At 71.2% G+C, this 110,221-nt stretch carries 106 protein-coding genes and 4 pseudogenes (1 of these 110 only partly in view); 55 read left to right on the top strand and 55 right to left on the bottom strand.

Going from position 1 to position 110,221, the window contains the following annotated elements:
• Together ACGFYN_RS34235 and ACGFYN_RS34230 are read left to right on the top strand one after the other, a co-directional pair.
• Positions 1-135, top strand: a pseudogene (locus ACGFYN_RS34235) (sugar ABC transporter ATP-binding protein); the annotation flags it as partial.
• A 480-nt stretch (positions 136-615) separates the two neighbouring features.
• A complete protein-coding gene (locus tag ACGFYN_RS34230) occupies positions 616-1,788 on the top strand; it encodes an MFS transporter (protein ID WP_393869822.1) in 1,173 nt (390 codons plus the stop codon).
• A 31-nt stretch (positions 1,789-1,819) separates the two neighbouring features.
• Here the strand turns inward: ACGFYN_RS34230 and ACGFYN_RS34225 are convergent, their stop codons facing one another.
• The 5 genes from ACGFYN_RS34225 to ACGFYN_RS34205 are packed head-to-tail and all read right to left on the bottom strand — an operon-like array spanning position 1,820 to position 7,200.
• Positions 1,820-3,046, bottom strand: coding sequence for an MFS transporter (locus ACGFYN_RS34225; protein WP_393869821.1), 1,227 nt, complete (start codon positions 3,044-3,046; stop codon positions 1,820-1,822).
• Positions 3,031-3,618: a GNAT family N-acetyltransferase gene (locus tag ACGFYN_RS34220; RefSeq protein WP_393869820.1), complete on the bottom strand. Its 588-nt coding sequence runs from the start codon at positions 3,616-3,618 to the stop codon at positions 3,031-3,033. Before ACGFYN_RS34220 ends, ACGFYN_RS34225 begins: the two co-directional genes overlap by 16 nt.
• Positions 3,615-4,808, bottom strand: a complete 1,194-nt coding sequence (locus tag ACGFYN_RS34215; RefSeq protein WP_393869819.1) for a type III PLP-dependent enzyme — start codon at positions 4,806-4,808, stop codon at positions 3,615-3,617. Before ACGFYN_RS34215 ends, ACGFYN_RS34220 begins: the two co-directional genes overlap by 4 nt.
• A complete protein-coding gene (locus ACGFYN_RS34210; protein ID WP_393869818.1) occupies positions 4,805-6,172 on the bottom strand; it encodes a DUF6271 family protein in 1,368 nt (455 codons plus the stop codon). The genes ACGFYN_RS34215 and ACGFYN_RS34210 overlap by 4 nt, the downstream gene beginning before the upstream one ends.
• Positions 6,169-7,200 (bottom strand): phytanoyl-CoA dioxygenase family protein, encoded by a 1,032-nt coding sequence (locus ACGFYN_RS34205; protein WP_393869817.1) that lies wholly within the window; start codon positions 7,198-7,200, stop codon positions 6,169-6,171. The genes ACGFYN_RS34210 and ACGFYN_RS34205 overlap by 4 nt, the downstream gene beginning before the upstream one ends.
• A gap of 274 nt (positions 7,201-7,474) precedes the next feature.
• On the opposite strand from ACGFYN_RS34205, the gene ACGFYN_RS34200 reads away from it, so the two are divergent.
• The 3 genes from ACGFYN_RS34200 (at position 7,475) to ACGFYN_RS34190 (ending at position 11,468) form a co-directional block, all read left to right on the top strand.
• A complete protein-coding gene (locus ACGFYN_RS34200; protein ID WP_393869816.1) occupies positions 7,475-8,239 on the top strand; it encodes a GntR family transcriptional regulator in 765 nt (254 codons plus the stop codon).
• 418 nt (positions 8,240-8,657) lie between these two features.
• Positions 8,658-10,022 (top strand): helix-turn-helix domain-containing protein, encoded by a 1,365-nt coding sequence (locus ACGFYN_RS34195; RefSeq protein ID WP_393869815.1) that lies wholly within the window; start codon positions 8,658-8,660, stop codon positions 10,020-10,022.
• Between the two features lie 225 nt (positions 10,023-10,247).
• Positions 10,248-11,468, top strand: coding sequence for an Ig-like domain-containing protein (locus ACGFYN_RS34190; RefSeq protein ID WP_393869814.1), 1,221 nt, complete (start codon positions 10,248-10,250; stop codon positions 11,466-11,468).
• Here the strand turns inward: ACGFYN_RS34190 and ACGFYN_RS34185 are convergent.
• On the bottom strand, positions 11,399-11,956 hold the full coding sequence (locus ACGFYN_RS34185; protein WP_393869813.1) for a hypothetical protein: 558 nt from the start codon (positions 11,954-11,956) through the stop codon (positions 11,399-11,401). The two genes, ACGFYN_RS34190 and ACGFYN_RS34185, sit on opposite strands and share 70 nt — an antisense overlap.
• Between ACGFYN_RS34185 and ACGFYN_RS34180 the strand changes: the two are divergent.
• Positions 11,909-12,040, top strand: a pseudogene (locus ACGFYN_RS34180) (two-component system response regulator); the annotation flags it as partial. The gene ACGFYN_RS34185 and the pseudogene ACGFYN_RS34180 overlap by 48 nt on opposite strands.
• Positions 12,041-12,047: 7 nt before the next feature.
• Here ACGFYN_RS34180 and ACGFYN_RS34175 read toward each other — a convergent pair.
• Genes ACGFYN_RS34175 through ACGFYN_RS34165 form a run of 3 tightly spaced genes read right to left on the bottom strand, consistent with a single transcriptional unit; the run spans position 12,048 to position 13,663 of the window.
• Positions 12,048-12,338 carry a DUF6510 family protein gene (locus tag ACGFYN_RS34175; protein ID WP_393869812.1) on the bottom strand — a complete coding sequence of 97 codons (291 nt, stop codon included), beginning with the start codon at positions 12,336-12,338 and terminating at the stop codon, positions 12,048-12,050.
• A 12-nt stretch (positions 12,339-12,350) separates the two neighbouring features.
• A complete protein-coding gene (locus ACGFYN_RS34170) occupies positions 12,351-13,061 on the bottom strand; it encodes an FAD-binding oxidoreductase (protein ID WP_393869811.1) in 711 nt (236 codons plus the stop codon).
• Between the two features lie 2 nt (positions 13,062-13,063).
• On the bottom strand, positions 13,064-13,663 hold the full coding sequence (locus ACGFYN_RS34165) for a sulfite oxidase-like oxidoreductase (protein WP_393869810.1): 600 nt from the start codon (positions 13,661-13,663) through the stop codon (positions 13,064-13,066).
• A 155-nt stretch (positions 13,664-13,818) separates the two neighbouring features.
• Between ACGFYN_RS34165 and ACGFYN_RS34160 the strand changes: the two genes are divergently transcribed.
• Complete coding sequence (locus ACGFYN_RS34160) at positions 13,819-14,559, top strand: maleylpyruvate isomerase family mycothiol-dependent enzyme (protein ID WP_393869809.1); 741 nt, start codon at positions 13,819-13,821, stop codon at positions 14,557-14,559.
• Positions 14,560-14,605: 46 nt separating this feature from the next.
• Here ACGFYN_RS34160 and ACGFYN_RS34155 read toward each other — a convergent pair whose 3' ends face one another.
• Positions 14,606-14,998, bottom strand: a complete 393-nt coding sequence (locus ACGFYN_RS34155; protein ID WP_393869808.1) for a MarR family winged helix-turn-helix transcriptional regulator — start codon at positions 14,996-14,998, stop codon at positions 14,606-14,608.
• Positions 14,999-15,083: 85 nt separating this feature from the next.
• On the opposite strand from ACGFYN_RS34155, the gene ACGFYN_RS34150 reads away from it, so the two are divergent.
• A complete protein-coding gene (locus ACGFYN_RS34150; protein ID WP_393869807.1) occupies positions 15,084-16,568 on the top strand; it encodes an MFS transporter in 1,485 nt (494 codons plus the stop codon).
• Between the two features lie 92 nt (positions 16,569-16,660).
• Positions 16,661-16,945: a DUF6332 family protein gene (locus ACGFYN_RS34145; RefSeq protein WP_393869806.1), complete on the top strand. Its 285-nt coding sequence runs from the start codon at positions 16,661-16,663 to the stop codon at positions 16,943-16,945.
• Here the strand turns inward: ACGFYN_RS34145 and ACGFYN_RS34140 are convergent.
• The 3 genes from ACGFYN_RS34140 to ACGFYN_RS34130 form a co-directional block, all read right to left on the bottom strand.
• Positions 16,906-17,571 carry a response regulator gene (locus ACGFYN_RS34140; protein ID WP_393869805.1) on the bottom strand — a complete coding sequence of 222 codons (666 nt, stop codon included), beginning with the start codon at positions 17,569-17,571 and terminating at the stop codon, positions 16,906-16,908. The two genes, ACGFYN_RS34145 and ACGFYN_RS34140, sit on opposite strands and share 40 nt — an antisense overlap.
• Positions 17,568-18,803, bottom strand: coding sequence for a sensor histidine kinase (locus tag ACGFYN_RS34135; protein WP_393869804.1), 1,236 nt, complete (start codon positions 18,801-18,803; stop codon positions 17,568-17,570). The genes ACGFYN_RS34140 and ACGFYN_RS34135 overlap by 4 nt, the downstream gene beginning before the upstream one ends.
• A 183-nt stretch (positions 18,804-18,986) precedes the next feature.
• A complete protein-coding gene (locus ACGFYN_RS34130) occupies positions 18,987-19,673 on the bottom strand; it encodes a TetR/AcrR family transcriptional regulator (protein WP_393869803.1) in 687 nt (228 codons plus the stop codon).
• Between the two features lie 167 nt (positions 19,674-19,840).
• On the opposite strand from ACGFYN_RS34130, the gene ACGFYN_RS34125 reads away from it, so the two are divergent.
• Positions 19,841-20,290: a nitroreductase family deazaflavin-dependent oxidoreductase gene (locus ACGFYN_RS34125; RefSeq protein WP_393869802.1), complete on the top strand. Its 450-nt coding sequence runs from the start codon at positions 19,841-19,843 to the stop codon at positions 20,288-20,290.
• Here ACGFYN_RS34125 and ACGFYN_RS34120 read toward each other — a convergent pair.
• Positions 20,280-21,584, bottom strand: coding sequence for a geranylgeranyl reductase family protein (locus ACGFYN_RS34120; RefSeq protein WP_393869801.1), 1,305 nt, complete (start codon positions 21,582-21,584; stop codon positions 20,280-20,282). The genes ACGFYN_RS34125 and ACGFYN_RS34120 overlap by 11 nt on opposite strands.
• A gap of 132 nt (positions 21,585-21,716) precedes the next feature.
• Here ACGFYN_RS34120 and ACGFYN_RS34115 point away from each other — a divergent pair, with 132 nt between their 5' ends.
• Entirely contained in the window at positions 21,717-23,072 is a 1,356-nt protein-coding gene (locus ACGFYN_RS34115; protein ID WP_393869800.1) for a dipeptidase, read from the top strand.
• A gap of 200 nt (positions 23,073-23,272) precedes the next feature.
• Positions 23,273-23,647 carry a hypothetical protein gene (locus tag ACGFYN_RS34110; protein WP_393869799.1) on the top strand — a complete coding sequence of 125 codons (375 nt, stop codon included), beginning with the start codon at positions 23,273-23,275 and terminating at the stop codon, positions 23,645-23,647.
• A 49-nt stretch (positions 23,648-23,696) separates the two neighbouring features.
• On the opposite strand, the gene ACGFYN_RS34105 is transcribed toward ACGFYN_RS34110, so the two are convergent.
• Positions 23,697-24,800 (bottom strand): hypothetical protein, encoded by a 1,104-nt coding sequence (locus ACGFYN_RS34105; RefSeq protein ID WP_393869798.1) that lies wholly within the window; start codon positions 24,798-24,800, stop codon positions 23,697-23,699.
• A gap of 132 nt (positions 24,801-24,932) precedes the next feature.
• Positions 24,933-25,499 (bottom strand): DUF6817 domain-containing protein, encoded by a 567-nt coding sequence (locus tag ACGFYN_RS34100; protein ID WP_393869797.1) that lies wholly within the window; start codon positions 25,497-25,499, stop codon positions 24,933-24,935.
• Between the two features lie 170 nt (positions 25,500-25,669).
• On the opposite strand from ACGFYN_RS34100, the gene ACGFYN_RS34095 reads away from it, so the two are divergent.
• Together ACGFYN_RS34095 and ACGFYN_RS34090 are read left to right on the top strand one after the other, a co-directional pair.
• Positions 25,670-26,575, top strand: a complete 906-nt coding sequence (locus ACGFYN_RS34095; protein WP_393869796.1) for a LysR family transcriptional regulator — start codon at positions 25,670-25,672, stop codon at positions 26,573-26,575.
• A gap of 119 nt (positions 26,576-26,694) precedes the next feature.
• Positions 26,695-27,852 carry a hypothetical protein gene (locus ACGFYN_RS34090; protein ID WP_393869795.1) on the top strand — a complete coding sequence of 386 codons (1,158 nt, stop codon included), beginning with the start codon at positions 26,695-26,697 and terminating at the stop codon, positions 27,850-27,852.
• 15 nt (positions 27,853-27,867) lie between these two features.
• On the opposite strand, the gene ACGFYN_RS34085 is transcribed toward ACGFYN_RS34090, so the two are convergent.
• On the bottom strand, positions 27,868-28,293 hold the full coding sequence (locus ACGFYN_RS34085) for a MarR family winged helix-turn-helix transcriptional regulator (RefSeq protein WP_393869794.1): 426 nt from the start codon (positions 28,291-28,293) through the stop codon (positions 27,868-27,870).
• 130 nt (positions 28,294-28,423) lie between these two features.
• Between ACGFYN_RS34085 and ACGFYN_RS34080 the strand changes: the two genes are divergently transcribed.
• Positions 28,424-29,068: an MBL fold metallo-hydrolase gene (locus ACGFYN_RS34080; protein ID WP_393869793.1), complete on the top strand. Its 645-nt coding sequence runs from the start codon at positions 28,424-28,426 to the stop codon at positions 29,066-29,068.
• Between the two features lie 36 nt (positions 29,069-29,104).
• On the opposite strand, the gene ACGFYN_RS34075 is transcribed toward ACGFYN_RS34080, so the two are convergent.
• Entirely contained in the window at positions 29,105-29,602 is a 498-nt protein-coding gene (locus ACGFYN_RS34075; RefSeq protein WP_393869792.1) for a pyridoxamine 5'-phosphate oxidase family protein, read from the bottom strand.
• Between the two features lie 209 nt (positions 29,603-29,811).
• Here ACGFYN_RS34075 and ACGFYN_RS34070 point away from each other — a divergent pair, with 209 nt between their 5' ends.
• The 9 genes from ACGFYN_RS34070 to ACGFYN_RS34030 all read left to right on the top strand — a co-directional run bounded on the left by ACGFYN_RS34070 (position 29,812) and on the right by ACGFYN_RS34030 (position 37,392).
• The gene (locus ACGFYN_RS34070) at positions 29,812-31,542 is read left to right on the top strand and encodes an MFS transporter (RefSeq protein WP_393869791.1); all 1,731 of its coding nucleotides are present in this window, start codon (positions 29,812-29,814) and stop codon (positions 31,540-31,542) included.
• 165 nt (positions 31,543-31,707) lie between these two features.
• A complete protein-coding gene (locus tag ACGFYN_RS34065) occupies positions 31,708-32,193 on the top strand; it encodes a MarR family winged helix-turn-helix transcriptional regulator (RefSeq protein ID WP_393869790.1) in 486 nt (161 codons plus the stop codon).
• 306 nt (positions 32,194-32,499) lie between these two features.
• Positions 32,500-33,525, top strand: coding sequence for an AvrD family protein (locus ACGFYN_RS34060; protein WP_393869789.1), 1,026 nt, complete (start codon positions 32,500-32,502; stop codon positions 33,523-33,525).
• A gap of 217 nt (positions 33,526-33,742) precedes the next feature.
• The gene (locus ACGFYN_RS34055) at positions 33,743-34,279 is read left to right on the top strand and encodes a hypothetical protein (protein WP_393869788.1); all 537 of its coding nucleotides are present in this window, start codon (positions 33,743-33,745) and stop codon (positions 34,277-34,279) included.
• Complete coding sequence (locus ACGFYN_RS34050) at positions 34,276-34,497, top strand: hypothetical protein (protein WP_393869787.1); 222 nt, start codon at positions 34,276-34,278, stop codon at positions 34,495-34,497. Before ACGFYN_RS34055 ends, ACGFYN_RS34050 begins: the two co-directional genes overlap by 4 nt.
• Positions 34,497-35,201 (top strand): 3-oxoacyl-ACP reductase FabG, encoded by a 705-nt coding sequence (fabG, locus tag ACGFYN_RS34045; protein ID WP_393869786.1) that lies wholly within the window; start codon positions 34,497-34,499, stop codon positions 35,199-35,201. Before ACGFYN_RS34050 ends, fabG begins: the two co-directional genes overlap by 1 nt.
• A gap of 65 nt (positions 35,202-35,266) precedes the next feature.
• Positions 35,267-36,091 carry an ATP-binding protein gene (locus tag ACGFYN_RS34040; protein WP_393869785.1) on the top strand — a complete coding sequence of 275 codons (825 nt, stop codon included), beginning with the start codon at positions 35,267-35,269 and terminating at the stop codon, positions 36,089-36,091.
• A gap of 118 nt (positions 36,092-36,209) precedes the next feature.
• Positions 36,210-37,307: an alpha/beta fold hydrolase gene (locus ACGFYN_RS34035; RefSeq protein ID WP_393869784.1), complete on the top strand. Its 1,098-nt coding sequence runs from the start codon at positions 36,210-36,212 to the stop codon at positions 37,305-37,307.
• Positions 37,264-37,392, top strand: a complete 129-nt coding sequence (locus tag ACGFYN_RS34030) for a hypothetical protein (protein ID WP_393869783.1) — start codon at positions 37,264-37,266, stop codon at positions 37,390-37,392. The genes ACGFYN_RS34035 and ACGFYN_RS34030 overlap by 44 nt, the downstream gene beginning before the upstream one ends.
• Here the strand turns inward: ACGFYN_RS34030 and ACGFYN_RS34025 are convergent.
• Complete coding sequence (locus ACGFYN_RS34025; protein ID WP_393869782.1) at positions 37,362-37,970, bottom strand: HutD family protein; 609 nt, start codon at positions 37,968-37,970, stop codon at positions 37,362-37,364. The two genes, ACGFYN_RS34030 and ACGFYN_RS34025, sit on opposite strands and share 31 nt — an antisense overlap.
• A gap of 183 nt (positions 37,971-38,153) precedes the next feature.
• Positions 38,154-38,480 carry a hypothetical protein gene (locus ACGFYN_RS34020; RefSeq protein ID WP_393869781.1) on the bottom strand — a complete coding sequence of 109 codons (327 nt, stop codon included), beginning with the start codon at positions 38,478-38,480 and terminating at the stop codon, positions 38,154-38,156.
• Positions 38,481-38,745: 265 nt separating this feature from the next.
• Here ACGFYN_RS34020 and ACGFYN_RS34015 point away from each other — a divergent pair.
• The 4 genes and pseudogenes from ACGFYN_RS34015 to ACGFYN_RS34000 all read left to right on the top strand — a co-directional run.
• A pseudogene (locus tag ACGFYN_RS34015) lies at positions 38,746-38,910 on the top strand (SIP domain-containing protein); the annotation flags it as partial.
• A 97-nt stretch (positions 38,911-39,007) separates the two neighbouring features.
• The gene (locus tag ACGFYN_RS34010; protein WP_393869780.1) at positions 39,008-39,541 is read left to right on the top strand and encodes a GNAT family N-acetyltransferase; all 534 of its coding nucleotides are present in this window, start codon (positions 39,008-39,010) and stop codon (positions 39,539-39,541) included.
• Positions 39,542-39,653: 112 nt separating this feature from the next.
• Complete coding sequence (locus ACGFYN_RS34005) at positions 39,654-40,202, top strand: GNAT family N-acetyltransferase (protein ID WP_393869779.1); 549 nt, start codon at positions 39,654-39,656, stop codon at positions 40,200-40,202.
• A gap of 248 nt (positions 40,203-40,450) precedes the next feature.
• The gene (locus ACGFYN_RS34000) at positions 40,451-41,995 is read left to right on the top strand and encodes an FMN-binding glutamate synthase family protein (protein ID WP_393869778.1); all 1,545 of its coding nucleotides are present in this window, start codon (positions 40,451-40,453) and stop codon (positions 41,993-41,995) included.
• Positions 41,996-42,716: 721 nt separating this feature from the next.
• On the opposite strand, the gene ACGFYN_RS33995 is transcribed toward ACGFYN_RS34000, so the two are convergent.
• From ACGFYN_RS33995 to ACGFYN_RS33960, 8 genes are all read right to left on the bottom strand, one after another.
• Complete coding sequence (locus ACGFYN_RS33995) at positions 42,717-42,869, bottom strand: hypothetical protein (protein WP_393869777.1); 153 nt, start codon at positions 42,867-42,869, stop codon at positions 42,717-42,719.
• A gap of 246 nt (positions 42,870-43,115) precedes the next feature.
• On the bottom strand, positions 43,116-44,189 hold the full coding sequence (locus ACGFYN_RS33990; protein WP_393869776.1) for an ABC transporter ATP-binding protein: 1,074 nt from the start codon (positions 44,187-44,189) through the stop codon (positions 43,116-43,118).
• Positions 44,186-45,292 (bottom strand): ABC transporter ATP-binding protein, encoded by a 1,107-nt coding sequence (locus ACGFYN_RS33985; RefSeq protein ID WP_393869775.1) that lies wholly within the window; start codon positions 45,290-45,292, stop codon positions 44,186-44,188. Before ACGFYN_RS33985 ends, ACGFYN_RS33990 begins: the two co-directional genes overlap by 4 nt.
• Positions 45,289-46,206 carry an ABC transporter permease gene (locus ACGFYN_RS33980; RefSeq protein ID WP_393869774.1) on the bottom strand — a complete coding sequence of 306 codons (918 nt, stop codon included), beginning with the start codon at positions 46,204-46,206 and terminating at the stop codon, positions 45,289-45,291. The genes ACGFYN_RS33985 and ACGFYN_RS33980 overlap by 4 nt, the downstream gene beginning before the upstream one ends.
• Positions 46,199-47,185: an ABC transporter permease gene (locus ACGFYN_RS33975; protein ID WP_393869773.1), complete on the bottom strand. Its 987-nt coding sequence runs from the start codon at positions 47,183-47,185 to the stop codon at positions 46,199-46,201. The genes ACGFYN_RS33980 and ACGFYN_RS33975 overlap by 8 nt, the downstream gene beginning before the upstream one ends.
• An 85-nt stretch (positions 47,186-47,270) precedes the next feature.
• Positions 47,271-49,091, bottom strand: coding sequence for an ABC transporter family substrate-binding protein (locus ACGFYN_RS33970; RefSeq protein WP_393869772.1), 1,821 nt, complete (start codon positions 49,089-49,091; stop codon positions 47,271-47,273).
• A gap of 198 nt (positions 49,092-49,289) precedes the next feature.
• Positions 49,290-50,357, bottom strand: coding sequence for an NUDIX domain-containing protein (locus tag ACGFYN_RS33965; RefSeq protein ID WP_393869771.1), 1,068 nt, complete (start codon positions 50,355-50,357; stop codon positions 49,290-49,292).
• A gap of 124 nt (positions 50,358-50,481) precedes the next feature.
• Positions 50,482-50,685, bottom strand: a complete 204-nt coding sequence (locus ACGFYN_RS33960) for a hypothetical protein (protein ID WP_393869770.1) — start codon at positions 50,683-50,685, stop codon at positions 50,482-50,484.
• 206 nt (positions 50,686-50,891) lie between these two features.
• On the opposite strand from ACGFYN_RS33960, the gene ACGFYN_RS33955 reads away from it, so the two are divergent.
• Entirely contained in the window at positions 50,892-52,913 is a 2,022-nt protein-coding gene (locus ACGFYN_RS33955) for an NPCBM/NEW2 domain-containing protein (RefSeq protein WP_393869769.1), read from the top strand.
• Positions 52,914-52,978: 65 nt separating this feature from the next.
• Here ACGFYN_RS33955 and ACGFYN_RS33950 read toward each other — a convergent pair whose 3' ends face one another.
• Positions 52,979-53,926, bottom strand: coding sequence for an ROK family protein (locus ACGFYN_RS33950; protein WP_393869768.1), 948 nt, complete (start codon positions 53,924-53,926; stop codon positions 52,979-52,981).
• Positions 53,927-54,161: 235 nt separating this feature from the next.
• Here ACGFYN_RS33950 and ACGFYN_RS33945 point away from each other — a divergent pair, with 235 nt between their 5' ends.
• Positions 54,162-55,211, top strand: a complete 1,050-nt coding sequence (locus ACGFYN_RS33945; RefSeq protein WP_393869767.1) for a LacI family DNA-binding transcriptional regulator — start codon at positions 54,162-54,164, stop codon at positions 55,209-55,211.
• A 7-nt stretch (positions 55,212-55,218) separates the two neighbouring features.
• Positions 55,219-56,022: a hypothetical protein gene (locus ACGFYN_RS33940; protein WP_393869766.1), complete on the top strand. Its 804-nt coding sequence runs from the start codon at positions 55,219-55,221 to the stop codon at positions 56,020-56,022.
• Here ACGFYN_RS33940 and ACGFYN_RS33935 read toward each other — a convergent pair.
• Positions 55,968-57,887, bottom strand: coding sequence for a protein kinase (locus ACGFYN_RS33935; RefSeq protein ID WP_393869765.1), 1,920 nt, complete (start codon positions 57,885-57,887; stop codon positions 55,968-55,970). The two genes, ACGFYN_RS33940 and ACGFYN_RS33935, sit on opposite strands and share 55 nt — an antisense overlap.
• A gap of 95 nt (positions 57,888-57,982) precedes the next feature.
• Positions 57,983-59,287 carry a DUF6986 family protein gene (locus ACGFYN_RS33930; RefSeq protein WP_393869764.1) on the bottom strand — a complete coding sequence of 435 codons (1,305 nt, stop codon included), beginning with the start codon at positions 59,285-59,287 and terminating at the stop codon, positions 57,983-57,985.
• A gap of 204 nt (positions 59,288-59,491) precedes the next feature.
• Between ACGFYN_RS33930 and ACGFYN_RS33925 the strand changes: the two genes are divergently transcribed.
• Entirely contained in the window at positions 59,492-60,436 is a 945-nt protein-coding gene (locus tag ACGFYN_RS33925; RefSeq protein ID WP_393869763.1) for an endonuclease/exonuclease/phosphatase family protein, read from the top strand.
• Positions 60,437-60,508: 72 nt separating this feature from the next.
• Here ACGFYN_RS33925 and ACGFYN_RS33920 read toward each other — a convergent pair whose 3' ends face one another.
• The 4 genes from ACGFYN_RS33920 to ACGFYN_RS33905 form a co-directional block, all read right to left on the bottom strand.
• Positions 60,509-61,471: an electron transfer flavoprotein subunit alpha/FixB family protein gene (locus ACGFYN_RS33920; RefSeq protein ID WP_393869762.1), complete on the bottom strand. Its 963-nt coding sequence runs from the start codon at positions 61,469-61,471 to the stop codon at positions 60,509-60,511.
• A 64-nt stretch (positions 61,472-61,535) separates the two neighbouring features.
• Positions 61,536-62,324 carry an electron transfer flavoprotein subunit beta/FixA family protein gene (locus tag ACGFYN_RS33915; RefSeq protein ID WP_393869761.1) on the bottom strand — a complete coding sequence of 263 codons (789 nt, stop codon included), beginning with the start codon at positions 62,322-62,324 and terminating at the stop codon, positions 61,536-61,538.
• A 219-nt stretch (positions 62,325-62,543) separates the two neighbouring features.
• Entirely contained in the window at positions 62,544-63,059 is a 516-nt protein-coding gene (locus ACGFYN_RS33910) for a flavin reductase family protein (RefSeq protein WP_393869760.1), read from the bottom strand.
• Between the two features lie 208 nt (positions 63,060-63,267).
• Positions 63,268-63,681, bottom strand: coding sequence for a TlpA family protein disulfide reductase (locus ACGFYN_RS33905; protein WP_393869759.1), 414 nt, complete (start codon positions 63,679-63,681; stop codon positions 63,268-63,270).
• Between the two features lie 75 nt (positions 63,682-63,756).
• On the opposite strand from ACGFYN_RS33905, the gene ACGFYN_RS33900 reads away from it, so the two are divergent.
• Positions 63,757-64,164 carry a DUF4395 domain-containing protein gene (locus tag ACGFYN_RS33900; RefSeq protein WP_393869758.1) on the top strand — a complete coding sequence of 136 codons (408 nt, stop codon included), beginning with the start codon at positions 63,757-63,759 and terminating at the stop codon, positions 64,162-64,164.
• A 146-nt stretch (positions 64,165-64,310) separates the two neighbouring features.
• Positions 64,311-65,042, top strand: a complete 732-nt coding sequence (locus tag ACGFYN_RS33895; RefSeq protein ID WP_393869757.1) for a lysophospholipid acyltransferase family protein — start codon at positions 64,311-64,313, stop codon at positions 65,040-65,042.
• Between the two features lie 4 nt (positions 65,043-65,046).
• On the opposite strand, the gene ACGFYN_RS33890 is transcribed toward ACGFYN_RS33895, so the two are convergent.
• From ACGFYN_RS33890 to ACGFYN_RS33875, 4 genes are all read right to left on the bottom strand, one after another.
• Entirely contained in the window at positions 65,047-65,634 is a 588-nt protein-coding gene (locus tag ACGFYN_RS33890) for a transglutaminase domain-containing protein (protein ID WP_393869756.1), read from the bottom strand.
• Between the two features lie 75 nt (positions 65,635-65,709).
• Entirely contained in the window at positions 65,710-66,783 is a 1,074-nt protein-coding gene (locus tag ACGFYN_RS33885; protein WP_393869755.1) for a threonine aldolase family protein, read from the bottom strand.
• Positions 66,780-67,529 (bottom strand): SDR family NAD(P)-dependent oxidoreductase, encoded by a 750-nt coding sequence (locus ACGFYN_RS33880; protein ID WP_393869827.1) that lies wholly within the window; start codon positions 67,527-67,529, stop codon positions 66,780-66,782. The genes ACGFYN_RS33885 and ACGFYN_RS33880 overlap by 4 nt, the downstream gene beginning before the upstream one ends.
• Before the next feature lie 41 nt (positions 67,530-67,570).
• A complete protein-coding gene (locus ACGFYN_RS33875; protein WP_393869754.1) occupies positions 67,571-68,968 on the bottom strand; it encodes a DUF6421 family protein in 1,398 nt (465 codons plus the stop codon).
• Between the two features lie 384 nt (positions 68,969-69,352).
• On the opposite strand from ACGFYN_RS33875, the gene ACGFYN_RS33870 reads away from it, so the two are divergent.
• The gene (locus tag ACGFYN_RS33870; protein WP_393869753.1) at positions 69,353-70,036 is read left to right on the top strand and encodes a glycerophosphodiester phosphodiesterase; all 684 of its coding nucleotides are present in this window, start codon (positions 69,353-69,355) and stop codon (positions 70,034-70,036) included.
• Between the two features lie 15 nt (positions 70,037-70,051).
• On the opposite strand, the gene ACGFYN_RS33865 is transcribed toward ACGFYN_RS33870, so the two are convergent.
• A complete protein-coding gene (locus tag ACGFYN_RS33865; protein ID WP_393869752.1) occupies positions 70,052-70,591 on the bottom strand; it encodes a GNAT family N-acetyltransferase in 540 nt (179 codons plus the stop codon).
• A 69-nt stretch (positions 70,592-70,660) separates the two neighbouring features.
• On the opposite strand from ACGFYN_RS33865, the gene ACGFYN_RS33860 reads away from it, so the two are divergent.
• A complete protein-coding gene (locus ACGFYN_RS33860) occupies positions 70,661-71,053 on the top strand; it encodes a VOC family protein (protein WP_393869751.1) in 393 nt (130 codons plus the stop codon).
• Here ACGFYN_RS33860 and ACGFYN_RS33855 read toward each other — a convergent pair.
• The 5 genes from ACGFYN_RS33855 to ACGFYN_RS33835 all read right to left on the bottom strand — a co-directional run bounded on the left by ACGFYN_RS33855 (position 71,035) and on the right by ACGFYN_RS33835 (position 77,293).
• Positions 71,035-71,958, bottom strand: coding sequence for a GNAT family N-acetyltransferase (locus ACGFYN_RS33855; RefSeq protein WP_393869750.1), 924 nt, complete (start codon positions 71,956-71,958; stop codon positions 71,035-71,037). The genes ACGFYN_RS33860 and ACGFYN_RS33855 overlap by 19 nt on opposite strands.
• A 105-nt stretch (positions 71,959-72,063) precedes the next feature.
• Positions 72,064-72,357: a DUF1905 domain-containing protein gene (locus ACGFYN_RS33850; RefSeq protein WP_393869749.1), complete on the bottom strand. Its 294-nt coding sequence runs from the start codon at positions 72,355-72,357 to the stop codon at positions 72,064-72,066.
• 34 nt (positions 72,358-72,391) lie between these two features.
• On the bottom strand, positions 72,392-74,965 hold the full coding sequence (locus ACGFYN_RS33845; RefSeq protein ID WP_393869748.1) for a cellulosome protein: 2,574 nt from the start codon (positions 74,963-74,965) through the stop codon (positions 72,392-72,394).
• Between the two features lie 130 nt (positions 74,966-75,095).
• Positions 75,096-75,638 carry a MarR family winged helix-turn-helix transcriptional regulator gene (locus tag ACGFYN_RS33840; protein ID WP_393869747.1) on the bottom strand — a complete coding sequence of 181 codons (543 nt, stop codon included), beginning with the start codon at positions 75,636-75,638 and terminating at the stop codon, positions 75,096-75,098.
• On the bottom strand, positions 75,635-77,293 hold the full coding sequence (locus ACGFYN_RS33835; RefSeq protein WP_393869746.1) for an FUSC family protein: 1,659 nt from the start codon (positions 77,291-77,293) through the stop codon (positions 75,635-75,637). The genes ACGFYN_RS33840 and ACGFYN_RS33835 overlap by 4 nt, the downstream gene beginning before the upstream one ends.
• Before the next feature lie 176 nt (positions 77,294-77,469).
• Here ACGFYN_RS33835 and ACGFYN_RS33830 point away from each other — a divergent pair, with 176 nt between their 5' ends.
• The 4 genes from ACGFYN_RS33830 to ACGFYN_RS33815 all read left to right on the top strand — a co-directional run bounded on the left by ACGFYN_RS33830 (position 77,470) and on the right by ACGFYN_RS33815 (position 80,630).
• Positions 77,470-78,012, top strand: a complete 543-nt coding sequence (locus ACGFYN_RS33830) for a DUF5134 domain-containing protein (RefSeq protein WP_393869745.1) — start codon at positions 77,470-77,472, stop codon at positions 78,010-78,012.
• A 140-nt stretch (positions 78,013-78,152) separates the two neighbouring features.
• Positions 78,153-79,088, top strand: coding sequence for a M56 family metallopeptidase (locus tag ACGFYN_RS33825; RefSeq protein ID WP_393869744.1), 936 nt, complete (start codon positions 78,153-78,155; stop codon positions 79,086-79,088).
• A 116-nt stretch (positions 79,089-79,204) separates the two neighbouring features.
• Positions 79,205-79,876, top strand: a complete 672-nt coding sequence (locus ACGFYN_RS33820) for a phosphatase PAP2 family protein (protein ID WP_393869743.1) — start codon at positions 79,205-79,207, stop codon at positions 79,874-79,876.
• A 64-nt stretch (positions 79,877-79,940) separates the two neighbouring features.
• Complete coding sequence (locus tag ACGFYN_RS33815) at positions 79,941-80,630, top strand: HAD family hydrolase (RefSeq protein ID WP_393869826.1); 690 nt, start codon at positions 79,941-79,943, stop codon at positions 80,628-80,630.
• 196 nt (positions 80,631-80,826) lie between these two features.
• On the opposite strand, the gene ACGFYN_RS33810 is transcribed toward ACGFYN_RS33815, so the two are convergent.
• On the bottom strand, positions 80,827-81,057 hold the full coding sequence (locus tag ACGFYN_RS33810; RefSeq protein WP_393869742.1) for a DUF2630 family protein: 231 nt from the start codon (positions 81,055-81,057) through the stop codon (positions 80,827-80,829).
• Positions 81,058-81,317: 260 nt separating this feature from the next.
• Between ACGFYN_RS33810 and ACGFYN_RS33805 the strand changes: the two genes are divergently transcribed.
• Positions 81,318-82,037, top strand: a complete 720-nt coding sequence (locus tag ACGFYN_RS33805) for a TetR/AcrR family transcriptional regulator (protein ID WP_393869741.1) — start codon at positions 81,318-81,320, stop codon at positions 82,035-82,037.
• A gap of 10 nt (positions 82,038-82,047) precedes the next feature.
• Here ACGFYN_RS33805 and ACGFYN_RS33800 read toward each other — a convergent pair whose 3' ends face one another.
• Complete coding sequence (locus ACGFYN_RS33800; RefSeq protein ID WP_393869740.1) at positions 82,048-82,527, bottom strand: DUF6214 family protein; 480 nt, start codon at positions 82,525-82,527, stop codon at positions 82,048-82,050.
• Between the two features lie 190 nt (positions 82,528-82,717).
• Between ACGFYN_RS33800 and ACGFYN_RS33795 the strand changes: the two genes are divergently transcribed.
• Both ACGFYN_RS33795 and ACGFYN_RS33790 read left to right on the top strand, forming a co-directional pair.
• A complete protein-coding gene (locus ACGFYN_RS33795; protein WP_393869739.1) occupies positions 82,718-84,073 on the top strand; it encodes an FAD-dependent oxidoreductase in 1,356 nt (451 codons plus the stop codon).
• Positions 84,074-84,198: 125 nt separating this feature from the next.
• A complete protein-coding gene (locus ACGFYN_RS33790; protein ID WP_393869738.1) occupies positions 84,199-85,584 on the top strand; it encodes a nucleobase:cation symporter-2 family protein in 1,386 nt (461 codons plus the stop codon).
• Here the strand turns inward: ACGFYN_RS33790 and ACGFYN_RS33785 are convergent.
• Positions 85,507-85,860, bottom strand: a complete 354-nt coding sequence (locus tag ACGFYN_RS33785; protein ID WP_393869737.1) for an ArsR/SmtB family transcription factor — start codon at positions 85,858-85,860, stop codon at positions 85,507-85,509. The genes ACGFYN_RS33790 and ACGFYN_RS33785 overlap by 78 nt on opposite strands.
• A 100-nt stretch (positions 85,861-85,960) precedes the next feature.
• On the opposite strand from ACGFYN_RS33785, the gene ACGFYN_RS33780 reads away from it, so the two are divergent.
• The gene (locus tag ACGFYN_RS33780; RefSeq protein WP_393869736.1) at positions 85,961-87,040 is read left to right on the top strand and encodes an NADH:flavin oxidoreductase/NADH oxidase; all 1,080 of its coding nucleotides are present in this window, start codon (positions 85,961-85,963) and stop codon (positions 87,038-87,040) included.
• Between the two features lie 11 nt (positions 87,041-87,051).
• Here ACGFYN_RS33780 and ACGFYN_RS33775 read toward each other — a convergent pair whose 3' ends face one another.
• Together ACGFYN_RS33775 and ACGFYN_RS33770 are read right to left on the bottom strand one after the other, a co-directional pair.
• On the bottom strand, positions 87,052-91,332 hold the full coding sequence (locus ACGFYN_RS33775; protein ID WP_393869735.1) for a cation-translocating P-type ATPase: 4,281 nt from the start codon (positions 91,330-91,332) through the stop codon (positions 87,052-87,054).
• A 9-nt stretch (positions 91,333-91,341) separates the two neighbouring features.
• Entirely contained in the window at positions 91,342-91,836 is a 495-nt protein-coding gene (locus tag ACGFYN_RS33770) for a hypothetical protein (protein WP_393869734.1), read from the bottom strand.
• Positions 91,837-92,224: 388 nt separating this feature from the next.
• On the opposite strand from ACGFYN_RS33770, the gene ACGFYN_RS33765 reads away from it, so the two are divergent.
• The 3 genes from ACGFYN_RS33765 (at position 92,225) to ACGFYN_RS33755 (ending at position 94,856) form a co-directional block, all read left to right on the top strand.
• A complete protein-coding gene (locus tag ACGFYN_RS33765; protein ID WP_393869733.1) occupies positions 92,225-93,205 on the top strand; it encodes a polysaccharide lyase family 1 protein in 981 nt (326 codons plus the stop codon).
• Between the two features lie 31 nt (positions 93,206-93,236).
• A complete protein-coding gene (locus ACGFYN_RS33760) occupies positions 93,237-94,043 on the top strand; it encodes a pectate lyase (protein WP_393869732.1) in 807 nt (268 codons plus the stop codon).
• Positions 94,044-94,211: 168 nt separating this feature from the next.
• Positions 94,212-94,856, top strand: a complete 645-nt coding sequence (locus ACGFYN_RS33755; protein WP_393869731.1) for a hypothetical protein — start codon at positions 94,212-94,214, stop codon at positions 94,854-94,856.
• Positions 94,857-94,877: 21 nt separating this feature from the next.
• Here ACGFYN_RS33755 and ACGFYN_RS33750 read toward each other — a convergent pair whose 3' ends face one another.
• On the bottom strand, positions 94,878-95,615 hold the full coding sequence (locus ACGFYN_RS33750; RefSeq protein WP_393869730.1) for a PaaX family transcriptional regulator C-terminal domain-containing protein: 738 nt from the start codon (positions 95,613-95,615) through the stop codon (positions 94,878-94,880).
• A gap of 71 nt (positions 95,616-95,686) precedes the next feature.
• Here ACGFYN_RS33750 and ACGFYN_RS33745 point away from each other — a divergent pair, with 71 nt between their 5' ends.
• From ACGFYN_RS33745 to ACGFYN_RS33730, 4 genes are all read left to right on the top strand, one after another.
• On the top strand, positions 95,687-97,354 hold the full coding sequence (locus ACGFYN_RS33745; protein ID WP_393869729.1) for a DNA alkylation response protein: 1,668 nt from the start codon (positions 95,687-95,689) through the stop codon (positions 97,352-97,354).
• Positions 97,355-97,597: 243 nt separating this feature from the next.
• On the top strand, positions 97,598-98,854 hold the full coding sequence (locus ACGFYN_RS33740) for an EfeM/EfeO family lipoprotein (protein ID WP_393869728.1): 1,257 nt from the start codon (positions 97,598-97,600) through the stop codon (positions 98,852-98,854).
• Positions 98,851-100,074: an iron uptake transporter deferrochelatase/peroxidase subunit gene (gene efeB, locus ACGFYN_RS33735; RefSeq protein ID WP_393869727.1), complete on the top strand. Its 1,224-nt coding sequence runs from the start codon at positions 98,851-98,853 to the stop codon at positions 100,072-100,074. The genes ACGFYN_RS33740 and efeB overlap by 4 nt, the downstream gene beginning before the upstream one ends.
• Before the next feature lie 185 nt (positions 100,075-100,259).
• Positions 100,260-102,146: a phospholipase C gene (locus ACGFYN_RS33730; RefSeq protein ID WP_393869726.1), complete on the top strand. Its 1,887-nt coding sequence runs from the start codon at positions 100,260-100,262 to the stop codon at positions 102,144-102,146.
• Between the two features lie 105 nt (positions 102,147-102,251).
• On the opposite strand, the gene ACGFYN_RS33725 is transcribed toward ACGFYN_RS33730, so the two are convergent.
• Both ACGFYN_RS33725 and ACGFYN_RS33720 read right to left on the bottom strand, forming a co-directional pair.
• A complete protein-coding gene (locus ACGFYN_RS33725; protein ID WP_393869725.1) occupies positions 102,252-103,085 on the bottom strand; it encodes an MIP/aquaporin family protein in 834 nt (277 codons plus the stop codon).
• 251 nt (positions 103,086-103,336) lie between these two features.
• A complete protein-coding gene (locus tag ACGFYN_RS33720; protein ID WP_393869724.1) occupies positions 103,337-103,921 on the bottom strand; it encodes a hypothetical protein in 585 nt (194 codons plus the stop codon).
• 270 nt (positions 103,922-104,191) lie between these two features.
• On the opposite strand from ACGFYN_RS33720, the pseudogene ACGFYN_RS33715 reads away from it, so the two are divergent.
• From ACGFYN_RS33715 to ACGFYN_RS33700, 4 genes and pseudogenes are all read left to right on the top strand, one after another.
• Positions 104,192-105,320 (top strand): annotated as a pseudogene (locus ACGFYN_RS33715) (WD40/YVTN/BNR-like repeat-containing protein).
• A gap of 73 nt (positions 105,321-105,393) precedes the next feature.
• Positions 105,394-106,071, top strand: coding sequence for a uracil-DNA glycosylase (locus ACGFYN_RS33710; RefSeq protein ID WP_393869723.1), 678 nt, complete (start codon positions 105,394-105,396; stop codon positions 106,069-106,071).
• Positions 106,068-107,048, top strand: coding sequence for an N-acetylglucosamine kinase (locus ACGFYN_RS33705; RefSeq protein WP_393869722.1), 981 nt, complete (start codon positions 106,068-106,070; stop codon positions 107,046-107,048). The genes ACGFYN_RS33710 and ACGFYN_RS33705 overlap by 4 nt, the downstream gene beginning before the upstream one ends.
• 145 nt (positions 107,049-107,193) lie before the next feature.
• On the top strand, positions 107,194-108,117 hold the full coding sequence (locus ACGFYN_RS33700) for a sirohydrochlorin chelatase (protein WP_393869721.1): 924 nt from the start codon (positions 107,194-107,196) through the stop codon (positions 108,115-108,117).
• A gap of 91 nt (positions 108,118-108,208) precedes the next feature.
• Here the strand turns inward: ACGFYN_RS33700 and ACGFYN_RS33695 are convergent, their stop codons facing one another.
• Positions 108,209-109,243: a lactonase family protein gene (locus ACGFYN_RS33695; RefSeq protein ID WP_393869720.1), complete on the bottom strand. Its 1,035-nt coding sequence runs from the start codon at positions 109,241-109,243 to the stop codon at positions 108,209-108,211.
• 135 nt (positions 109,244-109,378) lie between these two features.
• A protein-coding gene (locus ACGFYN_RS33690) for an FUSC family protein (protein ID WP_393869719.1) crosses the window boundary here: on the bottom strand, positions 109,379-110,221 show its 3' portion. Its footprint extends 648 nt past the window's final position; 843 of the gene's 1,491 nt are visible here — the last part of the coding sequence; its start codon lies beyond the right edge, outside the window — the gene reads right to left on this strand; the stop codon is at positions 109,379-109,381.

Below are 110,221 nucleotides of genomic sequence, written 5' to 3'. Positions count from 1 at the left end.
ATGGCCGGCGGCGCCGAACTCGCCGCCCTCAAGCACGAGTTGTCACAAGTCAGCGGCGTCGACGTCGAGGAACTCCCGGACAAGGAAGACCTCACTGCACCCCTCGCGGCCACCACGGGCGGCACAGCGTCCTGACAGCCGCGTCACTTTCAGTCGCCGGCCCCCGAGCGGGCGTGTGTCCGCTTCCCCACGGGCCCAGGGCCGGCGAAGGTCACCAGTCCACTCGGGCCGCAAGGGCCCAGTAGCCAACTGGTCGCGCCACCGCGGAGACTCCCCTCTGCCACCACCCGACGACCTGACAACCGCGTCCCTTCAAGGCGCCGGCCCCGGGCCCCGATGCGCCGCCGCCGGCCGGCCCCGGACTCCACTCCGCCCGCTCCACGACTCGGTGACCGCCCTGCGCGATGGACGACATCCGCCGGCAGTGCGGCATCGTCTTCCCGGCGGAGAACGCTCAGCCACTCGGCACGGCCTGACCGAGACACGGGGGCGGGGACCGGCACCCGCTCTGGCACCCGCGCCCGCACCCGCACCCGCACTGGCCTTGCCCCAGCTCGCCGAGCCACCTAGCCTGCGTTTGTGCCGTCAATAAACAAATCCCGAACGCACAGCGTCGTGCCGGGCAGCAAGCGCACCGAGCTCACGCGGCTGCGCCGCGTCATCACGACCTTCTTCGCCCTCGACGGCTTCATCTTCGCCGGGTGGGTCGTCCGCATCCCCGCCATCAAGCAGCAGACCGGCGCCTCCGCCAGCGCCCTCGGACTCGCCCTGCTCGGCGTCTCCGCGGGTGCCGTCCTGACCATGACGATCACCGGCCGCCTCTGCCGCCGCTACGGCAGCCATCAGGTAACCGTCGTCTGCGCCGTACTGCTCTCGCTCAGCGTCGCGCTGCCGCCACTCACGCATTCGGCACCGGCCCTCGGCGCGGTGCTGCTGGTCTTCGGCAGCGCGTACGGCTGCATCAACGTGGCCTTCAACAGCGCGGCGGTCGACCTGGTCAGGGCGATGCGGCGGCCCATCATGCCCAGTTTCCACGCCGCGTTCAGCCTCGGCGGCATGGCAGGCGCCGGTCTGGGCGGACTCGTCGCCGGGTCGCTGACCCCGACGCAGCACCTGCTCGGCCTGACCGTGATCGGCCTGCTCGTCACCGCCGTGGCCGGCCGGGCGCTGCTGCGCCTTCAGCCTCCGGAGCCGCCAGAGAGCGCGCCCGGCGAGACCGTCGCGCCCCGCCGTCTCGACGCCCGCACACGGGGGCTGGTGATCACCTTCGGTCTGATCGCCCTGTGCACGGCGTACGGCGAGGGCGCCCTGGCGGACTGGAGCGCGCTCCACCTCACGCAGGACCTCGGCGCCACGGCGGGCGCGGCGGCGGTCGGCTACTCCTGCTTCGCGCTGGCCATGACCATCGGCCGGCTGACCGGCACCAGGCTGCTGGAGCGGCTGGGGCGGACCCGCACCATGGCCTTCGGCGGCAGCACGGCGGCCGCCGGCATGCTGCTCGGCGCGCTCGCTCCCTCCCTCTGGGCGGCGTTCATCGGCTTCGTGATCACCGGGCTCGGACTCGCCAACCTCTTCCCGGTCGCCGTCGAACGGGCCGGCGCGCTGGCCGGCCCGGACGGAGTAGCCATCGCCTCCACCCTCGGCTACGGCGGCATGCTGCTCGGGCCGCCCGCGATCGGCTTCATGGCGGACTGGTTCTCCCTGCCCGCCGCCCTGACGAGCGTGGCGGTACTGGCGGCGACGGCCGCGGCGATAGCGGTTCTGACACGCAACGCGGCAACCCGTTGAGTCATACGGCGTTGACCGACACTGCGTCGTTTCATACGGCTCCTCGCTCCGCCGTCGGCGCCACCGGCTCCGGGTCGGCTCTCCAGCGCAGGCGGGTGGTGCACAGCGAGACCACGACCGCCGAGGCCGCGACCACGCCCATGCCCCACGCCAGGCTGCTGACGCTCGCCACGAAGCCGATGAGCGCGGGGCCGGCCAGCAGGCCGGTGGTGCCCATCGAGGCGATCAGGGACAGCGCGTCCGGGCCTTCGGCCGCCGCGGCGACGTAGAGGCACGGGGCCACGGCCGAGACGCCGAGTCCCACGCATGCGAAGCCGATGAGCGCGGGCACCACGCCTCCGGCGAGCAGCGCCAGCGCCAGCCCCGTGCCCGCGAGCGCGCTGCCGGCCCGGACGACGCGTGCGTCGCCCCAGCGGCTGCGCCAGCCGTCGCCGACCAGGCGCGCGACGACCATCGTGCCCGAGATGACGGCGATGCCCAGCGGCGCGACCTGGGACGACGCGTCGGCGACGTCCTTGAGGTAGAGCGCCGACCAGTCGTTCATGGAGCCTTCGACCACCTCGGCGAACGCCATGGCGACGCCGAGCCAGAGCATGACCTGCGACGGCATGGTCAGTCCGCGGCGCTTCCTCGCGCCCTTCTGCTCGTCCGCCCGCTCGGCGAGTCGCTCCGCCGGCTGCTCGTCCTTCGCGTCGTCGGGGAGCAGCCGGGGCCGGGCGCAGGCGAGGAGCAGCAGGAGCAGCACCGAGACGGCGGCGAAGTGCGGTGCGAGGCCAGAGGTCAGGCTGGTCATGCCGGACGACACCAGTGCGGCGAGGAACGCCCCGCCGCTGAACGTGGCGTGCAGCTGGGTCATGGCGGTGCGGCCGTAGACCTTCTCGAGGGCGGCACCCTGCGCGTTCATGGCCACGTTCAGGCAGCCGACCGCCACGCCGTCGGCGCAGAGGATCAGCAGCGCCACCGGGTAGTTCGGGGCCGCGGACAGCGCGAGGAGGATCGCGATCAGGCCGAGCCCCGAGAGGAGGGCGAGGCGGCGCGCGCCCAGGCGTCTCATGAGGTACGCGACCAGGGGGAAGGAGGCGACCGCTCCCGCCCCGGTGACCATCAGCAGCAGGCCCACCTCCCCCGCGTTCAGGTCGAGGCGGGATTTGAGGGCGGGGATCCGGGAGGCCCAGGAGGCGTACTGGAACCCGAGAAAGCAGAACAGCGCCGCGATCGCCAGTTGCGTACGTCTGAACTCGTCTAGGACACGGGGCATGGGAACCGGGCCCCCTCCTTCGAAGCGCCGGTGCCGCTGCCGGGCACCGTGAGGGACATGTAGACGGCGTCGTCGCCGTAGCTCCGCGGAAGGCGGATCTCCGGGTGGGCGCGGTAGCCGCGGGCCGCCCAGAAGGGTGCCATTCCGCCGACGGCTATCAGGGAGATGTGCTCGTACGCCGGCCGTGCGGTGGCCGTCAGCCGACCGAGCAGCCTGCCGCCCCAGCCCCTGCCGCGCTGGTCCTCGGCGACGACCATGTCGTGCAGGTGGAGGTTCCGGGCCCGGCGCACCGGCTCGTCCGTCTGGGCCAGGTCCGGGTAGCGGAACCTCGGGTAGGGCAGGGCCAGCAGGTATCCCGCGATGCGCCCGTCGAGGTCCAGCACGAAGCAAGTGCCGGGCGAGGCACGGCCCTTGGACTCCAGGGCCGCCTGTCCTTCGGACAGTGAGCAGCTCGCGTAGGCGTCGGCTTCCAGCGCGGCTATGTGCGCCCAGTCGCCCTCGCGTACAGGCCGTACGCAGGCGTCGGCCACGGAGCGAACGCGGGTGTCGTGGCCCGCTGTCGACGCCGTCACGCTGCAGCCTCCCTGCGGTCGCTGCCGTCCTGGGCAGAGGTGTGCGGCAGCGGTCCGAAGCCGTTGAAGCCCTGGGTCATATAGCTGGTGGCGTAGGCCCCGGCGGACAGGACCCAGACCGGGTCGCCCGAGGCCAGCGCCCTGGGCACCAGGCGGTGCGCGGCCCCGTAGGCGTCGTCGCTGTCGCAGGTCGGGCCCGCGACGACGGCGGCCACGTGCTCGCCCTCGGAGTGGCCTGGAAAGACGAGCCGGTGGCAGAGCTCGTCCATCTCGTAGAGGCCGTTGAACTTGCCGCAGCTCAGATACAGCCAGTGCACGCGCTCGCCGTCGGGCTGCCGCCGCTCGGTCAGCCGGTAGACGTGCGCCCGGATGGCGCCGTGGTCGGCCACCAGATGCCGTCCGGGCTCCATGACGAAGTCGAGGGGCGCGGTGTTGAGGTCCCGCAGGTGTTCCATGCCCTCGCGGAGGACGGCGAACATCTTGTCGAGCGGCGGCTCGAGCCTTGTGCCGTGCCGGTCGAGATAGCCGAGTGCGGGCAGGCCGCCGCCGAGGTTGACGTGGTCGAGGACGATTCCCCGTCCGCGCAGGGCCACCATGGCGTCGGCCAGCAGGTCGACGGCCTGCTGCCACGCCTCGTACGTCATCTGCTGCGAGCCGACGTGCACGGACAGGCCCGCCGGGGTCAGGCCGGCGTCCCGGGCCGCGGTCAGTACGCGGACGGCGTCGTCCTGCGAGCAGCCGAACTTCCGGCTCAGCCCCCAGAGCGCACCGTCCCCGCTGGTGGCGAGGCGGCAGTAGACCCGGGCGCCGGGCGCGTGCGCGGCGATCGCCGCCACGTCCTGGACGCTGTCCGTGGCGAAGGTCCGCACGCCGAGACGGTGGGCCTCGGCGATGCTCGCGTCGGACTTCACGGTGTTGCCGTAGTGGATCAGGTCCGCGGGCACGCCGAGCCGCAGGGCCTGGGCGATCTCGGCGGGGCTGGCCGCGTCGAATCCGGCGCCCCGGTCGGCGAGGCAGGTCAGCACCTCGTCGACCGGGCACGCCTTCATCGCGAACCGGACGGCGACGCCCGGCAGTTCACGCAGCAGGTCGTCGTACTGGCCCGCGATCCCGGTGAGGTCGAAGACGACGCAGTCCGCCGGCGCGGCGGCCAGGGCGGAGGCCAGCCGCGTGTCCAGGTCCGTGCTCACCCGTCCGCACTCCCGAGGCCACCCGCACCCCCGAGACCGTCCGCACTCCCGAGGCGGGTTTCCCGTGCGGCACCGACCAGCGCGGGCCAGGCGTCGATCAGCAGGGCGAAGTCCTCGGTGTCCCGCCGGGCCTCGTCGAGCAGTTGCCCACGGCGCGAGTCCATCAGGTCGGCGAACTCCGCATAACGGCCGCCGAGTTTGCGGTAGGCGGTACTGACGCGGTCCAGCCGCCAGATGTTCTCGCCCAGATCGAGACCCGCGCTCTCCCGCAGCAGTGCGGACACGGTGTCGCCGCGGACCTGCTCCCGCTCGTCGAGCAGGTCGGTGTCGGCCGAACTCATCCTGTCGTAGACGAAGTTGAAGTAGAGCATCGACAGGAGGAACTTCACGAACCGCATCTGGTACGCCCGGAATCCGGCGTCGGTGCGCCGGAACGGGGTGTAGAAGTTCTCGATGTTGCGGTTGTGCAGCACGCCGGGCAGCGCGGCGTCGTGGACGAGGTGGATGAGGAAGTAGTCGCTGCCGATGGTCTCGGTCGCCGGCGGCAGCGGCACCCGCTCGTAGACCTCGTGGTGGAAGCCGATGTTGCACATGTCCACCCGCATGGGGTCGACCAGGGTCAGCGTCGAGTGGTCACCGGTGAACGGGGCCGTGCCGGCGCCCTTGAAGGATTCCTCGACGAGCTGCCGCTTCTGCTCCTCCGGCAGGTCCATCGGTCCCCACAGGCTGACGACGTCGTGGTAGACGGCGGCGTCGAGCTGCTCGATCTCCGCGATATCGACGGACGGTTCGCCGATGAAGGAGGAGCCGACCATGGACACCGGGCGGTGGGCGTGGGCCGGGGCAAGGACGGTCTCGGTCACGATGGCCGACGCCTCGGCGGCGGGCCTGCCCAGCGAGGCGAGCTCGTGCCGGATCGGGAAGACCCGTTCGCCGCCGTGGACCTGGTAGGTGGAGTCCGAGTCCCGGCGGTGCACGGACCGGCAGCCGAGTGCGCTCGCGATCAGGAAGGCACGGTTGGTGCAGGCCCCGTACGAGAGGTCGGACGGCAGCATGAGTTCGAGCATCCGGTCCGGCGCGGCGAGGCCGGACCGCTCGATCGCCTGCCGCAGGAAGACGCGCTGCCGTGCCTCGTCGAGGTGATGGACCGTCACGTCCGGGGTGGCGGGCAAGTCCTGTACGACGCCGGCGTGTTCGGCCTGTGTCGCGTCGTCCGAGGAGTCGAGGATCAGCAGATGTACGTCGGCGGCGAAGGTGCGGGCCGCGTAGGCCGCCTCCTCGGCGATCTCGGTGAGGGCGGCGGAGCAGGCCCGGTTGGTCGGCAGGGCCAGGCAGATCCGGTCGGCGCTGGTTGCCCGGTTCACGTGGCGCTCTCTTGTCCGCTCCAGGACGTGAGCCCCAGGAGCCTCTCACCGAGGTCGTCGAGCGTGGCGGCGCCGTAGCGGAGCGCCTCGGGTTGTTCGGAGTCGCCGAGCAGCGTCCCGTTCCAGTCCGGGGTACTGAGCGTGCGCCACGACTCGACGCGGGAGCCGCGCAGTGCCTGGTACTCCTCCAGCGCCGGCATCATCGACAGGTACTGCACGGCGCGGACACCGTTGTCGGAGACGTTGGGCGCGACGCCGTGGGCCAGCAGCCCGTTGAAAATCAGCAGGTCGCCGGCCTGGAGGTCGGGTCGTACGACCGGGAACTCGGCGCGGTCGACGGCGGGCCGGATGGGGTCGCGGCCGGCCGGCTGCGCGATCCGCCACTCCTCGAACTGCCGGAAGAGTTCGGGAGCGCACTGGAACCCACCGAGCTCCGGCTGGGTGTCGTTGAGGGCGAGGATGCCCTGAACCCGCTGCGGCAGCACGCCGAGCGTGGTGTCGACGTCCCAGTGCAGCTCGATGTCGAAGCCCTCGTCGGTGGGTTCGATGAGGGAACGCGAACGGCTGCCCCGGTTGGGCGGGTTGAGGTTCAACCGGTCGAGGGTGACCCACAGCTCGGCGCAGTCCCACACGTCGGCGAAGGCGTCGTAGACCCGCTGCGTCTGCCGGTTGTCCCAGAGGAGCTGGTGGTGGTACGCCTCGACGAAGCCGTAGACGTGCAGGTCGCGGTCCAGGTCGGAGCGGAACTCGCGCTCCTGGTACCAGGTTTCGGGCCGGTCGGGGTCAAGTCCCTGGAACTCCCAGGCGAACTCGTACAGGCTCTTCGCCGCGCCCGGTGAGACGGCGTTCCTCACCACGACGTAGCCGTACGTCTTCCAGAAGGCGAAGTCCTGCTCCGACAGCACGCGCAGCGGTCGTGACTTCTCGATGTCTCGCAGTTGCGTCTGCGCGAGGTAGGTCTCGCCGTCGGCACTGAAGTACGGGCGTTCGGTCGGCGCCCGGTACAGATAGGGGGGAGGGGTCGGCATGCGTCACTCCAAGGCTCGAGTGGCCGAGTGGAACCCAGGTCGCTCTTGGTCGAACTGAGGTTCCCTCAAACTGGACTGGACCAATTCGCGATGTCAACCGGAACCTGCCGAAGTTGCCGCCAACTGCCTGCCAGTTGCCGGTTGTTGAGCAGGCAACGAGAGTGCCTTCGGGCCGGTTCAGCGCGCCGCTTCCGCGGTCCGCTTCGAATGGTGTAGACCTGTACGGTGATTGGCCTAGACTTTTAGAAGCGTCAGGCGGCCCGGAAGGCAGGTCATGACCACCGACGTCAGCAGCGCCCAGTACGGCACCCGGTTTCCCGGCGGCCTCGCGCGTGTGCCGAAGTACTACCGCGTCAAGCAGCAGGTCCTCGACATCGCTCAGGCACTGAAGCCCGGATCCCGTATGCCCGCCGAGCGACTGCTCGCGGTCCGGCTCGACACCTCGCGCACCACCGTCCGGCAGGCCCTGCAGGAGCTCGTGGGCGAGGGCCGGCTGGACCGGATCCAGGGAAAGGGCACGTTCATTGCGCCGCCGAAGCTCTACCGCACGCTCCAACTCACCTCCCACACGGAGGACATGCAGGCTCAGGGCCTCGAACCCGCCTCGCGCGTCCTGGACATCGACCACGTCGAGGCCGACGGGAAGCTGTCGCGCCTGCTCGACATCGATGTCGGGGAGAGCGTGCTGCGCATCGAGCGACTGCGGCTCGCCAACGGCGAGCCCATGGCGATCGAGACGACGCACCTGTCCGCGCTCCGCTTCCCCGCACTGCGTGAGTCCCTGGCCCGGCACAGATCCCTGTACTCGGTGCTCGCCGAGGTGTACGGCGTGCATCTCGCGGAGGCCGAGGAGGGCATCGAGACCTCGCTCGCGACCCCGTACCAGGCCGCGCTGCTCGCGACGGAGGTGGGCGTACCGGTGATGCTGCTGTCCCGTCACTCGCTCGACGCCGAGGGCAGACCGGTGGAGTGGGTCCGCTCCGTGTACCGGGGCTCCCGCTACAAGTTCGTGGTGACCTTGATGCCCACGGCGGACTGAGTCCCGGGCCGATCACGACCGTTCTCTTCTCGCGCTCCCCCACGTTCACGGCGGCCGCAGCACTCGCGGCCGGACGATCGCGCGACCGAACCTCGGACACGGCCTGCCCGTGCCGCGGTCCGGGGCCGGCGATGTGAGCCCTCCCCCCAGGCTCGCCGGACGCCCCTTCCTCACCTCTCCTCCCGATGACCGCCGCGCCCTCGGGGCCCGGCCTCGCCCCGTCGACCCTGGGAAAAGCCGTGACACAACAGGGTGCTCCAGCACGCCACGCACGCCTCGCACGCCTCGCACGCCTCGCACGCCACATCACCGCAGTCAGGACAGCTCACAGAACAGCCGACCGGACAGCCGACCGGACTGCCGACCGGACTGCCGACCGGACAGCGGCCGCCGGCCCGGAGACAGAGATAGGCCTCCCGTGACCGATACGACGACTACGTCGGCGACGCTCGCGGACGCTCTCACCACCGCACGCGAGGCGGCCTGCCTCACCCAGGAGGACCTCGCGGAGCGGTCCGGCGTCAGTGTGCGGGCCATCCGCAACCTGGAGACGGGCCGCACCTCCCGCCCCCGCAAGCAGTCTCTGGTCCTGATCGCCAAGGCCCTCGGGCTGCCGCCCGGCGAGGTGGGCCGGCTGCTTCGCCGGCCGCACACCGACAGCCACCGGGAACCGCCCGGACCCGTGCCCGCCGAACTCCCCGCGGCCCCCCGCCACCGCCTCGTCGGCCGAGCCGCACACGTCGACTCGCTGCGCGCGCACCTCTCGGCGACGGAGCCTCACGACCTCGGTAGGCCCGCGGTCGTCGTCGGGCCGCCCGGCGCGGGAAAGACCTCGCTGGTCCTCGAGGCGGCCCACGGCGTGCGCGACCGGTTCCCGGACGGGCAGGTCTACGTCGACCTCCACCCGGACGCCTCCGCCGCGCCGTTCACGTCCGACGAACTGGTGCGCCGCGTGCTGCGATCCCTGGGCGCCGCACCCGTCGCGGACCACCCGGAGGAGGCGGGTGCGCAGTTGCGGGACGCGCTGAGCAGACGGCGCGTCCTCGTCGTCCTCGACAACACCGACAGCGAGGGACAGGTACGGCCGCTGCTGGTGGACGGCGCCCGCAGCGCCGTGCTGGTGGCCGCGCGCCGTGAACTGCCCGCGCTCACAGGGCAGTTACGTCAGCGGATCGACGCGCTCGGCGAGTGGGACGGCATCCAGGTGCTGGAGGATCTGCTCGGCGCCGACCGCACTCGCGCGGAACGGGCCTCCGCGCTGAGCGTCGTGCGCTCCTGCGCGGGGCTGCCGCTCGCCCTCCACATCGCCGGACTCTGGCTCTCGGCGCGACCGCACCGCTCGCTGCGCGATCTCGCGGACCGTCTGGAGCACGAGCCGGACCGGCTCCGGTTCCTGCACATCGGGGATCTGTCGCTGCAGGCCAGCGTGGCGGCCTGCTTCGGCACCCTGCCGGCTCCGGTCAGGGCCGCCTTGCAACGCCTGCGGACGGTGCGCGGCGCGTTCGGCGTAGACGACATGGTGAGCCGCGTGACGCCGTCGAGGGGACTCGCGGCGGATCTCCTCGACGAACTCCTGGACCGCCAGATGATCCACGTCGACCGGGCCGCCGGTACCGGCCAGACCCGGTACCGCATCCACGAGGCGGTACGTCAGTACGTGGCGTACCGCCCGACCGGCTCCTGCCGGACGCGCACGGCGGCGGGCCAGGTCTGGCTGCCCCGGCAGGCGGGCGTTGCGCGCGCGGCCGGCGGTCCCCGCGTCCTGAGGCGAGGGCTCGGCTGAAGCGGCGAGGCACAGCGGCCGCACCGGCCCCCGAACGGCGCGGGTTTCGCCGACCATATGCCGTAACTCGTTGGGCCGGTCGGCCGTATGCCGAGGTCGCGCCTGCGAACCGCGGCCTCGGCACGGGGTGAGTATGCCGCGTGCGGAAGTCCGTCCGGCACCTCGCGGACCCGGCAAGCGGCCGACTCCGCGAAGCAGTTCCGACCTTGGAAAGGGGAGGATCGCATGCGGCGACGCCTGACAGCACGGCCGGGCCGACGCGGCGCACCGCCGCTCGCGTTCGCGTCGGCGGCGGCCGTCCTTCTCGTCGCGTGCAGCGGCGGCGGCACGGCGGACGGCGCCCCGGGCGGCGACGACGGTGACAAGGGCGCCCCGGCTGCCCTGGTGGTGCGTCCCGGTTCCGGAGGCGCGAAGGTGCCGGTCGGGCAGAAGGTGACGGTGCGCGTCCGGCGCGGCTCACTGACCTCCGTCGAGGTCACCTCCCCCGGACCGGGCAGGGTCACCGGCACCTGGTCGAAGGACAGGACCGCGTGGACCTCGACGACACCGCTCGCCCCGGGCGCCACCTACACGGTGAAGGCCGGCGGCAGGACGTCCGGCGGATCGGCCCTCGGCAGGACCGCCTCCTTCACCACCGAGGCGCCCGAGAACTCCTTCGTCGGCGAGTACTCCCCCGACAAGGGCGCGACAGTCGGTGTGGCGATGCCGGTCTCGATCACCTTCGACAGGCCGATCCGGGACAAGGCGGCGGTCGAACGCAAGCTCACGGTCACCGCCTCCCCCGCGGTCGAGGGCGCCTGGAACTGGCTCAAGGACCGCGACGGCAAGGACCGTGTCGACTACCGTCCCGAGCAGTACTGGAGGCCCGGCACCCGGGTCACCCTGCGCATGGACCTCGCCGGGGTGAACGCGGGCGGCGGCCTCTACGGCACCCAGCAGCGCATCGTGCACTTCCGCATCGGGGACGCCGTCACCAGCACCATGGACGCCGTCGGCAAGACGATGACCGTGACGAGGAACGGCAGGACGCTGCGCACCCTGAACGTCTCCGGCGGCAAGAAGGGCTACGAGACCTGGAACGGCACCATGGTCGTGCTGAGCAAGGTGCCCACCATCCGCATGAACTCCTCGTCCGTCCGCATCTTCGGCCCCGAGGCGTACGACCTCGGCAGTGTCAGGTGGGACGTCCAGCTCACCCCGTCCGGCACCTATGTGCACTCCGCGCCCTGGAACGCGGGCAAGTTCGGTCTGGTCAACGGCAGTCACGGCTGCATCGGCATGAGTACGGACGACGCCCGGTGGTTCTACGAGCAGGTGGGCCCCGGCGACCCGGTCACGGTCGTGCACTCCGTCGACACGGTGGCGGTCAACAACGGTTACGGCGACTGGAACGTCGACTGGGCCGCCTGGAAGCGGGGCAGCGCCCTCGACCGGCCCCCCGAATAGGCGACTTCGGCGGGCCGGCGCCTGCAGTCGGACGGACGCCGGCCGCTCCCTCGGACGAACACCGACAGCAGCAGCGCCATCACCAGGCCGAGCACACTGACCAGGGTCTGTACGACGGTCTGGGTCTTCGCGGCCTGGGCGAGATCCATCCCGAACGACTCCTTCACCAGCCAGAACCCGGCGTGGTTCACGTAGTTGAGGCCGAGGGACCCCGCACCGATGGCGATCACGAGCAGCGAGGCCTCCAGGCCGCCGCCGCTGCCGATCAGCGGGGCGACGATCCCGGTGGCGGAGACGATGCCGACGGTCGCCGAACCGGTGGTCAGGGACAGCAGCAGCGCGACCAGCCAGCCCAGCAGACGAGGGTCACGCCGAGCGCGAAGAGGAAGCCGGCGAGCATCGCCACGAGCGGTTCGCCGACAAAGGTGAGGGCGGCCCCCGCCGCCACCGGCATCGCCCGCGTCAGCGCCCGCCGCTACCTGGAGCACTTCCACACCACCGGTGACGCCGGCGTCTCCCTGCGCTACGGCACCGCCGGGCGCCCGGAGCGCCACTACTACTGGCGCTCGTAGCCCCGCGTCAGGCCGTGCGGAACCGGAACGCCCCGGTGCTGCCGCCCATGCTGAGCCAGATGTACTCCCCGTCCCTGACCAGCCGGAGGGCGACGTGGGCGCAGCCGGGGCAGCGGGCGGTCAGGCCCGGCTCGGGCCCGTAGACGTGCAGCTGGGCGAGCATCCCCGTGCGCGCGCACTGCGGGCAGCGCCACCAGGCGGTGGTCGCCTCCACGGAGAGGATCTCCGAGAGCGGGCCGGCGAGAGCGTTGCCGTCGAGGTGGGTCGTGTCGTCGAGGCGGGCGATGTCGTCTGCCATCGGGACCTCCGGTCAGCCGAAGCGTTCGGTGCGGATGGTGGCGGGGTCGCGCCCCAGGTCGACGAGCAGGTCGGCGGCCGTCTCCACGAAGCCGGTGGGACCGCAGACGTAGACGGGACCGACCGGTTCCAGGCGGGCCGCCGGTTTCTCCAGGTCGGCCTTGGTGAGCCGGCCGGGGGCGCGGGCGTTGCCGGGCGGCGCCCGGCGCGTGTACAGGAATCGGACGTCGAGGTGCGCGTCGTGGGCGTCGAGCATGTCGCGGTACCAGACGTCCTCGGGCGTGCGCACGGAATACAGCAGGTGAAAGGCGGCGGCCGCCCCTGCCGCGCGGTGGGCGCGGATCATGGCGGCCAGCGGGACGACTCCGGAGCCGCCCGCGACGAGCAGTGCCGGCTCGGTCTGCTCCGGCCGCCACACGAACCAGTTGCCGAGCGGGCCGCGCATCTCCACGTCGGCGCCCACCGGCAGGTCGTCGGCCAGATAGGGCGAGACCTCGCCGTCGGCCACGGCCTGCACGCCGAGCTCGATCCGGTCGCCGTCGGCGGGCGCTGCCAGCGAGTAGCTGCGTACGGCCTGGTATCCGTCGTCGGCCGTCAGCCGTACGTCGACGTGCTGGCCGGGCAGGTGGCCGGGCCAGCCGGGCACGGTGAAGGTCAGGGAGCGCGCGGTGGCGGTCTGCGGGCGGCGTTCGGCGAGGCGGGCCCGGCGCCAGGCGGCGGCCACGGTCAGTCCCCCCAGTTGCGCTGCTCGCGCCAGGGATCGCCGTAGTTGTGGTAGCCGACCGACTCCCAGAAGCCCGGTTCGTCCTCGTGGCCGAGCCGCAGTCCGCGCACCCACTTCGCCGACTTCCACAGGTACAGGTGGGGTACGAGCAGCCGGGCCGGACCGCCGTGTTCGGGCGCGAGCGGATAGCCGTCGTAGGTGTGGACGATCCAGGCCTTGCCGTCGAGGAGGTCCTCCAGCGGGAGGTTGGTGGTGTAGCCGCCGTGGCTATGGGCCACGACGAAGTCGGCCGCCGTCTCCACGTCCTCGAAGAAGGCGTCGAGCGGGACTCCGCGCCACGGGGTGTCGAACTTGGACCAGCGGGTCACACAGTGGATGTCCGTGGTCGTCTCCTGCTGCGGCAGGGCCATCATCTCCGCCCAGGTCCAGCTGTGTGCGGCCCCGGTCTCGGTGGTGATGGTGAAGGTCCAGTTCTCGGTGGACACGCGCGGTGTGGGCCCGGCGGACAGCACCGGGAACTGCTCGGTCGGGTACTGGCCGGGCGGCAGCCGGTCCGCCAGTGAGCGGGTGCGGCCGCGAAAGCCTGGTGAGAAGGAGCTCATGACGTCATCGGTCTCCTGGGCTCGGAGGGCGTGACCGCCTGATGCAACCCATCATGGGCCGCTCACCGCGCGCCCGCATGCCGTTCGCGCGGCCGCGGCACACGGGGTGCACGCACTCTTCTCCGGGACCGCGCCCCATCCGGCAGACTCGCACCATGGAGACTGCCGAGTTCGTGGAGAACCTGGACCGCGAGGGCCGGCTGCTGGCCGCGGTCGCCGAGGCGGCGGGGACCGGCGCCAAGGTGCCGACCTGCCCCGAGTGGCAGGTGCGTGACCTGGTGCGGCACACCGGGATGGTGCACCGGTGGGCGGCCGCCTTCGTGGCCGAGGGGCACACCTCGTACCACCCCGACGGCGGACTGCCCGACCTGGACGGCGAGGAGCTGCTGGCCTGGTTCCGCGAGGGGCACCGCCATCTCGTCGCCACCCTCGCCGGCGCCGAGCCTGGCATCGAATGCTGGCACTTCCTGCCCGCACCGTCGCCGCTGGCCTTCTGGGCGCGGCGGCAGGCGCACGAGACCACCGTGCACCGGATCGACGCGGAGTCGGCGCTCGGCGGAGTCCGGTCGGACATCCCCTCCGGCTTCGCGGCGGACGGCATCGACGAGTTGCTGCGCGGCTTCCACGCCCGCGGCAGGAGCAAGGTCCGCTCGGACGTGCCCCGGGTGCTGCGGGTACGGGCGACGGACATCGGCGACGCGGTGTGGACCGTACGGCTGTCCCCGGAGCCGCCCGCCGCCACACGGGACGCGGCAGGCGACGCGGACTGCGAAGTGGCCGGGCCCGCGCAGGAGTTGTACGTGGCACTGTGGAACCGGCAGCCGTTCCCGCACGTGAGCGGGGACGCCGCGGTCGCCGATCTGTGGCGCGAGAAGTCCGCCGTCACCTGGAGCTGAAGCCGCCAACTTGAGCCAGAGATCGGCTACTTGAGCCCGAGATCGGCTACTTGGAGCTGAACTCGCCCGCCAGCATCCGTGTCAGCACCGCACGCTGCACCGGCAGCACCTCGCCGTGCAGCGTGCGTCCCTTCTTCGTCAGGGCCACACGGACTCCCCGCCGGTCCTCGGGGCACATGGTGCGCTCGACGAGGCCGTCCTTCTCCAGCCGGGCGATCAGCCGCGACAGCGCGCTCTGGCTCAGATGGACCCGCTCGGAGATCTCCTGAACGCGGTAGGCACAGGCGTCGCCGGACAGGACGTCCAGCACCTCGAAGTCGCTGCCGCACAGGCCGTGTTGATGCAGTTCCCGATCCAGTTCGCACTGGGTGCGGGCATGCACCGCCAGGATGTCCCGCCACTGGTCCACGAGTGCCTGCTCGGCCTTCTTCGCCACCATGAACGCACCGTAGCAGAGAAGCGAAATTATTGCATCAGAATTAAATGCGCTTGCATTTGATGCATACGCATGTAGCCTCGTCGGCATGACCTCTCCGCTCACCACCTCCGCGGCGTCACCCTCGGCGGTCCGCTGGACCCCCCGGCTGTGGGGCACCCTGCTGGTGCTCTGCGCCGCGATGTTCCTGGACGCGCTCGACGTCTCGATGGTCGGCGTCGCGCTGCCGTCCATCGGCTCGGACCTCGACCTGTCCACCTCGTCGCTGCAATGGATCGTCAGCGGCTACATCCTGGGCTACGGCGGCCTGTTGCTGCTCGGCGGACGCACCGCGGACCTGCTGGGCAGGCGCCAGGTCTTCCTGATCGCACTGGGCGTCTTCGCGCTCGCCTCGCTGCTCGGCGGTCTCGTCGACTCGGGCCCGCTGCTGATCGCGAGCCGCTTCATCAAGGGGCTGAGCGCGGCCTTCACCGCGCCCGCGGGCCTGTCCATCATCACCACGACCTTCGCCGAGGGCCCGCTGCGCAACCGCGCCCTGTCCATCTACACCACCTGCGCGGCCACCGGCTTCTCGATGGGCCTGGTCCTCTCCGGCCTGCTCACCGAGGCCAGTTGGCGCCTGACCATGCTGCTGCCCGCACCCATCGCGCTGATCGCCCTGCTGGCGGGCCTGAAGCTGCTGCCGCGCAGCGAGCGCGAGAAGGACCACAACGGCTACGACATCCCCGGCGCCGTCCTCGGCACCGCGTCGATGCTGCTGCTGGTCTTCACGGTCGTCGAGGCGCCGCAGGCCGGCTGGGCCTCGGCCCGCACCCTGCTGTCCTTCCTCGCCGTCGCCGTACTGCTGACCGTGTTCGTCCTGGTCGAGCGCCGCTCACCCGGCCCGCTGATCCGGCTCGGCGTGCTGCGCTCCGGCAACCAGATCCGCGCCCAGCTCGGCGCGCTGGCCTTCTTCGGTTCCTACGTCGGCTTCCAGTTCCTGACCACGCTCTACATGCAGTCCCTGCTGGGCTGGTCGGCGCTGCACACCGCGCTCGCCTTCCTGCCGGCGGGTGCGCTGGTGGCCGTCTCCTCGACCAAGGTCGGCTCGATCGTCGACCGGTTCGGCACACAGCGGCTGATCGCGGCGGGCTTCGCACTGATGGTCGTCGGCTACGCGCTCTTCCTGCGCGTGAGCCTCGACCCGGTCTACGCCGCCGCCATCCTGCCGTCGATGCTGCTGATCGGCGCGGCCTGCGCGCTGGTCTTCCCCTCGCTCAACATCCAGGCCACCAACGGCGTCGAGGACCACGAGCAGGGCATGGTCTCCGGCCTGCTCAACACCTCGGTGCAGGTGGGCGGCGCGATCTTCCTGGCCGTCGTGACGGCGGTGGTGACCGCGAACGCCCCCGAGCACACGACCGCGCAGGCCGTGCTGGACAGCTACCGTCCTGGGTTGATCGTGGTCACGGGCGTCGCCGTCGCCGGCCTGCTGATCACGCTCACCGGACTGCGGACCCGGCGTGCGCCACAGTCGGTCGTGGTCGCCAGGTCCACCACCCTGGAGGCGGAACGCGTGACGGTGCGCGACTGAGAGGCACCTTCCAACAGTGCGCCCGGCGGGGCTGGTTGCCCCGCCGGGCGTATGGCTGTGAGATGACGGTAGGGCGGAGAGTGGGGGAAGCCATGACGGACAGCGGGGGACGTCGCAACAAGGCCGAGCGGGACGCGTTGACCGTCGAGGTGGGATACGCCCTGTCGAGCGCCGCGTTCGCCGGTCTGGTCCTCTATGGGGCGATCGCCGGACCGGCGCTGCTCTTCGAACTGCCGCACCTGGCCGAGAGCTTGCTGCGGCTCGTGGCGCTCGTCCTCGCGCCCGTGCTGTTCGCCGTCCGCGTGGTGAGCGTCCTCGTGCGGTACCGGCGGACCGGTCAGCCCAACCAGCCGGGGCGGACCAGGCCCGACTCGTAGGCGAGGACGACCAGTTGGGCCCGGTCGCGGGCGCCCAGCTTGACCATCGTGCGGCTGACGTGGGTCTTCGCGGTGAGGGGGCTGACGACCAGCCGCCGTGCGATCTCCTCGTTGGACAGGCCGATGCCGACCAGGGCCATCACCTCCCTCTCCCGCTCGGTGAGTTCGCCGAGGGCACCGGCGGCCGCGGGCTCCTTGGAACGGGCCGCGAACTCGGCGATCAGGCGCCGGGTCACTCCCGGTGAGAGCAGCGCGTCCCCCTCCACCACTGCCCTTACCGCGCGCAGGAGCTCCTCGGGTTCGGTGTCCTTGACCAGGAAGCCCGAGGCGCCGGAGCGGATCGCCTCGAAGACGTACTCGTCGAGCTCGAAGGTGGTGAGCATGACCACCTTCACGCTGTGCAACGCCTCCTCGTCTGTGATCCGGCGGGTCGCCGCCAGCCCGTCGAGCGCCGGCATGCGGATGTCCATCAGGACGACGTCCGGGCGCAGTTCGCGTACCTTGCGCACCGCCTCCTCACCGTCGGCGGCCTCGCCGGCCACCTCGATGTCCGGCTGTGCGTCGAGCAGCGCCCGGAAGCCGGCCCGCACCAGTGACTGATCGTCGGCGAGCAGTACGCGGATCACCGATCGTCCTCCTTGGCCTTCACCTGCAACGGAAGTACGGCGAGCACCCGGAAACCGCCGTCGGTGCGCGGGCCCGCCTCGATCGTGCCACCCAGTGCGGCGGCCCGCTCCCGCATTCCGGCCAGACCGTTGCCGCTGCCGCCCGCGTCGGCACCCGTCGCGGGCCCGTCGTCGTCGACGCGCAGCCGGAGTGCCCGCTCGTCGTGGTCGAGGCGCACACGTGCCTGACGCGAGCCGGAGTGGCGCACGACGTTGGTCAGCGCCTCCTGGACGATGCGGAAGGCGGCGAGATCCGTGCCGGGCGCGAGCCGCGGCGGATCTCCCTCGACCTCCACCGTCAGGCCCGCGCTCGCCGCCTGCTCCACCAGCTCGGGCAGCCGGTCGAGGCCCGGGGCCGGGGCACGCGGGGCGTCTCCGGGTGTGCGGAGGGTGTCGAGGACCTGGCGGACCTCGCCGAGCGCCTCCTTGCTGGCGGCCTTGATGGTGGTGAGCGCGGTGCGGGCCTGCTCGGGATCGGAGTCGAGCAGGGCGAGGCCGACGCCCGCCTGCACATTGATCACCGAGATGCTGTGCGCGAGGACGTCGTGCAACTCGCGGGCGATGCGCAGGCGTTCCTCGTCGGCACGCCGCCGGGCCGCCTGGGCCCGCTCGGCCCGTTCCCTGCTCCACTGCTCGCGCCGCACGCGGGTCAGTTCCGCCAGCGCGACGATCGCCACCACCCAGGCGGCGATCACGAGTTCCTGCCCCCAGGAGGGGGCCGAGTCCCCGGAAGGCGGCAGCCACCGGTACAGCCAGTGCGCCACCAGCATGTGCCCGGCCCACAGCATCGCGACGGCGCCCCAGGCGGCCCGCCTGTGCCCCGCGACCACGGCGCTGAAGCAGGCCACCGCGACGGTGAGGAAGACCGGCCCGTACGGATATCCGGCACCGAGGTAGACCGTCGCGGCCGCCGCGGTGCCGAACACGACGGCGACCGGGTACCGCTGCCGCCACAGCAGCAGGCCGGAGCCCACCACCAGCAGCACGCGCGCGAAGGTGTCCAGCGCGGCCCGCTCGGCCGCCTGCTGATGGGCAGCCCAGTGGGAGCCGACGAGCACGAAGACCGTGAGCAGCACGGTGGAACGCCACGGCCACCGGGGCGCCCGCTGCTCGTCGCCCCAGCGGTTCATCCACGGCGGCCCGTACCGCCACCACCGGGGCGGCCCGCCCCCGCGCACAACCTGCTCGTCCATGACCGCCACGCTAGACGGCGACGGGCCGGCGGGGCGTCCGCCGGGCGTGGTGATCAGACGTACTCCCCGGGAAGTACGCCACCCGGCCAGGACTCCCGGCCCACCAGGGCTGCCCTTCCTCACCAGAACTGTCATCCCCCACCAGGACTGTCATCCCGACCGCGACTGTCGTCCCGACGGGGTCTACGTCAGCCCGACCCCGTGCGCGAGGCGCCCCGCCGCGTGCCGGAAGAAGGCCTCGCGTTCCTCCACGACCCGGTGGAACTGGCCGAACAGCTCGAAGCCGATCAGCCCGAACAGCTGGGCCCAGGCGGCGACCAGGGCGGGTGCGACCGCGGGCGGGAGGTCGGAGGCGAAGTCCCCGGCCATACGATCCGCCTCGGACTCCAGGTCCGCGGGGAGCGGGGGCAGCGTCAGTCCGGGACCCTGGCGGGCGTCGCGGACGATACCGATCAGGACGAGACCGACGCGGGCCGCGGCGGGGACGGTGGTGTCGGGGGCGACGTAACCGGGGACCGGCGATCCGTAGATCAGTGCGTACTCGTGGGGGTGTGCGAGCGCCCACTTGCGTACGGCCTCGCACACAGTGGTCCAGCGTTCGACGGGGGCGGCCTCGTCCTCGGGGGCGAGCGCCGCCTCCGCCGCCTCGCCCACGGAGTCGTAGGCATCGATGATGAGCGCGGTCAGCAGGTCGTCGCGGCTGGGGAAGTAGCGGTAGAGCGCGGAGGAGACCATGCCGAGTTCGCGCGCCACGGCCCGCAGCGAGAGCTTCACGGCACCCTCGGCCGCGAGCTGTCTGCGTGCCTCGTCCTTGATGGCGGCGGTGACCTCGATCCGGGCTCGGGCGCGTGCGCTGTGTGCGGTGCTCATGGAAGGCAGTGTCGCACGAAACGAGAGCAGTGCACACGAAAGAGAGCGGCGCACAAAAAAGTGAGCGCCGCTCTTGCACTGGATCACCGATCCGGTGCAGACTCCTTATCAAGCGAGAGCAGTGCTCACAAAAACGAGCGACGCTCTCTCAATCGATGGGGGTCCCCATGTCCACGCACGTCCAGAAGCCCGGCTGGTTCACCGTCAACGTCTTCAACCGCGTCGTCGCCTGGATGACGCGCCGCGGCATCAGCGTCTGGGGCTCCCGGGTCCTGGCGGTCCGCGGGCGCAAGAGCGGCGAGTGGCGCACCACCCCCGTCAACCTGCTGACGGTGGACGGGCAGCAGTACCTGATCGCCCCGCGTGGTCATGTGCAGTGGACACATAACATGCGGGCCGCGGGCGGCGGCGAACTCCACCTCGGCAAGAGCGTCGAGGCGTTCACCGCCACCGAGGTCGCCGACGACGACAAGGCGCCCCTGCTGCGTGCCTACCTCAAGCGGTGGAAGGCCGAGGTCGGCGTCTTCTTCAACGGCGTCGGTCCCGACTCCCCCGACGCCGAGCTGCGCCGTATCGCGCCCGACCACCCCGTCTTCCGCATCAGCGTCACGAAGTGACGTCGCCGCCCACCGGGGACTCGCCGTCCACCACCGGCTCCTCGCTCGCCTGGGGCCGGTCGCCCACCGGGGACGGGCCGCCCACCTGCCGCCGGTCGAGCGCGTACAGGGCGCGCTGGGCCATCGGGTGGGACCGGACGAGTTCGGCGAGGTTTGTCGAGCCCCGGGTGATGTCCCTGAACGCGTTCCACGCGGGCCGGAATCCCGTCAGCGCCGCGTGGAACAGGCCCGGACGGCGCTCGAAGACCGTCAGCAGCCGCCGGCCGATGCTCATCTCGACGCCCAGCCCCGCCTTGACCGCGAACGCGTAGTTCAGCGCCTGGCGCCGGGCGTCCACGGCGTCGTGCGCCTCGGAGACGCGCACCGCCCACTCCCCCGCGAGCCGCCCCGAGCGCAGCGCGAAGGAGATGCCCTCGCGGGTCCACGGCTCCAGCAGGCCCGCCGCGTCACCGCACACCAGCACCCGCCCGCGTGAGAGGGGCGAGTCGTCGGCACGGCAGCGGGTCAAATGGCCGGAGGAGATGCTCGGTTCGAAGCCGGCGAGGCCGAGCCGCCCGATGAACTCCTCCAAGTACCGCTTGGTGGCGGCACCTTCCCCACGCGCCGAGATCACGCCGACCGTCAGGGTGTCGCCCTTGGGGAACACCCAGCCGTAGCTGCCGGGCATCGGGCCCCAGTCGATGAGCACCCGCCCCTTCCAGTCCTCGGCGACGGTCTCCGGCACCGGGATCTCCGCCTCCAGGCCGAGGTCCACCTGGTCGAGCTTGACCCCGACGTGCGCTCCTATGCGGCTGGCACTGCCGTCGGCGCCGACGACCGCGCGGGCCAGCAGCGTCTCGCCGCCCTGCAGGACGACCGCGACCGTGCGCCGGTCCGGCACCACCGAACCGTGCTGTTCGACGCGCTGCACGGTGGCGCCCGTACGCAGCTCCGCGCCCGCCTTCTGCGCGTGCTCGACCAGCTGGTGGTCGAACTCGGGCCGGTTGATCAGCCCGAACAGCATCTGCCGGGAGCGCCGGGTGCGGGTGAAGCGGCCGTTGTTGGAGAACGTCACCGCGTGCACCCGATCGCGCAGCGGCAGTTCGAAGCCGGGTGGCAGGGCATCGCGGGAGGGGCCGATGATTCCGCCGCCGCACGTCTTGTAGCGCGGCAGCTCCGCCTTCTCCAGGAGCAGCACGCTGCGTCCCGCGACCGCCGCCGCATAGGCGGCCGAAGCCCCCGCGGGTCCCGCGCCCACCACGACGACGTCCCACACCCGCTGCACGTCGTCCGCCGAAGAGTTCTCGCTGCTCACGATGGTCTACTGCTCCCGATCAAGCCGCTGCCGCACCTGTCCTACGCATCCTACGGCGGACGTCGCCGCAGGCCACTGTGGGAGGATCCCGATATCCACTCGTACAACGTCGCACCCACAAGGAGCGTGCCCATGTCGTCGAATCCGGTCGCCGGGACCGTCGCCTCTCTGATGCCGAGAGCGCAGGCGGAGCTCGCCGAACTGGTGGCCTTCAAGTCGGTGGCGGACTTCGGCCAGTTCCCCAGGAGCGAGAGCGAGGGCGCCGCACGCTGGGTCGCCGACGCGCTCAACGCCGAGGGGTTCCAGGACGTCGCCCTGCTCGACACCCCCGACGGCACCCAGTCCGTCTACGGCTACCTGCCCGGACCGGAGGGCGCCAGGACCGTCCTGCTGTACGCCCACTACGACGTGCAGCCGCCGCTCGACGAGGCCGCCTGGACGACGCCGCCCTTCGAACTGACCGAGCGGGACGGCCGCTGGTACGGGCGCGGCGCCGCCGACTGCAAGGGCGGCGTGATCATGCACCTGCTCGCGCTGCGCGCCCTCAAGGCGAACGGTGGAGTGCCCGTGCACATCAAGGTCATCGCCGAGGGCTCGGAGGAGATGGGCACGGGCGGTCTGGAGCGGTACGCCGAGGAGCACCCGGACCTGCTCACCGCCGACACCATCGTCATCGGCGACGCGGGCAACTTCCGGGTCGGCCTGCCGACGGTGACCACCACGCTGCGCGGCATGACCCTGGTCCGCGTCCAGATCGACACCCTCGAAGGCAACCTGCACTCCGGCCAGTTCGGCGGCGCCGCCCCCGACGCGCTGGGCGCGCTGATCCGCGTCCTCGACTCGCTGCGGGCGGAGGACGGCTCGACGACCGTCGACGGGCTGACCCCCGAATCCGGCTGGGAGGGCCTGCAGTACGACGAGGAGCAGTTCCGCCAGGACGCCAAGGTTCTCGACGGCGTGGGGCTGATCGGGTCGGGCACGGTCGCCGACCGCATCTGGGCGCGTCCCGCCGTCACCGTCCTCGGCATCGACTGCCCGCCCGTCGTCGGCGCCACCCCGTCCGTGCAGGCGAGCGCCCGCGCGCTGGTCAGCCTGCGCGTCCCGCCGGGCGTCGACGCGGTCGAGGCGACCAAGCTGCTCCAGGCCCATCTGGAGGCCCGCACCCCGTGGGGCGCCCGGGTGCACACCGAGCAGATCGGCCAGGGCCAGGCGTTCAGCGCCGACACCACCAGCCCGGCGTACGCGGCGATGTCCGACGCGATGTCGGTCGCCTACCCCGGCCAGGAGATGCAGTACGCCGGCCAGGGCGGCTCCATCCCGTTGTGCAACACCCTCGCCGCCCTCTACCCGCGCGCGGAGATCCTCCTGATCGGCCTGAGCGAGCCGGAGGCCCAGATCCACGCGGTGAACGAGAGCGTCTCACCCGAGGAGCTGGAGCGGCTGTCGGTCGCTGAGGCGCTGTTCCTGCAGAACTACGCCGCGAGCTGACCAGGCGCCGCCGGCCAAGGGCCCTCGTCTTCGGACGGGGGCCCTTTCCCTTGCCCGCAGTCCACCGCCGCTGCCTCACCGCCACCGGTCACACGTGAACGGTTCGTGATCTGTCCGCCCCCCAGGCACGCCGGCACGATGGGGAGCTCAACGAGGGTTGCGGCCGACCGGGGGGCGGCCGCAGACGAAGGGACACCAGCATGCGCAGGATCACCCGGGGCGCCGCCGCGCTCGCCATCGCCGCCGCCGCTGTGACAGCGGTCGGCGCCGGCTCGGCACAGGCGAGCGACAATCCCGCCTACGGCTGTCCGGGCGGCGCGGTCTGCATCTACCCGGAGGCCACGGCCTACTGGAAGAGCCAACCGACGGACATCTTCTACAGCTACGGCGCCCACAACCTGAGCCACGAGTTCGGCAACCACTTCGTGCTGAACAACCAGTACGGCAGCGCCAACGCCACCGCCCAGCTGTGCAAGGGCTACAACGGCACCAACTGCGTGGCCACCATCGCGCTCAACGCGTACGTCTACTACGACCTCACGCCGATCAACTCGATCGTCCTGAACCGGCCGTAGCCGTCCAGAGGGGGAAGATCCATGCTCAGTGACTCCCTGCACCTGCAGCTCACGACCGCGTGGCAGTCCCGCACCCCGCATCGCCGGACTCCCGCATGCGCGTGTCCATCGACGTGCTCCTGTCGTACGGATCGACCTCGGCGCCGTCTCCCTGGCGCGAAGTGGCGCGCTCCGAGCTGAACTTGGGGGTGAGATAGCCGGTGAAGGTGTCGCAGCCGCCGTTGGTGGTGTCCACCTTGTAGGAGACGAGGGAGAACGTGCCGGGCTCGATGACGACCTTCGCCGGGTTGTCCCAGCTCATCACGACCTCGCGGCGCACGATGGTGCGGGCGACCTCGCGGCTTCCCGCCGCGGCGCGGACGACCGGATACACGTACGTGACATCGGTGCTCACCTCGACCGCCCCGCGCTCACCCTCGCGGTAGGTGATCCGCCCTCGCGTCTTGACCACGTCCCCGACGAGCCGGACGTTCGTCTTGTCGAAGCGGCTGAACAGCAGCAGGGGATCGTTCTTCCGGCTGGGCGTACCGAACGTGGTCGCCAGGTATTTCTGGACGTCCGGCTGATGAGGATTGATCAACGCGATCGCCTTCTTCGGCCGTTCACCGCGCAGCACCCCGGGATCCAGGCTGGACGCGGCGAGGAAGTCCCGGCTCTTTGCGAGCGCCTGCGCGACCTGCCCCTTGCTCATCCAGCCGGTCGCCCGGGCCTCAGGCAGACCGATCCCAGCCGTCCCGTCACCCCACCGCGCCGCGGGAGAGCCCCTGAACGGCTCCTCCACGGTGGGCTGTCGGGCTGCCGCTTCCGTCGGCGGCGGTTGAGTCGGACGTGTCGACTCCGCGGCCAGCGGTGCACTCCCTCCGCCTCCGTCTCCTCCTGAGAACCAGTCGGCCACCCGCCCCGGATCCAGCGCGACGACCGCCAAGGCGACCGCGACCAGCACACCGATCGCGTACCAAGCCCTACTTCTCTGCCGCCGGGCCGGTTGCGGGCTCCGCCACGGCTCCGGCGGGCCGCTCTCCCCCTGCAGCCGCTGCGCCACCATCCGGGCCCGCGCCGACGGCTCCTCGGGCGCGCCCTTGGTCCCCGCCTCGGCTTCACGAAGGAAGCGCTCCCACTCTTCGTCCGGTATGGACGCCTCACCCTTCCCCACCAGGGACCCCACCCTTCTCACGCACCCGGTCCCTCCCCAGGACCGGTCATCTTCCGCGCATCATCACACAGTTGGCCCACTCCGTGATCGCCGGCGGTGGGACCCCACCCGTGAGGCCAGGACTGCGGCCTGCTAGGAGGCGGGGGCGGTCAGGACCGTGCGGCACTCGAGCCAGGCGTCGGCGCTCAGCAGATCCTGAATTCGGGTGAACAGGGCGAGCAGTCCGGGGCCCTGCTCGTCGCGGAAGGCGGAATCGACGATGGCGAGATCGAGTTCGTTGGCCGCCGTCAGCTCGGCGAAGTCCCGTCGCAACTGCGGCCCTGGCACGGAGGGGCGTCCGGTGAACCGGTCGTGGACGGGCGCGTCGGCCTGGTGGAGAGCCGGGTAGGTGGCCCTGCGGTCGCAGGAGGCGTACAGGTACACGATGGCCTCGGCCTCAGCGCCGATCAGCGCTGCGAGGTCGTGGCGACGGTCCGGAGGCAGCAGTGCCGTGGGAAAGCCGTCCGTGCCGTAGAACGCGTGGCACAGACCGGCCAGTTGGAGGGCCGGACGGGTCTTCCATCGCGCGAGCCGGGCCTGTACGCGCTGAAGGTGGGCCAGGAGCGTGCCGCCGGGGTGGGCGATGCTTTCGGAACCGAAGTCACGCAGCATGGCGACAGCCCGGTCGGTCGTGGCAGGGAGAGCAGACACGGTGTCCATGTCCCTTCGGCAACGGGTTGGTCGGCACCCGCACGGCGCCTTCGCCGGTCCGGATCCGTACGAAGGCCCCGGGCGGGTTGCCGCCTGGGCCCTGCAGCGATCTTCCGGCACCCCAACACCCCAGTCAATCCTGGGGATTGCTCCACTCACCCCAGGTTTACCTTGGAGCGGTGACTCTGGATGACCTGCGCGTGTTCGTCGCCGTGTGCCGGGCGGGAAGCCTCAGCGCCGTGGCCCGCGACCTGTGCTGCACCCAGTCCGCGGTGAGCCAGCACGTCAGACGCCTGGAGCGGGAGACGGGCATGAGCCTGCTGGAACGCCGGCCTCGCGGGGTGGTTCCCACGGCGGCCGGGCGCATCCTGTGCGACGCCGCCACCGACTCGATCACCGGGCTCGATCTCGCGCTGCGCCGCCTGGGAGACCTCGTGAACGGCGAGAGCGGTTCCGTACGGATCACCACCGGCGGAACAACCGTCCGGCACTTCATGGCCGAAGCGATCGTCTCCTTCCGCAGCCGCTACCCGAAGGTGAGCCTGGAGTTCCAGACCGAGACCTCCAGCCGCGGCTGCTTCGACGCCCTCCTGGCCGACAACCTCGACCTCGCCTGGATCACCCTCGGTGTCCCCGTGCGCGGCATCGAGCAGCGCCCCGTCGTCGATCTGCCGTGGGTACTCGCTCTGCGATCCGACGATCCGCTCGCAACCCGGCCACATATCGACGCCGGCGACCTCGCGGGCATCCGCCTCGTCCGGCTGCCGCCGAACTCCACCTCCGGCGCCCAACTGGACGCCGCCTTCGCCGAACTGGGGATCCGGACCGGCTCCGACACCAGCGTCGCCGACTGGGACACAGCCCTGCTCCTTGCCGAACTCGGCCTGGGCCACGCCGTCGTGCCCGCCGTACCGGGTCTCCCCACGTCTGGTGACGGCAGCCCCCTGCGCCTCGTCCCGATTCCGGCGCTGCCGCCGCTGTCGGTCGGCTGGGCCGTACGCCGCTGGGACGCCCTGTCCCCGCTCGCCCGGAGCTTCGCCGACGCGGTCGCCGCAAGCTGTACGGAGACACGCACCACGACGTGAGCGTCCGCTGCCGTTTCTTACCTTATGCCGACAACCTGCCCTGCCCTCCGGCCATCTCAAGGAGGGGCGCATGACGTGCGGGAACCGTGCGAGGCGACAGGAACCGGAAGTGAGAGAGCGTGTCGGCCATCAGCCAGCGGGTACACCTGGTGCTGCTCACCGCCTGGACGATCCTCTGGTTCGCCGTGGTCCAGCCGCACGGGGGTTTCTCCTGGCACTACCTGCGTACGGGTGGGGAGTTGCTCTACGCGGGCTCGGGCAGGTCGGACGGCGGTCTGAATCTGTACGCCCACCATCCCGAGCTCCAGATGGGTCCCGTCAGCTTCCTGGCGGCGGGGCTGTTCAACCCTTTTCCCGAACGCGTCGGGCAGTTACTGGCCGCCGGCGTGATGTCCCTGCTCGGTCTGCTGATCCTGGTGGTGGCCGGACGCAGCGCCGCCTGGCATCTCCTGGGCACCGGCACCAATCACCAGCGGCTGCGGCAGCGGGTGCTCATCGCGGGTCTGGCCTTCACCCCGATGTGGATCGAGGTCGCCGTCCGATTCGGACACCTCGACGACGTACTGGCGCTCTTCTTCACCGCCCTTGCCGTACGCGCTCTCACCCGCGGCAGCCCTGCCGCGACGGGTGCCTTCCTGGCCCTGGCCATGGACTCCAAACCGACCGCGCTGGCCTTCCTGCCACTGCTGCTCGCACTGCCGAAGGGACAGAGGCTTCGCGCGGGACTGTGGTGCGCGGCTCTGGTCGCGCTCGCCTGGCTGCCGTTCGTCCTCAGTGCCCCGCAGTCGTTGACCGCGGCCCAGTTCACCATCCCCAACCAGCCTGCGTCCGCGCTGCACTGGCTCGGCGTAGACGATCCGCGAACCCCTTCCTGGGACCGGCCCGCACAGGCCGCGATAGGGCTGGCGCTGGGATGCGTCGCCGTCTGGCGAGGCCGCTGGCCCGCCGTCGTCCTGCTCGGCGCCAACGCCCGGATCGCCCTGGATCCCAGCGTCTACACGTACTACACCGCCTCCGTCCTGCTGGGCACACTGCTGTGGGACGTGATCGGACAGCGGCGCCTGGTGCCCTGGTGGAGCTGGATCGGCCTGATCACCCTCTACGGCACGGTCTTCGTCGTCCCCGGTGACGCTGCCCGCGGCCTGATCCGACTCGGCTTCGTCATCACCTCCACCGCCTATGTACTGCTCTGGCCGGTACGAGACCGGCGGCGGCGACACTCCCGCTCCCGCGGCGGGCCGACGGGAACAGGGCAGGCACTGGACGCGGTGAAGTGAAGGTGAAATGAAGTGCTACCTGACCTTCAGGTGTGCGTCCAGGCGTGACAGCAGGGGCAGTGCCTTCGCGAGTGCTTTCCGCTCATCGGGGGCCAGTGCCTCGGTGATCGCGGTGCCGAGCCAGTCCGCACGCCTTCGGCGCTCGGCAGCCAGCAGGTCGCCTCCGGCAGGCGTCAGGCGGAGCAGGAGCTTGCGCCCGTCGCTGGGATGGGCCTCGGCGTGCAGCAGGCCCTGGGCGAGCAGGTCTTTGACCGCTCTGGCGGCCGACTGGTGGCTCACGCCCCACTGCTGTGCGATGTCGGCGGTGGTCAGCGGGCCACCGCGGTCCAGGTAGCCCAGGACGGCGGCCTCGCCGGAGGGCAGCGTGTCGGCCGCACGCACCGTACGCACCAGCCGTCCGATCGTCAGGCGGAGCTCTTCGGCCAGCTGGTTGTCGTCCATGGCGTCAGCCTACCCACTCCCGCACCCAAGCTGTACACCTAAGCTGTGTAACTTAGGTGTACAGTTTTGTTGTAGAGAATCGTTGCAGAGTTTTCGTTGCAGAGATTCGTCCGGCCGGAGAGGAAGCACCGTGCAGCTCACCAAGCACGCCCACGCCTGCGTCACGATCGAGAAGGACGACACCCGCCTGGTCATCGACCCCGGCACCTTCACACCGGACGCGGCGCAGGCCGTCAGCCGGGCTCACGCCGTCCTGATCACCCACGAACACTTCGACCACTTCGACGACAAGCTCGTCGCCGCCGCCCTCAACGCCCGGCCCGAACTGCGCGTCTACGGCACGGCCGCCGTCGCCACCGCCTTGGGCAGCCATGACGGCCGCGTGCACACCGTCACCGCGGGCGACACCTTCACCGTCGGCCCGGTCACCGTCGCCGTGCACGGCCACCGGCACGCGCCGATCCACGCGGACATCCCCTGCCCCGACAACGTCGGCTACCTCCTTGACGACGGGGCCCTCTACCACCCCGGCGACGCCTACTTCGCGCCCGACGCCCGCGTGCACACCCTGCTGCTGCCGACCAGCGGGCCATGGACGAAGCTCGGCGAAGCCGCCGACTACGTCCGCGCGGTCAAGCCCGAGCGCGTCATCCAGATCCACGAACTCATGCTGAGCGACCTCGGCCAGACCTCCACCGCCAACCTCCTGGGCGAGAACGGCCTGACGGGCATCCCGATCAACCGCATCGACCCCGGCACGACCGTCCCGCTGTAGTGCACCGAGCCACGGGCCTGATCAAGCGTCCGCCATTCAGACGCTCTCACGCTCGGCCCGCTGCCGGACCAGTGCCTCGACCGCGCTCGGCAGAGTCGCCTCGAAGTCGATCAGCTTCGCCCACGTCGGGGTCACCACGATCCGGACCATGCCGTCGTAGAGCGAGCGGACCTCGGCCTCCCACTCGACGCGCTGCTCGGGCGTCATCTCGTACGAGCCGTTGATCTGGAGGTACTCGTCGGGGATGCCGTCGACGACGTCCAGTTCGGCACGACCGCGGATCAGCAGGATCTTGGGCGGGTGCACCTCGGTGTCGATCGTCAGGGCGACCATCGGGTTCTCGCGCAGCGCCGGGAGTTTCGGGGCGTTCTTCGTGGTGCACATGACGATCTCGGAGCCGTTCCAGGTGAACGCGATCGGGACGTTCCGCGGCGTGCCGTCCTTGGCCACGTACGCCAGCCGGACCACGTCGCGTGCCAACAGGTCTCGGCTGATCGGCCGGTCCAGGATCTCGGTGATCTCATTCGCTCGCACAGCGGTCCCTCCAGGTCGTTGTCGTCATCCACCCCGGGGACGGAGCCGCCGGAGCATTCTCGACATCCGCCGGCGACCCACGTCTTCCAGCCGCGTACTGGCCGAAAGGCCGCGAAGGCGTTGACAGGCCGCCCAAGGAATCCATAGCTTTTCAAATCATCGGTGTTTCCGACGATTGAAAAACTTGATCATCGAAGCTCGGGGGAAAGATGAAGGAACGAAGGACCCGGTTACCGCAGCAGGCTCCTGACGCCGGGGCACACAGCACCGAGGGGGCGGGCGGCGGGCGGGGATGGACGCTGGCCGTCGTGTGCGTGGCCACGTTCATGCTGCTGCTCGACCTGACCGTGGTGAACGTCGCGCTGCCGGACATCCGGCAGGCCTTCGACGCGAGCTTCACCTCGCTGCAATGGGTGCTCGACGCCTACGCGTTGGGGCTCGCCGCGGTGCTCCTGACGGCCGGGTCACTGGCCGACAGGCTGGGCCGCAAGCGCGTGTTCAACGTCGGCTTCGTCATCTTCCTGCTGGCCTCACTGGCCTGCGGCCTCGCCGGCGACTCCGTCACCCTCTCCGTCGCCCGTGGCGTCCAAGGCCTGGGCGGCGCCGTCCTGTTCGCCGTCGGCCCGGCACTGATCGGCCAGGAGTACCAGGGCAAGGACCGCGGAAAAGCCTTCGGCGTCTTCGGGGGTGTCGTCGGTCTGTCCATCGCCTTCGGACCGCTGATCGGCGGCGCGCTCACCGACGGTCTCGGCTGGCGCTGGATCTTCCTGGTCAACGTCCCCGTCGGTCTGATCGCCCTGGTCATCAGCCTGCTGCGGATGCGCGAATGGCGCCAGGAGGCGAAGACCGCCCTCGACTGGTGGGGGCTCGTTCTCTTCTCCGGCGCGCTGAGCCTGCTCGTACTGGGGCTCCTGCGCGGCGAGACCGAAGGATGGGGCAGCGCGCCGATCGTCGCCATGTTCGCCGGCGCCGTCGTGCTGCTCGTGGTGTTCACCGTGGTCGAGCGGCAGCGTGGTGAACAGGCCATGCTCCAGCTGTCGTTGTTCAGGAACGTCACGTTCAACGGGGTCTCGGTCGTCACGCTCCTGTGCGCGGCCGCCACCATGTCCGCGATCTTCCTCCTGGTCTCGTACGTGCAGAACGTGCTGGCGTTCTCGCCCTGGGAGACCGGCCTGCGCTTCCTTCCGCTGACACTGACCCTGTTCGTGGCCGCCGCTGCCGCCGGCTCGCTGACGACGCGGGTACCGCAACGGCTGCTCATGGGTGTCTCGCTCACGCTCATCGCGGTCGGACTGGCCCTCGTCGCGCTCACCGGCCCCGACACCCCCTGGACCGCGCTGCTGCCGAGCATGTTCGGGATCGGCGTGGGCATGGGCCTGTTCAACCCCTCCCGCGCCTCGCTGTCCATCGCCGTCGTCGAGCCGTCGAAGGCGGGCATGGCCTCGGGCATCAGCGAGACCTTCCAGCAGGTGGGCGTCGCCATCGGCATCGCCGGTTTCGGCGCCGTGTTCCACAGCCGCGTCACGGACCTGTTCGTAGGGTCCGAGGCAGGGCGTCAACTGGGCCCGGCCGCCCACGGGTTCGGGGAGGCGGTCGCGGCGGGCGGCGGAGCCGAAGCGCTCAGCCACGCGCCCCGGCAACTGGGCCCCGCCCTCGACCAGGCGGCACGCACCGCGTTCGTGGACGGCCTCACCGACGTCATGCTGGTCTGTGCCGCCGTCGCGGCCGTCGGCGCCTTCGTGGGATTCGCGTTCGTGCGCACCAGGGACCTGCATGAGAGCGCGCGCATGGAGATGCCGGACAGTGCGCAGACGGCAGCGCCGCCGAGCGCGGACCGCCTCACACCCACCGGCCTGGACCACGAGAACCCCGGCACCACCGCCGAGCCCGTCGCCCGCGCCACGGGTCTCGGCCAGGAACCGGTCACCGAGCCGCATTGAGGGGGCAGCGACCGGGCAGTCGCGCCGGGGGGCGCGGCTGCCCGGCCCTGTAGGACGGCGGATTCAGCAAGTACCCTTCAAAGGACCGACGATCGGCACAGGAGACGCTCGGCGCGGCCGACGGTCGCCCGCCTGGTCACCTCAGCGACAAGGGGAGCGGCCCGAATGACACAGGCGACGCCCAGCCCGGCGGAACCCGCCGGGCTCGATCTGCCCCTGGTCCGCAGAACCGGATACCTGCTGCACAAGGCCGGCGTGCTCCTGATGGAGGACGCGGAGCGGGCCCTGGCGGCACAGGGCATGCGTATGCGCTACTTCTACGTCCTCGCGGCCCTGGAGAGCGGACTCAGTCTGTCCCAGCAGGACCTGAGCCGGCTGCTCAACCTGGATCCGACCACGATGGTCGCGCTGGTCGACGAGATGGAGGGCGCGGGCCATGTCGAGCGTCGCCGCAATCCGTCGGACCGCAGGCGGTACATCCTGAGTCTGACCGACGGCGGCCGCGAGGCTCTCGAGCGCGCTGGGCACGCGGTCGACCAGGTGGAGCAGGACTTCCTGGCCGCAGTGCCCGAGGCCGACCGCGAGCGGCTGCGGACCGTGCTCGGCGAACTGCTCGCCGATCGCTGGCCGCGTGTGATCGCCTGCGAGTGATCCGCCATCACCCGTGAGTGATTCATTTTCCGTTTTTCCCCGTGCGCGCGGATTTCAACTTTCCACTTCGCTGGAATCTTGAAATCCGCCCACGGGGAGATTTTTTTGCAGAGTTGGCGGAGTTAATCGATCCGCTCCCTGATACACCTTTTCGGGGAATTGTGGAGAGCATCACAAGCGCCCTTGAGGTCTTACTTTGCCCCAGCTCGACCGTGTTAGTGTCTTAGTTGTCCAGAGCCGACCGCTCCAGGACGGCTCCGGTCTACGGGCGTCACGCCCGCAACACGGGGAAAGGTAGACGGGGGAATGAGCAGCAAGGATTTAGTCTACGGATCTTTTGACAGCTGCCTCGGTCCAGGCACCACGCGCTTCTTCGGAAGCGGGTACAAGCGAGTCGTCCAGGACCTGCAAGACATCACCACCGACGGCTCGGACCAACCGGGGGCGCTCGTCACCGCACGGGGCACCCTGACCTACCCGCAGGACTGGTCCCGCAAGTCCGGCGCCCGCGAGCTGCGGCCTCATCTCAGCAGCATCGACGCACTCGTCCTGGCCGTGACTCTGGCCGAGGTGCACCTCGGCCGGGCCTTCGGACTGAGCGCCGCACAACAGCGCCGCACCTGGCTGCGACAGGCCGACGTCCGCGCGGGGAGCTCTCCGCACGAGGACCTCGCGGACTTCCCGGTCGAAGGCCGGCTCCTGGCCTCAGGCGGAGAGCCGGGCGGTACGACGCCCACCGGCGCAACACCCACCAGCACGACATTCGCCTGCCGGGTCGGAGGACTGCGGGTGCGCTGCACGCTCGCGCATGGACGCGGCGGCCGTGCCGCGGGCCCGGCGACGTTCGCCGACGCCTCGCAGGCCCTGGGACCGGCCGCCGCCCGGCACTACGGCGAGGGCTACAAGAACCGCAACCAGTACGCGGAGCACGTCCACGTCGATCTCGAACGGCAGCGCATCCAAGGCCGCCAACGCGTCGTCGCCGCGCGGCCGGACACCGAGGCGCACGGAGCGGAAGCGGCCTACGGACCTTCCGTCTCGCCCGTCGACGCGCTCGTGGGCGTGGCCCAGCTGGCCCAGGCCCTGCTCTACGCACAGGACGGACTGGTCCGGGGCGGCACCGACACCCTCTGGATGCGGCGCTTCGTCGTCGACACGCAGACGCCGGTACGGCCGCTGGGCCGCGACTTCGCCACCACGGTCCGCACCACCGGCACCCGGCTCCTCACCATGGGCGGGGAGACCTGGCGCACCGCCGACATGGCCGTCGACGACTTCTCGGGCATCAGCGGCCGCTGTTCACTCGCGCACCGTCTGCCCACCGCCGCCTGACCGCAGGCAATACGCCCGCCGGGCAGTCCTTTTCAGAGAACGGCCGTAGGTCGAAAGTTGAAACAAGGCACGGCCGGTCGGTCTCCGAAGGCTCAACATCACAGAACTCGACGTCACAGAAATTGCAGCAACAGCACGGGGGATGAAATCACGCATGCGTTTTTCACCGACATTACGCTTCGGGGACGTGCTCGTCGTACTCGAAGGACCGGCCCGAATGCTCTGGAAGGAGCCGGCGCCGCAACCCGGAACGAGCCACTGGACCCCCGCCGGAATCTGGCCGGACGAAAATCAACTGGCGATGGTGCGCGAGCACATCGAAAAGGAACGGCCGCTGCTCGTCCTGCTCGACGAGGCCCACAGCCGCGTACCGATGCTGCGGCAGGAACTGCGGGCCGCACCCTGCCATCTGCTCGACTCCCTCACGTCCACCGGCTCCGACCAGCCGGTGGACGACGAGGTCGTCGAGTTGCAGCTGCCCTTCCTGGACTGGCTGCCCGACGCTCACCGGGACCGGGCCGCCCGGTTCCTCAAGGACAGCGACGCGACCCTGTCCCGTACACCGGTGGCCCTCCTGCCTCCCCTGCTGACGGAGGAGACGCACGAAGGGCTGCCGCCGAGCCCCCGCTTCGCCCGGCGCCTGTTGCCGAACGCGCTGACCGCGGGACGACTCGCCGCGGCCGTCGAGCACCTCTTCGTCAACGGTCCGCAGCAGTGCGCGGCCGCGGGTCACGGGAGCGGGGCGGGCCGATGAGGTACGGCGAGGACGACCTGCGCCGGGACGTCGACACGAGCGACGGCGACCCGTACCCCGACCTCCTGGGCGCCTCCTGCCGGGTGCCCAGCCAAGGGGAGATCGGCTCGTTGATCGCCGTGACGGCGGCCGCCAATCTCACGCTCGCCCACCGGCGGAACACCCGTCGCCGTCTCGCGCGTCACGGCGACGGCACCACCGAGCGGAGGAGCCTCTGATGGGACGCTCGGTCCTGATCACCGGGGGCAACCGCGGCATCGGACTCGCGGTCGCCCGCGCACTCGCCGAGGACGGCGACCGCGTCGCCGTCACGCACCGCCAATCCGAGCCCCCCGCCGGACTGTTGGGCGTACGCGCCGAAATGACGGACGCGGAGAGCATCGACGCCGCGTTCGACAAGGTGGAGGCCGAGCACGGGCCGGTCGAGGTGCTCGTCGTGAACGCGGGAATCACCCGCGACACCCTGTTCCTGCGCATGGACGAACAGGACTTCACCGACGTCGTCGACGTGAACCTGCACGGCGCCTTCCGCACCGTGCGGCGCGCCGTTCGCGGCATGGTGCGGGCCCGCTGGGGCCGGATCGTCCTGATGTCGTCGATGACGTACGCGTACGGCGCGCCGGGACAGGTCAACTACGGTGCGGCCAAAGCCGGAATGCTCGGCATGGCCCGCTCCCTCGCCTGGGAGCTGGGCCCCCGCAACATCACCGTGAACGTCGTCGCGCCGGGCCTGATCGATACGGACATGAGCCGCGAGATCACCGACCGCCGACGCGAACACCTGCTGTCCATCACGCCGTTGGGCCACTCCGGGCAGGTGGAGGACGTCGCCGCCGCGGTGCGGTACCTGGCGGGTGACTCGGGCCGCTACGTCACCGGAGCCGTCCTGCCCGTCAGCGGCGGCCTGGGCCTGGGCGGATGACCCAAGACCGCCCGACCGACTCTCACCGACCTACACCTACTTACACGACGAGAAGAGAACGCCTCATGAGTGACACAAACACTCCCGCAGTCCGGACGGCCTCGGCATCCGCGACCTCCGTCCCGGGGCGCGGCCTCCACCTGGCCATCTCGGGCACGTACTCCAGCGGCAAGAGCACCACCACCGAGGCCCTGTCCATCGCCACCGGCATTCCGCGCACCCACGCCATGACCTCGCGCGAGATCCTGATGGACCTCGTCCCGGGCAAACAGGTCCAGGAACTGACCGCGTCGGAGCTGACGATGCTCGGGCTGCGACGGCTCGAGGAACGCATCCACCACGAGGCGGGGACGGGACCGTTCATCTCGGACGGGTCCGTGATCCACGAGTGGATCTACGGCGAGGCTCGGATGCGGGTCGGCATCAACCCCGGTGCCGGCCTCCTCACCAAGGCGGTCAAGAACATCGCCGGGCTGCCGGTGAAGCGGTTCTACCGCCAGTACATGGACGCCTACGGGGCCGTCACCAAGGCCCGCGCCAAGCGGATCTACGACGCCTACGTCCATCTGCCCGTCGAGTTCGCCATGAAGGCCGACGGGCACCGGCCGGTGTCCGAGAAGTTCCGGAAACTGTCGGACGACCTTCTGATCGAAACGCTCGAAGAGCTGCAGATCCCGTACCACGTGGTCGGCGGCAGCGTCCGCGAACGCGTGGCGAAGATCATCGAGATCTTCGATCTGCCCCTGGTGATGCCGCTCGACGAAGCCATCGACCAGGCCGGCGTCCGGGTCCGCAGGGCCATCGAAGTCCTGGAGGACGACGACCGGTTCCACGAAGCACAGCGCACCAAGTCCCTGCGCCGACGCCTCGGGTACGCGATGCGCTTCTGACCCACCACAGCGGCCCACCCCGGCCGGCGAGGTTCAGGGAACCTTTTGCCTCGGTCCTGCCTCCTGGCATGCCGAAGCGGGCCCTCAGGAGACCCGCCGTAGGCGAGAGGCGTTTCCCATGACATCGAGCACGGCCTCGGTCACGACCGCCGTCGACAGACCGCTCCCGCACGCCGAAGGGGCGAAGCACAGCCGGCCGGAGGTGCGCGGCATCCGGTTGCATGTCGCCGAGTACGGGGCCGGGGCACCGGTCCTGCTGCTGCACGGCTTCCCGCAGCACTGGTTCGCCTGGCACCGGGTCGCCGGTCTGTCGGGCGCCGGACGACGGCTGATCTGCCCCGATCTACGGGGCTTCGGCTGGTCGGAGCAGACTCAACGCGGCTACGACATCGACGGTTTGTGCGACGACATGCTCGCGCTGCTGGACGTGCTCGGCCTCGATCGCGTGGGTCTGGTCGGGCACGACTGGGGTGCCCACGTCGGCTTCCGGCTGTGCCTGCGGGCACCGGAGCGGTTCACTGGTCACCTGGCGCTCAACATGGCGCACCCGTGGACCCGGCAGCGGGCCGTCCTGCCGAACCTGTGGCGGCAGTGGTACACCGCCTTCATCGAGTATCCGATCGTGCAGGGGCAACGCAGCGGCTGTGTCACCGAGTTGCACAGCCTGCTCAACCACCACGGTGCCGATCTCGCCGTCGACGGTGACTTCGGTCCGCTCACGGACAGCGCCGTCAGGGACTTCCATGCCGAGAAGGGTCTCTCCGTCGACGGCCGTGTCGGACCGAACACCAAGGCCGCACTGTACGGCGCGGTCACCCCGCCGTCGTCGCCCCCGCCCGGGGGCGGTCACGGCAAGATCCTCGACGTGGCCGAGGCCGAGGTCGGCACGGTCGAGGGCAGCGCCCGCGCGAACAGCTACGGCTCGGCCGTGGGTCTTTCGCTTTCCACCAGCGACTACGCCTGGTGCGCGACCTTCGTGAGCTGGGTGGCCAGGGAGACCGGCGCCACCTCCTACCGCAACTCCTACGTCTCGGGCTGGGTCAAGCAGGCGCGGGCCGGCAACTACCACCTGTCGGTGACGACCAGCCCGCAGCCGGGTGATCGTGACCTTCGACTGGGACGGCGGAAGCGACTTCACCGCGCGGCAACGAACACACAGGCATCGTGCGGACGTGTCCGGATCGTCCTTCACCACCGTCGAGGGCAACACGGGTGACCTCAACGGCGGCAGCGACGGGGTCTACGTCAAGTCCCGCTCCACGAACAGCGGTTACGACGTGATCTTCATCCGGGTCCGCTGAGCGGCTCCGCCGGGGTTCTGAACGGTGAACGTGACGAGCGCGGCGATGCCCGTCACCTCGAGGGCCTCGTCACGGGCGTCGGTGATCAGGGCCCCGTCGAAGCGGTCAAGGGCCAGGCCGGGCGCTTCGAAGACTGCGGAGCCGTCCAGTACGACCGCGAGCAGCGTCGTCTCGGCGGGAGTGGAGACCAGAACGCGGTCACGCACGATCTCGACCTGCGCGGTGGCCCGTCCGCGCCGGACCATCACGTTGAAATCGACGAGGCGACCGCCGAGCAACCGGCAGTCGGTGGTGGCCTCTCCGGGGAAGGGGAAGGGGACGTAGGGCTCGGACACGGTGTGCGAGGTGCCGTCGACGGTCAGCACCATGCCGGGGCCGTCGACCAGGGTGATGATCCGGTCGACACCTTCGAAGCGGGAGAACGGACCCGGCTCGGCCACGTCGGCGAGACTGGCCCGCCACACGAAGTCGGACATCCCTGCCTGGCTGGGGGCCGAGGCGACCTCGCGGGTCAGTCCGCCCCCGTTCTTCCATGGCACGGCCGGGCGATCGTCCGCTCTCAGCACGTGCACCGTCATCCCACACTCCTTCTCGTCGCGCGGCGAGCGCGTTCAACGCGGCTCGGATGAAGACGCGGTGGCCGGGACCAAGATAGAGAAGCTGGACCCCGCTCCCCGCATCGGGCACGTGGGGCCCTGGCCGAGGCCAGGACCCCACGTTCAGGCCATGCGTCTGCGGACCGACGGCGGTCACCCACCGGATCATTCGAGCTCGCGCGGCTTCGCCGGACCGGCCTCAAGTTCCCGCTGCCTGGCGGCCAGTGCCCTCGCCAGCATCTTCGCCCGGTACGGGTTCGCCGTGCCGAGGGCCTCAGCCGTTTCCACGGCCTCGTCCAGCAGGGCCAGCCGTCGCTCGGGCAGGTCCCACATCAAGGGTGAGCGGCTCTCCTCCACCAGGACGTACGCCAGCTTCGATCCGTACACCTCCGGCTCGACCTGGGTCAGAAGACGGTAGATCCACAGTCCCTCGACGCCCCGCACCACCCGCCGGTTGGCGCTGAGCAGCCTGACCCTCGCCAGCACAACCATGTCCCGATCCATCGATCCCCTTCGTCCCCTCCCCCTCCGACCTGCGCATGTCACACGGCGAGACAGCGCGGCGAACGCACCGGCAGCCGATGACGGTTGCCGGCACGTTGACCGGAGAGTGGATGACGACGAGTGTGCGGCCACGGCACCACCCGCGACAAGGTCGAACAGGCGTGCGCTACGTCCTACCGAAAACGGCTCCGACCAGGCATGATGGACCTGACACTCGCTCAAGCCCGCCGGCCACCTGCGCGGCGAACCGGACTTGGGGACTCAGCGCCGTGCCGCCACCACGGGCATCCTGCGCTCACTCCCCCGCGGCGCTGTCGGCCACCTCATCCAGGAGGTGCCCACCGCCGGCGACCGGCGCGCCCTGGACACTCCTCCTGGAATCGCCGTCACCTGGGTCGTACGCGACGACGCGTCGGTGCTACCGAACGCCTGCCGGTCCGGGCTGATGGAGAGTGTCGGCACACCCGGCACCCCTGGATGGACGTCGGCTCGCCCGCCTACGGCAGGATGGGCGCATGACCGAGATCCGTACACCCCGCCTTCTCCTCCGCGACTGGGACGACGACGACCTCGCGCCGATGGCGGACATCAACGCGGACCCACGGGTGATGCGCTGGATCGACGACGGCTCGGTGCGCGACCTGGATCACACGGCCGAGGACATCGAGCGGTGGCAGGAGGAGTGGGACGAGGAAGGCTTCGGACTCTTCGCCGTCGAACTGCTGGGCTCGGGCGAACTGATCGGTTTCACCGGGCTGTTCCTGCCCGGGTTCCTGCCGGAGGTGATGCCCGCAGTGGCGATCGGCTGGCGGCTCGGCTCACAGTTCTGGGGCCAGGGATACGCCTCCGAAGCCGCGCACGCCACGCTGGAGTTCGCACTCCAGGACCGCGGCCTGGACCGGGTCATCGCCGTCAACCGGCTGGGAGACGACGCCTCCGAGAACGTCATCCGCAAACTCGGCATGGCGCCCGAGCGGGAGACGGCACACCCGGTGTACGGCTACGCACTGCACGTTCACGCCATCGACCTCACGGAGTTCCAGGCGTGATGCGGCCGAGCCGTTGCCGGGTGGGCCTGTTCGCATGCGCCGTTGAGCGTCGCAGGCCAGGGCGTTGGACGTTTCCCAGCCGATCGGTGTGACCGTCGGTTAGCGTGCCAGGGTGGAAGATCTTGGATTCGTGGCCTGGCCGCCCGAGCCGATCAGGACCGAGCGGCTCGTGCTGCGTGCGCCCGAGGCGCGCGACCGTGCGGCGTTCGTCGAGCTGCTCGCCTCGCCGGAGGTGCACACCTACCTCGGCGGTCCCCGCCCGCGTGACGAGCTGGAGCGCGAGACACCTGACGTGCCCGAGCGGTGGCCCGGGAGCTTCGTCGTCGATCTCGACGGGGCGATGATCGGCCAGATCCTGCTCAGGAGGGCAACCGGGCACCGCCAACCGGCCGCCGCGGGAAAGACCGACCTCGGCTACCTGTTCCTGCCGCGGGCGTGGGGATTCGGGTACGCCTACGAGGCGTGCGCGGCGGCACTCGACTGGCTCGACGGCGCCCTTCCCGGCGAGCGCGTGGTGCTCACCACCCAGACCGCCAACGTCTCATCGATGCGCCTCGCGGCGAAGCTGGGGTTCACCGAGGTGGAGCGGTTCGAGGCCTGGGACGCCGAGCAGTGGCTCGGGTTGCGGCCCCCGGCCAAGCCGCCCAGCCCGCTGCTTTGATCGCGGACGTCAGCGAAACGGCCCCGGCAGCCGGTGACTGGTGGGTGGCGATCCGATGGTCCTGGCCGCGAGGAACGCGCAGACCGCCCACCCCGCCGAAACGCCATTCCCCCCGGCCCCTAATATCGATTCGCATTCTTCGACGGACGCTGACGCCCTCTCGGCCGTGCCCGCCGCCCAACGCTCAACACGACACGAAGACGTCCACCGCACGGCGGTGGAATCGAGCTTCGATGAGAGGAACGTTCATGCGCGCCCGGAGCATCGGCGCGGCCACCGCAGCAGCATTGGCTCTGGTGGCCGGCCGCGATCTCGTCCAGAAGAAGCACGCACTGCTCCGGAACTTTCCGCTGATCGGACATGCCCGGTACCTGCTGGAGACGATCGGGCCCGAGTTGCGGCAGTACATCGTGACCTCCAACGAGGAGGAGCGCCCGTTCAGCCGTGACCAGCGCACCTGGATCTACGCGTCGGCGAAGGGCGAGAACAACTACTTCGGGTTCGGAACCGACGTCGACGTCGAGCACACGCAGGGGCACGCGTACCTGAAGCAGCGCACGTTCGCCGACACCCTGCCCGACGTGCACGACCCGCAGGCTCCACTGCCGTCGGCCAAGGTGCTGGGCGGGCCGCGCGGACGCGCCAAGGCGTTCCGGCCGGCGAGCGTCGTGAACATATCGGCGATGAGCTTCGGATCCCTCTCGGGCGCGGCGATCGCGGCGCTCAACAAGGGGGCGGCGCTGGCGGGCACGATGCAGAACACCGGAGAGGGCGGACTCTCGCCGTACCACCGCAACGGCGGTGATCTCGTTCTGCAGATCGGTACGTCGTACTTCGGCTGCCGCAACGAGGACGGCAGCTTCAACCTCGACAAGCTCAAGGATGTCGTCGCCGGCGCCCCGGTCAAGGCGATAGAGATCAAGCTCTCCCAGGGCGCCAAGCCAGGACTGGGCGGGATGCTGCCGGCCGCGAAGGTGACCCCTGAGATCGCCGGGATCCGCGGCATCCCCAGCGGCCAGGACTGCGCGTCCCCGTCGCGGCACACCGCCTTCAGCGACGTCGACTCGATGCTCGACTTCGTCGAACTGCTCTCCACCGAGACCGGTGTCCCGGTCGGGATCAAGAGCGCGGTGGGTGAGATGGACTTCTGGCAGGAGCTCGCCCGGCTGATGGCGCGTGGTGACCGGGGCGTCGACTTCGTGACCATCGACGGCGGTGAGGGCGGCACCGGGGCGGCACCGCTGATCTTCACCGACTCGGTGTCGCTGCCGTTCCGGATGGGCTTCTCCCGCGTCTACAGCACCTTCGCCGAACTGGGACTGACCGACGATCTGACCTTCGTCGGCTCCGGCAAGCTCGGCCTGCCCGAGAACGCCGCCGTCGCCTTCGCCCTGGGTGCCGACATGATCAACGTGGCCCGCGAGGCGATGCTCTCGATCGGCTGCATCCAGTCGCAGAAGTGCCACACCGACAAGTGCCCCACCGGCGTCGCCACCCAGAACCAGTGGCTGGCGCGGGGCCTCGACCCGACGTCGAAGGCCACCCGTGCCGCCGTCTACCTGCGCACCCTGCGCAAGGAGTTGATGAAGGTCTCGGCGGCTCTCGGCGTCGCCCACCCGGCACTCATCACGGCCAACGACATCGAGATCATGAATGGCGACTACGACGCCCGTACCCTGGCCGGCGTCTACGGCTACAAGGACGGCTGGGGCGAACTCGGCCCGCACCTCGCCGATGAGATCACCGCGCTGCTCGCCACCGGGCCGACCTCCGCGCAGGAGCCGGTGGCCTGACCCGTCGCCGACGGGCGCCCGGCGGCATCGCGCCGACCGGACCCGCAGGGACGGCACTTCGCCGATCGGCAGACACGCACCCTTGGTCACCCTGACCATGGAGGTCATGTCCTCCGCCGCGCGCCGCGCCGCCCACACCGACCTCGCCACCTCCCTGGGGCTGCTCAGCGACGACGAGCTGACGGACCTCCTGGCCGAGGGGACGCCCGCCGGCGTCGGAATCGGGGGGCGCTCGGTGCTGATCGACGTGGACGGCCAACGGGTCTTCGTGAAGAGGGTGCCGCTCACGGACGTCGAGCGGCTGCCCGAGAACACGGGCTCCACGGCCAACGTCTTCGAGCTGCCGTCCTTCTGCCACTACGGCATCGGGGGCCCGGGCTTCGGCGCCTGGCGCGAGCTGGCCGCGCACACGATGACGACGAACTGGGTGCTGGCCGACCGTTTTCCGGGCTTCCCGCTGATGCATCACTGGCGGATCCTGCCGGATGAAGTGCAGCCGCTGCCCGACGAATTGGCCGACGTGGAGGAGGTGGTCGCGTACTGGGGCGGCGCCTCGCAGGTGCGCGAGCGCATCGAGGCCCTGCGGACGGCCTCGGCGAGCCTCACCCTCTTCCTGGAGTACTTTCCGCACACCCTGCACGACTGGTTCGACACCCAGCTTCGCACCGGCGATCCTGACCGGACCTGCGCGCGGGTGGAGCAATGGCTGGGCTCGCTGTCGTCATTCCTGCACGACCGTCAACTCCTGCACTGCGACGCCCACTTCCAGAACGTCCTCACCGACGGCGAGGAGTTCTACCTCGCCGACTACGGCCTCGCCCTCAGCCCCAGGTTCCAGCTCAGCCGGCAGGAGCGCGCCTTCTTCGACCGGCATCGGGACTACGACCTCGTCTACACGCGGGCGCACCTGGTCAACTGGCTCGCCACGGCCCTGTACGGCTACGACCGCCAGGAGCGTGAGGCCTTCGTGCGGGCCTGCGCGATCGGCGCCCACGTGGACGGCATGCCGAAGACCGCCGCGGCGATCATCGCCCGGGACGCTCCCCTGACCGCCGTACTGAACCGCTTCTTCGGCCGGCTGCGGCAGGAGAGCAGGCGGACCGCCTACCCTGCGGCTGGCCTACAACAGCTCGACGCTCTCGGCGTAGTGGCAGGCGACCGGGTTGCCGCCGCCCCGGACGATCAGCTCGGGCACGTCCTCGACGCAGGCGGTGCGTTCGCTCTCCGTCAGCTGGCCCGCGAACTTGGGGCAGCGGGTGCGGAAGCGGCAGCCGCTGGGCGGGCGGACCGGGCTGGGGACGTCGCCCTGGACGAGGATGCGTTTGCGGGCGCGTTCCTTGCGCGGGTCCGGGAGCGGGATGGCGGAGACGAGGGCTTGGGTGTACGGGTGCGCGGGGGCCGCGAACAGGCGGCGGGCGGGGGCGATCTCGACCAGCCGGCCCAGGTACATCACCGCCACCCGGCCGGCGACATGGCGCATCACCGACAGGTCGTGGGCGACGAACAGGAAGGACAGACCCAGCTCGCTCTGCAGGTCCATCAGCAGGTTCAGGACACCTGCCTGGATCGACACGTCGAGCGCCGAGACCGGCTCGTCCAGCACGATCACCTTGGGGTGCAGGGCCAGCGCGCGTGCGATGCCGATGCGCTGCCGCTGGCCGCCGGAGAACTCGTGGGCGTAGCGGTTGCCGTGCTCGGGGTTGAGGCCGACCAGCCGCAGCAGCTCACGCACCTCGTCGCCGCCTCCGGCGTCGTAGCGGCCGTGGATGCGCAGTGGTTCGGCGACGATCTCGTGGACGGACATGCGCGGGTCGAGGGAGGCGTACGGGTCCTGGAAGACGATCTGGAGTTCGCGGCGCAGCGGTCGCATCCGGCGCCGGGTCAGCGCGGTGAGCTCGTGGCCGCCGTAGCGGACCTGGCCGGAGGTCGCGGCCTCCAGGCCGAGGATGGTGCGGGCGGTGGTCGTCTTGCCGGAGCCGGACTCGCCGACCAGGCCGAGGGTCTCGTGCTCGAACAGGTCGAAGGAGACCCCGCACACGGCGTGCACGTCGCCGATGCGGCGGCGGACGACGCCGCGGGACATGACCGGGAAGTGCTTGACGAGGTCACGGACCTGGAGGACGGGTTCGCCGGTGCCGCCGTGTCCGGGCAGCGGGGGCAGCGGTGCGGCGGCGGCCTGGGCGGGGGCGCTCATGCGGAGTCCTCCTCGGCGTTCGTCGAAGCGGCGGTGTCGGCGAAGCGGGCCAGGGCCTCGGAGTCGGCGCCGACCACGTCGAAGACCTCCGCGGCGCCGGTGTCGACGAGTTCGTCGGTGAAGTGGCAGGCGCTGAGGTGCAGATCGTGCCCTGCCTTGCGCAACACCGGTTCCGTGCCGTCGCACACGTCGCGGCGCATGGGGCAGCGCGGCGCGAAGGGGCAGCCGGGCGGCAGGTTCAGCAGGGACGGCGGGGAGCCCCCGATCGGGGTGAGGCGTGCCTCCTCGCGGTCCATCCGGGGCAGCGAGCCGAGCAGGCCGAGGGTGTAGGGCATGCGCGGGGTGTAGAAGATGTCCTCGACCGAGCCGGTCTCCACGATCCGGCCCGCGTACATGACGGAGACCCGGTCGCAGTGGCCGGCGACCACGCCGAGGTCGTGGGTGATGAGCACGAGGGCGGCGCCGGTCTCGGCGCGGGCGGTCTCCAGGGCGTCGAGGATCTGCGCCTGCACGGTGACGTCGAGGGCGGTGGTCGGCTCGTCGGCGATGATCACGTCGGGGTCGTTGGCCATGGCGATGGCGATGACGACGCGCTGGCGCATGCCGCCGGAGAGTTCGTGCGGGTAGTTGTCGACGCGCCGTTCCGGTCCGGGGATGCCGACGGTGCCGAGGAGTTCGACGGCGCGCTCGCGGGCGGCGCGGGACTTGAGGCCGGGCTCGTGGCGTTGCAGCGTCTCCGCGATCTGATAGCCCACGGAGTAGACCGGGTTGAGGGAGGTCATCGGGTCCTGGAAGATCATCGCGATGCCGCTGCCGCGCAGGTCGGACAGGCGCGCGTCGGACATGCCGAGCAGTTCCGTGCCCTCGAAGCGGACCGAGCCGCGCACCCGGGCCGTGTTCGGCAGCAGCCCCATCACGGCGAGCGCGGTGACCGACTTGCCGGAGCCTGACTCGCCGACGATGCCGAGCGAGTCGCCGCGGTCGAGGCGGTAGCCGACGCCGCGCACGGCCCGTACGAGACCGTCCTCGGTGGGGAACTCGACGCTGAGGTCCTCCACTTCGAGGACCGCGCCGGATTCCTCGCCCTTGCCGATGACCGTCACTGTCGCACCCTTTGCTGCCGGGGGTCGAAGGCGTCGCGCAGTCCGTCGCCGATGAAGTTGATGGTCAGGGCGATGGCGATGATGAACGCGCCGGGGATGTAGAAGAGCCAGGGCCGGGTGTCGACCGCCGTCTGCGCCTGGGAGACCAGCAACCCCAGTGAGGTGTCGGGCGGTTGCACACCGAAGCCGACGAAGGACAGCGCCGTCTCGGTGAGGATGCCGGTGGCCACCAGCACCGTCGCGTTGACGATGATGGGGCCGAGCGAGTTGGGCAGCAGATGCCGGAAGATGATCCGCGCGTCCGAGGCGCCGAGCGCCTTCGCCGCCTCCACGAACTCCTTCTCACGCAGCGACAGGACCGTGGAGCGCACCACGCGGGAGACGTACGCCCAGGTCAGTCCGGCGATGACGGCGGCGATCCAGTACCAGGAGCCGCCGCTGCGGGAGGAGATGACCAGGGCGATCGCGAACAGCGGCAGGGTGAGCACCAGATCGGCGATGCGCATCATGAGCGAGTCCACCGTCCCCCGGTAGAAGCCCGCGACCGCGCCCCAGATCGCGCCGATGAAGGTGGAGCCGAGGGCGATCAGAATGGCGATCTTCAGCGAGGTCTGGGTGCCGCGCATGACCTGAGCGTAGGCGTCGTAGCCGGAGGCGTTGGTGCCGAACGGGTGCTTCCAGGACGGGGATTGGGAGTTGTCCGGCGTGTACTTCTGGTACGAGTAGTGCCACAGGTGCGGGCCGATGAACGCCCACAGCAGGATCAGCACGAACACGATCAGGCTGGCCATCGCGGCCCGGTGCCGCACGAAGCGGCGCAGCACCAATTGGGTCTGGCTGCGCTGCTTGATGGTGAACTCGTGCTCTCCGTGCGGCCGTTGCGTGCCCGTTCCGGGTGCCTCGATGTCAGTCATAGCGGATCCTCGGATCGAGTACGGCGTAGAGGAGATCGGCGACGAGGTTGAACCCGATGACGACGACGGCGGAGAGCAGCAGCCACGCCATGGTCCGGTAGACGTCGACGGTCGAGGCCGACTCGACGAGCATCTCCCCCATGCCGTGCCACTGGAAGATCGTCTCCGTGATGACCGCTCCGCCCAGGATGATCGCGACGTCGAGCGCGGTGACCGTGGTCAGCGGGATCAGGGCGGTGCGCAGCGCGTGCCGCACCATCACCGTGCGGCGGCGCAGCCCCTTGGCGCGGGCGAGACGGACGTAGTCGCTGTTGAGGACCTCCAGCATCGAGGCGCGGGTGTAGCGGGTCCAGGAGGCGAAGGAGACCAGGGCCAGAGTGATGGTGGGCAGTACGAGGTGGCCGACGTGGTCGGTGAACTGGTTCCAGGTGGTGTCGACCTCGAGGTACGGCGACTTCTCGCCGATGGTGCCGAGGAACTGGCTGCCGGTCTGCTCGTTGAACCAGATTCCGGCCTGCTTGAGCAGCACCGCGAACCAGAACACCGGCATCGCGAGGAAGAGGAAGCCGAAGAAGGTGATGGTGTAGTCGGCGGCCGAGTACTGGCGGATCGCGCTGAACACACCGAAGATCACGGCCATGATGAGAGCGATGATCATCGCGGCGGCGACCAGGGTGATGGTCACCCGGAAGCGGGTGAACAGGTCGTGCCCGATGTCGAGGTTGGGCTGCACGGACGGGCCCCAGTCGCCGTGCAGGACTCCGGTGATCCAGTTCCAGTAGCGCTGCGCGGCCGGCTGGTCGGCGTGGATGTGCCGGGCGAACGCGGCGACGGCCGCCTTGCTCGGCGGCGGCTGCCGCGAGGTCGCGAAGTTGGCGACCGGATTGCCTGCGTTGACCACGACCAGGAACACGATGAACGTCGACGCGATCAGGACGGGGATCGAGACGAGGATGCGGCGCACGGTGTAGGCGAGCATGCGGTCTTCTCTCGCGGGCCGGTGGGCTGGCTTCGAGGTCGTGTCCGGTCCCGGGGTCTCCGGGACCGGACACGGGAGGCGCGGGTTACTTCTTCAGGCCCCATTCGGCGGTGTTGTACGGCGGCCCCACGTTGGTGGAGTTGTTCCGCATGTTCACGAACCGCGTCTGGACCGCGAGGAACGTCGGCTTCTGATAGAGCGGCAGGACGTAGGCGGCATTGACCATGATCTTATCCGCCTGGTTGAGCAGGGAAGCCGCCTTCGACGGGTCCGTCTGCCCGATGGCCTCGGAGATCAGGGAGTCGACCTTCTTGTCGCTGTATCCGCCGTAGTTGCCCCCTCCGCCGGTGGCCCAGTTCTGCTGGGCGCCGGAGGTCGGGAAGGGCGCTGCGACCCAGGCGAACACGATGATGTCGTACTGGTGCCCGGCCAGCACCGTGCCGAGGTCGGCTGCGCCGATCGGCTTGATGTCGACCTTGATGCCCAGGTTCGCGAGCTCACTCTGCAGGATCTGGCACTCGCTCTGCCGGATCTGGTTGCCGGTGGTGTAGCGGCAGTTGAAGGGTCCGACGGCCTTGCCGTCCGGCGCCTTCAGCGCGGTGCCCACACCGGTGAACTTGGCGTCCGTCAGGTACTTCTTCGCCTTGGCGAGGTCACCGGAGCCCTGCCCGGTGGCGGTGACGAGGTCCTGGTAACCGGCCTGTCCCGGCACGAAGTTGTGGTTGCCGAGCTGCTTCACGCCGGGGTCGAACTGGCCGACCGTCTTGGACACGATGTCCTTGATGCTGATCGCCGTGAACATCGCCTGGCGCAGCGCGGTGTACTTGCCGAGCACCGGGTTGTGCAGGTTGAGGTCGAAGTGCTCCCACTGCAGCCCGTTGCCGATGTTGTAGGTGACGTTGGGGATGGACTTGACCTGGTTGACCAGGTCCACCTCAGGCTGCGGGTAGATGCCCTGGACCTCGTTGTTGCGCAGGGCGGTCGGCTCCTGGGAGGCGTCCGAGATGACCTTGAAGACCAGGCGTTGCAGGGACGGCTTGGTCGCGCCCCACCACTTGGGGTCGGGCTCGAAGGTGCCGTGGTCGTTGTCCGCCCACTGCGTCATCTTGTAGGCGCCCGCCGTCGCGTACTTGCTGGGCGGGTTCTTCTGGAAGTACTGCCAGCCCTGGGTCATCTGGGCGGCGGTCATGTGCACGGCGTCGCCGGCCTTGGCGCCGGAGATCTTCTCCGCGACGTGCGCCGGATACAACGGGTAGCCGGCGCCGAACAGAGACTTCCAGTCCGAGTAGGGCTTGGACATCACCATGGTGACGGTCTTGCCGCCGTCGGAAGCGGTGAGGGACTTGATGCGGTCGTATCCTGCCGTGCTCTGCGGCAGGCAGCCCTTGGTCTGGCTCGCGTCGCTGGCGGGCGGCGGCGGGCAGTCCTTGCCGTTGTTGGTGCGCCAGTAGTAGGTGAAGTCGTCGGCGCTGATCGGCGTGCCGTCGTTCCACACCGCTTTCGGGTTGATCTTGTAGACGATGGTCTGCGGGCTGGTGCTGGTCTGCGTCGCCGAGGTCACCAGGTCCTTGTTGAGGGAGACGGTGAAGTCGGGCAGCGGGACGAAGACCTGGGGCAGGACCACCTCGAGCGCCTCGGCGTTCTCGAAGGTGTTGCCGTTGGTGTCCTGCACGTTCCACTGCTGGATGTTCTTCTCCAGCACGTAGGTGAACGTTCCGCCGGACTTGGTGGCCGCGGAGTTGCAGGAATTGGCCTTGCCCTGGGTGTTGCAGGACGAGAGGCCGGCCGAGCTGTTCTTGCTCGAACCACCGCCACCGCCGCTGTTGCTGCTGCACGCGGCGAGAGCGAGTACGAGCCCCGCGGCAAGTGTGAGTCCCCTCGTGAGGGCCGATTTTTGCGCGCGCATGTCCCTCCTCCGGCCCGCGGTGACTCCGCGGCCTTGTGGTGGCGGCCGAGCGGCCGCGAGAGGTCTGAGCTGCGCATTGACGCTAGAACTCGCGTGTACCTTATTCATGTTCTTGTTCATACCGGGATGGCGACAATTCACCCTCGGTTTCCCCTAGGAACGTTTTACGTAGGGCAAAGTCCGCTGATGGCGGGTCAGTCAGCCGACCGGCACTCCCGCCTCCAGATACAGCGCCGCGCCGCGCTCGCGCGCCCGCAGGGCCCAGCGCAGCCGCTCGTAGCGCACCGGCGGCAGCAGATCGGCGGCCTCCTCCTCGGTGGCGAACCGCCAGCCGCGGAGCTCGGGGCCGGGCAGCAGGAGACGGGAGGCCTCGGCGGTGTCGAGCCGGCCGCCGTCGAAGAGGAGACGCAGACCGCCGAAGGCGGGCGGCACCGGGGCCTCCCAGTCGACGACCAGGAGCCGTGGCACGTCGTCGAGGCGGATGCCGGTCTCCTCGGCGACCTCGCGCATGCCGGCCCGGGCGGGAGCCTCACCGGGTTCGACGACGCCGCCGGGGAACTCCCAGCCGGCCTTGTAGGTGGGGTCGACCAGCAGAACGCGGTCCTGCTCGTCGAAGAGGAGGACGCCGGAGGCGACGGTCTCGGCGGTGGGCTCGGGCGTCTGGACGATGTCGCACACCGCGGCCTCACCACTGCCGACGGCCTCCGCGATGCGCATGGCGGCCTGATACGCCGTCAGCGCACCGGTGTCGACGAGGTGGGCGTCGGCGGTCAGCCAGGTTCCGAGGGCAACGCGGTAGAGCTCGACGTGGTCGTACGACCACTGCCGTACCCGCATCTCGCCGTCCGGCAGGTCCGGCGGTACCTCCCGGCCCGCTATTCGCTCGCGCAGGATCGTTTCCGCCGGGGCGAGGAGGACATGCCGGACCGAGATACGGCGGGCCGCGAGGCCGCCGAAGATCTCGTCGCGGTACTCCTGGCGCAGCAGGGTCATGGGGACCACGAGGGTCCCGCCGAGCTCGGCCAGCATCGCGGCCGCGGTGTCGATCACGAGCCGGCGCCAGATCGGCAGGTCCTGGAAGTCGCCGACCTCGGTGAGGTGCTTGGGCGGCAGCAGGTGCGTGAGCGCCGCGCCGATGACCTCGGGGTCGAAGAGCGTGCTGTTCGGGATCAGTTCGATCAGTTCCCGTGCGGTGGTGGTCTTCCCCGCACCGAACGCGCCGTTGATCCAGACGATCACGGACTCCCCCTCTTCTGTTGGCCCCATGTGGCTTGCCCGTTCCACCCTGCCACGGAAACCAGGCCCAGTTGAGGGCGCACAAAAGGGGGCGCCGGTGCCCGCCCGATGCGGGGACACCGGCGCCCGACGCTCCGGAGGCCGACCGTCCGGTCTAGTCGAGAACCTGGTCGGCGCCGGGGAGGGCACCGTCGCCGACCGTGTGGGTGACGGTGCCGAGCGTGTCGTCGACCCCGAGGTCGCTCTGGGCCTGGTGATCACCCAGGACCTGGTGGTCCCCACCGTGCGAGGGGCTGATCGCCGCCACGACGAACCCGGTGGCGAGGGAGGCGATGGCCATCATGCTGCGCTTCTTCATGCCCGGTTCAACTGCCGGACCCGTCCGGTGGTCACGCATGCCTGACGTACGCGGCCGGAGCCCGGACCTCAGCCGGGACCCAACACGATCGAACAACCGCTACCGCTCCCCTTCCAACAGACTCAGACACGTCCTACCGTAAACGCGCAGAGATGACGCGGACATGACGTCATCCCACCTTTCGCGTGTTTCGGAGGAACGTAACGATGCGTCACCTTCACACCCGCACACCCCGTCGAAGAGTCGTCGGAGCGCTGGCAGCAGGGCTGCTGTGCGCGGCAGGCCTTGCCGCGCCGGCCGTGGCCGCGCCCGGCGCGGAGCCCGCCGCACCCGCCCTTGCCGACGGCCTCGCGCTCACCCCTCCGATGGGCTTCAACAACTGGAACTCCACGCACTGTCGCGCCGAGTTCAACGAGTCCATGGTCAAGGGCATCGCGGACCTCTTCGTCGAGAAGGGGCTCAAGGACGCCGGGTACCAGTACGTCAATCTCGACGACTGCTGGGCCCTGCCGAACCGGAACGCCGACGGCAAACTCGTACCGGATCCGGTCCGCTTCCCGGGCGGGATCAAGGCGGTCGCCGACTACGTGCACTCCAAGGGCCTCAAGCTCGGCATCTACACCAGCGCCGGCACCAAGACCTGCAACAGCGCCGGATTCCCGGGCGCCCTCGGTCACGAGTACAGCGACGCCCAGCAGTTCGCGGACTGGGGCGTCGACTACCTCAAGTACGACAACTGCAACAACCAGGGCGTGGACGCCAAGCAGCGTTACACGACCATGCGCGACGCCCTCAAGGCGACCGGCCGGCCGATCGTCTACAGCATCTGCGAATGGGGCGAGAACAAGCCCTGGGAATGGGCCGCCGACGTCGGGCACTCGTGGCGCACGACGGGTGACATCAGCGACAGCTGGGGCTCCATGCTGGGGATCCTCAAGCAGAACCTGCCGCTCGCCCCGTACGCCGGTCCCGGCCACTGGAACGACCCGGACATGCTGGAGGTCGGCAACGGCGGGATGACCGACACCGAGTACCGCTCGCACTTCTCGATGTGGTCGGTCATGGCCGCCCCGCTGCTCATCGGCTCCGACCTGCGCAAGGCCTCCCAGGCGACCTTCGACATCCTCGACAACAAGGAGGTCATAGCCGTCGACCAGGACCCGCTGGGCAAGCAGGGCACGGTCGTCTCGTCCGCGGGAGGGCGCTGGGTCGTCGCCAAGGAGATGAAGGACGGCAGCCGCACGGTGGCCCTCTTCAACGAGTCGGGCGCCGCCCAGCGCATCGCCACGACCGCCAAGGCCGTGGGCCTGCCCCAGGCCCCCGCCTACACCCTGCGCGACCTGTGGCAGCACAAGAGCTACAACACCGCGGGCACGATCTCTGCGACCGTCCCGGCGCACGGGACGGTCCTGGTGCGCGTCTCCGCCGACCGCGGCTGGGCCACGCATCCGCCCGCCGTCGAACTCGGCGTGGACGGCAACCCGTTGACGGTGGCCGGCACGGCGACGACGCTGACCTCCGCCGTCACCGATTACGGCCGTACGCCCGCCGAGCACGTCTCGGTACACATGACCGCACCCGCCGGATGGACGGTCAAGGCCACCTCGCCGACCACCTCCGGCGCCGTGCCGACGGGCCGCTCCCTGCGCACCAAGTGGTCGGTCACCGCACCGGCCGGGACTGCGACCGGCTCGTACGACCTCACGCTCAACGCGAACTACCGCTCACCGGCCGGGACCCGCGCCGACAGCACGGTGCCGCTGACCGCGTCCGTCGTCGTGCCGCCGCCCTCGGGTACCTCCGGCCTCGGCGACCTGCCCTGGCTGTCGGCCACCAACGGTTACGGGCCGGTCGAGCGCAACACCAGCAACGGGGAGAACGCGGCGGGCGACGGTCATCCGCTGACGATCGGCGGAGTGGTCTACGGCAAGGGGCTCGGCGTGCACGCGGAGAGCGCCGTCGAGTACTACACCGGCAAGGAGTGCGAGAAGGTCACCGCGGACGTCGGCGTCGACGACGAGAAGGGCGCGAACGGGACCGTCGCCTTCGAGATCTGGGCCGACGGCACCAAGGTCGCCTCCACCGGCGTCCTGACCAACGCGATGCCGGCCCAGCCGCTCACCGCGGACGTGACCGGCGCCCAGGTGGTCCGCCTGGTCGTCACCGACGGCGGCGACGGCATCGACTCCGACCACGCGGACTGGGCGGACGCGCAGCTGACCTGCTGAGCCCGCGCGGGACCCAGCAGGGGTGAACGTTCCTGCGCCGGGCCCGCAGACCACCGCAGGCTCCCTCAGACCGCGGCCGCGTCCGTCCGCCGGGCGAGCGCGGCCGCGGCCGCACCGACCAGTCCGGCATCCGTGCCCATCTGGGCCGGCGTGATCTCCAGACGCTGCACGAAGGACAGCGTCGCGTACTGGCCGAGGGCCTTGCGCAGCGGCGTGAACAGGACGTCGCCGGCCTTGCCCACTCCCCCGCCGATCACGGCGATGTCTATCTCCACCAGCGTGGCGGTGGCCGCGATGCCGGCGGCCAGCGCCTGCGCGGCCCGCTCGAAGGAGGCCACGGCGACCGGGTCGCCGGCCCGGGCGGCGGCGGCCACCGCGGCGGCCGAGGTGTCGCCGTCGGCGCCGGGCCGCCAGCCGTTGTCCAGCGCGCGGCGGGCGATGTTGGGGCCGCTCGCGATGCGCTCCACACAGCCGCGCGAACCGCACGGGCACAGATCTCCGTCGAGGTCGACGCTGATGTGACCGATGTGACCCGCGTTGCCGGTGGGGCCGGGGTGCAGCTGGCCGTTCAGGACCAGGCCGCCGCCGACTCCCGTGGAGACCACCATGCACAGCGCGTTGTCGTGGCCGCGGGCCGCGCCCTGCCAGTGCTCGGCCGCCGTGATGGCCACGCCGTCGCCGATCAGCTCGACGGGCAGGCCTCCGGCCGCGTCCTGCACCCGCCGCACGAGCGGGTAGTCGCGCCAGCCGGGCACGTTCACCGGGCTCACCGTGCCCGCGGAGGCGTCCACCGGGCCCGCGCTTCCGATGCCGAGGGCCGTGGCGCGTCCCCAAAGGGGCGATGCGGTGAGTTCGCCGAGGACCTCCTCGACCGCACCCATCACGGTCTCGCCGTCCTGCTGCGCGGGCGTGGCACGCTGTGCACGCACCAGGATCTGGCCGCGGTCGTCCACCAGCGCCCCGGCGATCTTGGTGCCGCCGATGTCGAGCGCGGCCACGAGGTCGGTGTGCATCAGTGTCGGATCTCCCCGTCAAACCATTGGTTCTCCGGACATCCAGGGGAAGTTCCCCCTTCAACCAAGGAGAAGACTGAGCCGGTCTCGCAGTGGGGGCGGAGGCCGGAAGTTGCGTTGGACAGTCTCTCTTGCATATGACAACGTTGTCCAGGCCCTATGCTCGACGCCACATCCTCATACAAACTCATGGTCGACGCATCCCCGTGGACGAGACAGGACAGGACAGCGCATCGTGCCCGAGACCGTACGCCGCACAACACCCCTCCCAGGAACGCGTTACGGCAACCGTCCGACCATGAAGGACGTGGCGGCACGCGCCGGAGTCGGCCTCAAGACCGTCTCCCGCGTCGTCAACGGCGAGCCCGGTGTCACGCCGGAGACCGAGCGCCGCGTCCAGGAGGCCATCGACGCGCTGGGCTTCCGCCGCAACGACAGCGCGCGCGTGCTGCGCAAGGGCCGCACCGCCAGCATCGGCCTGGTCCTGGAGGACCTCGCCGACCCCTTCTACGGCCCGCTCAGCCGCGCGGTCGAAGAGGTGGCCCGCGCGCACGGCGCCCTGCTGATCAACGGCTCCAGCGCGGAGGACCCGGACCGCGAGCAGGAGCTGGCCCTCGCGCTGTGCGCACGGCGGGTGGACGGGCTGGTGATCATCCCGGCCGGCGGCGACCACCGCTATCTGGAGCCCGAGATCAGGGCCGGCGTCGCCACGGTGTTCGTGGACCGCCCGGCCGGGAAGATCGACGCCGACGTCGTCCTGTCGGACAACTACGGCGGGGCCCGCGACGGCGTGGCCCACCTCATCGCCCACGGCCACCGCCGGATCGGCTTCGTCGGCGACATGCCCCGCATCCACACGGCCGCCGAGCGGCTGCGCGGCTACCGGGCGGCCATGGAGGACGCGGGCATCACGGTGGCGGACGACTGGATGTCCCTGGGCGTCACGGACCCGCAGCGGGTGCGCCGGGCGACCGAGGAGATGCTCGCCGGCTCCGACCCCGTCACCGCGATCTTCGCGGGCAACAACCGTGTGACGGTCACCGTGGTCCGCGTCCTCGCCGAGCAGAAGCGCCCGGTCGCCCTGGTGGGCTTCGACGACATCGAGCTCGCCGACCTGCTCCAGCCGGGCGTCACCGTCGTCGCCCAGGACGCGGCGGCCCTCGGCCGCACCGCCGCCGACCGTCTCTTCCGCCAGCTCGACGGCTCCCAGCTGCAGCCGGAGCGCATCGAGCTGCCGACCCGGCTGATCACCCGCGGCTCGGGCGAGCTGTCGCCCGCGAACTGAGCGGCCCATGGACGGCCACGCGGACCGCACCCTGGAGGCGCTGGGCCTGGGCGAGGCCCCGGCCACGGACCCGCTGCGCTACCCGGGCGCCTGGCCCGCGGAGTCCGGGCTGCTCGACGGCGATCTGCTGCTGCCCCTGGACCGGCTCGTGCACGAGGACCGCTTCCCGGTCCTCGCGGTCGGCTCCAACGCCTGCCCGGGCCAGCTGCGCCACAAGATGCGGCAGACCGGGATCACCTCGCCCGTCCCGATGGTGCGCACCCGGGTCACCGGCCTCGACGTCGGTGTCTCCGCCCACGTCAGCCGCCTGGGATACGTCTCCGCGTCACCGGTCCAAGCACCCCACGCCGTACGGGAGTTGTTCGTCACCTGGCTCGACGCCGAGCAGCTCGCGGTGATCGACGCGAGCGAGGGCGTGCCGCTGCCGTACGGCAACTACCGGCGGGCCTGGCTGCCCGCGCCGCAGGTGCGGATCGAGCTGGCGGACGGCACGGAGCTGCCCGGCGCCTACACCTACGTCAACCGGCGCGGCGTCCTGCGCGACGGCGCGGGCGTCCCGCGCGGGCATCCCGGTCAGCGGGAGCTGATCACCGAACTGCTCACGTCCGTACCACGCCTGCGGCAGCTGTTCGGCGTCACGCCCGAGGAGTTCTGCGCGCGGGCGAGCGCGGACGCCCGGCTGTGCGAACTGGGCACCCGGGTGCTCGCCGAGGAGAGGCTGGTCACGACGTCCGGTCTGGAGCGGTATGTGCGCGATCAGCAGACCGGCAGCCCCGGGACGGGCTCGTCGTTGTTGCCGCCCTTGATGTAGACGTCGCTGACGTAGACGTTCGTGTTGCCGCTGTCGTCGTCCGTCTTCGCCCACCAGACGTTGGTCCACTTGCCGTAGGTCTCGCGGCGGCCCAGATTCTGCTGGCAGAAGAAGTAGTTGGTGCCCGCGTTGAGCACGCCGGCCTCGGAGCCCGAGGCGGTGTAGGACTTGGCGGTGCGCCAGACGGTGCAGTTGTACTTGCCTCCGCCTATGGAGGCGCAGGCCGGGGCCGGGGTGGTGGAGCCGCCTCCGCCGGTGGTGCCGCCGGTGCCGGAGCCGCCGGACGTGCCGCCGCCCGAACTGCCCCCGGACGTACCGCCCGAGGAGCCGCCCGGGGAGGAGCCGCCCGTCGTGCCGCCGCCGGAGGACTTCGCCGGGGCGGACGAGGAGGCCCGGCCGGTGGGCTCGGATCCGCCCTTCTGGCCGGGCGCCTCGGACCCGGTCGGCGTCTTGCCGCCCTTGTGCTTGCCGGGCTTGGGTTCGCCGGAGCGGTCGGCGTCCGTACGACCGGTTGTCGCGCCGGAGGCCGGGGCGCTCGTGGCGGACCCGGCCGCCTTGGCGTCGGTCCCCGTGTCCCCCGAGCCGTTCAGCACGGCGACCGTGGTCCCGGCCGCCGCGAGGACGGCGACGACGGCCGCGGCGGCGAGCAGGGCACGGCCCTTGCGCCGGGGCGGGGGCGAGGTGGACAGGGGCCCGGTGGCGGCCGACGCGGAGTACGGGCCCATCGGCCCGGGCGGCCCGAAGCCTGCGGGCGTCGGCTGTGCGGTGTACTCGCCGGCTCCCTCGCCATGTGCCGCGTGCCCGGCGGAAGTTGCGGGCCGCTCGGGCGCCCCGAACACCGGGGACACGGGAGCGGGCGCCCCGGTCTCCTGCGCTTCGCCCGACCCCGTCGGCTCCACCGGACCGAACCCCGGGGGCACCACGGGCAGACTGCGTTCCGTCTCGGGCCTCGGGTCCGCGCCCGGGCGCAACGTCGTCGTCGGTGTGTCCGTGTCGCCCATGTCCGCGACCGCCTGCAGCAGTTCGCGCGCCTGCTCGGCCTCCGGGCGGGTCTCGGGCCGCTTGTCCAGCAGCCGCTGGAGCACCGGGGCCAGGGCGCCCGCGCGGCGGGGCTCCGGCAGTGGCTCGGTCACGATCGCGGCGAGCGTCGAGTACGTCGACGTACGGCGGAAGGGCGAGGAGCCCTCGACCGCGGCGTACAGCGTGGCGCCCAGGGCCCAGACGTCGGAGGCCGGTCCGGGGTCGGCGCCTTGGGCCCGCTCGGGGGCCAAGTAGTCCAGGGAGCCGACGATTTCGCCGCTGCGGGTCAGATGGGTGGCCGAGCCGTCGCCCGGGTCGTCCATGGTGGCGATGCCGAAGTCGGTCAGCACGACGCGGCCCGAGCGCTCCAGCAGGATGTTGCCGGGCTTCACATCGCGGTGCAGCACGCCCGCGTGGTGCGCCGCCGCCAGCGCGTCCATCACCTTGGCGCCGATCCCGGCGGCCTCACGCACGTCGAGTGTGCCGCGCTCGCGCAACACGTCGTCCAGGGAGGGCCCGTCGACCAGCTCCATGACGATCAGCGGGCGGCCGTCGACCTCCGCCACGTCGTGCACGGCGACGACTCCGGGATGGCGCACCCGGGCCGCCGCGCGGGCCTCGCGCTGCATCCGCAGCCGCAGATCGGCCAGTTCGGGCCCGTCCGCGTCGGTGTACGTGCGCAGTTCCTTGACCGCGACCTCGCGGCCCAGGACCTCGTCGACGGCTCTCCAGACGACGCCCATGCCGCCGCGCCCGAGTTGGGCCATGACTCGATAACGCCCTGCCAGCAGCCGACCGGTCTCGTCGCCCTGGCCCTTCCCGTTGGAGGTCTCCCCCGAAGACACCGCCGCCCCGTTCCTCTCACACGTCTCTGCGTGCCCTCCACACTACGGGGCGGAGGTGACAACGCCAGCCGTCGGTGACGGCTGTGACAGCCCCGCTACTTGGCGGAGGCGGTCAGGTCTCCGCGCCGGGGCGAGGCGAAGCCCTCCAGGTCCGCCCGGGTCAGCCCGGTCAGACGGGCGACCTCGGCGATGTCGAGGGCACCGCAGTCCAGGCCGCGCAGCAGATAGCCGCTGAGCGCCTTGGCGGTGGCGGGCTCGTCCATGACGTCGCCGCCGGCCCGGTTGGCGTACCGGGCGAGCCGGGCGGCTGCCTGCTCGAACCCCTCACGGTAGAAGGCGAAGACGGCCGCGTAGCGGGTGGGGATGTGGCCGGGGTGCATGTCCCAGCCCTGGTAGTAGGCGCGGGCGAGGGCGCGGCGGGTGAGGCCGTAGTGCAGGCGCCAGGCGTCGTGGACCTTCGCGGTGGGGCCCACGGGCAGCACGTTGGTCGAACCGTCCGACACCCGGACCCCCGTGCCGGCCGCGGCGACCTGCATGATCGCCTTGGCGTGGTCGGCGGCCGGGTGGTCACTGGCCTGGTAGGCGGCGGAGACGCCGAGGCAGGCGCTGTAGTCGAAGGTGCCGTAGTGCAGTCCGGTGGCGCGGCCCTCGGCGGCCTGGATCATCCGGGCGACGGTGGCGGTGCCGTCGGTGGCGAGGATGGACTGGCTGGTCTCGATCTGGATCTCGAAGCCGATCCGGCCGGGCTCGATTCCGCGCGCCTTCTCGAACTCCTCCAGGAGCCGCACCATCGCGGTGACCTGCTCGGGATAGGTCACCTTGGGCAGGGTGAGCACCAGCCCGCCGGGCAGGCCCCCGGCCTCCATCAGACCGGTGAGGAAGATGTCCAGGGTGCGGATGCCCCGGTCGCGAACGGGAGCCTCCATGCACTTCATGCGGATGCCCATGTACGGGGCCGCGGTGCCGTTCTCGTAGGCCTCGGCGATGAGCCGTGCCGCGCGGGCGGCGGACTCGTCCTCCTCGGAGTCGGGACGGGGACCGTAGCCGTCCTCGAAGTCGACGCGCAGGTCCTCGATGGGCTCGCGCTCCAGCTTGGCCCGCACGCGCGCGTACACGGGTTCGGCGAGGTCGTCGGTCAGGCCGAGGACGGCCGCGAAGGAGGCGGCGTCCGGGGCGTGCTCGTCGAGGGACGCGAGGGCCTGGTCGCCCCAGGAGCGGATGGTGTCGGCGGCGAAGACGTCACCCGGTACGTACACGGTGTGGACGGGCTGGCGGGTGCCGGGGTCGCCGGGGTAGCGGCGCTCCAACTCGGCGTCGACCGGGGCGAGGGAGGCGCTGATCTCCTCGCTGACGGCGCCCGCGAGGCTTGTCGCCACCTTCTCCTGCTGGCCCTGACCCATCCCACATCCTCCAAGTTTTCCGCAGTACGGAATCAACAATCCGTAGAATGAAGTTATCCGGGCACCTTCGGGATGGTCAACACCATGTCCACGGCGAGCGGCGCCCGGCATGTTCACCCTCATCCCGTCACTGGGTATGACACATCCCAACGCACGACTCTCCTCCCTCAGGACTCGTCCGGTCGCCGCCACCAAGGAGTCTCCGTGCCGAACCACCTCCGAGTCACCCGCCGCCTGGGTCTGAAGGCGGTGCTGGCCGCGGCGGTCACCGTGCCGCTCTCCAGCGCCGCGATCTCGGCCTCGTCCGCCTCGTCGGTGTCGGGCTCGCCCGCCCCGTTCGCCTCCACCTCTACGCGGGCGCGCCGGGCGCCCCGTCTCGAGGTCATGACGCTCAACCTGCGGTTCGCCAGTACCAAGGAACCGAACAGCTGGCACGACCGCAGACCCGTGATGCGCGACCTACTGCATCGTGCGCACCCGCATGTCCTCGGCACGCAGGAGGGCCTGTACCAGCAACTGCGTGACATCGACTCCGACCTCGGCACCGACTACGACTGGATCGGCACCGGCCGCGAGGGCGGCAGCCGCGACGAGTCGACGGCCGTCTTCTACGACACCCGGCGCCTGGCCCCGGTCGAGCACTACACCTTCTGGCTCTCCGACACCCCGGAGGTCATCCGCTCCAACACCTGGGGCGCCGCCTTCCCGCGGATCGTCACCTGGATCCGCTTCCGCGATCTCGCCGACGGCGGACGGGAGTTCTACGTCCTCAACACGCACTTCGACCACGCCAGCCAGTACGCGCGCGAGCGCAGCGCCCAGCTGCTCATCGAGCGGGTCGGGCAGCTCGACCGCTCGCTGCCGGTGGTGCTGACCGGCGACTTCAACGTCGCAGCGCACTGGAACCCGGTCTACGACACGCTGGTGGGCTCGGGACTCGTCGACACCTGGGACGCGGCGGAGCAGCGCAGCGCCCTGTACGGCACGTTCCACGGCTACAAGGGGCTCACGCCGGACGGCGAGCGCATCGACTGGATCCTGACCACGCCGTGGGTGACGACGCACCGGGCCTCGATCGACACGTTCTCCGAGCACGGCCAGTTCCCCAGCGACCACCTGCCCGTACAGGCCTCGCTGACCCTGGGATGAGCACGGCCGGACGCGGCGAGGCCCCCGCGACCGTTCGTGCGGTCGCGGGGGCCTCGCCGAGCCGTGGAGAGATCAGCCCTTGCGGGTCTTGACCTCTTCGGTCAGGGCGGGGACGACGTCGAAGAGGTCGCCGACCACGCCGTAGTCGACCAGCTCGAAGATCGGGGCCTCGGCGTCCTTGTTGATGGCCACGATGGTCTTCGAGGTCTGCATGCCGGCCCGGTGCTGGATCGCACCGGAGATGCCGGAGGCGATGTACAGCTGCGGCGAGACGGACTTGCCGGTCTGGCCGACCTGGTTGGTGTGCGGGTACCAGCCGGCGTCCACCGCGGCACGCGAGGCACCCACGGCCGCACCCAGGCTGTCGGCGAGCGCCTCGATGATCGCGAAGTTCTCCGCGCCGTTGACGCCACGGCCACCGGAGACCACGATCGCGGCCTCGGTCAGCTCCGGACGGCCCGTCGACTCACGCGGCGTACGGCTGGTGACCTTCGTGCCGGTCGCCTGGTCCGAGAAGGACACGTTCAGGGGCTCGACGCTGCCGGCGGCCGGGGCGGCCTCCACGGCGGCGCTGTTGGGCTTGACCGTGATGACCGGGGTGCCCTTGGCGATGCGGGACTTGGTGGTGAAGGAGGCGGCGAACACCGACTGGGTGGCCACCGGGCCCTCGTCGCCGGCCTCGAGGTCGACGGCGTCGGTGATGATGCCGGAGCCGATGCGCAGCGCCAGGCGGGCGGCGATCTCCTTGCCCTCCGCGGAGGACGGGATCAGTACGGCGGCCGGGGAGACCGCCTCGACGGCGGCCTGCAGGGCGTCGACCTTCGGCACGACCAGGTAGTCGGCGTACTCGGCGGCCTCGTGGGTCAGCACCTTGACGGCGCCGTGCTCGGCCAGGGCGGCGGCGGTGTCACCCGCGCCGGCACCGAGAGCGACGGCGACCGGCTCGCCGATGCGGCGGGCCAGCGTCAGAAGCTCCAGGGTGGGCTTGCGGACGGCACCGTCCACGTGATCGACGTAGACGAGAACTTCAGCCATGGGAAGAGAACTCCTTGCGGATGTGCGAAGTCTTAAGGGCGGTGAGCGAGTTGAGCCGCGCGGCTCAGATGAACTTCTGGCTCGCGAGGAACTCGGCGAGCTGCTTGCCGCCCTCGCCCTCGTCCTTGACGATCGTGCCCGCGGTCCGGGCCGGACGCTGGTTCGCGGCCTCGACCTTGGTCCAGGCACCCTCGAGACCGATCTGATCGGCGTCGATCTCCAGGTCGGACAGGTCCCAGGACTCCACCGGCTTCTTCTTCGCCGCCATGATGCCCTTGAAGGACGGGTAACGCGCCTCGCCCGACTGGTCGGTGACCGACACGACGGCCGGCAGGGAGGCCTCGAGCTGCTCGGTGGCGGTGTCGCCGTCGCGGCGGCCCTTGACGGTGCCGTCCTCGACCGTCACCTCGGACAGCAGCGTCACCTGCGGCACACCCAGGCGCTCGGCGACCAGGGCCGGCACGACCCCCATGGTGCCGTCGGTGGAGGCCATGCCGGAGACCACGAGGTCGTAGCCGGCCTTCTCGATCGCCTTGGCCAGCACCAGGGAGGTGCCGATGGCGTCGGTGCCGTGCAGGTCGTCGTCCTCGACGTGGATGGCCTTGTCCGCACCCATCGACAGCGCCTTGCGCAGCGCGTCCTTGGCGTCCTCGGGGCCCACGGTCAGGACGGTGATCTCGACGTCGTCGTCCGAGTTCTCGGAGATCTGCAGCGCCTGCTCGACCGCGTACTCGTCGAGCTCGGAGAGCAGACCGTCCACGTCGTCCCGGTCGACGGTCAGGTCATCGGCGAAGTGCCGGTCGCCAGTGGCGTCGGGCACGTACTTAACAGTGACAACGATCCTCAAGCTCACGCCGGCTCTCCTACTGCAATCGTCATTTCGGTGCTGTCTGCGTTCAGGCAGCATAGGCGCCTGAAGCGGCCGATCCCGATCGGGGCGACCCACGCTCCGAGCGAAATATTACTCGCCAGTACACCCAGAACGTGCCCGCTAAGCAAGCGCTTTGAACTGTGACCTTTGCAACGCAGCGTAATCGGAATTCGACCACTTCGCAGCGGAGGGGGAGCGTGATCAGTCACGCAGACCGTTGAACCTGCCCTGGTGGTAAAGGAGCGGCCGGCCGGGGCCGGCCGGATCGCCGAGGACGACCTCGGCCACCACGATGCGCTGGTCCGCCGCCGGCACGCGCCCGACGACCCGGCAGACCAGCCAGGCGAGCACGTCGTCGAGGACGGGCACGCCCTCGGGGCCCTCGCGCCAGTTCGTGGGCGCCCCGAAGCGGTCGGCGCCGCTGCGGGCGAAGGTGGCGGCCAGCTCCTGCTGGTGCTCGCCGAGCACGTGGACGCCTATGTGCCCGGCCGAGGAGATCGCCGGCCAGCTGGAGGCGCCGGTGCTGATGCCGAAGGAGACCAGCGGGGGCTCGGCGGAGACCGAGGTGAGGGACGTGGCGGTGAAGCCGACCGGCCCGGCGTCGCCCCGCGCGGTGATCACGGCCACGCCCGCGGCGTGCCGCCGGAAGACGGAGCGCAGCAGGTCGGGCGAGGCGAGCTGAGGGGTTCGGGTGCCGAGGTCGGGCGTGGCCGTCATGGAGTTGTCCTTCTGAGGAGAGGGGCGAACCGGTCCGTGGCTGCTCAACAGCCCGGACAGCACGCGCTCGCGGTGCGCGCCAGATCGACGTGGGCCCGCCCGTAGAGAAGGAGTTCCGTAGGCATACGGTCAGGCTGACGATACGTGGTGCGCACAGTCAAGTACGTTCCGGCATCTGGGAGATGCCTCACCGCGCGGCCCCGGACCGTCAGACGGCCTCCCCGAGTGCGGCGATGACGTCGGCCTTGCGTGGCTGGCCCGTGGCCCGCCGCACGACCCGGCCGTCGGCGTCCAGGACCAGCACGGTCGGGGTCTTGAGGATGTCGAGTTCGCGGACGAGGTCCAGGTGGTCCTCCGCGTCGATCTCGACGTGGGTCACGCCCTGGACCAGGCCGGCCACCTCAGCGAGGACGCGCCGCGTGGCCCGGCAGGGGGCGCAGAACGCGCTGGAGAACTGCACGAGCGTGGCCCGCTCACCGAGCTCGCCGCCCAGCTCGGCCGCTCCGAGCCGCTTCCCGTCGTCGCGCCCACGCACGCGTACCCTCCCGCTTCGCCGCCGATGCAGCACTCCGTAGGCGCTCGCCGCCACGAGCACCACCGCGCACACCACAAGTCCGGTCATCACCCGCACAAGCATTCATGAGACTGCAAAGATTCCCGACTCCCCAGAGCATTTCCGTTGCGGAATGCTTGATTCATGGACATCGATGTGAGGGGTCCCCGCTTCGGGGCCGCCGTGACGACCGTCGTTCTCGCGGTCGTGCTGATCACCGGGAGCGCCTGGCTGCTGGCCTGGCAGACGCTGGCGTTCGCGCTGGGCGCGGCGGGCGGGGTCGGGCGCTCGCCGTACGGCTGGCTGTTCCGCAAGGCCGTACGGCCCCGGATCGGGCCGCCCACCGAGTTCGAGCCGCCGGAGCCGCCGCGGTTCGCGCAGGCGGTGGGGCTGGTCTTCGCGGGCGTGGGGCTGGTCGGTTTCGCGCTGGGAGTGACCTGGCTGGGGCTCGCGGCGACCGCTGCCGCGCTGGCCGCGGCGTTCCTCAACGCGGCCTTCGGGTACTGCCTGGGGTGCGAGATGTACCTGGTGGTACGCAGGCTCAGTACGTGATGAGTATCTCGCCACTCTCCGGCACGAGGACTGGCCACCCGCTCGTTACTTGGGGCACGATCTGCGCAATGCCGTAAACCTACGGCTGCGTAACTTCCGCGCCGGGAGAACCCTTCCCAGGCAGAGAGAAGGGGTCCGACCCATCCATGGCTGAGCTCGTCTACCGTCCCGTCATCGGCCTTGCCAAGACCTTGTTCAAGGCCTGGGACCTCAAGATCGACTGCAAGGGGTCGGAGAACATCCCGCGCTCGGGTGGCGCCGTGCTGGTGAGCAACCACATCAGCTACCTGGACTTCATCTTCGACGGGCTCGCGACGCTGCCGCAGAAGCGTCTGGTCCGCTTCATGGCCAAGGAGTCCGTCTTCCACCACAAGATCTCCGGTCCGCTGATGCGCGGCATGAAGCACATCCCGGTGGACCGCAAGCAGGGCGAGACGGCGTACCAGCACGCGCTGCAGTCGCTGCGCTCCGGCGAGATCGTCGGTGTCTTCCCCGAGGCCACCATCTCGCAGTCCTTCACCCTGAAGAGCTTCAAGTCGGGTGCCGCGCGCATGGCCCAGGAGGCCGGCGTCCCGCTCATCCCCATGGCCCTGTGGGGCACGCAGCGCCTGTGGACCAAGGGCCACCCCCGCAACTTCAGGCGCAGCCACATCCCGATCACCATCCGGGTCGGCGAGCCGGTGGAGGCCCCGCAGGACCAGTACGCGGGCGCCATCACCCGCCGCCTGCGCGAGCGCGTCCAGGAGCTCCTGGAGGCCGCCCAGCGCGCCTACCCCGTACGCCCCAAGGGCCCGGACGACACCTGGTGGATGCCGGCCCACCTCGGCGGCACGGCCCCGACCCCGGAGCAGGTGAAGGCGGGGGAGGCGGCCGGCTGAACCGTCACGCCGGACCGCCTCGGAACCCACTCGGCAGCGTCTGCCACAGGTGCTCCCGGTCCCGGGCCGCTCGCAGTGCGTTCAGTACCGCCGGGTGGGGTCCGGCGTACAGGATCGGGTGGTCCAGCTCGTCGGACTCCGGGTCCGGTGTGAAGGCCAACTGCTCGCTCTCCAGGGAGAACTGGGCGTCCACGCCCGGTTTGTTGCCGCGGGGGTCCTGGCGGTGCCAGGCGCCGTTGAAGCGGACCGCGACCAGGCCGTGCAAAACGTCGAACTTCTGGTAGCAGAGCGCGGTCGGGATGTCCTCGGCGCGCAGCAGGGCCGCCAGCGCGTGCGCCTTGGCGTAGCAGACGCCCGTGCGCTGTTCCAGGACGTCGGAGGCGCGCCAGGTGACCCGCAGGTCACCGGAATCCTGCGAGTGCGGGATCGTGTCGCGTACGTACTCGAAGGCCATGCGTGCATAGGCATACGAGTCCGACGCATTCCTGGCCAGCTCTGCGGCCGTCTTTCGCACCAACGGGTGGTCATGGTCGATGACCTCGTCGGCGGCCAAGTATGCGGACGGGTCAGGGTTTTGCTGGATCAGCTCCATGCCCGCAGAGCATAAGAATGCGATCACTCACCAGTCAATGACTTTTCGAGTGATCGCATACCTATGCATCGCAGGCTAGTGCCGCGCCATCTCCTCCTTGAGCGCCGCCACGAACGCGTCCACGTCGTCCTCGGACGTGTCGAAGGCGCACATCCAGCGCACCACGCCGGCCGACTCGTCCCAGAAGTAGAACCGGAACCGCTTCTGCAGCCGCTCGCTCACCTCGTGCGGGAGCTTGGCGAACACACCGTTGGCCTGCACCGGGTAGAGGATCTCCACGCCGTGCACGGCGCGTACGCCCTCGGCGAGGCGCTGGGCCATCTCGTTGGAGTGGCGGGCGTTGCGCAGCCACAGGTCCTTGGCGAGCAGCGCCTCCAACTGCACCGAGACGAAGCGCATCTTGGAGGCGAGCTGCATCGACAGCTTGCGCAGGTGCTTCATGTGGCTGACGGCGTCCTGGTTGATGACGACGACCGCCTCGCCGAAGATCGCGCCGTTCTTCGTCCCGCCCAGGGAGAGGATGTCGACGCCGACCGCGTTGGTGAACGTCCGCATCGGGACGTCGAGCGACGCGGCCGCGTTGGCTATCCGGGAGCCGTCCAGGTGCACCTTCATGCCGTGCGCGTGGGCGTGATCGCAGATCGCCCGGATCTCGTCCGGCGTGTAGAGGGTGCCGAGCTCCGTGCTCTGGGTGATCGAGACGGCCTGCGGCATGGCGCGGTGCTCGTCGTCCCAGCCGTACGCCTGCTTGTCGATCAGCTCAGGCGTGAGCTTGCCGTCGGGGGTCGGAACGGTGAGCAGCTTCAGGCCGCCCATGCGCTCCGGCGCCCCGCCCTCGTCGACGTTGATGTGCGCGCTCTCGGCGCAGATCACCGCGCCCCAGCGGTCGGTGACCGCCTGGAGCGCGACGACGTTCGCGCCGGTGCCGTTGAAGACCGGGAACGCCTCCGCCGTGGGGCCGAAGTGGCCGCGGACGAGGTTCTGGAGGTTCTCGGTGTAGTCGTCCTCGCCGTACGCGACCTGGTGCCCGCCGTTGGCCAGGGCCAGCGCGGCGAGCACCTCCGGGTGGGCCCCGGCGTAGTTGTCACTGGCGAAACCGCGGACCTGCGGGTCGTGATGGCGACGCGCGTCGGTCTTCGGAGGGTTCACGGCTTCTCGGTCAGCCACAGACGCTTTCCGTTCACATCGGCGGCGGACTTGCTCCAGACCCCGACGATGGCCTCGGCCAGGTCGGCGACGTCCGTGAAGCCCGCGAACTTCGCGTTGGGGCGGTCGGCACGCATGGCCTCGTGCACCAACGCCTTCACCACCAGGATCGCAGCCGCCGATGTCGGCCCGTCGGCGCCTCCCGCCTTGCGGAAGAAGTCGCCCAGGGCCAGCGTCCACGCCTCGGCGGCGGCCTTGGCGGCGGCGTACGCGGCGTTCCCGGCGGTCGGGTTGCTGGCGCCGGCCGCGCTGATCAGCACGTACCGTCCGCGGTCGCTGCGCTGCAGTGCCTCGGAGAAGGCGAGCGAGGTGTTCTGCACGGTGCGGATGAGCAGCAGCTCGAGGAAGTCCCAGTCGTCGAGGCTGGTCTTGATGAAGGTCTCGCTGCCGCGCCAGCCGCCGACGAGATGGACCAGGCCGTCGACGCGGCCGAACTCCTTCTCGATGTGCTGGGCCCACTCCTTGGTGGCGTCCAGGTCCAGCAGGTCCACGGGCTCGCCGGTGACGGTGGCGCCGCCCGAGGCGTACCGGGCCGCGTCCACGGCCTCCGCGAGCCGTACGGGATCGTTGTCGGCCGCGACGACGGTCGCCCCCGACTCGGCCAGCCGGAGCAGTGCCGCGCGCCCGGCGGGCCCGCCTCCGCCCGCGACCGCGATCACCGCACCGCTGAGAGCTCCGTTCCCCGCCATAGTCTTCGCCTCCTGAGCCAGGTTCTCGGTGGTGCGGTCGCTCACGCGGCGACCCGCTCCGCGCTCTCCGCCGTGATGCCCTTCGTGGAGGCGATCACGTTCTTCAGCTTCTTGGAGAGAGCCTCATAGAACATGCTCAGCGGAAACTCGTCAGGAAGCACGTCATCGACGAGCTTTCGCGGCGGCAGCGTCAGATCCAGGGCGTCGGGGCCCTTGGCCCAGCGGGAGCCCGGGTGCGGGGACAGGTAGGTGGAGACCAGCTCGTAGCCGGCGAACCAGTGCACGATCTTGGGGCGGTCGATGCCGTCGCGGTAGAGCGTCTCGATCTCGGCGCACAGCTGGTTGGTGACCTGCGGGGCGCGCTGCCAGTCGATGAACAGCTTGTTGTCGGTCCAGCGCACGACGTCGTGCTTGTGCAGGTAGGCGAAGAGCAGCTGGCCGCCCAGGCCGTCGTAGTTGCGCACGCGCTCGCCGGTGACCGGGAAGCGGAACATGCGGTCGAAGAGCACCGCGTACTGCACGTCGCGGGCCTGCGGGACGCCGTCGTCCGCCAGCTTCACGGCCTCCTTGAAGGCGGTGAGGTCGCAGCGCAGCTCCTCCAGGCCGTACATCCAGAACGGCTGCCGCTGCTTGATCATGAACGGGTCGAAGGGCAGGTCGCCGTGGCTGTGGGTGCGGTCGTGGACCATGTCCCACAGCACGAAGGCCTCCTCGCAGCGCTTCTGGTCGTGGACCATCGCGGCGACGTCCTCGGGCAGCTCGATGCCCAGGATGTCCACGGCGGCATCGGTGACGCGGCGGAAGCGGGCGGCCTCGCGGTCGCAGAAGATGCCGCCCCAGGAGAATCGTTCCGGCGCCTCGCGCACGGCGATGGTCTCGGGGAAGAGGACGGCGGAGTTGGTGTCGTAGCCGGCCGTGAAGTCCTCGAACGTGATGCCACAGAACAGCGGGTTGTCGTAGCGGGTGCGCTCCAGCTCGGCCAGCCACTCGGGCCACACCATGCGCAGCACGACCGCCTCGAGGTTGCGGTCCGGGTTGCCGTTCTGCGTGTACATCGGGAAGACGACCAGGTGCTGCAGGCCGTCCGCGCGGTGTGCGGCGGGCTGGAAGGCCAGCAGCGAGTCGAGGAAGTCGGGTATCTCGAAGCCGCCCTCGGCCCACCGGTCCAGGTCCTTGGCCAGGGCCTCGTGGTAGTCGCTGTCGTGCGGGAGCAGCGGGGAGAGCTCGTGCACGGCCTCGACGACACGCCGCACGGCGGCCTCGGCGTCCGCGCGCTCGGGGGCGCCCTCGGCCTCGAAGTCGATCGACCCGTCCTTGGACTGCCATGGCCGGATCAGCTCCACGGCATCCTTGAGCACCGGCCACGCCGGGTGCTCGACCACCCTGGTCGCGGGAGAAACCTGCTCCCCCATAGCCGCCTGCACAAGAATTTCCGTCATGTCCCATCCTCCACGGGAGAAGCTCGCGTATCGAGACCGTATACATACGAGCTTCCTCCCGGCAAGTGAAACCTCGGGAGATTATCCTGTGCGACCGCATGGTCACCGAAGTTTTTTCTGTCAGATGCGGTGAAGGCCGCCGTTCCGGGTATACGTGCCTTCCTCGCGGGTAGGAGGCTGGGGTCAATGTCCCGAGGACTCGCCCACGGCAGGGTGACCGCTCCCGGCGGCACGGGCCGGATTCCCCCCGTACGCCACGCCAATCCCCTGTGTACGAGCGGGTTCATCGCGAGACGGGGCCGTTAGGCTGCGGCTCTGCCCGCGTGGCCGTCCGCTCCGGTCCGCGCGCATGCCGAGCCGCCGTCGACGGAAGCGAGTTGAACCTTGAACTTCCTTACCATCGGTCACCGCGGAGTCATGGGTGTCGAGCCCGAGAACACCCTCCGTTCCTTCGTCGCCGCCCAGCACGCCGGGCTCGACGTGATCGAACTCGATCTGCATCTGAGCAAGGACGGCGCCCTGGTCGTCATGCACGACACCGACGTGGACCGCACGACCGACGGCACCGGCGCGATCGCCGAGAAGACCCTCGCCGAACTGCGCGCCCTGGACGCGGGCCGCGGGGAGCACGTCCCGGTCTTCGAGGAGGTCCTGGAGGCGGTCAGGTCGCCGCTCCAGGCCGAGATCAAGGACGTGCAGGCGGCCAGGGCGCTCGCCGAGGTCATGCTCAGGCGGGACCTGGTCTCCCGGGTGGAGGTGTCCTCGTTCCACGACGAGGCGGTCGTCGAGATCGCCCGGCTGGTGCCCGGGGTACGGACCGCGCTGATCGGCAGCCGCTACGGCACCGACATCGTGGAGCGCGCCGTGGAATCCGGCGCCTCGACCGTCTGCCTCAACATCCGCCGCCTGACGCTGGAGATCGTCGAGATGGCCCGCAAGGCGGACCTGAAGATCATCGGCTGGGTGGTGAACACGCAGGACCACCTCCGTCTCGTACGGGCCCTGCAGCTGGACGGCGCGACCACCGACTATCCGGAGATCAAACGCACCGGCCGCTTCACCGCGTGACCGGCCGCCCGAGCGTCACACCAGCTCCTTGACCAGCAGCTCGAACTGCAGGTCGGCGCGCTGCGGAATGCCGAAGCGCTCGTCGCCGTACGGGAACGGCGTCATCCTTCCCGTACGGCGGTAGCCGCGGCGTTCGTACCAGGCGATGAGATCCTCGCGCACGGAGATCACGGTCATGTGCATCTCGCGCACGCCCCATGTCTCGCGTGCCGCCCGCTCCGCCTCCGCGATGATCACCTTGCCGAGGCCGGCACCCTGCAGCTGCGGGCTGACGGCGAACATCCCGAAGTAGGCGTACGCACCGCGGTGTTCGAGCTGGCAGCAGGCGATCACGGCGCCGTCCCGCTCGACCGTGAGCAGGCGGCTGTCGGGCGCCTTGATGACGGCGAGCACGCCCTCCGCGTCGGTGCGCTGCCCCTCCAGGATGTCCGCCTCGGTGGTCCAGCCGGTCCGGCTCGAGTCCCCGCGGTAGGCCGACTGGATCAGTGCGATCAGGACGTCCACATCGGCGTCGTCGGCGTCACGGAACGTCAGTCCGGTGGCGGCGGTGTCCATGGTGCGGCTCTCCGATCTCTGCGGGCGCGGGCACCGAAGAGCGTAACGCCGACAGTAGGCTCCGGATGCATGGTGCATGTTCTGAGCAGCCGGACTCTTCTTCAGCCCATCGATCCCGAACGCTCGCGGCGGTTCTACGGCGAGCAGCTGGGGCTCGCCGTCTACCGCGAGTTCGGTACGGGACCCGAGCGGGGAACCGTGTACTTCCTGGGCGGTGGCTTCCTGGAGGTCTCCGGGCGGTCGGAGGCGGGGCCCTCCCCGGCCGTGCGGCTGTGGCTGCAGGTCGCGGACGCGGCCGCGGCGCACGAGGAGCTGCTGGCCAAGGGGGTCGAGATCGTGCGCCCGCCGGTGAAGGAGCCCTGGGGGCTGGTCGAGATGTGGATCAAGGATCCGGACGGGACGCAGATCGTGCTCGTCGAGGTGCCGGAGGACCATCCGATCCGCTACCGGCCCGGTATCTGATGCTCCCAGCGGCGGTCGGTTCGGGTCAGCTCCCGGAATCCGGCGCCCAGCAGCAGGGCGATCGCCGCCTTGTCGTCGGCTGATTCGTAGGCGAGGAGGCGGTCGACGCCGCACAGGCGGAGCCAGTCGGCGGCCTGGGCGAGAAGGTGCCGTTCCAGGCCGGTTCCGTGCGCGGCGGGGTCGATGTGCAGATTGCCGGTGTCGGCGAGGCCGGTCGCGCGGACGTGCCGCTCCGGGCGGCCCAGCGCGGTGTCGACCTCGATGAAGCCGTGGGAGGCGCCCTCGGCGTCGTACGCCGTGAAACGCGTGCCGCACTCCCCCACCGTGCGCGCGAAGGTGAGGCCCGCAGGGGGTTGGGGCATCGGCAGGTCGGTCACCCGCGCGATCAGGACGGCCTCCGTGTCGCCGGTGTGGCGGAAGCCGGAGCGTTCGTACAGGGCGCGCACGTGGGGCCAGTTGAGGGGCAGGCCGTAGACGGCCGGTGCCGGGAGGGCGCCGTCCGCGTATCGCACGCGGACGTCCCAGCGGGCGAACTGGGCCAGGCACGCGGCCATCAGCCCGTCGGCGGCGGCCGCCGAGTCCGGCCTGAAGGACGCCGGCGGCCAGTGGACGAACCAGTCGATCTCGCCGGCGTCCCGGTAGGCCGCGCCGACCTCCTCGCCGGCGCCGTAGCGCAGCAGGTGGGCGGCGGCCACGACGGCGCGGCGCCGCTCGGCGACGAGCGTCACGCGCTCGCCGACCCAGGGGTCGGTGATGGCCTCGCCGGGCTGCCGCTCCAGGTCGCTCAGGACGGTGTTGACCGAGACGGAGACGCCGGGCACGACGGCGGCGACGTGCGCGTTGATCAGGTCGGTGAGCTGGTCGCGGTCGTCGCGGCGGAAGGGGCGCACCGTGAACGCGGACATGCGGGAACCTCCGGGCACGAAAGGGGTGGGCTGGAGGCCGCCATGCGGTGCGGTACGGGGCGAGCGTACGGCGAACGCGCCTGTGTGCGCGAGCGGGTATCGCCGTCAGCGCCGCAGCCGGACCGTCATCTCGACGGTGACCTCGTCCCCGGCCGTGATCTTCCGCGGACGGCGGACGGCGGCCTTCAACGGCAGCAGGTAGCCGCCGTCCTTGGGAAACAGGCAGGTCTCGAAGTCGACGTCGCCGATCCGCGCGGCGACGGGGATCACGCCCCAGCCGTATGTGGCCTGCGCGGCGACCTCGCGGATGTCCGCGGACTCCTCGCCGGGCACGGGCAGGTAGTAGTAGGGCGCCGGGCCGCGCCACTCGACCACCCGGCCGGCGAATGTGAACTCCACGGTCGTGTCCCCCTGTTCGGCATGCGGGTCCCCGTCACCCCAGGGCCCCTGGGACGAGTGGTGTCACCGTGACCTGGTCGATCACCGGGGCGTACGCCGAGCGCTGTCCGTACCCGTTGCGGGTGAGACCGTCGAAGTCGGGCAGTTCGTCGGCGGTGAAGGTGATCGTGTTGGCGCCCTCGTTCAGGGTCACTGGGACGGAGAGGTTCCAGAAGTTGTTGAAGTGGAAGGTGGTGGGGAACAGGACGCGGTGCGGGGCGGCTCCGGCGACGGAGATGTCCGCGTGGCGGCAGACCGGGTCGGGGTTGTAGTGGGTGGCGGGCGCCTGCTCGCCGTTGGAGTAGCGGATCGTGAGCGCGTGGCGTCCGGCGCGCCGGGCGGTCACCGTCAGGGTGAGCGCGTTGCCGGGGCCCGCGCCGATACCGTCGACCGCCTTGCCGCCCGTTGCGTACGAGTGGCCCGTCACGCGTGCGGTGCCGGTCAGGACGCCCTCGTCGGCGGCGGCGGCGGACGTGGGCAGCAGCCCGCGGGACGGGGCGACGCGCAGCCGATCCACGACCAGGTCTTCCGAAGTCCCGGTCACCGTCACCTTGTTGATGCCTCCGGCCAGGAACAGCGGGACGGCGCCGCGCTGCACGCGCCCGAGTTCCTCGTCGTTGACCGTGAGCAGGCCTTCGCCGGGCCCGAGCAGGTCGACGGTGACCGTCGCCTCGCCGTCGTCCGCGGCGTGCACCCAGAAGGTGACGGTACCGCCGCGAGGGACGACGGCGGCACCGGGGCCGGAGGCACCGAGGTGGGCGTACTCGGTCCGGGCGCCCGCGCCGAGCACCGCGTATTCGGCCTCGTACACGTCCTCCCGCTCCTCGTGCCCCTCGCGCGGGACAAGGTCCAGCTTGTCGACGACGGCGTCTCCCTTGGTCGCGCCGAGTTCGGGGTCGTGCGCGGCGAGGGTGATCCGGTGCGGGCCCGCGGTCAGTTGGGCCTCTGTGTCGGTGTGGCCCCACACCGCCCACTTGTAGCCGAGGGGCAGTCGCAGCTCGCGCGGGTCCTCGCCGTCGATGCGCAGGAAGACGTTGGTGGGGCCGTTCTCGCGCACCAGATCGGCCAGGTTGTGGGAGTTCGCGAACACCCTGATGTCGTACGTCCCGTCGCGCGGGGCCTCGACGTCGAAGGCGAGCACGCCGTCGGAGCCGGTGCGCAGGCCACCGACGTGGTAGCCGCCGGAGGTCGCGAACTTGTCGACGGCGGAAGGGGATCCCTCGGGGCCGTTCTTCGTGTAGCCGCCGCCGGTGTAGGTGGCGTCCTCGGCCAGGTACGTACGACGCCGGGCCGCCGGGGGTGTCTGGGGCGTGGCGCCCTTGCCGCCGGGGGCGACGATCAGGTGATAGGCGGACATCTCGTCGAGCTCGGCCACAGACAGTGCCACCCGGCCGTCCCTGACCGGCAGTTCGGTGTCGAGCATGCGCAACGGCCGCTCGCACACGCCGACTTGGCCGCTCCAGGGGATCTCCTCAAGCCTTACGTGGACGAGGCTGCCGAACACGTCCGCATCGATCCCTGCGAACACGAGGTCCGCGGCGCCGCTCGCGCCGCCGAACAGCAGCCGGGCCTGTCTCTTGTACCGGTCGAGCGTGGCGACGCCCTGCAGCGTGTACTGCACGTTGGGCCGCGGCGGGGTGACGCGGACCGTGTCGCCGCTCATCCGGCCGTAGGCGTTGAACAGCCACCACTGGCCGTTGCCCTTGTTGGCCTCCACCGCCGAGTCGTTGAGGTTTCCGGCGATGTTCCAGTACGCCATGTCGGCGTCGACCTTGGACTCCTCGATGGCGGCGATCCACTGGATCATCTGCCCCGGGACGGACAAGTGGTAGTTGTGTGCGTACTCGTTGAGGTTGACGGGCAGCGGGCCGATGCCCAACTCCCGCTCAAGATCTCGATACTTGGTGACGTTCGTGCGGACCTCGTCGGGTGAGGACAGCTCGTGCCAGGTCATCACGTCGGGGAGCACGCCGTGGTCGCGCGCGAACTCCAGGAAGCCGCGCACCTCGGGGTACAGGACGCAGGTGTTGGGGCCGGCGATGCGCGCCTCGGGGTCCAGGCCCTTGATGAGGCGGTACGTCTCCTGCCAGGCCGCGAAGTAGCGGCGCGGATCGGTGCGCCAGCAGACGCCGTCGTAGCTCCACTCCCCCTCGCCGAACATGTTGCCCTCAGGTTCGTTGAACGGCACATACACGACATGGGACTTGAGCGTTCCCAGCGTCCGCGTCTGTGCGACGTGGTGGCGGACGGCCGCCAGGTAGGCGCTGAGCCGTTCCTCGCCGGTGGCGCCCGGCCACTCGTAGGGGAAGCCGCGGTGGATGTCGCTGAGGTAGACGTAGACGTCCTGGCCGCCTGCCGCGACGAAGGACGGCAGGATCTCCAGGGCGTCGGCGCCGGGGTGCTGGATACCGTCCTGGGCCTTGGTGCTGACCGTGCGGACGTACATGCCCTCGACGACGGCACGGCTGGGCACTCCGTCGCCGTAGAGGCCGTAGAGCGTGCCGCTCGCTCCGCCGTGGAAGGGGCCCGTCCCGGCGGCCAGGTCGACCGTCAGCGTCTGCGATGTCACGGCATCCCACCTTCGTTCGGCATGTCGTACGCCAGTCGGAGATTCGAACCGGTTCGGTCGAACGTAGGGAGTGGATGCCGATCACGTCAACGGGATCGCCGCCTCCGAAAGGTGCGGAGGCGGCGGCCGTTCAGGCGCGGAGCGCGCCGAGGCGCCCCTCGAGACGGCCCAGCAACTCGCCGAGGAGTCCGGCCAGTTCGCCCTGTCCCTGCGGGTCCAGCACGGCCAGTACGGCGGTCTCGTAGGACAGCTGCTCGGGGAGGATGCCGTCGACCAGGTCACGGCCGGCGTCCGTCAGGCGGACGTGGGCCACGCGGCGGTCGCGGGTGTCGCCGCGGCGCTCCACCAGGCCGCGCTCGGTCAGCTGCTTGAGGCGTTTGGTGACGGCGGCGCCCGAGGAGAAGGTCTCGCGTGCCAGGTCGCCGGGGGTCAGTTCGTGGCCGGTGCGGCGCAGCGCGCCCAGCAGGTCGAACTCGGGACGGCTGAGGCCGGCCCGGCGCAGCGGCGCGTCCTCGGCCTGCTGGAGGAGGGCGGCGCAGCGGTTGATGCGGCCGATGATCTCCATGGGGCCGGTGTCGAGGTCGGGATGGACGGCCTGCCACTGCCGCACGACCGCGGAGACGGTGTCGTCACCCCTGCTCGCCCCCGCCTGCCGTCCGTTCGGTGCCGTCATGGCCGTACGCCCTCCGCTTCGCCGCTCAGGTGCAGCCCCTGGTGCCGCACCGTAGCCGCGAGCGTACGGTGTCCGGCCTGCTCGGCGCGCACGACCCGCTCCTGGGGCAGGGCGCGCTGCCACCACTCGCCGGAGGCGGCGTCGGCGGTGGCGCGCAGCTCGGCCAGGGCGGCGGCGAGCGTGCGGCGGGCGGACTCCACGGCGGCGGGAACGGGGGCGGCCTCGCCCAGCAGCCGGGCGGTGTGCTCACGCGCGCGTTCGGCGGCGGTCAGCGCGTGCTCGACCCGGTCGCCGGAGCGCCGGTTGGTGACGGCGGCCGCGGCGAGGAAGCCGACCAGGGCGCCGACGACGGTGTCCACGACCCGCTCGGTGATCAGCAGTCCGGGCTCCTGGAATCCGGTGAACTCGGTGATGAGCAGCGCCATCGGGGTCACGCAGACGGTGCCGAGCCAGTAGTTGCGGCCGATCAGCGCCTCTGCGCCGAAGTTGAAGGCGAGGCAGCACAGCACTAGGGCCGCCGAACCGAGGTGGGCGAGCGGGACGACGGCGGCGAAGATCAGGACGCCGAGGAGGTTGCCGACGACGCGCTGGATGCCCCGGGTCCAGGTGAGGGCGAGGTTGGCCTGGTAGAGGGAGGCCGCGGTGACCAGGGCCCAGTAGGGGCGGCCGACGCCGAGGGCGAGGGAGGCGTAGCCGGCGAGGGCGCAGCCCAGCGCGGTGCGGACGGCGATCGGGGCGAGCGGGCCGAGTCGTGCCCACAACGGGCGGGCCGGGACGGCGAGTTCGGCCTGAACGCCGAGCAGTTCACCGGCTGCCGCGGGATCGTGAACCTGCGGGACGGGGCCGGTACCGGTCAACTCGCCCGCCCAGGTGCGCAGTTGAGCCGGGTCGGTGTCGGCGGGTGCGGCGAGGGCGACCTCGGCGCCGACGACGAGCCGTTCGAGGCCGCGCCTGGTGCGGGTGTCGCCCGCGGCCAGGAGCGAGTGCCAGGCGGCCTGTACGGCGGCTGCCGCGGCGGCCCGTGCGCGGGCGTGGCCGTCCGCGGTGCCGCCCGTGGCGGCGTAGGCGGCAGCGGCCTTCAGGGCCCCCGCGGTGGCCCGGCGCTCGGGGCCGTGCGGGCGCAGCAGCCCGGGGGCCATGCCGACGAGCCAGGACCACGCGCCCGCGGCGACGGCCAGCGCGAGGTGGCCGGGGACCTGGCCGAGCGTCTGGGGGGCGAAGAGGGAGGCGGAGGTGATGAAGGTCAGGACCACGTTGCCGGGCGGGCCGACGCGGGTCGCGTCGCACAGCGCCTTCTGCGCCGCCGCCAGCAGGGCGCCGACCGTGACGAGCACGACGGCGCTGGACGTGAGCGAGGCCGCGACCAGGGAGACGGCGAGACCGCCGACCATGCCGAGCACCACCCAGGCCAGGACTCGGGCCCTGACGGCGTACGGCCGGTTGTGGGCGTACAGCGCGCACAGCGACCCGGCCATCGTGTACATCGCCAGGTCGAGGCGGCCGAGGCCCAGCAGGAGCAGGTTGGGCGGGGCGACCGAGGCGACCACGCTCAGTGCGGGCTTGAACCAGATGTCCGCGGGCCGGCCGAGGCGCAGGACACCGGCGAGGGGAAGGCGGCGGGTGCGCGGGGCGGGGGTGGGGGTCGCTGGGGTCATGCGACATAACGTTAGCATGTGTTTTACTCGTGAATGAAATTCTCCAGCGCATTACGGGCCGCCACTCACCTGCCGTGCTCCCTCGAATGCTCCCCGTGTACACCCTTGCGCTTGCGTGCGCGCCGCATGGTGTGGGAAGCCACCCACTGTCGACACCGTCGAGCGGGGAGGTGCGCGTGCACGGACCGGCTTCGCCCGGCTGGCTGCTGGTCGCGCTGTGTGCGGCGACCGGGGCCTACTGCCTCGTGCGGATGCGCAGCACGGTCGAGGAGCAGCGCCGGTCCGCGGGCGGCGAGGCGCTGATGGGCTTCGGCATGGCCGCGATGGCCGTGCCGGCGGCCGTGTTCAGCCCGCCTGCCTGGACCTGGCCCCTGTACGCGGCCATTTTCGGCGTCGCCGCGCTGCGCGCCCTGTTCTCGGCGCGAGCGAGCCGGCACCATCTGCACCACCTGGTGGGCGCCTCGGCCATGGTCTACATGGCGGTCGTGATGGCCGCGTCCCCGGGCCACCACGCCGGGCACGGCACGACGTCCGGGGTGCCCCTGCTGACCGGGGTCCTTCTGCTCTACTTCACGGGGTACGTGCTGCTGTCGGGCGTGCGGCTCGTGCCGGTGGCTGCGGGCGGCGGGGCCGTCGGGTGGGGCGACCGGCCGGAGCTCGCGAAGGCGTGCCGGCTGTCGATGGGGATCGCGATGGTGGCGATGCTGCTCACGCTCTGAGCCTGGTCCCGATGTGGCGGCTGCGAGGCTGGATCTCGTCGCGCGCTTTGAGCCAGGGCTCCGTTCGGGCAACCGTTGATTGCGTCACTTTGCGCGACAGACCGTATGCCGGGCCCGTGTCCGCTTCTAGGGTGAGCGCCATGATGGTCCCCGCGGCACTGCTGCTGCTCGGCGCGCTGACCGCCGTCGTGGCCCCCCGGCTGCTCGCCCGGGCGGGCTGGCAGGACCGTGAACCGGTGGTCGCGCTGTGGGTGTGGCAGTGCGTGGTGGCGGCCGTCCTGCTGTGCTGTGCGCTGTCGATGACCCTCAGCGCCGCGGCCGCCTGGCGGGCGGTGCGCGGCCACGTGTTCGCCGGGGCGCCGCACGGCGTCGTGGACGCCTACGCGCTCGGCGCCACCGGCCCCTTGGCCGCGGCGACCGCGGTGACGCTCGCGTCCGCCGGTCTGTGGAGCGGGACCATGCTGGTCAGGGAGGTCCTGCGGGCGCGTGCGCGCAGTCGGCGGCGCCGGGCCGAACTCCAGCTCCAGGCCCCGCTGTTGCCCGGTGAGGAAGCCGCGAGTGGCCGGCTGGTCGTGCTGGAGGGCGAACGGCCCGACGCCTGGTGGCTGCCCGGTGCCGCACCCCAGCTCGTCGTCACCACCGCCGCGCTGCGCCGGCTGAAGGGCCGGCAGCTGGACGCCGTCCTCGCCCACGAGCAGGGGCACGCGCAGGCCCGGCACGACTGGCTGCTGCACTGCTCGGACGCGCTGGCGGGCGGGTTTCCGCAGGTGCCGGTGTTCGCGGCGTTCCGCGGCGAGATGCACCGCCTGGTCGAACTCGCCGCCGACGACATGGCCTCCCGCCGCCACGGCCGTCTGACGACAGCGCTCGCGCTCGTCGAACTGAACGAGGACCGGGGCGTGTTCGGCCCCTCACCGGCACCGCAGGCGCACGTTCCGCAGCGGGTGCACCGACTGCTCAGCGCGCCCGACCGGCTGCCGGCGGTCCGGCGCCTTGGGCTGACGGCGAGCGCCGCGCTGGTGCCCGTCGTACCGGTGCTGGTGGCGTTCGTGCCGGGGCTGCGGGCCCTGGGCTAGGGCGTGCCAGGCGTCGCGGGGCAGGCGGGAATTGTCGGACACCCCCTAGACGGACCCCTAGGCGCGGGCCGCCCGGGCGCTGGTTTCACACCTCGCCGGTCGGCGAGGATCATCTTATGCACCATTCGCCCGCCGACTCCCCCACCCGCTCGCCGGCCCCTCACACGGCCGCCCGTGCCGCAGCCGTTCTCGCCCTGTGCTCCGTGCTGCTGCTCGTCCCGGTCGCGATCCGCTGGCATCCACTGATCGGCGTCGACGGCGACATCTCCCGCACCACGCACCGCTGGGCCGTCGACGAAACCGCCCTCACCCACGCGTTCCGCGTCCTGACGGACTGGGTCTGGGATCCGTTGACGATGCGCCTGCTGGCCGCGGCCGCCGTGGTGTGGCTGGTGTGGCGGCGCTCGGCGTGGTGGACGGCGCTGTGGCTGGCGGCCGCCGTCGCCGTGGGCGCCCTGCTGCAACAGGTCCTCAAGGCCGCGGTCGACCGCCCGCGCCCGGCCTGGCGCGACCCCGTCGACTCGGCCCACTACGCCGCCTTCCCCTCGGGCCACGCGATGACCGCCACGATCGTCTGCGGCCTGCTGCTCTGGCTCCTGCACCGCTACGGACCCGGCCGCCCCCTGTGGCGTACGGGACTGGCGGTGGCGCTCGTCTCCGTCCTCGGGGTGGGGCTCACGCGCGTGTGGCTGGGCGTGCACTGGCCGTCCGACGTGCTGGGCGGCTGGCTCCTGGGCGCGACGGTCGTGGCGCTGGCAGTGGCCGTCCACCGGAGATGGCAGCCGTGAGCCCGGCCCCCACCGGCCCGCGATCTTCTTGCCGACCGGAACGCACCCGTAAGATCCACACATGATGATGGCCGTCCTGTTCGACTTCTCCGGCACCCTCTTCCGCATCGAGTCCACCGAGTCCTGGCTGCGCGCGGTGCTCCACGAGGCCGAGATCGCGCTCCCCGAAGCCGAGTTGAGCCAGGCGGCCAAGGCGCTCCACGTGGCGGGGGCGCTGCCCGGCGGGGCCCCTCCGGCGCAACTGCCCGACAGCCTCGCCGAGATATGGCCGGTCCGGGACCAGAGCGCCGAGCTGCACCGGGCTGCTTACACCGGTCTCTCCCGCCAAGTGCCGCTGCCCGACCCGGCGTTGCACGACGCACTGTACGACCGGCACAAGACGCCGGCGGCGTGGGCGCCCTACCCCGACGCCGCCGAGGTGCTGTACGGGCTGTGCGAGCGCGGGATCGGCATCGGTGTGGTCAGCAACATCGGCTGGGACCTGCGCCCGGTCTTCCGCGAGCACAACCTGGACCAGTTCGTGGACACGTACGTCCTGTCGTACGAACACGGCATCCAGAAGCCCGACCCGCGGCTGTTCGCGGTGGCCTGCGAGGCGCTCGAGGTCGAGCCCGAGGACGTGCTGATGGTCGGGGACGACCGGCGCGCGGACGGCGGCGCGGCGGCCCTCGGCTGCCGGGTGCACATGGTGGACCACCTGCCCGCGAGCGAACGGCCGGACGCACTGCGGGCCGTGCTGGACCTGGTGGACTGACCGGACCTGGCGGACCTGGCGGACCGGGCGGACCGGGCGGACCGGGCGGACCGGGCGGACCGGGCGGACCGGGCGGACCGGGCGGTATCGAACGTGGCGGACCGCGGAGTACGGGAGTTGGCGGACCGAGCGGTACGGGACCCTGTGGACCGGCCGGAAACCGGACTCGGGCCGCCGCGTCACCGCCGCGGCCCGCTCACTCCAGGTAGCCCTCCACCTGCGTCGACGGGCGTACAGCCGCCTCGTCGGGGTTCTCCCCGTACTCCGTCTTCGCACGCCGCTGCCGCAAGAGGTCCCAGCACTGGTCGAGTTCGCGTTCCAGCTCGCCGAGACGCTGGCGTTCCGTCGTGCTGTCGATCTCGCCGGCCGAGAGGGACGTACGGAGCTTGCGCTCGTTCTCTGCCAGGATCTGCTGGTCCTGTTCCATCTCCGCAGGCCTCCTCCGCTCGGCATTCGTGCCCACTTTAGGGACGGGCGGGCCGTTGTGCGACGGGAGTGCGGATGTGGATGTCCGGGCGCGATCCGGGAAGTAGCCTGAGGACACCATCCGGGCGAAGTGACCGCCCGCCTGAGACGATCCCCCGCGTCGCCCCAGACGGACGGCAGCCCTGACCAGCCCCTACGGAGCGCCGATCGTGACGCTGCTGAGTATAGTTGGCTGGCAGCCAGTCAACGCAGGAGTTAAGCATGTCCCCGCGCAGCGCCTCGGTCAATGAAGAGTTGCGGCGGCGTTCCCGGGAGCGGCTTCTGCAGGCGGCCGTCGAGTTGGTCGGTGAGCGCGGCTACGAGGCGACGACGCTCGCCGACATCGCGGACAGAGCCGGCTCGGCGCGTGGTCTGGTCTCGTACTACTTCCCGGGAAAACGCCAGCTCGTGCAGTCCGCGGTGCACCGGCTGATGCACCGCACGCTGGAGGAGGCGGTGGAGCGGGAGCCGCGCAGCGAGGACGGCCGGGAGCGGATGGCGCGGGCCATCGACGCGATCCTGAGTCTGGGCCGGGACCGTCCCGTGCTGATGCGCCAGCACATGGCGGGGCTGCTGCAGGCGGAGGGCTTCGTGCAGTGCCCGGAGCAGCAGCGCCTGGCCGAACTGCTGCGGGAGGTGGTCACCCGGCGCGGGTCGCAGGACGCCGACGGGGACTATCCGATGATGCGGTCCCTGCTGATGGGTGCCGTCTACGCGATGGTGCTGCCGAACGTCCCGATGCCGATCACGACGCTGCGGGCCGAGCTGTTCAAGCGCTACCGGCTCGACTGGGAGATGGGCACACCGCCGGGCAGCGGCGCGGCAACCGCCGGGAGCGGCGACTCGGACCTGTCACGGTTCTTCGAGACCGGCGAGGAACCGGGCGAACGGCCGGACCCGGCGGAGCCGTCCAACACGTCGGAACAGTCAGGTCAGTTGTAGGCGTCCGTCGCTACGAGACGGCTCTGCGGCGCACATGACGGGGCGTCAAGAACCCTGAGTCGCGCGCCTGTGAGATCAGCCGGAGCGATTTACGGCGGCTGTGACCGGTCGCGCACATCACGGCGAGAACGGGGTCGGCGCCCTGTTGCTGTGCGGTGCGGTACTCCTGTGCGATGCGGCGCCGGCCTTCGATGCCGTGGGGCCAGAGGGGCCGGGCCCGCCGGGAGCCCGCGGTCGCGTGGTGCACGGCGGCGGGATCGGGGCCGGGGACGCAGGCCCGGAAGAGCGGTTCCTCGATCCAGTCGGCGAGTTCCGCGAGGTCGTCCAGGGACAGGGGTGGCTGGGCCCGGATCTCCTCCAGCGAGACGGACCCGCCGCCGACCACGGCGAGCGCGTCGATGCGGGCGCCGTCGCCGAAGCCCAGCCGGACGGTGAACCACGTCGTGGCGCGCTCGTCCTCCCGCACTTCCCACGCGGGCCATACGGACACCGTGCCATCCGTCGGACAACGATCAGAAAGATTAAGAAAGGATGCTTCTAGCACACGCGGAACGTAACCACTTGACCACATACCGCGAGAGCGGACACGCACGTTCACAGCGTGCCTGCACCCTGTCAGCGGAGCAGCGGCGGTGCGATGCTGGAGCCGTCAGCGATCTCCTCTCGTAGGGAGTTCCGCCGTGTTGCGTGTCGCCGTCGTCGGCTCGGGGCCGAGCGGGGTCTACACCGCGCAGAATCTCGTCCAGCTCGATTCCGACGTGCGCGTCGACGTCATCGACCGGCTGCCGTGCCCCTACGGCCTTGTCCGCTACGGCGTCGCACCCGACCACGAGAAGATCAAGTCGCTGCAGAACAACCTGCGTACGGTCCTGGAGCACGAGCGGGTGCGCTTCCTCGGCGCGGTGCGGGTCGGCCCCGGCGGGCTGGCCGCGGCGAGGTTGAGGCAGCTGTACCACGCGGTCGTGTACTGCGTGGGCGCGGCCACCGACCGCCATCTCGGCATCCCCGGCGAGGATCTGCCGGGCAGTTGGTCGGCGACGGAGTTCGTGTCCTGGTACAGCGCCCATCCGGACGCTGCCGACGACGGTTTCCTGCGTGACGTACGGTCGGCCGTGGTGATCGGCGTGGGCAACGTCGCGGTGGACGTCACCCGGATACTGGCCCGGGGCCCGGCGGAACTGAGCCCGACCGACATGCCGCAGGCGGCGCTTCGCGCGCTGGCCGCGAGCCGGATCGGCGACATCCACATGGTGGGCCGGCGCGGCCCGTCCCAGGCCCGCTTCACCACCAAGGAACTGCGCGAGCTGGGCGGCCTGCCGGGCGCCGGACTCCTCGTGGATCCGGCGGAGTTGGCGCTGGATCCCGGGTGCGCGGATCTCTCCGCGCTGCCGGCGGCCCGGCGGCGCAACGTGGAGGTGCTGCGCGGCTGGGCCCAGGTGCCAAACGAGGACGCCCCGCGCCGCATCCGGCTGCGCTTCTTCCTGCGCCCGGCCGAACTGCTCGCGGACGGCGGGCGGGTGGGCGCCGTGCGCTTCGAGCGGACGGAGCCGGACGGGCGCGGCGGCGTGCGGGGCACGGGGCAATTCGAGGACGTCGAGGCGCAGTTGGTGCTGCGTTCGGTGGGATATCGCGGAGTGCCGCTGGAGGGGCTGCCGTTCGACGCGTCGAGCGGCACCGTCCCCCACCTGGCGGGACGCGTCGTCCGTGCGGGCGCGGTCGCGCCGGGCGAGTACGTGGCGGGCTGGATCAAGCGCGGCCCGACCGGCGTGATCGGCACCAACCGTCCGTGCGCCAAGGAGACGGTGCTGTCGCTGCTGGACGACGCCTCCGCGCTCGTACGCGAACGGCCGCCGAGGGATCCGGTCGCGGCGCTGCGCGCGGAGGGTGCCGAGCCGGTCGAGTGGTCGGGATGGCAGGCGATCGAGCGGGCCGAGGCGGCCCTCGGGGCCTCGCTGGGCCGCGGCGTCGTCAAGCTGGCGGACTGGGAGTCGCTGCTGGCGGCGGCGCGGACGGCGGGCGCATCGCAGGCGCCGTAGCGGAGTCGGAGGCCGCTCGGTGGGCAGGACACGCAGTGGCAACAGTCCGGAAATCAACAAACTGTTCAAGTCCCTTACGGTCTCGTGCTGTTCGCACGTCCCCTCTCCGCCGCCCTGGAGTGCCCATGACCACGACCGCCCCCGTCCACCCGGTGGACGAGGTCCCACCCGTACGGCAGTTGGCCGCCTTCGGGCTGCAGCACGTGCTCGCGATGTACGCGGGCGCGGTGGCGGTGCCGCTGATCGTGGGCGGCGCGATGAAGCTGTCGCCCGCGGACCTGGCGTATCTGATCACCGCCGACCTGCTGGTGTGCGGGATCGCGACGCTCGTCCAGTGCGTGGGCTGCTGGCGGTTCGGCGTGCGGCTGCCGATCATGCAGGGCTGTACGTTCGCGGCGGTGTCGCCGATGGTGCTCATCGGCACGACGGGTGGCGGACTGCCCGCGATCTACGGCTCGGTGATCGTCGCGGGGCTCGCGATCATGCTGCTCGCGCCGGTCTTCGGCAGGCTGCTGCGCTTCTTCCCGCCGCTGGTCACCGGCACCGTCATCCTGATCATCGGCGTCTCGCTGCTGCCGGTCGCGGGCAACTGGGCCGCGGGCGGCGCCGGTTCGAAGGACTTCGGCGAGCCGAAGAACCTGGCGCTGGCCGCCTTCGTCCTGCTCGTGGTGCTGGGTGTGCAGCGGTTCGCGCCGCCGTTCGTGAGTCGTGTCGCCGTACTGATCGGCATCGTGGTGGGCCTTGCGGTGGCGGTCCCCTTCGGGTTCACCGACTTCGGCGGGGTCGGCGACGCCGACTGGCTGGGCATCAGCACGCCCTTCCACTTCGGCACGCCCACCTTCCATGTCTCGGCGATCGTGTCGATGCTGGTCGTGGCGCTGGTGACGATGACCGAGACGACCGGTGACCTGATCGCCGTCGGCGAGATGACCGGGCGCAGGGTCGAGCCGCGCCCTCTCGCGGACGGGCTGCGCGCCGACGGCCTGTGGACCGTTCTGGGCGGCGTCTTCAACACCTTCCCGTACACGGCGTACGCGCAGAACGTCGGCCTCGTCGGCATGACCCGGGTGCGCAGCCGCTGGGTCGTGGCCGCCGCGGGCGGCATCCTGGTGCTGCTCGGGCTGCTGCCCAAGCTGGGCGCGGTGGTCGCGGCGATACCGGCGCCCGTGCTGGGCGGTGCGGGTCTGGTGATGTTCGGGACGGTGGCCGCGAGCGGCCTCAGGACCCTGGCGCAGGTGGACTTCAAGGACAACCACAACCTCACGGTCGTGGCGGTGTCGGTCGCCGTGGGCATGCTGCCGGTCGGCGCGCCGACGGTCTACGCGAGGTTCCCCGACTGGTTCCAGACGGTGATGAACAGCGGCATCAGCGCCGGCTGCCTGACGGCGATCGCGCTGAACCTGCTCTTCAACCACCGCCCCGCGAAGGCGACTTCAGCCGCCGAGGCGGACGGCCTGCCGGGCGGCGGCGGCGAGCAGGGCGTCGAGGAGCCCCGGGAAGAGGTCCTCTAGGTCGTCCCGGCGCAGGCCGTTCATCTTGGCCGTCCCCCGGTAGCACTGCCGGATCACCCCCGCCTCGCGCAGCACCCGGAAATGGTGCGTGGTCGTGGACTTGGTCACCGGCAGGACGAACTGCGAGCACGTGAGCTCGTCGCTGTCGGCGGCGAGCTCACGCACGATCTGCAGCCGCATCGGGTCGGAGAGCGCGTGCAGCACGGCTTCCAGCCGGATGTCCCCGCTCGCGGGGTGCGGCAGGTCGCGGCTGCTGGTGGCGGGGGCGGTACTCACGGAGTTATTGTACGAGAACCGTCGTAGTTTGACATCTGACGTACTACGATGAGTATCGTACGAACCGTCCTGCGGTCCCGCGAGAACGGAGCAGCTCCTCATGAGCGCCCTCTTCCAGCCCTTCACCCTGCGTGGCGTGACCATCCCGAACCGGGTCTGGATGGCCCCGATGTGCCAGTACTCGGCCGAACCCGAGGGGCCCGGGACCGGCGCTCCGAACGACTGGCACTTCACCCACCTCGCGGCCCGTGCGGCCGGCGGCACCGGCCTGATCCTCACCGAGGCCACGGCCGTCTCGCCCGAGGGCCGGATCTCCCCGTACGACCTGGGCATCTGGAACGACGCGCAGGTGGAGGCATTCCGCCGGATCACCCGCTTCCTCGTCTCCCAGGGCACGGTGCCCGGCATCCAGCTGGCCCACGCCGGCCGCAAGGCCTCGACCGACCGCACCTGGACCGGCGGCGGGCCGCTGGGACCGGGCGACCGCGGCTGGCAGCCGCTCGCGCCGAGCGCGCTCGCCTTCGACGAGCGGCATGCGGTGCCGACCGAGCTGACGACCGATCAGATCCGGGAGATCGTGGGGCAGTTCGCCACCGCCGCCCGCCGAGCGCTCGCGGCGGGCTTCGAGGTTGGCGAGATCCACGGCGCCCACGGCTACCTGATCAACGAGTTCCTCTCGCCGCACTCCAACCACCGCACCGACGCCTACGGCGGCTCGTACGAGAACCGCACCCGCTTCGCGCTCGAAGTCGTGGACGCCGTACGGGAGGTGTGGCCGGACGACAAGCCGCTGTTCTTCCGCATCTCGGCGACCGACTGGCTGGAGGAGGACGGCTGGACGGCCGAGGACACGGTCCGTTTCGCCGCCGACCTCCAGGCGCACGGCATCGACCTGCTCGACGTCTCCACCGGCGGCAACGCCCCGGGCGTCCGCATCCCGACGGGTCCGGGCTACCAGGTGCCGTTCGCGGCGCAGGTCAAGGCGGGTTCGTCGCTGCCGGTCGCGGCCGTGGGCATGATCGCCGAGACCGAGCAGGCCGAGAAGATCCTCGCCAACGGCGACGCGGACGCGGTGCTGCTCGGCCGCGAGCTGCTGCGCAACCCGTCGTGGGCCCGGCACGCGGCCCGCGAACTCGGAGCGGACGTGCACGTGCCGAACCAGTACCACCGGTCGGTGTAGCCCCGCGGGCCTCACGGCTTCAGCCGCTGCGCCGTCTCCTCCAGCCCGGGCAGCGCCCGCTGCCCCCAAAGGGCGAGAGCGATCGCCGCGGCCACGCCCGCCCAGGCGACCGGGCCCAGCGGGGTGCAGCCGAACACGTGGCTGACGCCCGGGGTTTGGACGAGGGCGACGAGGACGACCGCGGAGCCGATCGAGGTGGCCCGCACGAGTGGGCTGTCCCGGCGGTCGAGCAGGGTCTGGGCGAGCTGGGAGCCGACCACCCCGCACAGCGCCATGGTGCCGGAACGGCGGGCGGTGCCCGGGGTGAAGCGGCCGAACAGCCAGGCGGCGACCGCACCCAGTGTGGTCGTCAGGGCGCGATGCCGGATCTGGGTGATGAGCGGGCGGCCGAGCACGTCCAGCGTGTCCTCCGGCAGTCCGGAGGCCGCACGGGCGGCCTCCTCGTTCGGCGTGACCGCCACCGCCATCGCCGGGAACAGGTCGGTGAACAGGTTGACCAGCAGCATCTGCCGGGTGGTCAGCGGCGCCGCGCCGGACAGCAGCGTGCCCAGGATGCCGAAGCCCACCTCGCCCGCGTTCCCGCCGATCAGGATCGCGACTGCGTCGGCGACGCTGTGCCACAGGGCGCGGCCCTCGTGCACGGCCTCGATCAGGACCGAGAGGTCTTCGCCGGTGAGCACGAGGTCGGCGGCGTTGCGGGCGGCCGCCGAACCACGGGCGCTGATGCCCACCCCGACGTCGGCGGCGCGGATCGCGGCCGCGTCGTTGGCGCCGTCGCCGACCATGGCGACCACCCGGCCCGCGTCCCGCAGCGCCTCGATCACCTGGAGCTTCTGCTCGGGCGCGACCCGGGCCACCACGCCGACGTCCTGGAGCATCCTGATCCTGGCCGAGCGGTCGGCGGCCGTCAGCTCGTCGCCGGTGACCACCGCGTGGTCGGCGGGCCAGCCGAGGTCGGCGGCGATGGCGCGGGCGGTCTGCGGATGGTCGCCGGTGAGCATGACCGGCCGTACACCTACGTCCGCCAGACCGCGCACCAGCGCCTGGGAGGTCTCGCGGGGTGCGTCCGCGAGCGCCACCAGCCCGACGAAATCCAGCTCCTGGAGCGGCTGGTCGAGTACGCCGATCTCCAACTCGTCGTCCACGAGGCGCCGTTCGGCCACAGCCAGGACCCGCAGCCCGTCGCGGGCGAGGTCGTGCGCCGCGTCGGAGGCGGAGGACGGCCCGGCAGCGCAGGCGGACAGGACGACCTCCGGGGCGCCCTTGACCACGAGCACCCGGGCGCCGTCCTCGGTGCGGCCGACGGCTGCGGCGTAACCGCGCCCTGCCTCGAAGGGCTGCCCTTCGAGCTGGGTCCAGCCGGGGTCCCGGTCTGCTGCCTCGAGCACGGCCTCGTCGGTGGCGTGCACCGGGCGGTCGGAGCCGCCGTTGAGGCGCGGGCAGGCGCGTGCCGCGGCCTGGAGCGTGCGGGCTCCTGCCGGGTCGCCCTTCGCGTGGACCGTACCGCCGTCGTCGCAGACCCGCGCCAGGCGCAGCCGGTTCTCGGTGAGCGTCCCGGTCTTGTCGAAGCAGATGATGTCCATCCGGCCCAGGGCCTCGAGCGTGCGCGGGGTGCGCACCAGGACACCGCGCCGGCTCAGCCGCCGCGACGCCGCCAGCTGGGCCACGGTGGCCACCAGCGGCAGCCCCTCGGGTACGGCCGCCACGGCGACGGCCACTCCCCCGCTGACGGCACGGCGGATGGGGGTGCCACGCAGCAGTGACAGCCCGGTCACCGCGGCGCCGCCCGCCATCGTCAACGGCAGCGCCTTGCGGGTGAGTTCCTGCAGCCGGCCCTGCACGCCGGCGGCCGGAGGCGTGCGCGCGGCGAGGTGGACGGCGCGTGCGGCCTCGGTGTGCTCGCCGGTGTCGACCACGACAGCCCGGGCCAGCCCGGCCACGACGGTGGTGCCCTCGAAGACCATGCAACTACGGTCGCCGATAGGGGCGTCGGGGGTGGGGTCCGTCTGCTTCTCGACCGGCAGGGACTCCCCGGTCAGCGCGGACTCGTCGACCTCCAGGCCCTCCTGCCACAGCAGCCGGGCGTCGGCGGGGACCACGTCGTCCGTCTCGAGCTCGATCACGTCGCCTGCCCCCAGTCCGGCGGCGTCGACCGTCTGCGGTTCGCCCGTCGCGTCCTCGCCCGGGGGCGCGACGCGCGCCTTCTGCTTCTGCTGGTCGAGCAGCCGGGACAGCGCCTGCTCGGCCCGCAGCCGCTGGATACCACCGACCAGGGCGTTCAGATCGAGGGCGCCGACGACCAGCAAGGCGTCCATGGCGGAACCGAGGATCGCCTCGGCCGCCGAGCCGACCGCGAGGACCGGGGTGAGCGGATCGTCCAGCTCCTCACGCACGGCGCGGGCGAGCTGCACGGACCAGCGCACCGGCGCGAGAACAGGGTGGCCTGCCGGCGCGGCCGGGCCCATCTCCTCGCTCTCCTGTGCCGGGGCCGCATCGCCGTCCGGCATCCGGTCCAGCGTCTCCCGTACGTCCTCCGGCTCCAGTTCGTGCCAGGCCACGCGCGGGCGGGGATGCGGGGCGGGGGCCGTCGCCACCCGCCGCGCCGCCCGCGCTCCCTGGAACAGGGACACCGCCGCGCTCGCGTCGACCGGGGTGTGCCGCAGCCCGGGCCACGGCGTCCGGCGGGGCCCCCGCGCCTCACCGACGGCCACGAGCAGTCCGGACAGCGCGGCTCCGGACCGGGCCAGGACCTGCGACTTGCGGCCCACCGAGCGAGCGGCGGGGATCGCGGTGAGCAGCCGCCATACGTCGGGCAGGCCGTGCAGGGCCAGGACGTCCGCGCCCCACACGACCGTGCAGTCGTGATCGGCGAGGGATACGGCCACGTCGCCGCCGAGCAGCCCCGCCAGCACGTCGGTGCCGTCGACCGAGAGCGGCCGGGCGACCGTGATCACGACGCCTCCCTCCTCACGCAGCTCGGCCACAACATCGCTCAGGGGCCGCCCGGCGGACACCACGCGGTCGGCGAGGCCCGTGATCTCGACCAGGGCGGGGTCATCCACCAGCACGACACTCAGCCGGGCGCGCCGCGCCGCGTCCAGCACGGGTTCGGCCCACGGGTTCGTCTGGCCGCCGGGGTCGAGCAGCGCGCTGGGATGCAGGAGGACCGTGCCGGCCATCTCGATCTCCCGCAGCCGCTCGGTGTTGCGCACCAGGACGCCCGCCCGGGAGAGCGTGGTGCTCAGTACGGCGTGGAAGGCGGCCGGCCCGTAGCGCGCGGCCTTGGGAGAGCCGGCGAGGACCGCTTCGGCCGCCTCGTTCATGTCGCGCTTGACCAGCAGGGCGGCCACGGCGCCGAGCAGGCTGCCGGCCGAGGCGTTGCCGGCGTACTCCTGCGCCGGGGAGGTGCGCAGCGGGGGTCGCGGGCAGTGGTCCGCAGGCACGCCCGCGCGCTCGGCCGTGCACACCTCGTCGTGCACGGTCTCGAACGCGGCCGCGCGGGCCACCGTCTCCACGAGCTGGACGGTGCGCAGCGCGCCGTCCAGCACCAGGGCGGTGGGTGTCCGGCCCGCGCCGTGCGCGGCGGCGTTCAGGGCCGCCAGCAACAGATCCATGCGGTTGCGCCCGATCCGGTTCCGCAGCCAGGCGCGCACGGCGGGGTTCTCACGGAGCAGTGTCACCAGCGCCGTCAGCTGGCGTGGCGTGGGCGGCACCCGCAGCAGGTAGCCGGCGAAGGCGATCGCGATGCCGGCCGCGTCGGCGGTGAGCGCCTCCATGGCGGCCCGCACTCCGGCCTGGTCGGCCGGGTGCCCGAACTCCTCCACGTCGTCGTCCGTGGAGGTGAGTCCGTGCCGGGCCGCGAGTTCGGTGGCCGCGTCCACGACCTGGTCACCGACCGTCTCCTCGACCGCTTCGACCACGAGTCGCCGCAGCCCGCCGTCCCAGTAGGCGTAGAGGACGTCGGGCCGCTCGGCCAGGGCCGCGGCCACCTTGCGCACACGGTGCTCCCGGCCGCCGTCCGGCAAGTCCGGATCGGGCCGCTCGGGGCTCAGCGCCAGATGCGCCCGCGCTCCGGACCGCCAGGGCCGTGGACCTGTCGGCAGTGCCGCGCGGGCGATCCGCACGAGGTGTGCCGCGCTGTCCGCGCCGCGCACTCCGGCCCGGGCCGTTCCGGTCGCCGCCCCGGCGGCCGCGCCCACGACGGGTACGGCCCCGCGGACCAGCAGCCGGGGACCGGCCGCGATGATGCCCACCGCCGCGACGGCCGGGCGTGACAGTACTTGCAGGACCATTGCGCGTCCTCAGCCGGTGGTGCGGTCGGTCGGTGCGGTCGGCTCCGCGGATTCGGTGAGGGGGCCGCCCCCGCCGAGGAGGTCGGGGCCGGGTTTCGCCGAGTGGCCGGATTCCGTGTCCCCGACCGGGGTGAGTGGAGCCTCGCCGGTCTTCGGCTCCGCGCCGAGGGACGTGGTGGCCGCCGGCGTCTCACCCTCGCCACCAGGAGCGATCACATCCCCGACACCCTTCCGCCGCTCGGGCCGCGGCTGGGTCAGCCAGGCCACCGCCGCGCCGGTGACGGCGACGGGCCACTCCACCACGCCCGCCACGCCCAGGACGCCGGCTCCCGCGTACACCGCCAGCCGCCGCCCGCGCGGCGACACCGCTCCGACGCGGTCCAGGGCCTGTCCCGCCGCCCTGCTCACCGCTGCCGCGCCGGGCACCTTCTGCAACGCCGAGGCCGCATTCCGCAGCGAGCCCGGGAGGATGACCGACGACGGCCGATGCTCCTGCTGAGCCATGACTCTCCTCGTTCCGTATGAGTCCGTATGCGATCGCGCATGAGTCCGTACGAGATCGAGTGCCGGACTGGGCGAGTTCCCGTTCGGCGCGACGTCATCCGGCCACGGTGAATGTGGCCGGAGCCTCCCGCACGACCTGGGCAGGGGCGCTCCCACACCAGGCCCCACCCGATGACAGGCAACGCTTGTCCGTTACCAGGCCTTGCTGAAAACCTCCGCGCAAAGCGTTGACCAGAAAGCGCTTACCCTCTACGTTCCGTTCAGCGATGTGACCAACAAGCGCCATGGATGGGTCTGTTGGGCCACTCCGCCCGCGCGCGGCGTTCAGCCTGATGTACGACATTCACGTACACGATCGAGCACGGACTCCTGAAGGGACGCACCCGCCATGCGTACACACCCCCCACGTGCACACCCGCAAAGATCCGTCCTGGTGGCGGCCGCCGCGGTCGCCCTCGCGACGGTGTCGGTCCTCGCCCTCCCCCGGCCGGCCGGGGCGGCCGAATCCTCGCCGGTCGGCTTCGGGGCCGGGACGACCGGTGGCGGCAGCGCCACCGCGGTCACCGTCTCGACCCTGGACGCCTTCAAGTCGGCGGTCAGCGGCAGCACCGCCAAGGTGGTCAAGGTCAACGGCCTGATCTCGCTGAGCGGTCAGGTCGACGTCGGGTCCAACACCACGGTTCTGGGCGTCGGTTCGTCGTCCGGGTTCACCGGGGGCGGTCTGCGGCTGAAGAAGGTGACGAACGTCGTCGTCCGCAACCTGAACATCAGCAAGCCGGTCGCGCCCTCCGACGGCATCACCGTCCAGGCGTCGACCAAGGTGTGGATCGACCACAACGCCTTCTCGGCCGACCGCGACCACGACAAGGACTACTACGACGGCCTGCTGGACATCACCCACGCGTCGGACTACGTCACGGTCTCCTGGAACACCTTCAAGGACCACTACAAGGGTTCCCTCGTCGGCCACAGCGACAACAACGCCGGCGAGGACACCGGGCATCTGCGGGTGACGTACCACCACAACTGGTTCGACAACGTCAACTCCCGCATCCCCAGCCTGCGTTTCGGCACCGGGCACTTCTACGACAACTACGTCGTCGGCGCCGCGACCGCCTGCCACTCGCGCATGGGCGCCCAGATGCTCGTCGAGAACAACGTCTTCCGCTCGACGCAGGTCGCCGTCACCACCACCCGCGACAGCGACGAGGACGGGTACGCCAACCTGCGCGGCAACGATCTCGGCGGTGCCGCCACCGAGATCTCCCAGGTCGGCACCTTCACCAGCCCGCCCTACAGCTACACCGCCGAGCCGGCCTCGTCCGTCGTCGCCTCGGTGACGTCCGGCGCGGGCGCCGGAAAGATCTGACCACCCCCAACCCGGAAGAAGGTATCGGGACATGGCTTCACCCTTACCCGCACGCACCCGCCGGCGCGCCCTGAGCGCCGCACTGGCCTCGGTCGGCCTCACGTCTGTCATGCTCATGACCGGCGGTGGTCTGACCCCGGCGAGCGCCGCGACCTGGCCCACCGCCAATGGCAGCCAGGCCGTCACCGCCACCATCTCCGTGTCCGGCACCAAGGACTACGGGATGAAGCGCCTCTACGGCAGCGGCGACCTCGGCACCGGCGGCCAGAGCGAGGACCAGGACCCCATCCTCGAACTGGCCCCGGGCGCCGTGGTGAAGAACGTCATCATCGGCGCGCCCGCCGCCGACGGCATCCACTGCCTGGGCGCCTGCACCCTGCAGAACGTGTGGTGGGAGGACGTCGGTGAGGACGCCGCGACGTTCCTGGGCTCCTCCTCGTCCAACGTGTACACCGTCTCCGGCGGTGGCGCGAAGGAGGCCAGCGACAAGGTGTTCCAGTTCAACGGCGCCGGGACGCTCAACGTCTCCAACTTCGCCGTGCAGAACTTCGGCAAGCTGGTGCGCAGTTGCGGCAACTGCAAGACGCAGTACAAGCGCACCATCAACCTCAACACGATCGAGGCGACCTACAAGGGCAGCGCACTGGTCGGGATCAACACGAACTACGGCGACAGCGCGGCCCTGAAGAAGATCACGATCGTCGGGGACAGCAGCAAGAAGATCGTGCCCTGCCAGAAGTACATCGGGAACAACACCGGTGCGGAGCCGCCGAAGAACGGCTCGGACGCCGACGGGACGTACTGCAAGTACTCCTCGTCCGACATCACTTACAAGTAGGCCCAGTTCGCACTGGGGAGCAGAGAGGGCCGCCATCCGCGTCGGACGGCGGCCCTCGACGGCCTCAGGACGACCTCGGTCCCGATGTCACGACTTGGGCACATACCCCTCACGAACTGCCCACATCTGCGCATCATGCACGCCTGCACCAAAACACGGGGGGCTCTCATGAACGACGACGACCTGCTCAGATTCCACAACGGCGACACACTCCACAACATCCCCGTCGTCCGGGACGAGGAGCCACATACCTTCCCGTGGCGGACCGTGGGGATGGTGGCCGGTGTGGCCGCCCTCGTAGGCGGTGTGGTCGGTCTGTCCTTCGGCCTCGGCGACCGCCACCACCCCTCGCAGACCGTGGCCGCGGCCGCCGACACCTCGCCCCCGGCGGCCGCCACGACAACGCCCGCCCCCTCGACACCGGTCGTGACCGCCACGGCCACAGTGCAGGCTCCCACCCAGACGCAGACGGTGTACGCCGCGCCCGCCGACGGCGCCGCCGGCACGGACGGCGACAGCTCGACCGCGGAGACCGTCGTCGAGCAGTACTACGCCGCCGTCAACGCACAGGAATACCAGTCCGCTTGGGAACTCGGCGGCCAGAACATGAGCCCGTCCTACGACGCCTTCGTCGCCGGTTACGCCGATACGATGTACACGCAGGCCCAGGTCACGTCGACGGACGGCGACACCGTGTACGTGCGCGTCGACGCCGAGCGCTACGACGGCAGCACCGCCAGCTACACCGGCAGCTACACCGTCGACACGAGCCGGTACGAGATCAGCCACGGCACCCTGGCCAAGGTCGGCTGAGGACCAGATGCGGCGGCCGGTTCAGCGCCCGATCGCCCCGGTGAGCTCCCGCTGGAAGTCCGCGTACGCGGCCCGCAGTTCGGCGGCCGGCCAGTCTGCGGGCAAGAGCGCGGGCGGCAGTACGGGGTCGGCCAGCAGGTGGCGTACGACCGCGGTGAAGGCCGTGAAGCGGTCGGCCGGGCGGTGTGCATCGGCGACATGGACGTGCAGGGCCAGGGCCGTTGTGGCCCAGTCGTCCAACGGCCAGAGCTGGTCGGCCAGTTCGCGCGCCGGGCGGTCGGGGCGGGCGGTGTAGGTCTGCGCCACCTGCGCCAGGTCGTCCGGCAGAGTGCGCCGGAGGTTGGCGGGGCGCAGCCACACCCCCTCGCGCAGTTCGGCCAGCCGCAGGGTGGTCAGCCGGGTGCGCAGGTCGGCGCGTTCGGCGGGGCCGCGGCCGGTCGCCGTGATGACCACCATCTCCCAGTCGCCGTCCCACGCGCGCGTGCACGCCTCCACCGCCTCGTCCTGGCGGCGCTGGCGGGCCAGCAGCCGGTCGCTCAGGCCGTAGACGGCGTCGGTGCGGCGCAGGTCTCCGCTGGCGACCATCCGGCTGAGGGCGGCACGCAGCGTGGAGCCGCCTACACCGAAGGGCTCCACCGCGCGGACGAGCTCCTTCACCGGGAGCGCCGGCGGATGTGTGCCCAGCAGCAGGCTCAGGACGACCGACCGCGCGGACAGCGGCGGCAGCTCGGCCTCGCCCACCTGCGATGACACGTTCATGGGCCGGTACTTTACGTGCGCCGCGCTGTTGCGTCATTGCTACGGCTGTAGAAAGGGTGCAACATGGCGACATGGCCTCCACACCCTCGCCCGCGCAGCCGCGGGACCAGTACGCCACCCACGACGTCACCAACCAGCCTCCGGACCTGGCGCCGTACGACGCCTCCGAGGACACGGCCCTGCTGGAGGGGCTGCGCCGCGAGGGGGCCGGCTGGGCCGAGGAGGGCGTCCGGCGGCTGGGGCTGCGGGCCGGCAGCGCCGAGGCGCAGGAGTGGGCCGAGCAGGCCAACGTCCACGAGCCCGTCCTGCGCACCCACGACCGGTACGGCAACCGCGTCGACGAGGTCGACTTCCACCCGAGCTGGCACCACCTGATGCGGGCCGCGGTCGCCGAGGGCCTGGCCGGAGCGCCGTGGGCGGACGAGCGGCCCGGCGCCCATGTCGCCCGCACCGCCGGCGGACTGGTGTGGGGACACACCGACGCCGGACACGGCTGCCCGACCTCGATGACGTACGCGGCCGTGCCCGCGCTGCGCGCCCAGCCCGAGCTCGCCAAGGTCTACGAGCCCCTGCTGACCGGCCGGGAGTACGAGCCGGAGCTGCGGGTGCCGACCGAGAAGCCCGGTCTGCTCGCAGGCATGGGGATGACCGAGAAGCAGGGCGGCTCCGACGTCCGTACGAACACGACCACGGCGTGGCCGACCGCAGAGCCGGGCGTCTACCAGCTGCGCGGCCACAAGTGGTTCACGTCGGCGCCGATGTGCGACGTCTTCCTGGTGCTGGCACAGGCCCCCGAGGGTCTGTCCTGCTTCCTGGTGCCGCGGATCCTGCCCGACGGCACCCGCAACACCTTCCGCATCCAGCGCCTGAAGGACAAGCTCGGCAACCGCTCCAACGCCTCGTCCGAGCCGGAGTTCGACGGGACCGTGGCCTGGCTGGTCGGGCCCGAGGGCCGCGGCGTGAAGACGATCATCGAAATGGTCAACTGCACGCGTCTGGACTGCGTGATGATGTCGGCCACGCTCATGCGCAAGACGCTCGTCGAGGCGGGCCACCATGTGCGCCACCGCAGCGCGTTCGGGGCGCGCCTCATCGACCAGCCGCTGATGCGCAACGTCCTGGCCGACCTGGCGCTGGAGTCGGAGGCCGCCACGACCCTCACCCTGCGGCTGGCGGGCGCCGCGGACCGGGCGGTGCGCGGCGACGCCGGCGAGGCGGCCTTCCGGCGGATCGCGACCGCCGCCGGCAAGTACTGGGTGACCAAGCGGGGCCCGGCCTTCACCGCGGAAGCCCTGGAGTGCCTCGGCGGCAACGGCTATGTGGAGGAGTCGGGCATGCCCCGCCACTACCGCGAGGCCCCGCTGCTGTCGATCTGGGAGGGCTCCGGGAACGTCAACGCCCTCGACGTGCTGCGGGCGCTGCACCGCGAGCCCGCCACCGCGCAGGCCCTCTTCGACGAACTCGCCCTGGCCAAGGGCGCGGACGCGCGGCTCGACGGCGCAGTGACCCGGCTCAAGGACCAGCTGGCGGCCGGGTCCGAGGCCGGCGCGCGCCGGCTGGTGGAGCAGCTGGCCCTGACCCTGCAGGCCTCCCTTCTGGTCCGGCACGCCCCCGCCGCCGTCGCCGACGCCTTCTGCGCGACCCGGCTGGGCGGCGACTGGGGGCACGCCTTCGGCACGCTGCCCGAGACCGCCGATCTGGACGCCGTCCTGGAACGCGCGCTGCCGGACGCGAGCTGAGCCTGCGCGATTTCAAGTCGCCGGTCATGAGGCGGCCGGGCGGAACGGCCCGGCCGCTGCGGAGAGATCACGGGACATCACTGCACGTGAGAGCGGTGGGGCCGACCGTACGGGCGGGTGAACCGCGGGCGAATTCTGGATTCTCCTCTGGTCAGAAGCCGGTCAGGACGGGGGTCGCCGTCGTGGGGCCTGCTTAGGATCGTTCGACGCCGCCTCGTTCGCAGACCCCCAGGAGGCCCCGGCATGCCCGAAGCCGCAGTCGGCGCCGCAGCCGAGACCGGCTCAGCGGCGCCCCCGCCCCGACCCGCCCGGCGACGCACCGTCCTGCTCGCGGGCGGCGCGCTGGCCGTGGCGGCCGTGGTCGTGGCCGCGTCCCTGGCGGCCGGCGGTTCCGGCGGGAGCCGGCACCCGGCGGCGACGGCCGACGGCCTGCGGCACACCAGCGTCGAGATCACCTCCGCCGGCTGCGGCCGCGGCTGGACCCGCCCCACGGCCGGCCACCAGGTCTTCGACCTGCACAACACCTCCGGCAACGCGGAGGAGGTCTACCTCACCGACCCGAAAACGGGCGCCGTCTACGGCGAGGTCGAGGGGCTCGCACCGGGCACCGAACGCCCGCTGCGGGTGACCCTCGGCAACGGCAGCTACGCCTTCAGGTGCGTGGCCGACGACGCCGACGCCGTCACCGGCCCCACCGTGCGCATCACGGGCGGCACGGTGACGAGCGGTCCGGCGGCCGTGCCGGTCACCCAGCAGGACCTCATCCCGCCCACGCTCGCGTACCAGAGGTGGATCCAGGCACGCACGGTCGAACTGGCGCAGAAGACCGGCGTGTTGCGCGACGCGATCGACCGCGGGAACCTCGGCGCCGCCCGCAAGGACTGGCTCACCGCGCATCTGGTCTACGAGCGGATGGGGGCCGCCTACGGCACCTTCGGCGACGCGGACTCAACGATCAACGGGACCACGGCGGGACTGGTCGGCGGGGTGCACGACGCGGGCTTCACCGGCTTCCACCGCGTGGAGTACGGGCTGTGGCACGGCGAGTCGGCGAGCAGCCTGCGCGCCCCGGCCGCCGCGCTCGTGAAGGCCGTGGACGACCTGCGCGACCGGTGGCCGGACGAGCGGATGGATCCGGCCGACATAGGGCTGCGCGCGCACGAGATCCTGGAGAACACCGTGCAGTTCGAGCTGACGGGCCGTACCGACTACGGCAGTGGCACCAATCTCGCCACCGCGCGAGCCAACCTCGACGGCACGAGCGAACTGCTCGGCCATCTGCGGCCGTTGCTGAAGACCCGCGCCGCCGGCCTGCCCGGCATCGATTCCTGGACGACCCGCACCCGGCACATGCTGGACGGCTTCGACCACGAGGGCCGCTGGACGCCGCTCGCCCAACTGACCCGAGCCCAGCGGGAGAAGGTCGACGCGGACTTGGGCGAGCTGGTCGAACGCCTGGCCGACGTGGCCACCCTGACGGACGTACGGAGGACCGCGTGAACCCCGTGAACAACGTCGGGCGCCGGGGCTTCCTGGCCGGTGCGGCGGCCGTGGCGGGGACGGGCCTGGTGGCCGCCGACCATGGCGGCGCCTCGGCCGCCGCGCAGTCCGGCGGGCGTGCGCGGGTGGCCTTCCACGGGCCGCATCAGGCCGGCATCCTCACTCCGGCGCAGCGCGCCACCGCGTTCGTGTCGTTCGACACCACCGCCGCCGGCCGTGGCGAACTGGCCGACCTGCTGCGCACGTTGACCGACCGGGCCCGGTATCTCACCGCGGGTGGCAGCCCCGAGGAGCTGGGCATCACGGCGCCGCCCGCAGACTCCGGCACGCTCGGCCCTGACGTTCCGGCCGACGACCTGACCGTCACTGTCGGCGTCGGCGCCTCCCTCTTCGACGGCCGCTACGGTCTGGCATCCCGCAAGCCTCACCGGCTGACCGCCATGCCGTCGTTCCCGGACGACGACCTGGCCGCGGCCTGGTGCCACGGCGACCTGAGCGTGCAGCTCTGCGCCGCTCAGCAGGACACGGTGCTGCACGCCCTGCGCGACATCGCCCGGCACACCCGCGGCGGCATGCAGGTGCGCTGGCGGATGGACGGCTTCGTCAGCCCGTCCCGTCCCTCCGGCACGCCCCGCAATCACATGGGCTTCAAGGACGGCATCGCCAACCCCGATGTGCGCGACGCCCGTTCGATGGACCGCCTGGTGTGGGTGGGCAGCGGCGCGGGCGAGCCGGCCTGGGCGACGGGCGGCAGCTACCAGGTCATACGGCTCATCCGCATGCTGGTGGAGTTCTGGGACCGGGTCTCGATCACCGAGCAGGAGCGGATGTTCGGCCGCGCCCGGGACTCGGGCGCACCCCTGGACGGCCGCCACGAGAAGGACACGCCCAACTACCCGCAGGACCCCCAGGGTGACGTGATCCCGCTCGACAGCCACATACGGATGGCCAACCCGCGCACCACGGCCACCGCCGACCAGCGCATCCTGCGCCGCGCCTACAACTACGACCGGGGCACGGACACCAACGGCAACCTCGACATGGGCCTGCTGTTCTGCTGCTACCAGCAGGACCTGGCCCGGCAGTTCGAGACCGTGCAGAAACGGCTGGCCGGTGAGCCGCTGGTCGACTACATCACCCCGTTCGGCGGCGGGTACTTCTTCGCCCTGCCGGGTGTGCGCGACACCTCCGACTGGCTCGGGCGCACACTTCTGGCTTGAACCCGTCTGACGGATTCCGGTCAAGAACTGATCAAAATACGATGAGAATTTCCTGACCGAAGATTCGCTGCGGCGTCATTGCCGCTCCTCCACCCCGCCGCCACCATTGCCCAGGATCGGCAGTCGATGTCATGGCCACGAATGCCGTGGCAGTGGAACTCGGTTCTCCCGGAAGGCGAGACAGCATGATCGGCACAGGCAGAACATCAAGGGCGCGGCGCCGGCTGGCCCGTGCGGGCGCCCTGCTCGGTGCGGCCGCCCTGGCAGGCGCGGGTGGTGTCCTCCCCGCCTCGGCGTCCTCCGCACACGGCGGTCACGGCCACCACGGCACGCACACGGCGACGCCGATCAAGCACGTCGTGGTGATCTACGACGAGAACAACTCGTTCGACCACTACTTCGCCACGTACCCGAAGGCCGCCAACACCGACGGCACCAAGTTCAAGGCGGCGGCACACACGCCGAAGGCGGACAACCTCCTCAACGCCGGGCTGCTGGAGAAGAACCCGAACCTCTACAAGCCCAAGCGGCTGGCCGGTTCGCAGGCGATGACCTGCGACCAGAACCACTCCTACGGCCCCGAGCAGTACGCGGCCGACGGTGGCAAGGCCGACAAGTACGTCGAGAACACCGAGGTCAACAAGTGCACGGGGCTCTTCGGCGAGCCCGGCCTGGTGATGGACTACTACGACGGCAACACCGTCACGGGGCTGTGGAACTACGCCCAGCACTACGCGCTCAACGACCGGTCGTTCAGCTCCGTCTACGGGCCCTCCAGCCCCGGCGCGATCAACGTGATCTCCGGCAACACCCACGGCGTGATCTCCGTCGACCCGGCCACCGGCACGGAGAACCCCAAGCAGACCGCGAAGCCGGACCCGTACACCGTCGTCTCCCCCGACGCCAAGGGTGTCGGCACGATGATCAACGACCCGGACCCGGCCTTCGACGACTGCTCGAACAAGGACCACAGCGCGACCAACGCGCTGGCCGTCATGCAGGGCAGGAACGTCGGTGACCTGCTCAACGCCAAGGGCGTGAGCTGGGGCTGGTTCCAGGGCGGCTTCCGGCCGAGCACCCCCTGGGACGGCAAGCAGGGCGACTACGCGAAGTGCGCCGGCACCACCCACACCAACATCGGCGGTGCCGCGTCGGAGGACTACAGCCCGCACCACGCGCCGTTCCAGTACTACAAGTCGACGGCCAACCCGCACCACCTGGCCCCCAAGAGCGTCGCGGAGATCGGCCACGCCGGCCGGGCCAACCACAACTACGACCTGACGGACTTCGACGCCGCGCTCCGGGCCGGCAAGCTGCCCGCGGTCAGCTTCCTGAAGGCCGCCGAGTACCAGGACGGCCATGCCGGCTACTCGGACCCGATCGACGAGCAGCACTTCCTGGTGAACGAGATCAACGCGCTGCAGAAGTCGCCGCAGTGGAAGAGCACCGCGGTCGTGGTCGCCTACGACGACTCCGACGGCTGGTACGACCACGTCGTCTCGAAGGTGCTGAACGGCTCCAAGGACTCCACCGTCGGCTCCAACGGCAAGGCGACGGACAGCCCCGCCTGCCAGTCGGGTCCGGCCGCCGCGAGCGGCTACGCGGACCGCTGTGGCCCCGGGCCTCGGCAGCCGCTGCTGGTGATCTCCCCCTACAGCAAGGTCAACTCGATCGACCACACGGCCACCGAGCAGACGTCGATCACCCAGTTCATCGAGGACAACTGGGGCACCGGCCGCATCGGTGACGCGTCGTTCGACCGCCGGGCGGGCAGCCTGGGCGGCATGTTCGACTTCCGGCACCCCAACAACAAGCAGGTGCTGCTGAACTCGGACGGGTCGGTCAAGTCCGTGAAGGGCATCCCGCACCACGGTTCCACGGCCTCCTCGACGTCCGCCGAGGGTGCCTACGCGCCCTACGTGCAGGACCTCAAGGCGCAGAACGTGGCGGACAGCAGTCCCGCTTCCCCGGCCGTGCCGATCGCCGTCGCCGCCGGTCTGCTCGCGGCCGGTGCGACCGGTACCGCGTTCGCCCTGCACCGCCGCAGGCGGGCCGGGCAGCCGGCCGCGTAGGAGCGGCACGCGCGCACAAGGCGTGAGAGGGGGCCGCGGGCACTGTGCCCGCGGCCCCTTCGCGCTGTTCAGGACCGGCAGTCGAAGACGGTCGGTCGAGGACTGTCAGGACTTGTCCGACCCGGTCTGGGGCTCGGGGACCCGGCCCGGTTCGAGTTGCTCCTCCGCGACCGGAAGGAACTTGGAGATGAACACTCTGTACACGGCGGCACCGATCACGCCGCCGATCAGCGGCCCGACGATCGGCACCCAGAAATAGAGATTGCCGTACTGGTCGCGCCAGGCGGTGCTGTACCCGGTGAGGTAGCTGGCGAGCCGCGGCCCGAAGTCACGGGCCAGGTTGATGGCGTAGCCGGCGTCGGTGCCCCAGGCCATGCCGATGGCCACGACCAGGAAGCCGATGATGAGCGGGGCGAGGTTGGCGCCGGGCGGGGTGTTGAGCAGGTCGGTGATGGCGAAGATGAGCAGGACCAGGATGGCGGTGCCGATGATCTGGTCGCGCAGGGCGCCGAGTTCGCTGATCGGCAGGGCGCCGTTGCCGGGCAGGGTGGAGAAGACGATCTGGGTCTTGATGGTGTGCCCGGGGTCGGCCTTGGCCAGGACCTCGGTGTAGTTCCAGCGCACCAGCAGCGCGGCGACGAACGCGCCCGCGGTCTGGGCGAGGCAGTACGGCAGCACCTTCCTCCAGGAGAAGCCCGCGAAGCAGGCCAGGGCCACGGTGACAGCGGGGTTGAGATGGGCGCCGCTGAGGCGGGCTGCGACGTAGACACCGAGGGTGACGCCGAAGCCCCAGGCCCAGGCGATGCTGTCGTGGTCGCCGATGCCGGCGGCCACCACCTGGGCCACCACGCCGCAGCCGAACAGGATCAGGACCATGGTGCCCAGGAACTCGGCCGACAGTTCGCCGACCGTTCTTCTTCTGGAAGTCTGCTCCGCCATGAGGCACTGCCTTCCGCCAGAAATATTTGTATTCGCGAGGGTAGTTGTCCGACGCGAGGCGTCCAGAGGCCCAGCATCAACTGGAGTCACCGCCACCACTTACGCCCTGGGCGGGCACGCACGTTTCCGCACACGCCCGCCCCGGGCCTCGCCTGCGACGGGTCAAGGTCTCACCAAGACGATGGCACAGAGGGCGTGCAAGCGCAGCGCGGCGATCGTCCGCTCGGCGGCGGTCGCGCGGGTGCGGGGCGTCAGAGCGTGTTGCGGCCCCAGCGCGGCCCGAAGCGGGCCCATTCCGTATCCCACTGGGTCATGCGCCGGCGTTCCAGCCGCCCGCACAGCACCCGGCCGCCGACGAAGGGCACCGCCGCGGCGCTCAGGCCCACCAGGACGCCGATCAGCGAGGACCGCATGTGGGCCTGGGCGAGGGTGGGCGGCTTCGTGACCAGCTCGCCGTGCCGGTCCGTCCAGACGGTGACGGCGGTGCCGACGGCGCTGCCCGGTGCGACCCGGACCTGACCGGTGTGCCGGGCGCCGTCCGGCGCGGTCCAGCCCACCTTGCCCCAGACCTGTTCGCCGCTCGCCTTGACCGGGTGGTCGGCGGCCTTTCCGGGCGCCTTCTCCGTCACCAGGGCCACGACCTGCCGCCACTCGACGCGCTCGCGGGCCAGCCCCTGCTCCACGGCCCCGGTGGCCGCCAGACCGGCCAGCACCCCGGCCGCGAGGGTGACCAGCCAGGCGCCGATCACGACCCACGCCTCCACCACGTCGACGCGGCGTTTGAGCGGGTTGCGCCGCCAGCGCCACAGCCACGCCTTGGGACCACGGAACGCCATCGAAGGCATCCTCCTCATGAGCGCACGACCTTCCCGAACCGCCATCCCATACGAATCAGGGCCATGGGATGCTCAGGCCGACTCCCCTGACTCGACGGTCGCACGAGTACCCCCACCCGCGCAGCTGTTGCCGGGAACGGGGCCTGTTCTCGCCGCTCGGTCCGCCTCCGCCGTCCTGACCTGCACGGATCGTCATTCCAGAGGTGACTGTCAGTGGCGGGGTGCAGACTGGCCGGTGTCTGGGACGAAGACGTCACGGAGGTGATCGGCATGGCCGAGGTACTGCTCACCGTCGGCACGCGCAAAGGCCTGTTCATCGGGCGCCGGCGTGGGGGCACCTGGGAGTTCGACGAGAGTCCGTATTTCAACGCGCAGGCGATGTACTCGGTGGCGATCGACACCCGCGGGGACCGTCCGCGGCTGCTGGCCGGCGGCGACAGCGCCCACTGGGGACCGTCCGCGGCTGCTGGCCGGCGGCGACAGCGCCCACTGGGGACCGTCCGTGTTCCACTCCGACGACCTGGGCCGCACCTGGACCGAGCCGTCCCGGCCCGCGGTCAAGTTCCCCAAGGAGACCGGGGCTTCGCTGGAGCGGGTGTGGCAGCTGCACCCGGCGGCCGCGGAGGACGACGTGGTGTACGCGGGCACGGAGCCGGCCGCGCTGTACCGCTCGGAGGACCGCGGGGAGACCTTCGAGCTGGTGCGTCCGCTGTGGGAGCACCCGACGCGTTCGAAGTGGGTGCCGGGGGGCGGTGGCGAGGGACTGCACACCGTGGTCACCGACAAGCGGGATCCACTGGCGGTGACGGTGGCCGTGTCGACGGCCGGGGTGTTCAGGACATCGGACGGCGGGGCGAGCTGGACGCCCTCCAACTCCGGTGTGGCCGCGGTGTTCCTGCCTGATCCCAACCCGGAGTTCGGGCAGTGCGTGCACAAGGTCGCCCAGGACGCGGCGACCCCGGACCGGCTCTATCTGCAGAACCACTGGGGTGTGTACAGAAGCGACGACGCGGGCGCCCACTGGACCGACATCGGCGAAGGCCTGCCGTCCACCTTCGGCTTCGCCGCGGCCGCCCACCCGCACCGCGGCGACACCGCCTACGTCTTCCCGATCAACGCGGACGCGGACCGGGTGCCCGCCGACCACCGGTGCCGGGTCTTCCGCACGGCCGACGCGGGCAAGAGCTGGGAGCCGCTGTCGGCCGGCCTGCCGCAGGAGGATCACTACGGCACGGTGCTGCGGGACGCGATGTGCACCGACGGCGCCGACCCGGCGGGCGTGTACTTCGGCAACCGCAACGGCGAGGTGTTCGCCTCGGCCGACGACGGCGACAGCTGGCAGCAGCTGGCCTCGCACCTGCCGGACGTCCTGTGCGTACGGGCCGCGGTGGTGGGATGAGTCCTACGGGGGGACCGCACGGCCTTGGCCACTGGTTGATCTCCGCTGCCCGTGCGGCAGTAGGGTGACGCCCGTGGCACCACGACCCTTGCATGAAATCGTCGAAGCAGGCTGGGCGAAGGCCCTGGAACCCGTCGCCGGACGGATCGCCGAGATGGGCGACTTCCTCCGCGCGGAGATCGCAGCGGGGCGCACCTACCTGCCGGCCGGGCCGAATGTTCTACGGGCCTTCCAGCAACCCTTCGACGACGTACGGGTTCTGATCGTCGGTCAGGACCCCTATCCGACACCGGGACATGCGGTGGGACTGTCGTTCTCGGTGGCACCCGAGGTGCGTCCGCTGCCCGGCAGTCTCATCAACATCTACCGCGAGCTGCACACCGACCTGGGGCTGCCGCAGCCCTCCAACGGTGACCTCACGCCGTGGACCGAGCAGGGCGTGCTGTTGCTCAACAGGGCGCTGACCACGGCCCCGCGCAAGCCGGCCGCGCACCGCGGCAAGGGCTGGGAGGAGGTCACCGAGCAGGCCATCCGGGCCCTCGCCGGGCGCGGGAAGCCGTTGGTGTCCATCCTCTGGGGCCGCGACGCCCGCAATCTGCGCCCGCTGCTCGGCACGCTTCCGTCGGTGGAGTCCTCCCACCCCTCCCCCATGTCGGCCGACCGCGGCTTCTTCGGCTCGCGTCCCTTCAGCCGGGCCAACGACCTGCTGATCGGACAGGGCGGACAGCCGGTGGACTGGCGCCTGCCGTGAGCGGCCCGGAGGACGGGGTCCTCGCCGTCGACTCGGGGGGTTCCGGACTGCGGGTCGTCATCGGCAGCACAGAGCGCGGTCCGCTGGGCCGGCGGGAGACGCGGGAGCCGGTGCACACCGGGGCCCGGGGTATCGATCCCGGGCATTTCATGGCCCAACTGGTGCCGATGGTCCGGGAGTTGAGAGCCGAGTCCGGAGTCGGTGCGCTGCGCACGGCCGCCGTGGGTACCGCCGGACTCGCCAGCCTGGGCGAGGCGCTGCGGGCCGAGCTGCCCGGTGCGCTGGCGCGGGAGTTCGGCATCCGCTCGGTCGCCCTCGTCGCCGACGCCGTGACCGGGTATGTGGGCGCGCTCGGGCCGCACCCCGGCGCCGTGGTCGCCGCCGGCACCGGACTGATCGCCGTCGGCACCGACCTGACGCGCTGGCGCCGCGCGGACGGCTGGGGTCATCTGCTGGGCGACTGCGGCGGCGGCGCCTGGATCGGGCGGGCCGGTCTGGAGGCGGCCCTGCGCGCGTACGACGGCAGACCCGGCGGTTCGGCCGGGCTGATGGCTCGCGCCGAGGAGCTGTTCGGCCCGATGCGGGGCCTGCCGGGCCGGCTCTACCCCCGCGAGGACCGCCCCGCCGTCCTCGCCACCTTCGCACCGCAGGTGGCCGCCCTCGCCGACGGCGATCCGGTCGCCGCGGGCATCCTGCGCTCCGCCGCCCGGCACATGGCCGAGTCGGCCGCCGCGGTCTGCCCGGACGCGGGAGAGCCCCGGGTGTCCGTCACCGGCGGCCTGCTGAAGATGGGTGACCCGCTGCTCGTCCCGCTGAAGGAAGAACTCGCGGAGCGGCTGCCGCACGCCCCGCTGGTACCCGCCGCCGGAGACCCGCTCGCGGGCTCGGTGCGGATCGCCCTCGATCTCGCCGCGGGAGCGCTCACCCTGCCGGGTGACGCCGCGATGCTGAGCGTGGTGACCGGGCCGGGCGACTAGGGTCTGATCCGCCGGCCAGGCATTAACCCCGGCAGGCTGGTCGGTTCCCCTCCGTACGTAACTCATCAGACAAAACCGGACGGATACCGCTCACCTGCACCCTCCCCGAACAGGGGAGCCCAAGAAGCCAGTAACATGCGTCGCCATGAGCTCAGCCACTGGACCCGCGTCCGGCCTGCCAGTACGAATGCCGCGACCTCGCCAGCCCGGGCGGCACCGCCGACCCGAGCCGCTGGCGGCTCCCGAGGGCGCGCCCGCGCTCGTTCTCGCGGTGCCGGGCACTCCCGCTGCCGCCACGCGCAGCCTCGCCGAGGAGGTCGTGAGCATCGCGCGCTCCGAGCTGCCCGGCCTGGACGCCCGCATTGCGTACCTGGACGGGGACGACACGGAGTTCCCGACGCTGCAGGCTGTACTCACGCACGCCGCCGAGGAGCGCACGGCCCGCTACGAGCGGGCCAAGGCCGCCGGTCTTGACGTCAAGGAGCCCGACGGTCCCGTCGCCGTCGTCGTGCCGCTGCTGGCCGGCCCGGACGGCGCGCTGCTGCGGCGGATCCGCCAGGCCGTGATGGACAGCCGTATCGCGGCCGACCTGACCGATGTGCTGGGCCCGCACCCGCTGCTCGCCGAGGCGCTGCACGTGCGTCTGTCGGAGTCCGGTCTGGCCCGCGCCGACCGCGCCCGTCTGTTCACCGTGGCGACCGCGGCGGACGGCATCATCCTGGCGGCGGTCGGCGGTGACGAGGCCGTGCAGGCGGCCGGGATCACCGGCATGCTGCTCGCCGCGCGCCTCGCGGTGCCGGTGATGGCTGCGGCGCTCGACCAGGACGGCTCGATCGGGGCCGTCGCCGAGCAGCTGCGCAACTCGGGCTCGCAGCAGCTGGCACTCGCGCCGTACCTGATAGGGCCGGAGATCGACCCGGGCCTGATCGGTGAGGCGGCCAAGGAGGCGGGCTGCTCCGCCGCCGAGGCGCTCGGCCCCTACCCGGCGATCGGCAAGCTCGCGCTGGCCAAGTACACGTCGGCGCTGGGCATCGCCCCGCCGCAGCCGCAGGGCACGCCGGTCCGCTGACGCGGACCACAGCACCGTACGAACGCCGAAGGGCCCGTTCCCCGTCCGGGAGCGGGCCCTTCGGCGTGTGCGCGGTCTCCGGACCCGGTACTCAGTCGAAGATCACGCAGGAGGCGGCGGGGACGCCGAGCGCGCCCTCGTAGCGCGGCAGGCCCGTCTCCGGGTCGACGGCGAACCAGGCGACCTCCCCTGAGCGCTCGTTGGCGACGTAGAGGAATCCGCCGGACTCGGCGATCGCGCGGGGCCAGTGGCCGCCGCAGGGCACGGTGCCGATCAGCCGCAGCTCCTCGCCCTCGACGGCGAAGGTCGACAGGACGTCCTCGCCGCGGGTGGCGGTCCACACGAAGCGGCCGTCGGAGGAGGCGACGATGCCGGACGGGTAGGCGTCGCCGGACGGGACGCCTGGCAGCACCTGCCCGACGGTCAGCGGTTCCAGGAGGCCGGCCGCGGCGTCCCAGCGGCAGACGGTGACGGTCGGTGTCAGTTCGGCGAGCACGTACGCGCGCGTGCCGTCCGGGTGGAAGGCCAGGTGACGCGGTCCTGAACCGGGCCGCAGGGGGATCTCCCGGTGAACTTCGAGGCGGCCCCCGGCGAGGGCGCACACACGGACCGAGTCCGTGCCGAGGTCGACGCTGACGATCCAGCGGCCGCTGGGGTCCGGCTGCACCTGGTGGGCGTGCGGTCCCTGCTGGCGGAGGGTGTGCGGGCCCGAGCCCTTGTGCCGCAGGACGTCGGACGCGGTCCCCGCGAGGGTGCTGTCGCCGCGGACGGGCACGGTGGTGACGCTGCCGGAGCCGTAGTTGGCGGTCAGGACGTGGCCGTCGTGGACGCTCAGATGCGTGGGGCTGTCGCCGCCGACGCGCACGGGCGCTCCGGCCTTGACCGGCCGCTCCCCCGTCACCCGGAACGCGGCCACCGCGCCCTCGGCGGTCTCGCTGACCGCGTAGAGGATCTGCCCGCCGGGCGCCAGCGCCAGGTAGGACGGGTCCGCCACGGAGTCCACCCGGCTGAGGGCCGTCAGCGCGCCGCTGTCCGCGGCCACGGCCGCCGTCACGATCCCGGGGCCGCCGGCCGCCGTGAACGACCCGATGAAGGCCCGCTGTCGCCGCCCACCGCCACCTGTCACCGCTGTCCCCTCTCGGTCCTGTGCCTCGGGGCGACGTTAGCAGTCGATCATCTGCGGTCTAGACCACGAGAGGCTCCGGGCTCCGGGCCGCGGACTCCGGGCTCCGGCAGACCGACCGCGATCCGCCGGACGGCATCACGCTCCGACGAGACGCGAGCCCGAGGGTGTCCGTAGCGGCGTCGCCAGTTCCGCCAGGGCGCGTTCCAGGCCGTGGAGGTGGGCCAGGGCGGGCTCTGTGGCGGGGGTCTGCGGGGTGGCCGTGATGTGGTCGCCGCCGCCGGTGAGGGCCTCGACCGCCGCTTCCACACGCCAGCAGGCCGCGGCCAGGCGGGCGTCGTGGGAGGCCTCCGGGTCGGCGGCGACGGCGACGAGGCCGCGGGTCTCGCGGGCGCAGTCGTCGAGCAGGGCCAGGACCCGGCGGGCGCGCCGCTTGCGGCCGAGCATCGGGTTGAGCGGGTGGACCAGGGGCGCGACCGACATCCGGACCCGGCCGAGCAGCAGCTCCAGTTCCGCGATCCGGCGCGCAGGGTCGGCGTCCGCGGAGCCGGCCAGCCGTGCGGCCGCCTCCGCGGTGCACGCGTGGACACAACGCAGCGCGCGCTGGATCCAGTCGTGGGTGACGGCGTGCGTGGTGACGGGCAGGACGAAGAGCACCGCGAGCGCGGCGCCGAGCGCGCCGACGCCGGTCTCCACCGCGCGCAGGGCCAGCAGAGCGGGGGTGAGCACGCCCAGCAGGCCGTAGAGGAGTTCGGCGAGCAGCGTGACGCAGAGCATCATCCAGGTGTACGACACCGCGGCCGAGTAGAAGATGCCGAAGACGCAGGCGGCGAGCAGTGCGGCCGACGGAACCGCCGCCGCGTGCAGGGGGACGGCGATCAGCACGCCGAGGCCGATGCCGATCACCGTGCCGAGGACCCGGCGGAAGCCGCGGACCAGGGTCTCGCCGCGCGAGGCGGTGTTCACGAAGACCCACCAGGT

This window comes from Streptomyces sp. NPDC048419 (assembly GCF_043200415.1).
In the GTDB taxonomy this organism is placed as follows: Bacteria; Actinomycetota; Actinomycetes; order Streptomycetales; family Streptomycetaceae; genus Streptomyces.
The sequence above is the reverse complement of the archived record's forward strand: the minus strand, read 5'-3'. Positions and strand labels throughout refer to the sequence as shown.

Bases quoted from the DNA above. Each gene is read 5' to 3' on its own strand.
- ACGFYN_RS34225 (WP_393869821.1), bottom strand. From the start codon at position 3,046: ATGCCCCGTGTCCTAGACGAGTTCAGACGTACGCAACTGGCGATCGCG.
- ACGFYN_RS34205 (WP_393869817.1), bottom strand. From the start codon at position 7,200: ATGCCGACCCCTCCCCCCTATCTGTACCGGGCGCCGACCGAACGCCCG.
- ACGFYN_RS34200 (WP_393869816.1), top strand. From the start codon at position 7,475: ATGACCACCGACGTCAGCAGCGCCCAGTACGGCACCCGGTTTCCCGGC.
- ACGFYN_RS34190 (WP_393869814.1), top strand. From the start codon at position 10,248: ATGCGGCGACGCCTGACAGCACGGCCGGGCCGACGCGGCGCACCGCCG.
- ACGFYN_RS34175 (WP_393869812.1), bottom strand. From the start codon at position 12,338: ATGGCAGACGACATCGCCCGCCTCGACGACACGACCCACCTCGACGGC.
- ACGFYN_RS34165 (WP_393869810.1), bottom strand. From the start codon at position 13,663: ATGAGCTCCTTCTCACCAGGCTTTCGCGGCCGCACCCGCTCACTGGCG.
- ACGFYN_RS34160 (WP_393869809.1), top strand. From the start codon at position 13,819: ATGGAGACTGCCGAGTTCGTGGAGAACCTGGACCGCGAGGGCCGGCTG.
- ACGFYN_RS34155 (WP_393869808.1), bottom strand. From the start codon at position 14,998: ATGGTGGCGAAGAAGGCCGAGCAGGCACTCGTGGACCAGTGGCGGGAC.
- ACGFYN_RS34150 (WP_393869807.1), top strand. From the start codon at position 15,084: ATGACCTCTCCGCTCACCACCTCCGCGGCGTCACCCTCGGCGGTCCGC.
- ACGFYN_RS34145 (WP_393869806.1), top strand. From the start codon at position 16,661: ATGACGGACAGCGGGGGACGTCGCAACAAGGCCGAGCGGGACGCGTTG.
- ACGFYN_RS34135 (WP_393869804.1), bottom strand. From the start codon at position 18,803: ATGGACGAGCAGGTTGTGCGCGGGGGCGGGCCGCCCCGGTGGTGGCGG.
- ACGFYN_RS34130 (WP_393869803.1), bottom strand. From the start codon at position 19,673: ATGAGCACCGCACACAGCGCACGCGCCCGAGCCCGGATCGAGGTCACC.
- ACGFYN_RS34125 (WP_393869802.1), top strand. From the start codon at position 19,841: ATGTCCACGCACGTCCAGAAGCCCGGCTGGTTCACCGTCAACGTCTTC.
- ACGFYN_RS34115 (WP_393869800.1), top strand. From the start codon at position 21,717: ATGTCGTCGAATCCGGTCGCCGGGACCGTCGCCTCTCTGATGCCGAGA.
- ACGFYN_RS34110 (WP_393869799.1), top strand. From the start codon at position 23,273: ATGCGCAGGATCACCCGGGGCGCCGCCGCGCTCGCCATCGCCGCCGCC.
- ACGFYN_RS34100 (WP_393869797.1), bottom strand. From the start codon at position 25,499: ATGGACACCGTGTCTGCTCTCCCTGCCACGACCGACCGGGCTGTCGCC.
- ACGFYN_RS34085 (WP_393869794.1), bottom strand. From the start codon at position 28,293: ATGGACGACAACCAGCTGGCCGAAGAGCTCCGCCTGACGATCGGACGG.
- ACGFYN_RS34070 (WP_393869791.1), top strand. From the start codon at position 29,812: ATGAAGGAACGAAGGACCCGGTTACCGCAGCAGGCTCCTGACGCCGGG.
- ACGFYN_RS34065 (WP_393869790.1), top strand. From the start codon at position 31,708: ATGACACAGGCGACGCCCAGCCCGGCGGAACCCGCCGGGCTCGATCTG.
- ACGFYN_RS34060 (WP_393869789.1), top strand. From the start codon at position 32,500: ATGAGCAGCAAGGATTTAGTCTACGGATCTTTTGACAGCTGCCTCGGT.
- ACGFYN_RS34055 (WP_393869788.1), top strand. From the start codon at position 33,743: ATGCTCTGGAAGGAGCCGGCGCCGCAACCCGGAACGAGCCACTGGACC.
- ACGFYN_RS34050 (WP_393869787.1), top strand. From the start codon at position 34,276: ATGAGGTACGGCGAGGACGACCTGCGCCGGGACGTCGACACGAGCGAC.
- fabG (WP_393869786.1), top strand. From the start codon at position 34,497: ATGGGACGCTCGGTCCTGATCACCGGGGGCAACCGCGGCATCGGACTC.
- ACGFYN_RS34040 (WP_393869785.1), top strand. From the start codon at position 35,267: ATGAGTGACACAAACACTCCCGCAGTCCGGACGGCCTCGGCATCCGCG.
- ACGFYN_RS34035 (WP_393869784.1), top strand. From the start codon at position 36,210: ATGACATCGAGCACGGCCTCGGTCACGACCGCCGTCGACAGACCGCTC.
- ACGFYN_RS34025 (WP_393869782.1), bottom strand. From the start codon at position 37,970: ATGACGGTGCACGTGCTGAGAGCGGACGATCGCCCGGCCGTGCCATGG.
- ACGFYN_RS34020 (WP_393869781.1), bottom strand. From the start codon at position 38,480: ATGGTTGTGCTGGCGAGGGTCAGGCTGCTCAGCGCCAACCGGCGGGTG.
- ACGFYN_RS34010 (WP_393869780.1), top strand. From the start codon at position 39,008: ATGACCGAGATCCGTACACCCCGCCTTCTCCTCCGCGACTGGGACGAC.
- ACGFYN_RS34000 (WP_393869778.1), top strand. From the start codon at position 40,451: ATGCGCGCCCGGAGCATCGGCGCGGCCACCGCAGCAGCATTGGCTCTG.
- ACGFYN_RS33995 (WP_393869777.1), bottom strand. From the start codon at position 42,869: ATGCCGGTCGAAGAAGGCGCGCTCCTGCCGGCTGAGCTGGAACCTGGG.
- ACGFYN_RS33990 (WP_393869776.1), bottom strand. From the start codon at position 44,189: ATGAGCGCCCCCGCCCAGGCCGCCGCCGCACCGCTGCCCCCGCTGCCC.
- ACGFYN_RS33980 (WP_393869774.1), bottom strand. From the start codon at position 46,206: ATGACTGACATCGAGGCACCCGGAACGGGCACGCAACGGCCGCACGGA.
- ACGFYN_RS33975 (WP_393869773.1), bottom strand. From the start codon at position 47,185: ATGCTCGCCTACACCGTGCGCCGCATCCTCGTCTCGATCCCCGTCCTG.
- ACGFYN_RS33970 (WP_393869772.1), bottom strand. From the start codon at position 49,091: ATGCGCGCGCAAAAATCGGCCCTCACGAGGGGACTCACACTTGCCGCG.
- ACGFYN_RS33965 (WP_393869771.1), bottom strand. From the start codon at position 50,357: ATGGGGCCAACAGAAGAGGGGGAGTCCGTGATCGTCTGGATCAACGGC.
- ACGFYN_RS33960 (WP_393869770.1), bottom strand. From the start codon at position 50,685: ATGAAGAAGCGCAGCATGATGGCCATCGCCTCCCTCGCCACCGGGTTC.
- ACGFYN_RS33955 (WP_393869769.1), top strand. From the start codon at position 50,892: ATGCGTCACCTTCACACCCGCACACCCCGTCGAAGAGTCGTCGGAGCG.
- ACGFYN_RS33950 (WP_393869768.1), bottom strand. From the start codon at position 53,926: ATGCACACCGACCTCGTGGCCGCGCTCGACATCGGCGGCACCAAGATC.
- ACGFYN_RS33940 (WP_393869766.1), top strand. From the start codon at position 55,219: ATGGACGGCCACGCGGACCGCACCCTGGAGGCGCTGGGCCTGGGCGAG.
- ACGFYN_RS33930 (WP_393869764.1), bottom strand. From the start codon at position 59,287: ATGGGTCAGGGCCAGCAGGAGAAGGTGGCGACAAGCCTCGCGGGCGCC.
- ACGFYN_RS33920 (WP_393869762.1), bottom strand. From the start codon at position 61,471: ATGGCTGAAGTTCTCGTCTACGTCGATCACGTGGACGGTGCCGTCCGC.
- ACGFYN_RS33910 (WP_393869760.1), bottom strand. From the start codon at position 63,059: ATGACGGCCACGCCCGACCTCGGCACCCGAACCCCTCAGCTCGCCTCG.
- ACGFYN_RS33905 (WP_393869759.1), bottom strand. From the start codon at position 63,681: ATGACCGGACTTGTGGTGTGCGCGGTGGTGCTCGTGGCGGCGAGCGCC.
- ACGFYN_RS33900 (WP_393869758.1), top strand. From the start codon at position 63,757: ATGGACATCGATGTGAGGGGTCCCCGCTTCGGGGCCGCCGTGACGACC.
- ACGFYN_RS33895 (WP_393869757.1), top strand. From the start codon at position 64,311: ATGGCTGAGCTCGTCTACCGTCCCGTCATCGGCCTTGCCAAGACCTTG.
- ACGFYN_RS33890 (WP_393869756.1), bottom strand. From the start codon at position 65,634: ATGGAGCTGATCCAGCAAAACCCTGACCCGTCCGCATACTTGGCCGCC.
- ACGFYN_RS33880 (WP_393869827.1), bottom strand. From the start codon at position 67,529: ATGGCGGGGAACGGAGCTCTCAGCGGTGCGGTGATCGCGGTCGCGGGC.
- ACGFYN_RS33875 (WP_393869754.1), bottom strand. From the start codon at position 68,968: ATGACGGAAATTCTTGTGCAGGCGGCTATGGGGGAGCAGGTTTCTCCC.
- ACGFYN_RS33865 (WP_393869752.1), bottom strand. From the start codon at position 70,591: ATGGACACCGCCGCCACCGGACTGACGTTCCGTGACGCCGACGACGCC.
- ACGFYN_RS33860 (WP_393869751.1), top strand. From the start codon at position 70,661: ATGGTGCATGTTCTGAGCAGCCGGACTCTTCTTCAGCCCATCGATCCC.
- ACGFYN_RS33855 (WP_393869750.1), bottom strand. From the start codon at position 71,958: ATGTCCGCGTTCACGGTGCGCCCCTTCCGCCGCGACGACCGCGACCAG.
- ACGFYN_RS33840 (WP_393869747.1), bottom strand. From the start codon at position 75,638: ATGACGGCACCGAACGGACGGCAGGCGGGGGCGAGCAGGGGTGACGAC.
- ACGFYN_RS33835 (WP_393869746.1), bottom strand. From the start codon at position 77,293: ATGACCCCAGCGACCCCCACCCCCGCCCCGCGCACCCGCCGCCTTCCC.
- ACGFYN_RS33825 (WP_393869744.1), top strand. From the start codon at position 78,153: ATGATGGTCCCCGCGGCACTGCTGCTGCTCGGCGCGCTGACCGCCGTC.
- ACGFYN_RS33820 (WP_393869743.1), top strand. From the start codon at position 79,205: ATGCACCATTCGCCCGCCGACTCCCCCACCCGCTCGCCGGCCCCTCAC.
- ACGFYN_RS33815 (WP_393869826.1), top strand. From the start codon at position 79,941: ATGATGGCCGTCCTGTTCGACTTCTCCGGCACCCTCTTCCGCATCGAG.
- ACGFYN_RS33810 (WP_393869742.1), bottom strand. From the start codon at position 81,057: ATGGAACAGGACCAGCAGATCCTGGCAGAGAACGAGCGCAAGCTCCGT.
- ACGFYN_RS33805 (WP_393869741.1), top strand. From the start codon at position 81,318: ATGTCCCCGCGCAGCGCCTCGGTCAATGAAGAGTTGCGGCGGCGTTCC.
- ACGFYN_RS33790 (WP_393869738.1), top strand. From the start codon at position 84,199: ATGACCACGACCGCCCCCGTCCACCCGGTGGACGAGGTCCCACCCGTA.
- ACGFYN_RS33780 (WP_393869736.1), top strand. From the start codon at position 85,961: ATGAGCGCCCTCTTCCAGCCCTTCACCCTGCGTGGCGTGACCATCCCG.
- ACGFYN_RS33775 (WP_393869735.1), bottom strand. From the start codon at position 91,332: ATGGTCCTGCAAGTACTGTCACGCCCGGCCGTCGCGGCGGTGGGCATC.
- ACGFYN_RS33770 (WP_393869734.1), bottom strand. From the start codon at position 91,836: ATGGCTCAGCAGGAGCATCGGCCGTCGTCGGTCATCCTCCCGGGCTCG.
- ACGFYN_RS33765 (WP_393869733.1), top strand. From the start codon at position 92,225: ATGCGTACACACCCCCCACGTGCACACCCGCAAAGATCCGTCCTGGTG.
- ACGFYN_RS33760 (WP_393869732.1), top strand. From the start codon at position 93,237: ATGGCTTCACCCTTACCCGCACGCACCCGCCGGCGCGCCCTGAGCGCC.
- ACGFYN_RS33755 (WP_393869731.1), top strand. From the start codon at position 94,212: ATGAACGACGACGACCTGCTCAGATTCCACAACGGCGACACACTCCAC.
- ACGFYN_RS33750 (WP_393869730.1), bottom strand. From the start codon at position 95,615: ATGAACGTGTCATCGCAGGTGGGCGAGGCCGAGCTGCCGCCGCTGTCC.
- ACGFYN_RS33745 (WP_393869729.1), top strand. From the start codon at position 95,687: ATGGCCTCCACACCCTCGCCCGCGCAGCCGCGGGACCAGTACGCCACC.
- ACGFYN_RS33740 (WP_393869728.1), top strand. From the start codon at position 97,598: ATGCCCGAAGCCGCAGTCGGCGCCGCAGCCGAGACCGGCTCAGCGGCG.
- ACGFYN_RS33730 (WP_393869726.1), top strand. From the start codon at position 100,260: ATGATCGGCACAGGCAGAACATCAAGGGCGCGGCGCCGGCTGGCCCGT.
- ACGFYN_RS33725 (WP_393869725.1), bottom strand. From the start codon at position 103,085: ATGGCGGAGCAGACTTCCAGAAGAAGAACGGTCGGCGAACTGTCGGCC.
- ACGFYN_RS33720 (WP_393869724.1), bottom strand. From the start codon at position 103,921: ATGGCGTTCCGTGGTCCCAAGGCGTGGCTGTGGCGCTGGCGGCGCAAC.
- ACGFYN_RS33700 (WP_393869721.1), top strand. From the start codon at position 107,194: ATGAGCTCAGCCACTGGACCCGCGTCCGGCCTGCCAGTACGAATGCCG.